Here is an 80908-nt window from a genome sequence, read left to right as displayed (position 1 = left end):
TACCGGGGCCCCCACGCTGCCGCAAGGCAGCGTGGGGTGGTTTACCGGGGCCCCCACCCTGCCTAGTGGCAGAGTAGGGTGGCATTAAAGGGCTCTCCGCACCTGGTCCTGCAACCGCAAAAGGGCCGCCTCGAGGCCCCTTAGCCGTAAGGGGGTGAGGAGTTCCTCTAACCCTGCTCCCCGGTAAAAGGTGGGGGGCACGGAAAGCACCGCCTCAGGGGGCTCCCCCTCGAGGCCCTCCTTCAGAAGACCCGCAAAGGCCTTCACCGTGGGGGCTTCATCGGGGACGAAGAAGTGAAGCCTAACCCTTCCCCCCTCCACCTCCGCCCTCAGGAAGAAGGGGGTCTGGCATTCATGAACCCGTTCCAGCTCCACCCCAGGAGGCGGGGTGGGCACCTTTTTGGCGTATTCCAGAAGCACCTGGGCCTTGAGCTCCTTGGGCATGGCCCGAATCAGATCCAGGGCTTCCTGAAGCTTCTTGGGCAAGGCCATAGCCTTAGCTTAGCCCACCTTGGGGGCAGTGTGGGTGGGACGGAGCTCTATCTCGCTCACCATAGCCCTTTCCGGCATCTCCGCTGCGAAAAGCACCGCCTGGGCCACATCAAGAGGGGAAAGCTTCCAGGAGGCTCCCGGGGTGTTGCCGGCAAAGCCCGTGTCCACCGAGCCTGGCAGGATATTCACCACCCGTACGCCAGCCTCCCGGAGCTCCAGCATGGCCGCCCCCATGAGGCCCAAAAGCCCGAACTTGCTGGCGTTATACGCGGCCCCGCCCTTGAAGGCATTCTTGCCCGCCAGGCTGGCGATGTTCACCACCATCCCCCTCGAGGCCAAGAGGGCTGGCAAGGCCGCCTTGAGGCCCAAAAAGGGCCCCACCAGGTTCACCTCCAAAACCTGGCGGAACTCCTCCTCGCTGAGCTCGGCCACGGGCTTCATCACGCCAATCCCAGCGTTGTTGACCAGGAGGTCCAGCTGGCCGTAAGCCTCCAAGAGGCCCGCCACCGCCTTCTGCCAGTCCGCAAAGGAGCGCACATCCCCAGGCAAGGCCACGGCCCCTTCCCCCAGCTCCGAGGCCAAGGCCTTAAGCCTCCCTTCATCCCGGGCAAAAAGCCCTACCCTGTACCCTTTAGCGTGGAGAAGCCGGGCGATGGCCTCCCCAATCCCCCGGCTTGCCCCCGATACCAAGGCCACCCGCATGCCCTTTAGCTTATCCCAAAACGCTCCTGGATCCGGGCCAGGATCTCCCTCAGCCCCTCCTTCAGCTCCTTAAGCCCTCCTCGGTTCTCCAAAACCCAGGTGGCCCGCTTCCTCTTCTCCTCCTCGGGCATCTGGGTCCTTTCCCGGGCCAGGACCTCCTCCGGCGAAAGCCCCGAGCGCGCCACCACCCGCCTCACCCGCTCCTCCACAGGAGCCGCCACCAAAAGGGTTCCATCCAGATGGGCCTCCCACCCCTTCTCAAAAAGCAGGGGGATTTCCAGGAAGATCAAGGGGGCTTTGATGCGGGCCAGCTCCTCGGCCAAAAGCCTTCGCACCTCTGGGTGGAGGAGGTCCTCGAGGGCCTTAAGCCTTTCCAGGTCGAAAAAGACCAGCTGGGCCAGCGCCCTCCGGTCCAGCTCCCCGCCCGCAAAGGCCTCCGGGAAAAGCCGCCTAAGCTCCGCCTTCTTGTTCTCCCTGGCCCGTGCCGCCAGCTCATCCAGGTCCAAGACCGGGTAGCCCCAGGACCTTAGGAGGGCGGCCACCGTGCTCTTGCCGCTTCCGATGTTCCCGGTGATGCCGATAATGATGGGGTGCTTCGCCCGATCGCCCATAGGGACTTCCCCTTTTATACCCCCAAGGGGGCCATCCCCGTGGGGGGTGCCCTAAGGGACCTCCTTCTCGGGAGGAGGCCGCAGGACCTGGACTTCGTGGCGGAGGACCCCAGGAAGGCGGCACAGGATGCCCAAAGCCACCTGGGGGGCACCCTGTTCCCCTTGGACGAGGAGCGGGGCCAGTACCGCCTGGTCACAGGGGGCCTCGTCCTGGACTTCTCCCCCCTGGAGGGAAACCTGGAGGAAGACCTCCTCAAGCGGGACTTCCGCCTTAACGCTCTTTTCTGGAGGCAAAACCGCATCCTCGGCATCCGCGGGGCGGACGAGGATCTGAACCGGAGGGTGCTGGTTCCCGTACGGGAGGCCAATCTTTACGAGGACCATCTCCGAAGCCTCCGCGCGGTGCGCCTGGCTGCCAGCCTGGGCCTTGGCCTGCCCGGGGAAACCCGAAACGCCCTTTCCCACCATGCCCGCTTCCTCCAGGCTCACCTCGAGGCCCTTCCCGCCCGGGAACGGGTGAAGGAGGAACTGAGCCGGCTCCTCCTCTCCCCCAGGGCGGCCTGGGGCTTTCACCTGCTGGAGCGCACGGGCCTTTTGGACGTCTACCTTCCCGAGCTCCGCCTCCTGGTGGGTCTTAAGCAGGGGGGCGTCCACCATCTGGATGGCTGGCAGCACACCCTCTCCGTGCTTTTCCACCTGGCCTGGCTTTGGCCCGAGGCCCCCTTGGAGGCCCGGCTGGCCGCCCTTTACCACGACGTGGGCAAGCCCCTGACCCGTCGCTTTGACCCGGAAGCGGGCCGCTTCCGCTTCCTCGGCCATGCGGAGGTAGGGGCCGAGCTGACGGGAGCTTCCCTGGAATGGCTACGGTTCCCAAAGGAAACGGTGGAGAGGGCCAAGGCCCTGGTGGGACGGCACATGGACCGCCCCCCTGAGGGGAAACAGGCCCTTCGCCGCTTCTACTTCCGCCGCCACCACCTCCTTCCCGCCCTTCCCTACCTCATGGCAGCAGACCGCCTGGGCACGAAAGGCGTGGAAAAGGAAGCCTGGGAGGTACTGGAGGCCTACTGGGAAACCCTCTCCGAGCCCCTCCCCGAACGCCCCCTCCTCTCCGGGGAGGAGGTGATGGCCCTTCTGGACCTCAAGCCCGGTCCCCAGGTGGGAAGAGCCCTGGAGGCCCTCCTTCTGGCCCAGGCGGAGGGAAGGGTGCGCACCCGGGAAGAGGCCAGGGCTTTTCTCCTATATTGGAAGGGCGATGGAACGAATACGCCTGCGTGAGCCCCAGATCACCCTGGTGGAAGGGGGCTTTCTCCTCAGCGACCCCTACGGGATCTTCCCCAAGCCCGTGGCCCTTACGGAAGGGGGGCTTTTTCTCGTCTCTCTGATGGAGGGAAAAACCCTGGAAGAAGTACAGGAAGAGGTCTTCAAGGCCCATGGGGTTCTGGTGCCCAGGCAGGAGCTGGAGGACCTGCTCAAGGCCCTGGAGGAGGCGGGCCTCCTCCTCACCGAGAAGGTGGAGGCACGGCTTAAGGAAGAGGAGGAAAAGCTAAAGGGAGAAAGGCCCATGCGCCTGGCGGGCCTTTCCTACCCCAAAGGGGAGAAGGAAGCCCGGGCCTATTGGGAGGCCTTCCGGGCAAGCTTCCCCGGGGAGGGGATGAGGGCGGAGATCCTTCTCCTGCCCCACCTGGAGCCTGCCCGGGCGCCCGAGGCCTACGGGGCGGCCCTGGCCGTTTTGGAGCACACCCCGGAGCCGGAAAGGATCTATCTGGTAGGGGTGGCCCACCGCCCCCTCCGGGAAAAGGCCGCGGCCCTCCCCGTCCCCTTCCATACCCCCTTTGGCCCCGCTGAACCCGACCTCCCCGCCCTCCAGGCCCTAGATGCCCTCCTCCCCTTTGAGCTCTTCAATACCCCCTTGGCCTTCCGGGAGGAGCACAGCCTGGAACTCCCCCTCTTCTTCCTCAAGGGGCGCTTCGGGAAAAGCCGCCTCCTCCCCCTCCTGGTAGGGCGGCGCAGCCCCGAGCTGGGGGAAGCCCTGAGGATGGTGCAGAGGGACTACCCCGGCCTCCTGGTGCTGGCCGTGGACCTCTCCCACGTGGGGCCGCGGTTTGGGGATGGCCCCTTGACCCGCTCCCTGGCGGCGGAGGCCCGGAGGCGGGACCTAGGCTTTCTGGAAAGGCTTGCCCAGGGAGAGCCGGAAGCCGCCCTGGCCGTTTTGGGAGGGAATCCCACCCGCGTGGACGCCGTGGAGGTGGTGGCAAGCCTCAGCCCCCTCCTCACCGGCCGGAGGGGCCAGGTCCTGGCCTACCGCCTGGACCTCGAGGCCCCCACCCTCTCCGCCGTGGGGGCCGGCACCCTGGTCTTCCCCACCCTTCCCGGCTAAACCCCAGGCGATGGGGCCTCATGCCCTCTCTCCCCGGATCGTACCCCACGGCCACCCAAGGCGAGGGCCGAAGGGCTTTGCCGGGTCCCGGGCGAAGCCAGGGTGGGGCGGTATCAGCGGCGCCTACGCCGCCTCTTGGCCCTGGTGTCCACCGGGCGGTGCATCCCGGCCTTTTCCTCCCTGGGAGCCCACTCACCGAAGTAAACGGTGTTCACCGTGGCCCGCTCGGGCCGGCTGTCGCGGCTTCTATCCGTAGGCGGTCCTACCACCTTGCGCATCTCCTCCTCCTTTGCCTTTCCCTTCTTCACCAGGGCTTTTCCCCTGGAAGCTTCCTTCTTTTCCTCTTCCCGGTAGGGCAGGAGGTCGATCTGCCTGAGCCTCGGGTTGGCGGCGGCGATGACCACCTCCATCTCGTCCCCCAGGCGGATCCTCTTGCCCTTGGGACCCAGAAGGGCCAGAGCCTCCTCGCTGTAGGTGTAAGGGCCCAGGGCCTCGAGGCGCACCAAGCCCTCCACCCCGTTTTTCAGGGTGACGAAGGCGCCAAAGCTGGCCACCCCGGTCACCTTGCCCACGAACCGCTCCCCTAGGTGAAGCTCCGCCCACTTGGCCATGTAGTACTTGGTGAGTTCCCGCTCCGCCGCCTCCGCCTTCCTTTCCATCTCGGAGGCGTGCTCGGCGATGGCGGGAAAGGTTTCCTGCCAGCGGACCTTCTTGGCTGGGGTAAGGCTCCGCCGAAGGATGGCCTTGAGCACCCGGTGCACCACCAGGTCCGGATAGCGGCGGATGGGGCTCGTGAAGTGCAGGTAGTGCTCCATGGCCAGCCCGAAATGCCCGAGGTTCTCCGCAGCGTACCGAGCCAAACGCAACGAGCGCAGGACCAGGTTGGCCACCACGGGCTCCTCCGGCCGGCCCTTGGCCTCGAGGAGAACCCGTTGCAGGGCCTTGGAGGAAAGCTTCTCCGGCAGGGTATACCCCAGCCGGGCCAAAGCCGTGCGGAGCTTCCCGTAGGCTTCCTCCAAGGGCTCCTCGTGTACCCGAAAGAGCCCGGGAAGCCCTTTGTTCACCAGGTGCTCGGCCACCACCCGGTTGGCCAGGAGCATGAGTTCCTCAATAAGGCTTCTCGCCCTGGGCTCCTCCTGGGGGATGAGGTGGAGGGTGCCGTCTTCCACCTCCACCTTCACCTCGGGAAAGGAAAAGTCCAGGGACCCCGCCTCGAGGCGCTTTTGTCTGAGCCGTTGGGTAAGGTCCAGGAGGAGGTTTAGATCCTCGGCCAAAAAGGCGTGCTCCTCGGGCAGGCCAAAGCCCTCGGCAAAGGCCTCCACCTCCGTGTAGGTCATCCGGGCCACACTCCGGATAACTCCCTCGGCAAAGCGCACCCGCTTCACCTCGAGGTCCTCATCCAGCTCCACCAGGACGGAGAGGACCAGCCGGTCCTCGTGAGGCTTCAGGGAGCACACCCCGTTGGAAAGCCTCTCGGGGAGCATGGGCAGAACCCGCCCCGGCAGGTAGACGCTGGTTCCCCTTAGGAAGGCCTCCTGGTCCAGGGCCCTACCCTCTTTGACGTAGTGGGAAACGTCGGCGATGTGCACCCCGATGCGATACCCTTTGGGAAGGCGCTCCACGTGGATGGCGTCGTCAAAGTCCTTGGCGTCCACCCCGTCGATGGTGAAGACCCGAAGGCCCCGGAAGTCTTGCCGCCCTTTCAGCTCCGCATCGGGGATGTCCAGGGGAATGGCCTCCGCTTCCTTCAGCACTTCCTCCGGAAACTCGGCCCTTAGGCCGTACTTGGCGATCACCGCCTCGGTTTCCGTCTCCGGGGCGTCCCCCTCCCCCAGGTACTCCAAAAACTCCCCGTAAGGGCGCCGGTCGTAGTGCACCTTCACCACGATCCGGCTTCCCCGCTTGAGGCCGTGGAGCCCTTCGGGAAGAAGCCTGAGCTCGGGCAGACCCGGTTCATCCGGCAAGAGGACCGCATACCCCTTGCGGAAATCCAGGGTACCCACCACCCGTTCCCGGGCCCGCTTGAGAATCCGCTCCACCACCCCCCAGGGCTTCCCGTCCCGGCCAGGAGGCATGATGCGGGCCTCCACCAGATCCTCGGGCCAGGCATCCTGGGTGTAGCCGGGCGGGATGAAGAGGTCCTTTTCGGGAAGGCGCACGAAGCCATACCCATCCCTGTGGAGGCTGATGGGTCCCTGCACCCGGGCGGGGAGGAAGTACTGGCTTCCCTTCTTCTCCAACAACCCTTCCCGCACCAGGGCCTTAAGGTAGGCCTTGGCCTCTCGCTTTTCCAGCCCAAAGCGCCTGAGAATCTCCTCCAAGCGGTGGGGCCTGCCGGTCTTTTTGAAAAACTCCAGTAAGGTTTCCCGCATTCTAACCCAAAAGGCCTTCCAGGGCCTTCTTCGTAGCCTTAAGGCTTTCTGAGAAGGCCGAAAGGGCCTCGTCCACGTGCTCCTTGCCAATGATGAGGGGAGGCTCGAGGCGCACCACCTTGGGGTTGTTGAGCCCGAAGGCGGTGATCACCCCCCTTTCCGCCAGCTCCGTCACCACCAAGGCGCCGATGTCGGCATCGGTGAACTCCACGCCCAGCATCAGGCCTCGGCCCCGCACGTCCTCTATAAGGCGAGGATACTGGGCCTTAAGCTCCTTGAGCCCCGCCATCAGGTAGCTCCCCATCTCCAGGGCCCTTTGCGGCAGGTTCTCCTCCAGGGTGACCTCGATGGCCGCCAGGGCCGCCGCCGCCGCCAGGGGGTTACCGCCAAAGGTGGAGGAGTGGAAGAGGGGGTTTTGCTTGAAGATCTCAAAGACCTCCCTCCGGCCCACACAGGCCCCGATGGGCATCACCCCGCCCCCCAAGGCCTTGGCCAGGGTCATGAGGTCGGGAGCCACCTCCTCCCAGTCCACCCCAAAGAGCTTTCCCGTGCGCCCGAGGCCGGTCTGCACCTCATCGGCGATCATGAGGACGCCCTTTTCCCGGGTAATCTCCCGCACCCCCTTCAGGTAGCCATCCGGGGGCACCCGGATTCCCCCTTCCCCCTGGATGGGCTCCACGATCACCGCGGCGGTTTCCTCATCTATGGCCCCTTCCAGGGCCTCGAGGTCCCCATAGGGCACCGCCTTCACCCCGGGAAGAAGGGGCTTGGCCGGATCCTGATACTCGGGCTTGGGGGTAAGGGAGAGGGCCCCCATGGTCTTGCCGTGGAATCCCCCGTGGGTGGTAACGATGCCCGGCTTCCCCGTATAGGCCCGGGCCAGCTTGATGGCGGCCTCCACCGCCTCCGCCCCGGAGTTGCCGAAGAAGACCATTTCCAGGCCTTCGGGCGTTATCTCCGCCAGCTTGGCCGCAAGCCTCGCCGTGGGCTCGGAAACCAGGACCCGCACGGACATGGGCATGCGCTCAAGCTGGGCCTTGACGGCCTCCACCACCTTGGGGTGGCGGTGGCCCAGGTTCAGGGTGCCGTAGAGGCCCAAAAAGTCCAGGTAGCGCTTGCCCGTGGTGTCCCAGACGTAGGGACCTTCGGCATGGGACTCGATCCGGTCCAGACCGGTGAAGCGAAGCAACCCTGCCAAGCCGGGATTGATGTGCCGCTCAAAAAGCGTAAAAGGGTCATGGCTCATGCCCACAATGCTATCCTAAGTGTAGCACACTCAAGGCTTGGTAGATGTCTTCCGGAATGCGGCCAGCCTTCTCCCCCACCTGGCATAGATGCCGGGTAAAGCCCTCCGCCAAGAGCGTCCCCTCCCGCTCCACCCGGTAGCGAAAGAGAAGATCCCGCCGAGAAAGGTGGGCCAGGCGGGTTCGCACCAGAACCTCCTCCCCAAAGCGGGCCGGGGCACGGAAGGTCAGGCCCAGCTCCACCACGGGGAAGAACACCCCCCGGGCCTCCACCCGGTGGTAGGGCAGGCCTGCCTTTTCCAAAAACTCCACCCGGGCCGCCTCCAGGTACACCGCATAGACGGAGTGGTGGACCACCCCCATCTGGTCGGTTTCCGCATAACGCACCTTTATGCGGGTCTCGCTCTCCACGGCACGAACTCCAGACGAGGCAGGTGGCGTAGGCGCACCCTGCGGGCGATCTCGGAAAGGAGCCTTCTCTCCGCGTGGCTTAAGGCCAGAAGGGCTTTCTCCTCGTCGCTGAAGGCCTCCACGTACACCGTGAGCACCCGGCCATCGGGGGACAGGCGCACCGCCTCCACGGTAAGGAGGAAAAGCCTGGGGTCTTCCAGGCCCCCGATGGCCTCAGCCAGCGCCCGCTTAAGGCGCTCCTCGAGGTGGGCCCTTCCGTAACTCACCACCCTCAGATTACTCCCGGTCCAGGCGGGAGACCAAATCGGCAAGCATCCTCGCCACCTCTTCCGCCCCTTCCTTGGCCTCCACCATAACCCTTACCACGGGCTCGGTCCCCGAGGGGCGCACGTTCACCCGGCCAAGGCCCCCAAGCCTCCCTTCCGCCTCCTCCACCGCCTCCTTCAGGCGGGGATGGGCCATGATCCTGTTCTTGTCGGAAACCCGCACGTTCAAAAGCACCTGGGGGTACATGGGCAACGCCTCGTACCAATCCGCAAGATCCCCTCCCAGGGCCTTTAGGGCCTTTAGGGTGAGGAGGGCGGTGAGGAGGCCATCCCCCGTGGTGTGGTGCTTGAGGAAGATCACGTGGCCCGAGGGTTCCCCGCCCAGGAAAAGCCCCTTTTCCTTCATCATCTCCAAAACGTACCGGTCCCCCACCGCCGCCCGGTGGAAGGCCAGCCCCTTCTCCTTCAGGGCCACCTCCAGCCCCATGTTGCTCATCACCGTTCCCACCACCCCCTTTTCCTGAAAGGCCAAGGCGGTGAGGTAGAGGATATGATCCCCGTGAAAAAGCCGTCCTTTTCGGTCTATGAACTGCACCCTATCCCCATCCCCATCAAAGGCGATGCCCAGGTCCAGATCCAGCTCCACCACAAAGCGGGCCAGGGCTTCGGGATGCGTGGAACCGCAGGCCTTGTTGATGTTCCGGCCATCCGGGGTGTTGAAGAAGGCCATCACCTCGGCCCCTGCCCGCTGGAAAAGCCTGGGTCCCAGGCGGTAGGTGGCCCCGTGGGCTAGGTCCAGGCCGATCCTTAGGCCCGAAAGGTCGGGAGCATGGGCCAGAAGAAAGTCCAGGTACATCCTCTCCGCCTCCCGAAAATCCCCCACGGTACCGATGCCCCGCGTGGGATGCTCCTCCTCCAGAAGGGCTTCGATCTCCTCCTCCGCCGGGTCGGGAAGCTTCTCGCCCTCGGGCCCGAAAAACTTGATGCCGTTGTCCTGGTAAGGGTTGTGGCTGGCGGAGATCATGGCCCCGGCACTGGCTTTAAGGTGCCGCGTGAGATAGGCCACCCCCGGGGTGGGGAGCACCCCCAGGTGCTCCACCCTGACCCCCTGGCTCATAAGCCCCGCCGCCAAGGCGGCCTCCAGAAGATCGCTGGATTCCCGGGTATCCTTGGCCAGGAGGACCACAGGCCTGGGGCTCGCCTTGCGAAGATAGGCCCCCGCCGCCTGGCCAAGCTTAAGGACAAACCCGGGGGTAAGGGGGTGCTTGCCCGCCTCCCCCCGCACCCCGTCGGTGCCGAAGTAACGCCTCATGGGAACGACTATACCCCACGACCCCTAGGCCTTGGCGGAAAGCCAGTCCTCCCCGATGCCCACTTCCACCTCCAAGGGCACCTTCAGGGGCCACACCTCCTCCATGGTCCGCTTGGCCTCCTGGGCGACTTCCTCCGCTTGCTCCTTGGGAGCCTCGAGGACCAGTTCGTCGTGCACCTGCAAAAGCATCCTGGCCCCCAGCTCCTGAAGCCTGGGAAAGAGCTTCACCATGGCCAGTTTCATCAAATCCGCGGCGGTCCCCTGGACCGGCATGTTGAAGGCCATGCGCTCCGCTGCCTCCCGGATGCTCTTCACCCGGGAAGCCAAGTCGGGCACGTAGCGCCGGCGGCCAAAGAGGGTTTCCACATAGCCCCGTTCCCGTCCTTCCGCCAGGGTTTTCTCAATCCAGGCCCGCACCTTGGGGTAGCTCTGGAAATACCGCTCGATGAAGGCCACCGCCTCCTCGTAGGGGATGGCCAGCTCTCCCGAAAGCCGGTGGGCGGACATGCCGTAGAGGACGCCGAAGTTGATGGTCTTGGCCGCCCGGCGCATCAGGGAATCCACGGCCTCTGGGGGCACGCCGAACATCCAGCTGGCCGTCTGGGTGTGGATGTCCTGGCCCTCCTGGAAGACCCGGATTAGGTTCTCGTCCCCGGAAAGGTGCGCCAGGACCCTGAGCTCAATCTGGCTGTAGTCCAAAACCACCAGCCTCCACCCCTCCTCGGCCACGAAGGCCCGGCGGATCCGCTGGCCCAAAGGGGTGCGCACGGGGATATTTTGCAGGTTGGGATCCGAGCTGCTAAGCCTCCCCGTGGCGGTGGCCGTCTGGTTGAAACGGGTGTGGAGGCGGTTCGTCTTGGGGTGGACCAGGGCAGGCAAGGGATCGATGTAGGTTCCCTTGAGCTTGGAAAGCTCCCGGTACTGAAGGATGCGGTCCACGATGGGATGAGCCTCCCGCAAGGCCTCCAAAACGGCGGCGCTGGTGGAGCGCTTGCCCGTCTTCTCCGTCTTGCCGATGGCGGGAAGCCCAAGCTCGTCAAAGAGGACCCTTTCCAGCTGGTCCCGGGAGTTCAGGTTGAAAGGATGCCCGGCCAGGCGGTGGACCTCCTCCTCGAGGCGCCTTAGCTCCGCCTCCACCTCCAGGGAAAGGGCCTTTAAGTAGGCCACATCCAACCGTACCCCCGTGGCCTCCATGTGGGCCAGGACCCGCGAAAGGGGCTTTTCCACCTCCTCGTAAAGCCAAAGAAGCCTCTCCTCCCCCTTAAGCCGCTCCAGGAGGGCGGCGTAAAGCCTTTCGGAAAGCAACGCCCTTTCCCCCGCCTCCTCGGTCCACTCCCCCCCGTAGCGCCGGGCTACCCCTTCGGGGGCGGTGTTGGAAGGATCCAGGAGGTAGGCGAGGAGCATGGGGTCGTCGCCCGGTGCCAGGGCAATCCCTTCCCTCAGGGCCAGCACCGCCAGGTCCTTGGCCAAAAGCCCCCTCACCTCCCCAAGCCCCCGCAAGGCCTCCAAGGGATCCTCCGCCCGGTAAACCCTTCCCTCCCAGGCGGCGGCCAAGGCGTTAAGCTCCGCCCACATGGGCTCGGGGCGGGAAAGAACGTACCCCACGAAGGCTCCCTCGGGGGGCGGCCAGGGAGCTTCCTCCGCCGCCACCGGGCTTTCCAACAGGCCGAACTCGTGGAGGAGGCTTCCGAACTCCAGCCTCTCCAAAAAGGCCTTAAGCCCCTCCCGGTCCGGCTCCCGGCGCCGGGCGAAGTCCACCTGAAGGAGCAAGTCCGTGTGCACCCGGGATAGCTCCAGGGATAGCTTGAGGTCCTCCATGTGGCTAAGGATCTTCTCCCGCACGGAGGCAGGTTTCACCTGTTCCAGGTGCTTAAGAAGGTTTTCCAGGCTTCCCCACTCCCGGATCAGCTTGGCCGCCGTCTTCTCCCCGATGCCCTTCACGCCGGGGATGTTGTCGGAAGGGTCCCCGGCCAAGGCCCGGTAGTCCACCCACTGGGAAGGCTTAAGCCCATACTTCTCCCAAAGCCACTCCGGGGTGATCAGGTAACCCTCCGGGTGAAGGATGGAGATTCGCTCCGAAAGAAGCTGGTAAAGGTCCCGGTCCGCGGTGAGGATGCGCACCTCGTAGCCTTCCTTTTCCGCCTTCTTGGCCAGGGTAGCCAGGACGTCATCCGCCTCAAAGCCCGGCACCTCGAGGCGCTCCAGGCCCAAAAGGTCCACCATCTCCTTGATAAGGGCAAGCTGCCGGGGAAAGTCCTCGGGGGTGGGAGCCCGCCCCGCCTTGTAGGCCTCGTAGGTCTGGTGGCGGAAGGAGGGGGCCTTGGCGTCAAACACCACGATCACCACATCCCCGTCTTCCCTTAGCGCCTTCAAAAGGCTCTTGGCAAACCCGTACACCGCCTGGACCGGCTCCCCGCGGCTGGTGGTGAGGCCCTTCAGGGCAAAAAAGGTACGGTAGGCCAGGTGGTGGCCGTCCACCAGAAGCACCCGGCCCTTGGGCTCAAAGAGGGGCAGCATCGCCCTTATGCTACCCTAGCCTTCCCAGCGCACCTGTCCCCGGGTGAGGTCCCTGAGCTCCTGCCAAAAAGCCTCCCTTTCCTCTGCGGGAAGCTTGAGGTGAAACCGCACCCCCTCCGCCAGGTACTCCTCCAAAGCCGTCCAGGAGCGGGAGGCTAAAAGCCTGTGCACCCGGCCCATCTGGGGAAAAGGGACCACAAACCGCACCTCCTCCCACTCCCTCAAGGGCACCTTGGAAGCCCGCCTCAGGGCCTCCGCAGCCACCCCCCCGTAGGCCCGGACAAGCCCCCCGGCCCCCAGCTTGATCCCACCGAAATAGCGCACCACCAAAACCACCACCCTATCCAGCCCTTGGGCCTCAATGGCGTGGAGGATGGGCTTACCCGCCGTGCCCGTGGGCTCGCCGTCGTCAAAGAAGCGGTAGAGGTTGCCCAGCTTGTAGGCGTAGCAGTTGTGGGTGGCCTGGGGTTCCCGCTGGGCTTCCAGAAAGGCCAAGGCTTCCTCCTCCGAGGCCACCGGGGCCGCCTTGGCGATGAAGCGGCTTTTCTGAATGGTCTCCTCGTGAACCACCGGGGCCGCCAGAGTGTAGGCCATTCACTCCCCCTCCAAGGCCTGGCGGGCCGCCTCCTCCATGCCCCTGGGGTCCGGGAGAAGGCCGGTCCAGATGCGGAAGGCCAAGGCTCCCTGCCAGGCCAGCATGGGAAGCCCAGTCTGCACCTGAAGGCCCCTTTCCCTGGCCTCCCTTAACAACCGGGTCCAGAGGGGACGGTAGACCAGATCCACCACAGCCCCCTCCTTGGGGAAAAACTCAGCCGGCAAGGGAGTAGCCCCTGGGTCCTTAAGCCCCACGCTGGTGGCGTTCACCAGGAGTCTGGCCTCCTGGGCTCGTTCCAAGGGAACCGCCTTCAGCCCAAACTCCTCCGCCAGGGCCAAGGCCCTTTCCCAGGTGCGGTTCCAGATCCAGACCGTAAGGCCCGCCTCCCTCAAGGCCCAGGCCACCGCCCGCCCCGCCCCCCCGGCCCCCAGGATCAAGGCAGGGCCCATGAGGGGGATCCCCCCGGCCTTCAGGGCCTGCAAAAACCCAGGGGCATCGGTGTTGAAGCCGAGAAGCCTGCCCTCCACGGAAAGCACCGTGTTCACCGCACCAATGGCCTGGGCTTCCGGGGAAACCCAATCCAAAAGGGGCAAGGCCGCCTCCTTAAGGGGGATGGTGAGGTTCACGCCCCGGTATTCCCGGCGCACCTCCTCCAGGCGGTCCTTCAGGACCTCGAGGGGGGTTTCCAAGGCCTCGTAGCTTCCCTCGAGGCCCAGGGAGCTCAAGGCGTACCGGTGCATGGCCGGGGACAGGGAGTGGGCGATGGGACTGCCCAACACCGCCAGGCGCAACATGAGCTTCAGGATACCCCACCCCACTCCCTCACCCAAACCGTATAGAATAAGGACGGTGAAAAGGCTCCTTGCCCTATGCTTCCTTCTTTCCCTGGCCCTGGGGAAAACCTACCTCATTCCCATCCAGGGGGAGATCGACCCCGCCCTGGCCGTCTTCGTGGACCAGGCCCTCACCCGGGCTGAGCGGGAGGGGGCGAGCGGGGTAGCCTTCCTCATAGATACCCCGGGGGGCCGGGTGGACGCCGCCATCCGCATCTCCGACCGGATCCTGCAAACCCCCCTTCCCACCCTGGCGGTGGTGCAGAACGCCTTTTCCGCCGGGGCCCTGATCGCCCTTTCCTGCCGCCAGATGGCCATGCTGCCGGGCTCGGAGATCGGGGCAGCCCTGCCGGTGGTGGCTCTTCCCCTGCAGCAGCCCCAGGCGGCGGACCAGAAGATCATCTCCGCCCTTAAGGGCAAGTTCCGCGCGGTGGCCGAGGCCCGGGGAAGGCCGGTGGAGCTGGCGGAGGCCATGGTGGACCCCCAGGTGGAGATCCCTGGCCTCTCCGCCAAAGGAGAGCCCCTCACCCTCTCCGCCGACAAGGCGGTGGAGCTCAAGGTGGCGGACTTCAAGGCAGGAAGCCTCTCCGAGGCCCTGCGCCAGGCAGGGTACAGCCTGGAAACGGAAAGGCTTGAGCCTGGCCCTAGGGTGCAGGTGGCCCGGTTCCTCACCAGCTCCACCGTGGCGGGGCTTCTCCTGGCCCTTGGGCTTCTTCTTCTCCTCCTCGAGCTCTTCACCCCGGGCTTTGGGGTCATGGGAACCTTGGGCCTGGCGTTTTTAGCCCTTTACTTTGCCGGGGGGTGGCTCGCCGGGCTTTCCGGGGCCTTCGAGCTGGTTCTCTTCTTCCTGGGGGTGGCCCTCCTCCTGGCCGAGGCCTTCCTCTTCCCCGGGTTTGGCATCGCTGGGGCCTTGGGCGTGGGATCCATATTGGCCTCTGTGTACTTCACCTTCGGGGAGAACGCCCTCATGGTCATCGCTATTGCGGTGATCGCTTTGGGCCTTGGCCTTCTCGTGGTCTTTCGCTTCCTACCCAGGACCCGTCCGGCAAGGGCTTTGGTGCTGGAAAGTGCCATTTCCGAACACGCCACCGGGGACGAGGTGGAGGTGGGCGCCATCGGCGTGGCCCTCACCGACCTGAGGCCTGGCGGGGTGGCCCGCTTCGGCAACAAGCGCATCGATGTGGTGGCCAACCGGGGTTTCCTGCCCAAGGGCACCACCCTTAGGGTGGTGGAGGTCAGGGGACCCACGGTGGTGGTGGAAGCCTTGGAGGAATGATATGGAAGGACTCGGCGTGCTCTTTCTGGCCTTTTTTGTTCTCATCCTCGTTTTTCTTTTCTTCAGCTTCATCCCGGTAGGCCTCTGGATCTCCGCCTGGGCCGCAGGGGTCAGGGTGCCCTTGATCACCTTGGTGGCCATGCGCCTGAGGCGGGTTCCCCCGGCCAAGATCATCTACCCCCTCATCAAGGCCACCAAGGCGGGGCTGGATGTCCGCCTGGACCGCCTCGAGGCCCACTACCTGGCCGGGGGCAATGTGGACCGGGTGGTGGATGCCCTGATCGCCGCCGACAAGGCAGGCATCAAGCTCACCTTTGACCGGGCCGCAGCCATCGACCTGGCGGGGCGGGATGTGCTGGAGGCGGTGCGGGTTTCCGTGAACCCCAAGGTGATCCAGACCCCCATGGTGGCCGCGGTGGCCAAGGATGGGATCCAGCTTCTGGCTACGGCCCGGGTAACGGTTAGGGCCAACATCGACCGCCTGGTGGGCGGGGCCGGGGAGGAAACCATCATCGCCCGGGTGGGGGAAGGCATTGTGACCACCATCGGCAGCGCCAACTCCCACAAGGAAGTCCTGGAAAACCCGGATCGCATCAGCAAAACCGTGCTGGAAAAGGGCCTGGACGCCGGCACCGCCTTTGAGATCCTCTCCGTGGACATCGCCGACGTGGACGTGGGCAAGAACATCGGGGCCCAGCTTCAGATCGACCAGGCGGAGGCCGACAAGAAAATCGCCCAGGCCAAGGCGGAGGAGCGCCGGGCCATGGCGGTGGCCGCCGAGCAGGAGAACCGGGCCCTGGTGGAGGCCATGCGGGCCAAGCTGGTGGAGGCCCAGGCCCAGGTGCCCCTGGCCCTGGCGGAGGCCTTGCGCACGGGAAGGCTTGGGGTCATGGACTACTACCGCCTGAAAAACATCGAGGCCGACACCGACATGCGGGAGTCCATCAGCCGGGCCGCCAAGCCCGAGGGTGAGGAATGAGCCTAGACGACCTTCTGGGTCTCCTTTTCCTGCTCTTCTTCATCGTCATCCCGGCCCTGCAGGGCCTAAGCCGCCGGGGCCAGCCTCCCCCCATTCCCCCGGGGTTTCCCGAGGACCTGCCCCTACCGGAACCCCTACCCCGCCCCAAGCCCAAGGCCCGGCCCAAGCCCAAGGTCCCGCCGCCCCCGTCCCTTCCCGCACCCAAGAAACCGGAGGCGGAGAGTTTAGAACGGCCCTCTAGCCCCGAACGGCAACCCCTGGAAGTGCGGTTCCGCGAGGCATCCTCGCCGGAGGAAGAGCGAAGGAAGCGCCCGCGGAAACGGCTGCTCACCACCGACGGCGAAAGCATCCTAAAAGGGGTGATATGGCACGAAATCCTGAAGAAGCCCAAAGGTTGGTGATCCCCCTAAAACCCGAGGAAACCCTGGCCTTTTTAGGGCAGGCAGACCGAAACCTGAAGAAGCTCCGTTCCCTTTTCCGGGAGACCTTCGGCGACCGGCTCAAGCTCATCATGCGGGGCAACCAGGTGGAGCTGGAGGGCGACCCGGAAGCGGTGGGGGTGGCCGAGCGGGCCGTGCGGGACCTTTTGGCCCTCCTCAGGCAAGGAGCGGAGCTGGACCAGCCCACCCTGGAACAATCCGTGGCCCTGGCCCTGCAAGGCGAGGGCCTGTACCAGGCCACCACCCCAGAAACCGAGCTTGCGCTACCGGGCCGTCTCAGGCCCAAAACCCCAGGGCAAAGGCGGTACGTGGAGGCCATCGCCCACCATGACATTACCTTCGGGGTGGGTCCTGCGGGAACCGGCAAGACCTATTTGGCGGTGGCCATGGCGGTGAGCCACCTCCGGGCCAAAAGGGTTAAGCGCATCATCCTCACCCGGCCGGCGGTGGAGGCCGGGGAAAAGCTGGGCTTCCTACCCGGGGATATCCAGGCCAAGGTGGATCCCTACCTAAGACCCCTTTACGACGCCCTCTTTGACATGATCGACGCCGAGCGCTTTGAGCAGTACCTGCAGTCGGGGATCATTGAGGTGGCGCCTTTGGCCTTTATGCGGGGCAGGGCCCAGCCCGTGGAGACGCCGGTGCTCACCCCCGAAGGCTTCCGCCCTATCGGGAGCCTTAAGCCGGGGGACTGGGTGGTGGGCGCCTATGGCGTACCGGTGATGGTGGTGGCCGTCCACCCCCAAGGGGTCAAGCCCATCTACCGGGTGCGCTTTAGCGACGGCGTGGAGACGAGAGCCACGGCCGACCATCTTTGGGCCGTCCTCACCCCCTGGGACCGGAAGCGAAAGCGCCCTCCTCGCCTGGTCACCACCGAGGAGATGCGGGATAACCTCCGCCTGCACCACCAGCACCGCTACGAAATCCCCCTGCTCCAGGCCCCCGTGGAGTTTCCGCGGCGCCCCGTCCCCTTGGACCCCTACGCTTTGGGACTCCTCCTGGGGGATGGGTGCCTTACGGGTAGCACCACGCCGAGCTTCTCCACCGGCGACCCCGAGCTGAAGGAAGCCCTCGCCGCCCGGCTTCAGGGGGTGAAGGTGGTCCCCAAGGGCGGCGTGGACCACACCTTGACCCTGGGCTTCAAGGGAGGGAAAAACCGCAATCCGGTAAGCGCCGCCCTCCAGACCTTAGGCCTCTGGGGAACACGCTCCGGGGAGCGCTTCGTGCCGGAAGCCTACCTTTGGAACGCATGGGACGTGCGGTTGGCCGTGCTCCAAGGGCTTTTGGACGCCGACGGCAGCGTTCACGTCCAGCCGGGGCGGAGGGCACGGGTCCAGTTCTCCACCTCCTCCCCCCGCCTAGCCCAGCACGTGGCCTTCCTGGTCCGCTCCTTAGGCGGCGTGGTGTACCACCGGGTGCGGCCGCAACACCGCCTGCGCCCAGGCCTGGCCCGGGGCCGGACTGTGCCCCACCGGGCCGACAGCCACGTCCTGGACATCCGCCTGCCCCCAGGCCTTTCTCCCTTCCGCTTGGCACGGAAGGCGGCGGTCTACGCCCAAGCCGGGGGAATACGTCCCATGCGTTTCGTGGAGGCCATTGAGCCCACCGGGGAAGCGGAGGCAGTGTGCATCACGGTGGCTAGCCCCGACGGCCTCTACGTGACCGAGGACTTCATCCTCACCCACAACACCCTGAACGACGCCTTCATCATCCTGGACGAGGCCCAAAACACCACCCCCGAGCAGATGAAGATGTTCCTCACCCGCATGGGCTTCTCCTCCAAGATGGTCATCACCGGAGACATCACCCAGATCGACCTGCCCAAGCACCAAAAGTCGGGGCTGGTGGAGGCCATCCGCATCCTCAAGGGCATTGAGGGCATCGCCTTCGTGTACTTCAAGGAGTCTGACGTGGTGCGCCATCCCCTGGTGGCCCGCATCATCAAGGCCTACGAGGAAGCCGAGCGTGGTGGAGATCGTAGCCAATAAGCGTCCGCCAAGGGGCCTCATCCCCAGGCTCCGCCGGGCCCTTTCCGCCCTGATGGAGGAACTGGGCGTGGGGGACAAGGCCGTCACGGTCATCCTCACCGGGGACCGCAGGATCAGGGTCCTAAAGCGGGAGTGGTGGGGGGAGGATGAGGCCACGGATGTCCTTTCCTTTCCCCACTACGAACCCGGCGATCCCTTTGTACCCCCCCACCTGGGCGATATCTGGATCAGCCTGGACACCGCCAAGAGGCAGGCGGAGGAAAGAGGGGTTCCCCTCGAGGAAGAGGTGCTGGTCCTGGCGGCCCACGGACTATGGCACCTTCTCGGCCACGACCACCAACAGGAGGAGGATTGGCGGGGCTTCCGCCACGTCCAAGAGAGGATCCTCGCCCTCTAAGGGGCGTTTGGCGCTCCCTGGGCTATGCCTGGGAGGGGGTTCTCTACGCCTGGCGGGTGCAGCGGAACTTCCGCCTCGAGGCCTACTTGGCCCTTCTGGCCCTCGGGCTTGCCCTCTGGCTGGAGGTCAATCCGGTGCCGGTGTTGCTCGTTAGCGCCCTGGTGCTTTCCCTGGAACTCATGAACACCGCCCTCGAGGCCCTGGCCGACCTGGTGAGCCCGGTATTCCATCCCCTGGTCAAGCGGGCCAAGGACACGGCGGCAGCGGCGGTGCTTTTGGCGAGCTTCTTCGCCCTCCTGGTGGGCCTTTACCTCCTCTTGCCTCCCCTCCTCGGGCGGTTTGGGCTAAGCTAAGCGTATGGACCACGAGGAAAGGGAGATGATCCTGGAGATCTTTCCAGGCACTCCCCCCGAGCTTCTCCCCATTGGGGAGATTCTTTATTATCGCGACGAGGAAGGCCGGGTGATCATCCAGGAAAAGGGGCCCCCGGAGCTCCGCCTGACCCTGGAGCCCCTGCCCGGAACCCTGGGAAGCCCTCAGGTGTGCGAGGCCTGCCACCGCCATCTTTCGGGAAGCGCCTTGGGCTTCTTCCGCCACCCGGTGGGCGGAAGGGAAACCCACCTCCGCTACCTGGTCCTCTGCCTGGACACGGCAGCCTGCGCCAGCCATGCGGAGCCCGAGCGTTTGAGGGAAATCCTCCTTCGCGGTATACTCACCTGAGAAGGAGGCCCTTGGGCCAAGGAGGTCGGCTTTGGCCGACCTTCATGACTTACGAGGTGAGCTATGGCGCGCGAGGTAAAGCTAACCAAAGCCGGTTACGAGCGGCTCATGCAGCAACTTCTGCAGGAAAGGGAACGCCTGCAAGAAGCCACCCGCATCCTGCAGGAGCTAATGGAGTCCTCCGACGACTACGACGACTCGGGCCTCGAGGCGGCCAAACAGGAGAAGGCCCGCATCGAGGCCCGGATCGACAGCCTCGAGGACATCCTCTCCCGGGCGGTGATCATAGAAGGGGCCACCACCGAGGTCATCGGCCTGGGCTCGGTGGTGGAGCTGGAAGACCCCGTCACCGGCGAGCGCCTGGAGGTGCAGGTGGTCTCCCCCGCCGAGGCCAGCGTCCTGGAAACCCCCATGAAGATCTCCGATGCCTCCCCCATGGGCAAAGCCCTCCTGGGCCACCGGGAGGGGGATGTGCTCAGCCTGGATACCCCCAAGGGCAAGAAGGAGTTCCGGGTGGTCTCGGTGCGCGGCTAAACATGAACGAGCAGACTCGGCAACGCTTACTCAACCTGGAAGCCCTGGTGGAGGCGGGTTTTCAACCCTACCCCTACCGGTATCCCAAAACCCACAGCGCAAAGGAAATCCTATCCGCCAAGGAGGGGGCTCCCCCGGAAAGCGAGTGGGAGGAAGAGGTGGCCCTGGCCGGGCGCATCGTGGCCTTGAGGCGCATGGGGAAGGTCACCTTTGCCCACCTCCTGGACGAAAGCGGCAAGATCCAGCTCTATTTTCAAAAGGACCTCACCCCAAGCTACGAGCTTTTGAAGAAGCTGGACGTGGGGGACATCCTAGGGGTCAAGGGCACGGTCTTCACCACCAAGACCGGGGAGGTCACGGTGAAGGTCCTCTCCTGGACCCCCCTGGTGAAAAGCCTCCACCCCCTCCCCGACAAGTGGCACGGGATCAAGGACAAGGAGGTGCGCTACCGGCAGCGCTACCTGGACCTCATCGTCAACCCCGAGGTGCGGGAGGTCTTTCGGCGGCGCACCGCCATGGTGCGCTACATCCGTCGCTTCTTTGAGGAGCGGGGGTTTTTGGAGGTGGAAACCCCCATCCTCCAGGCCACCACCGGTGGGGCGGAGGCCAGGCCCTTCAAGACCTATCACAACGCCCTGGACCACGAGTTTTACCTAAGGATCTCCCTGGAGCTTTACCTGAAGCGCCTTCTCGTGGGCGGGTTTGAGAAGGTCTTCGAGATCGGGCGGAACTTCCGCAACGAGGGCATCGACCACAACCACAACCCCGAGTTCACCATGCTGGAGGCCTACTGGGCCTACGCCGACTACCAGGACATGGCCAAGCTGGTGGAGGAACTCCTTTCCGGCCTGGTCCTCCACCTCTTCGGCAGCTACCAGGTCCCCTACCAGGGGCGGGTGCTGGACTTTACCCCGCCCTTTAGACGCATCTCCTTCGTGGAGGCCTTGAAGGAAAAGGCCGGCCTGCCCTTTGACCCCTTGGACCTGGAAAGGCTTAGGATCTTCGCCGACGCCCACCACCCCGAGCTCGCCCAGGTTCCCAGTTACAAGCTTCTGGACAAGCTTTTTGGCATCTACGTGGAGCCCGAACTCCAGAACCCCACCTTCGTCTTCGACTTCCCCCTGGCCATCAGCCCCTTAGCCAAGCGGCATCGGGAAAAGCCCGGGCTCACGGAGCGCTGGGACCTCTATGCGGGCGGGATGGAGCTCGCCCCCGCCTACTCCGAGCTCAACGACCCCCTGGACCAGAGGGAACGCTTTTTGGAGCAGGCCAGGCGCAGACGGGAAGGGGACGAGGAGGCCCCCGAGCCCGACGAGGACTTCCTGTTGGCCCTGGAGTACGGGATGCCTCCGGCGGCGGGGCTTGGCCTCGGCTTGGACCGCCTGGCCATGATCCTCACCGACCAGCCCTCTCTAAGGGACGTCCTCCTCTTCCCCCTCCTCAAGCCCAAGAAGGAGGCGGTGGAAGGAGGGGTTTAGATGGCCGAAAACGCCGCCCGGTTGAGCCTCGTCGTCGCCCTCCTCGTCTTGGGGCTCAAGGCCTTCGCCTACCTCCTCACCGGCTCGGTGGCCCTTCTCTCCGATGCCCTCGAGTCCACGGTGAACGTGGCCGCGACGCTTTTGGCCCTCTTCGCCATCCGCTTCGCCCAGCGTCCTCCCGACGAAACCCACCCCTTCGGCCACAGCAAGGCCGAATACTTCTCCGCGGTGCTGGAGGGAGTCCTGGTGGTGCTGACCGCCTTTCTCATCGCCAAGGAATCCATCCCCCGCCTCCTTCATCCCAGGCCCCTAGGGGACCTGGGACCGGGCCTCCTGGTCAGCCTCTTGGCCTCCCTGATCAACGGCCTTCTCGCCTGGCACCTCCTCCGCCAGGGGAGGCGCCTGCGCTCCCCCGCCCTCACCGCCGACGGCTACCACGTGCTTTCCGACGTGCTCTCCTCCGTGGGGGTTCTCGCCGGGGTAAGCCTTGCGTGGGCCACGGGGTTATGGGTGCTGGATCCCTTGCTGGCCCTTTTGGTGGCGGGGAACATCCTCCTCATGGGCTTCCGCCTGGTGCGCCAGTCCGTGGGAGGGCTTATGGATGAGGGGCTCTCCCCGGCGGAGGTGGGCCGGATCCGAAAAACCATCGCCGAGGCCTTGGGGGGAAGGGCCCTCGAGGTCCACGACCTCAAAACCCGCAAGGCGGGAAACCGGGCCTTTTTGGAGTTCCACCTGGTGGTGCCGGGGTCCATGACCGTGGAGGAAGCCCACCGGCTCTGCGACGAGCTGGAACGGGCCCTGGAAAAGGAGTTCCCCGGCCTGGTGGTCACCATCCACGTGGAGCCCGAAAAGGAGCGCAAAGAGTTGGGCAACTAAGGGCCCGTCCCCCAGCGCCCCCGCCCTTTGGCAGGGGTTCATGACGCTCTTTTCCAAAGGCGCATAAAAGCGTAAACTATGGCCCAAGGGAGGGCCCATGCGCAAGAAGCACGACTGGCTCAGGGAAACCTACCAGAAGAGCTTGGAGAAGATGCCCGAGAGGCCTGTGGCCCACCGCACCCTTTCGGACATCGCCCCAGAACCCCTCTACACCCCCGAGGACATCGGGGTCCTGGACCCGGAGTACGAGGAAAAGCGGGGCTACCCCGGGGAGTACCCCTACACCCGCGGGGTCTACGGCTCCATGTACCGGTCCAAGCTCTGGACCATGCGCATGTTCGCGGGCTTCGGCACCGCCGAGCAGACGAACGAGCGCTTTAAGAAGCTCCTGAAGGCGGGCCAGACCGGGCTTTCCGTGGCCTTTGACCTCCCCACCCTCATGGGCTACGACTCCGATCACCCCCTTTCCAAGGGGGAGGTGGGCAAGTGCGGGGTGGCGGTCTCCAGCCTCGCGGACATGGAGATCCTCTTTGAGGGGATCAACCTCGAGGAGGTCACCACCTCCATGACCATCAACAGCCCCGCCAACGCCATCTGGGCCATGTACCTGGCGGTGGCCAAAAAGAAGGGGTACGACTGGAAGAAGCTTGGGGGCACCATCCAAAACGACATCCTTAAGGAGTTCATCGCCCAGAAGGAGTTCATCTTCCCCCCCGAACCCAGCGTGAAACTGGTCATCGACACCTTTGAGTGGGGGCCCAAGAACGTCCCCAAGTGGAACTTCATCTCCGTTTCCGGCTACCACATCCGGGAAGCGGGTTCCACCGCCGTGCAGGAGCTGGCCTGGACCCTGGCCGACGGGTTTGAGTACGTGGAGGCCGCCCTCAAGCGGGGCCTGGACGTGGACGAGTTCGCCCCAAGGATCAGCTTCTTCTTTGACGTCCACAACGACTTCTTTGAGGAGATCGCCAAGTTCCGGGCGGCCCGGCGCATCTGGGCCAAAGAGATGCGCTACCGCTACAAGGCCAAGAACCCCCAAAGCTGGATGCTCCGCACCCATGCCCAGACTGCTGGGGTTTCCCTCACCGCCCAGCAACCCCTCAACAACATCGCCCGGGTGGCCATCCAGGCCCTGGCCGCCGTTTTGGGGGGTACCAACAGCCTCCACACCGACGCCTACGACGAAGCCCTGGCCCTGCCCACGGAGGAATCCGCCACCATCGCCCTCAGGACCCAGCAGATCATCGCCTACGAAAGCGGGGTCACCCACACCATCGACCCCCTGGCGGGGAGCTACTACGTGGAGTGGCTCACCGACGAGATGGAGCGCCAGGCCATGGCCATCATCGAGGAGATCCGGCGCATGGGGGGCGTGGTGCGGGCCATCGAGGAAGGCTACTTCCTGCGGGAGCTGGCCGAGGCCAGCTACCGCTACCAGCAGGAGGTGGAGCGTAAGGAGAGGATCATCGTGGGGGTCAACGCCTTCACCGACGAGATCCCCCTGAAGGTCCCCATCCAGCTGGTGGACCCCGAGGTGGAGCGGGTCCAGGCGGAGCGCCTGGCCCGGGTGCGCCGGGAACGGGACCCCAAGCGGGTGGAGGAGGCCCTTGCGGGCCTAAGGCGGGCTGCGGTGGAAGGGCAGAACACCATGCCCCACTTCGTGGAGTGCGCCCTGGCCTACTGCACCCTGGGGGAGATGATGGACGTCTTGCGGGAGGTCTACGGCACCTACCAGGAGCCAGCTTACGTTTAGGATTAGCATATGGACAGGCGCATACGGGTGCTCATCGCCAAGCCCGGGCTGGACGGCCACGACCGCGGGGCCAAGGTGGTGGCTCGGGCCTTAAGGGACGCCGGCATGGAGGTGATCTACACGGGGCTCAGGCAGACCCCGGAGATGATCGTGTCCGCGGCCATCCAGGAGGATGTGGACGCCATAGGGCTATCCATCCTCTCCGGGGCCCACATGCACTACTTCCGGGAAGTGAAGCGGCTCCTCGAGGAGCAAGGAGCCTCGGACATCCTTGTTTTTGGCGGAGGCATCATCCCCGACGAGGACGTGCCCAAGCTGCAAGAACTCGGGGTGGCAGCGGTCTTTGGCCCCGGAACCAGCACCCAGGAGATCGTGGACTTCTTGAAACGGGCGGTGCCGGAGCGCTGGCAGGCCCAGGGCTTAGCATGAAGGCCATCCAGCTTTACTACCCCCCGGAGTGGGCTCACTGCTACGGGTGCGGCTACTTAAACCCCATGGGCCTCCACCTCAAGACCTACTGGAAGGCGGACGAGGGCCAGAGCGAAACCCGTTTCACCCCTAGCCCCCATCACACTGCCATTCCCGGGTTCGTCTACGGGGGGCTTCTCGCCTCCTTGGTGGACTGCCACTCCACCGCCACCGCCGCCGCCGCCAAGGCCCATGCTGAGGGCCTGGATCTGGCAACCCACCCCCTCCGCTTCGTCACCGCCAGCCTCAAGGTGGACTACCTGAAGCCCACCCCTTTGGGGCCCGAGCTGGTCCTGGTGGGCCGGGCCAAGGAGGTGAAGGGGAGGAAGGTGGTGGTGGAAACCGAACTCTACGCCAACGGGGAGGTGACCGTACGGGGGGAGGCGGTCCTGGTGCAGATCATCGAGGGCTTCGGCCAAGGAGATACCGCTCCAAAAGGCCGATAATGCGGGAAAGACCCTCGGCTTTGGGGGAGGCCACCAGAACCAGCTCCAGCCAGGCTTCTTCCAGGATCTTCTTCACCTCCTCCAGCTCCCTTCCCGGGAAGACGGTACCCAGGGCCACGGCCTGGGACCTTTCCCAAAGCTCCTTCTTTTCCCGCTGCAGGTGCCTGATCTCCTGCCTGGCAAAGTAGAGGTCCGCCTCCAGCTGGTGGATACGGTCATGGAGGGGCTTTTCCTCCTGGCGCCTCTGCTCCCTCTCCCGGCGGATCAGCTTCTCCCAATCATCCCAGTGCATGGATTCCAGATTAAAGAAAGACTCGGCATCCCGGTGTGATCCATGCACTGGCTCCCAGAACCGGCCCTCTGGACCCTGGCTCAGGCTTTCCTGGCAAAGGAGCGCGCCTCGAGGAGCCGCTCCAGGAGGAAAAGCGCCAGGGCCAAGGCCAGGAGATAGGGGCGCAGGGGCAGGGGGGAGGATCCAGGTTGCCCCAGGTCCTCCAGGGCCAGCAACCGCCCATGGGAAGCCTCGGCCAGGGTCTTGAGGACCAGCTTCCCATCCCTGGGGGTCCACTCCCCGGGCAAGGGGAAGGCCAGGGGCAAGCGGCGCGAGCCGTCCAGGAGCACCCCGGGAGCCGCCGGGGCCTGGATTTCGTACCGCCCAGGCCCCGTGGGCACCAGGGGCATCTCCTGGCCCTCGCTTAGGAAAAGCGGGCGCTCCAGGTGGCCCAGAACCACCACCCGCACCCCTTTCCCCTCGGGATAGGCGTACAGGGCCATGGCCTTCTTGCCCCCCATGAGGTAGCGGGCAAGGCCGCCCAGAAAAGAAGCTGCCTCCTTCCAGCCCCGCCAGGAACGGGAAAGATCCGTGGCCAAGGCGGCCACCCGCCCCTCTCCCCTCTCCCCCAGGGCCAGCACCGCTCTGCCGTCGCTTTCCAAAACCACCTCCGCCCAGGGCTCGGCCCGGGCCGGAAGGAGAACGGAAAGGGGAGGTGGGGAAAACCCCTGGGCCAGGGGATGGAGCCTGGCCTTGACGGGGAAACGGCCCTCCAGGCCCTCCCCCTGGAAAACCTCCTGCCCTTCCTTCAGGAAAAGCCGGGGAAGCTCCTGGGCGGTGGCCGCTTGGTAGTACCGGCCCCCACCCCTTTCGGCGAGGACCTTCAGAAAGGCCCGGTCGGCGTCGGCTCCCAGGGCCATGGCGCTCACCTCGAGGCCCGAGGCCTCCGCCAGGGCCAGGATGGGGTCTTGGGGGTCGGAGATGAGGCCATCGCTGAGCACCAGGATCCCCTTGCGCTCCACCGGCACCCCCTGCAAAAGCCGCACCGCCTCCCGGAAGGCGGAGCCCAGGACCGTCCCGCCCCCCGCCCGCACGGACAAGAGGAGGCTTTCCGCCTCCTTCTTCCCCTGCTCCGTCATGGGCCTGGGTGGAAAAAGAACCCGATGGGTGGAGGAAAAGAGCACCACGCCCAGGTAGTCCTCCTCCGCCGCCGACCGCACCAGCTCCAAGGCCCCCGCCACCGCCAGGGAAAGCTTCTCCCCCTCCATGCTTCCCGATACGTCCATCACCAGAACCAAGGCCGCCCCCTTGCGGCCCAGGGGCTTTAGGGGAAGGTCTTCCGGCAAAGCCCGGTCCCAGCCGCCGAAGAAAAGACCCTTGGGGGTGGCGGTGAAAAGAAGGCCGCCGCCTTGGCGGAGGTAGCTCCTCAGGGCCTCCGGGGCCCCCTCGGGAAGGTCCAAGACCCCGAGGCCCACCGCCACCAGGTCGGCCTCGAGGGGCAGGCGGAAAGGGCCTTCCTCCACCTGGAAGCCCTGGGCCTCCAGGTAACGGGCCAAGGCCGGGTCCCCCAGCACCAAGGCCCTGCCGCGGTCGGCAGGTTGGAGGCTCACCTGGGCCTCGCTCCGGCCCCAGGAACCCTCCACCACCGCCCACACCTCCGCCTTCTCCGTAAGGGAGAAGGTGTACGCCAGGCTCTTACGCCCCTCCACCCGAAGGCTTCGTTCCCAGGTCCCTGCGGGGCCCTCCACCCTCAGGCGTGCCTCCACGGAGAGGGGTGCCTCGAGGACCACTCCCACCCCCACCGTTTCCCCGTACAGGGGGTAAGGCGGGGGGACGAGCTCCACCGCCACATGGGGCTTGGGGGGAACGTAAACCGCATCCAGGGGAAAGGGGGCTGAAATGGGTTCGAAAAGCCCGTCGGAAACCAGGACCACGCGGCTCGGCCTCAGGGCCTCTGCCTCCTGGAAGGCCGCCTTCAGGTCTGTCCTCTCCCCCAGGTCCAGCCTGCGGGCGGTGGGCGAAGGAAGCCTCGCCGCCCGCTCCGCAAAGGCCACATAGATCCCATCCCTAGGAAGCCTATCCGCCAAGGCGAAGACGCTTTCCCGGGCAGAGGGCGAAAAGTCCAGAAGGTACACCACCCGCCCCGGCATGGGCCACCTGGGATCCAGGAAGGCCAAGAAAAGTAGGATGAGGACCCCAACCCTAAGAAGCCGGAGCATAGCCTCATGCTAGAGGCTTTGGGATGGCCTGGGCCATCCAGGGAACCCCATCAGTCCATCCAGTGCCCCAGCTTCTCCTTTTTGGCCTGGAGGTAACGCTCGTTGTGGGGGTTGTCCCCGGCCCTCAGGGGAATGCGCTCCACGATCTCGATGCCGAAACCCGACAGGGCCTTCACCTTGCGGGGGTTATTGGTGAGGAGGCGCATCTTGCGCACCCCAAGGTCGTAGAGGATCTGGGCCCCCACCCCGTAGTCCCGCAGGTCCGGCGGGAACCCCAGGGCCAGGTTGGCCTCCACCGTGTCCAGGCCTTGGTCCTGCAGGTGGTAGGCCCGGATCTTGTTCACAAGGCCGATTCCCCGCCCCTCTTGCCTCAGGTAGACCAAAACCCCCTTCCCCTCCTTAGAGATACGCTCCAGAGCCAGATCCCGCTGGAAACCGCAGTCGCACCTCAGGGAGTGCAGGGCATCCCCGGTGAGGCACTCGGAGTGCATGCGCACCAGGACGGGCTCCTCAGGGTCCCAGCTTCCCATGACCAAGGCGGCGTGCTCCTCCCCGGTGAGGCTATCCCGGTAGCCCAGGATGCGGAACTCGCCAAACCGGGTGGGCAAAAGGGCCTCTGCCTCCCGTTTCACGTAGAGGTCCCCCTTCTCCAGGCGGTAGCGGATGAGGTCGGCGATGGTGCCCACCTTAAGGCCGTGGCGCCCGGCAAACTCCAAAAGGTCCGGAAGCCGGGCCATGGTGCCATCCTCCTTGAGAATCTCGATGAGGCTCCCCACCGGCCTAAGCCCCGCCAGGCGCAAAAGGTCCACGGTGGCCTCCGTGTGCCCGGCCCGCCTCAGGACCCCGCCCGGCCTAGCCACCAGGGGGAAGATGTGCCCAGGGCGCCGGAAATCCTGGGCGGTGGCCTCGGGATCAGCCAGAAGCCTTATGGTGGCCGCCCGCTCAAAAGCGGAGATCCCCGTGGTGGTCCCCCGGGCATCCACGCTCACGGTGAAGCGGGTACCCTGGGGATCCTGGTTTTTCTCCACCATAAGGGGCAGGTCCAGGGCCCTGGCCCGTTCCTCGGTCAAGGCCGCGCAAAGGAGCCCCCGGCACTCCCTGAGCATGAAGTTCACCCACTCCGGGGTCACGTGCTCTGCCGCCATGATGAGGTCGCCCTCGTTTTCCCGGTCCTCGTCGTCCACCAGGATCACCGGGCGGCCTTGGCGGAGTTCCTCCATGAGTTCCCTGACGCTGGCCAAACCCTCCATCATTCCCCCTTCACAAGCCGCTCCAGATAGCGGGCGATGAGGTCCACCTCCAGGTTCACCCCATCCCCCACCTTTAGGCTTCCTAAGTTGGTGACCTTAAGGGTGTGGGGGATGAGGGTGACGAAGAAGTCCTGCCCCTTTAGGCCCGCCACCGTGAGGGAAACGCCGTTTAGGGCCACGCTTCCCTTCTCGGCAATGTAGCGGGCAAGGTCTTGGGGGAGTCGGAAGAAGTAGTCCTTGGCCCCCGGGGCCTCCCGGATGGCCACCACCTCCGCCACCCCGTCCACATGCCCGGTGACGAAATGCCCCCCAAGCCGGTCCCCCACCTTAAGGGCCCTCTCCAGGTTGGGCCGGTGCCCCACCCGCCAGGTGGGGGCGGTGCGGCGCAGGGTTTCCCGGGCAAGCTCCACCCAAAAACCGCCCTCGTCCACCTCCACTGCGGTGAGGCAGACCCCATCCACCGCCACCGAATCCCCTACCCTAAGGTCAGAAAGCACTTCCTTGGCGGCGATCCTGACCCTGAGGAAAGGCCCCTCCCGGACCTCCACGATCTCGCCGGTTTCCTCCACCAATCCCGTGAACATCACCCCTCCGGGTACGCCTCCAGCCAAAGGTCCTCCCCAAGCCACTCCTTGCGGACGAGCCTCAGCCTCTTGGCCTCGGCCATGCGCTCCAGGGCAAACCCCTCCAAGAACCCCCTCCCCTCCCCCAACACCTTGGGCGCCACGAAGAGGGCCAGCTTGTCCACCAGTCCCCTCTCCCAGAAGGCCCCAGCCAGCCTCGGACCCCCCTCCAGAAGGATCCCGTCCAGTCCCTCCTCCAAGAGAAGGTGCAAGGCCCCCTCGAGGCTCACCCTCCCTCCTTCCCGGGGAAGCTCCACCACCCGGGCACCCGCCTCCTCGAGGGCCCTAAGCCGATCCTTGGGCGCACCCTTGCCCACCAGCACGTACACGCGGGCAGGCTCCCCCCGGGGTCCCTTCTGAAAGATACGGGCGGTGGGGGGAGTGCGGCCCTCGGTGTCCAAGACCACCTTCACCGGGTCCCTGAGGGGCGGGGGCTCCAGCATGAGAGGGAAGGGCCTGAAGTCCGGCTCCCGCACGGTGAGCCAGGGATCGTCCTTGAGGACCGTCCCCACCCCCACCATCACCACGGGAAGCCACTGGCGGTAGGCCTGGGCCACGCGCCGGCTTTCCTCCGAGGACACGTAGCGGGCATCCCCGCTTACGGCAGCTACCTTGCCATCCAAGGTCAAGGCAGCCTTGAGGAGCACGAAGGGCCGACCCTCTTTCTGCGCGTGGAAGAAGACCTCGTTCTGCCCCTGGGCGTCGGCCTCCAAGAGCCCGGCCTCCACCTCCACTCCCCCGGCCCTAAGCCGTTCCAGACCCCCTTGGGCCAAAGGGTTGGGATCCCGGGCCGCCGCCACCACCCGGGCCACCCCCGCCTGCAGAAGAGCCAAGGAGCAAGGAGGGGTGCGGCCAAAGTGGTTGCAAGGCTCCAAGGACACGTAGAGGGTGGCTCCTTGGGCCTCCTCGCCCGCCTGGCGCAGGGCGTACACCTCCGCGTGGGCCTCCCCGGCCCTGGGGTGGTACCCCTCCCCCACGACGCGGCCCTCCCGCACCAGCACCGCTCCCACCAGGGGGTTGGGGTGGGTGTGGCCTCGAGCCCTCTCGGCCAACTGCAACGCCCTACGAAGGAACCTCTCGTCCAGCTCTCGCAAAAGACCTCCTTCTCCCATCCGGACTTTCACCGTCGGCCCCGGAATTCCACCGGGTCGGGCCCCAAAGGGGCTTCGCGGGCTTTCACCGCCGGTGGGGACTTCCACCCCGCCCCGAAGGAGGTGCCTACAGGCACCGCATTCAGTTTACCAAGAGAAAGCAAGGCCAGATGCCAGGACGCACCACTCCTTCCTGAATAGCCAAACAGGGGCCCTTTGGGTGCTTTCCCGTAGGGAAACACCTCGAGGGCCCCTGGAGGCTTCTATGGTGGAGGTGGGGGGAGTCGAACCCCCGTCCGAAAGTCCCTACGGCAGGCCTCTACGCGCGTAGTCCGCGTTTTGGGTGTCCTCCTGGCTTGGCCCGCGGACGGGCGGCCAGGAGCAAGCCCCGCTTAACTTCGCCTTGGCTTACGGGGCCTAAGCCTTGGCTAGCCGGGTTTCTTGTCCCCGCGTCGGTGAGCCCCCGGCAGGGCTACCGGGCGAGGTCGCGGTCATTAAGCCGCGAGAGCGTAAGCAGGCTTGTTGGCCTTTATTCTTTTGCGGGTTTTTACGAGGCCACCCGCACCTCGGCGCGCCACCTGCCCTCGGCGACCCCCGTCGAGACCGTTCACCCCCATGTGACTGGCCGGACTCGGACCGGCAACCTTGAGTGTAACAGGCTAAAGGGGTTGTAGTCAAGGGGGTTTTGGGTGTAAACTGAGCCCAGTGCTCCCAAGGGAGGGGGGTGGGTGTAAGCCCACCCTTCCTTTGTGAAGGGAGGTAGGGAGGTGCCTGTGGACCTTTGGCGGTTGGTGGAGGAAGCGGTGGAGCCTCTGGACCTCGAGGTCCTGGAGGTGAAGGAAGCCCCCGGGGAGGTCCTGGTCCGCCTGGAGCGAAAGGACGAAAGGCCCATCCGCGTGGCTGACCTGGAACGGGCCAGCCGGGCCATAGAGGCCGTCTTTGACCAGGAGGACCCCATTCCGGGAAGCTACCGCCTTCTGGTGGAATCTCCCGGCCCCAAGCGCCCTCTCTTTACCCGCCGCCACTTCGAGCGCTTCCAGGGTCTAAAGGCCAAGGTGCCGGGGCCCGAGGGCTTCACCGGGCGCATCCTTCGGGTGGAAGGGGACGAGGTGGTCTTCCAGGTGGGCCAGGAGGAAAAGCGCCTGAGGATCGGCACCTTCCGCGCCAACCTTGCCGAGTGGCCCGAGGAGCCCAGGTAACAGCCGAGATTTAGGGAGGAGAGATGAACCGGGAATTCATAGACGCCATGCAGCAGCTGGCCTTGGAGCGGGGGGTCACCACCGAGGAGGTCCTCGAGGCCTTCAAGGAAGCCCTGCGCAAGGCCTACATCAAGCGGCAAAAGGGGTACCGCAAGGAAGAAATCGATGCGGGTAAGGGTCCGGAGGTGGACGTCTATATAGACCCCCAGACCGGGCGCATCGAGATGGTGGAGGTCCGCCGCGTGGTGGAGAAGGTGGAGGATCCAGACAAGGAAATCGCCCTCTCCGAGGCCCTCCAGTACGACCCCGAGGTCCAGGTGGGCGACGAGATGGAGTTCCCCATCGACCCCGAGGGCCTCTCCCGCATGGCCATCCAGGACCTGCGCCAGATCCTCACCCAGCGCCTCAAGGAGTCCGAGCGCAACCGCATCTACAACGAGTACAAGGACAAGGAGGGCCAGGTCCTCACCGGGGTGGTGACCCGGGTGGACAACCGCGGCAACGTCTTCGTGGAGCTGGGCCGGGGGGAGGCTTACCTCCCCAAGAGCGAGCAGATCCCCACGGAGCGCTACTACCCCGGGCAGCGCCTCAAGGTGTACCTAAAAAAGGTGGACCGATCCGCCAAAGGCCCTTCCCTGATCGTAAGCCGGGCCCACGAGAAGCTTCTGGAGCACCTCTTGAAGCAGGAGGTCCCCGAGATCGCCGAGGGCATCGTGGAGATCAAGGCCATCGCCCGCGAGCCCGGCCGCCGCAGCAAGGTGGCGGTGATGACCCACAACCCCAATGTGGACCCCATCGGGGCCTGCATCGGCCATAAGGGCCAGCGCATCCAGGCGGTTTCCGCCGAGCTGGGCCGGGAGAAGGTGGACATCATCCTCTGGGCCAAGGATCCCAAGGAGTTCATCCGCAACGCCCTCTCCCCCGCCCAGGTGGGTTCCATCGAGCTGGAACCCGATGGGCAGAAGGCCCGGGTCAAGGTGACCAAGGACCAACACTCCCTGGCCATCGGCACCGGGGGTCAGAACGTGCGCCTGGCCTCCAAGCTCACGGGTTACGAGATCCACTTTGAGGAGGCGGAGATCTCCGACCTGGACGAGGCCATTCGCAAGGCCGCCAAGGAAGAGGCGGAAACCACCAGCCGGGCGAAAGAGGAATTCGAGAAACTCTTCCGGGATCTTTCCGAGTAATGGCGAAGCATGTCCCCATCCGCATGTGCGTGGCGTGCCGCAAAAGGCGGCCCAAGGGGGAGCTTTTGCGGATCCTGCTCATGCCGGAGGGGTTTCGCCTGGACCCCACGGGGAAACTGCCGGGCAGGGGGGCTTATGTCTGCCCCGACAACCCGGAGTGCTGGACGGAAAAGAAGCTGAGGCGCTTTGCCGGGGCCCGGGCCAGAGCCTTGTCGGAAGCGCTTGTCACCCTTTTAGGAGGTACGGATGGCCAAAATACGCATCTACCAGCTGGCTAAAGAGCTGGGCATGACCAACGAGGAGCTCCTGGAGCTCCTGGACCAGATGGGGGTTGCCTACAAGTCCCACGCCTCTACCCTTTCCGAGGAGGACGCGGAGGCGGTGCGGGAGCTGGTAAAAGAGCAACGAGGCCTGCAGGAGAAGCTGGCGGAGGAGGAGCGCAGGAAAGCCCTGCCCCGAAGGCCTCCCGTGGTGGTGATCATGGGCCACGTGGACCACGGGAAGACCACCCTCCTGGACTACCTGCGGAAAAGTCGCATCGCCGAGAAGGAGGCGGGAGGCATTACCCAGCACGTGGGTGCCTTCGAGGTGAAGACCCCTCAGGGCACGGTGGTCTTCATTGACACCCCGGGGCACGAGGCCTTCACCACCATAAGGCAGCGGGGAGCCAAGGTGGCGGACATCGCCGTCATCGTCATCGCCGCCGACGACGGGATCATGCCCCAAACGGATGAGGCCATCGCCCACGCCAAGGCAGCCGGGGCCAAAATCGTCTTCGCCCTGAACAAAATGGACCTGCCCCAGGCCGACCCCGACCGGGTCAAGCGCCAGCTAATGGAGCGGGGCTTCGTGCCCGAGGAGTACGGCGGGGATGCCATCGTGGTGCCCATCAGCGCCAAAACGGGCCAAGGGGTGCAGGACCTTTTGGAGATGATCCTCCTCATCGCCGAGCTGGAGGACTACCGGGCCGACCCGAACGCCGAGCCTAAAGGGGTTATCCTCGAGTCCAAGCTGGACAAGCAGGCGGGCATTATCGCCAACATGCTGGTCCAGGAGGGGACCTTCCGGGTGGGGGACTACGTGGTGGCCGGAGAGGTGTACGGCCGCATCCGGGCCATGATGGACGCCGATGGCAACCAGCGCAAGGAAACGGGCCCGGGAAGCGCCGTGCAGGTTTTGGGCTTCCAGGAGCTTCCCCACGCCGGGGATGTGGTGGAGTGGGTACCGGATCTCGAAGCCGCCAAGGAGATCACCGAGGAGCGAAAGGAAGAGCGAAAGGCCCGGGAGGAAGCCGAGAAGGAGCGCCGCCCCAGGACCATGGCCGACCTGCTCCGGACCCTGCAGGAGGAAGGGCAGAAGGAGGTTAACCTCATTCTCCGGGCGGATACCCAGGGCTCCCTGGAGGCCATCCAGCACATCCTGGCCAAGGAGAGCACCGAGGAGGTCAAGATCAACGTCCTCCTGGCCCAGGTGGGGGCCCCCACGGAGTCCGATGTCCTCCTGGCCCAGACGGCCAACGCCGCCATCCTGGCCTTCGGGGTGAACCCCTCCGGTGCGGTGAAGAAGGCGGCGGAAAACAAGGGGGTCCTCCTCAAAACCTTCCGCATCATCTATGACCTCATCGACGAGGTCCGAGCCATGGTCAAGGGGCAAAAGGAGCCCATCTACAAGGAAGAGATCCTGGGCCGGGCCGAGGTGCGGGCCATCTTCCGCTTACCCGGGGGCAAACAGGTGGCGGGATGCATGGTCACCCAGGGCAAGGTGGTGCGTAGCGCCGAGGTAAGGGTTTTGCGCAAGGGCGAGGAAATCTGGAAGGGGAAAATGGCCAGCCTCAAACGCTTCAAGGAGGACGTGCGGGAGGTGGCCCAGGGCTACGAGTGCGGCATCGGCCTCGAGGGGTTTGACGACTTCCAGGAAGGGGACATCATCGAAGCCTTCCAGATGGTGGAGGTGCCCGCATAGGGCGCAAGGTGAAGTGGGGGGAACTGGTGGGTAGGAAGTGGCCTGGGATCCCCCTGGTGGTCCTGGCCCTCCTCCTTCAAGGCCTGGCCTTGCCTCTTTCCCAGGGGAAGGGAAAGGGAGAAGCCGGGCTTGCAGCCAAGGGGCCGGCCCTGGTCCTGAAGGAAGAGCGGCAAGGAAGCGGGACCTCCTCCCTGGCCCAGACTCCTGCCAGACCCTCCGAGACCGCGGCAAGACCCTCGTACCAGGGGGTGCGTCCCCCACTCCCGACCGTCCTCCCCGCCATCCATCTCTACCTCCTCTATGGCCGCTTGCAGCTGGACGGGGGCTAGGAGAGCCCAAGTACCCGTAACCCGGTTAGGCTCTCGGTACCCAAGGCAATAGCCCATCAGGCACATGCGTGCCCAAAGGTAAAGGTTATGAATCGTAAGCTTCTGAATGGACTTCTACTCCTAGGTCTTTTCCTGCTGGCCCTCCTCATGGTCTGGAAGCCCTGGGCCCCCGGGGAACCCATGGTCAAGCTGGGTCTGGACCTTAAAGGGGGTCTTCGCATCGTCCTCGAGGCCGCGGTGGAAAACCCTACCCCCGACGACCTGGAAAAGGCGCGCACCATCTTGGAAAACCGCATCAACGCCTTAGGGGTGGCGGAACCCCTCATCCAGATCCAGGGGCAAAAGCGCATCGTGGTGGAGCTACCCGGCCTTTCCCAGGCCGACCAGGACCGGGCCCTTAAGCTTATAGGGCAAAGGGCGGTCCTGGAGTTCCGCATCCTCAAGGAAGGAGCCACGGGCACCACCGTGGCCCAGATCAACCAGGCCCTTAGGGAAAACCCCAGGCTTAAGCGGGAGGACCTGGAAAAGGACCTCATCAAGCCCGAGGACCTGGGCCCGCCCCTCCTCACGGGGGCAGACCTGGCGGATGCCCGGGCGGTCTTTGACCAGTTCGGCCGCCCCCAGGTGGCCCTTACCTTTACCCCGGAAGGGGCCAAGAAGTTTGAGGAGGTCACCCGGGCCAACGTGGGCAAGCGGCTGGCCATTGTCCTGGACGGCAAGGTCTACACCGCTCCCGTCATAAGGCAGGCCATCACCGGGGGCCAGGCGGTCATAGAGGGGCTTTCGAGCCTCGAGGAGGCCAGCGAGATCGCCCTGGTGCTGCGTTCCGGAGCATTGCCCGTTCCCCTGGAGGTGGCGGAGATCCGGGCCATCGGTCCCACCCTGGGTCAGGACGCCATCCAAGCCGGCATCCGCTCGGCCCTCATCGGCACCCTGGCCATCTTCCTCCTCATCTTCGCCTACTACGGCCCAAGCCTAGGTCTGGTGGCTTCCTTGGGCCTCATCTACACCTCGGTGCTCATCCTGGGGCTCCTTTCGGGCCTCGGGGCCACCCTGACCCTCCCCGGCATCGCCGGCTTGGTCCTCACCCTGGGGGCTGCCGTGGACGGGAACGTGCTTTCCTTTGAGCGCATCAAGGAGGAGCTCAGGGCCGGGAAGAAGTTCCGCCAGGCCATCCCCGAGGGTTTCAAACACTCCACCCTGACCATCCTGGACGTGAACGCCGCCCACCTGCTGGCCGCTGCCGCCCTTTACCAGTACGCCACGGGACCCGTACGGGGCTTCGCGGTAATCCTGGCTATCGGGGTGGTGGCCAGCGTCTTCTCCAACCTGGTCTTCAGCCGCTACCTCCTGGAGCGCCTGGCGGACCGGGGTGAGATAAAGCCTCCCATGTGGCTGGTGAACCCCCGGTTTAACTTCATGGGCCCGGCCCGCTTCATCACCCTAGCCACCCTCCTCCTGGCGGTCTTGGCCGCGGGGGTGGTCTTCACCAAGGGGTTCAACTACTCCATCGACTTCACCGGCGGCACCGCCTATACCCTGCGCACCAGCCCAGAGGTGGGTGTGGACACCCTAAGGCGCTTCCTGGAAACCAAAGGCTTTCCCGCCAAGGAAGCCGTCATCACCCAGGTGCAGGCTCCCACTGCCGACTACAGGGAGTTTTCCGTAAAGCTTCCTCCTTTGCCCGATGCAAAACGCCTGGAGCTGGAACGCCTCCTCGGCGCTGAACTCAAGGCCACCGTCCTCACCTCGGAAACCGTGGGCCCGGCCATTGGCTCCGAGCTCCGCCGGAATGCGGTGATGGCCGTCTTGGTGGGCCTGGGCCTCATCCTCCTCTACGTGGCCTTCCGCTTCGACTGGACCTTTGGGGTGGCGAGCGTCTTGGCCGTGGCCCACGACGTGGCCATCGTGGCGGGGATGTATAGCCTCTTGGGCCTGGAGTTCTCCATCCCCACCATCGCCGCCCTGCTCACCATCGTGGGCTACTCCATCAACGACTCCATCGTGGTTTCCGACCGCATCCGGGAAAACCAGCGCCTCCTCCGGGGGCTTCCCTACAGGGAGATAGTGAACCGCTCCATCAACCAGACCCTTTCCCGCACGGTGATGACCAGCCTGACCACCCTCCTGCCCATCATCGCCCTCCTCTTCCTGGGGGGAAGCGTCCTCAGGGACTTCTCCTTGGCCATCTTCGTGGGCATCTTCGTGGGCACCTACAGCTCCATCTACGTGGTGAGCGCCATGGTGGTGTTCTGGAAGGAGTTACGGCAACGCCAGGCCAAGAAAGCCACATAGGGTCCTCGGAAGAGAACACAGCGCCCACCCCTCGGGATCCCGGGGGGTGGGCCTTACGCCTTAAGACCCAGCTCCTCCAGGGCCCGCTGCCGAAGGCGGAGAGCCTCTTCCTGGGCGGGGGTGCCGCAAAGCCTCTTCAGGACCTCCTCATCCAGGGGATCCAGGCGCAAGGCCAAAAGCCAGTCCTCGAGCCTAGGGCTTTGCAAAAGCTCTCTCCGCCGCTCCTCCAGGTAAGCCCTGGAAACCTCATCCAGAAAAGGATGGTCCAGCCCCAGGTAGGGTGGGGCGAGGGGCTCCAGGTCCAGGTATAGCTCCGGCGCCTGGCGGAAAAGGCCATAGGGCTTCTGGCGCAGGAAGTAGGGCCTGGCCCCTCTGGGCCGGTCGGGCTCCAGGGCGTTGACCACCTCCCACCACAGCACCCGAAACTCCCCAGGGGAAACCGACAGGGCCTCGAGGAGATCCTCCTTCTCCCATTGGGTGGCCACCAGAAGGGCCAAAAGAAGCCGGGCCTTATCCCGGCGGAACCGCACAAGTCGTCCCTCCACCCGCACCTCAAATCCCCCGAGGACCCGTATCTCCACCCGCACCCCGGGATGGTAGGGAACGGGAAGGCGGCCAAGCCGCCAAAGGGCCCGGCGTACCCGGGAAACCGGAGGTGAGAAAAGCGTCCGGTGGGCCAGGAAGGGGTAAACCCGCAAAAGGTCTTCCCATCCATCCCCAAAGGGGTAAGCCTCGGCCAAAGCCTGAAGGAAGGGGTCCAAAAGGGGCAGGGTGGGCAAGGAAAAAACCTCGCCCCGCCGAAGCCAAGCCACCGCCGCCATAAGGGTGAGGAAGCCTTCCACCCAAAGATCCCCGGCGGTCCGGGCCAGGCGAACCATTTCCCTGTAGGCCTTCTCATCCCCCAGGGCAGCCAGACCCCCCAGGGCTTCCACCCTAAGCCGCGCTGGACCCCCTTCCGCCTTGGCCTCCTCTAAGCGTTCCAAAACCAGAAGGGCATGCCCCCTCCTGGCCTGAGCCAGGCTCATGCCGAAAGGACTCCCCAGCACCTCAGCCTCCCAAAGCCCCCGCTCCGCCCACCGGAGGCCCTCCTCCGCATCCCCTGCCACGCACTCCAAAAGTGACCGGAGAAGGGTACCCTCCCGATGGTTCTGCGGCGGCCGGTGCAGGCCGGGGTCCTCGCTTTCCCTAAGGCGGGCCAGGGCCTCTTTGGGCCTCCCCTGCCTAAGGAGAAGCCTTGACCCGGAGAACCCCAAGGCTTCCGCCTCCGCTACCCGGCCCTCGTTGAGAAGATTCTCCGCCAGGAGAAGCCTGGCTTCCGCTGGAAACAACCTCGAGGCCTCCTCCAGGTAAGGACGTCCTCGAGCAGGTTCCACGGTGTCCAGGAACAGCCGGGCCAGACCCAAGTAGGCCCGGGTCTCCCCCGCCCTAAGGGCCTTCTGGTAAGCGGCCTCCGCTTCCTGGTAGCGCCCAGCCTGGCGCAAGGCCTCAGCCTCCAACAGGTCGAGGGCGCGCCGCCCTTGGCGCAAGGCTTCCGGTAGGTGGGCCAAAAGGCGCAACACGGTGTAGGTGAGACCGCGCGCCAACCAGGAAAATCCCTCCTGCACCAGGAGATCCGCCACGTGGCCAAGTCTTCCCGCCTCCAGGAGGAACCCGGCTGCCCGGATCCCCTCCCCGCGGTCCAAGGCCTCCTCCGCCGCCTTGGTGAGGAGCCCCCGGGCTTCCGCCTCGGGAAGGAGGGTTTTCAAGGCACTGCGCACCAGGGGATGGAACCAGAGCTTGCCCTCCCGCCTCTCCAGAAGCAGGTCTTCGGCATAGGGCAAGAGGGCTTGGCCTTCCGCCTCCGGGACCTCCCCCAAAAGGGCCAGCCTCGAGGCCTCCCGCAGAACTTCCTCGGGAAGGCCATAGGCCAGGTAAGCCAATAGCCCCTCGGCGCTTTCCAGCGCCAGCTCCGGCTTCAGGCCCCGGCGCATGGCCAACAGGACCACCCGTAGGCCCAGGGGCCATCCCCTCACCAGGGAAAGGGCTCGCTCCACTTCAAAGGCAGGAAGTTCCGGGGCCAGCGCCTTGGCAAGCTGGCAGGCCTCCTCGGGATCAAAAGCCAGCTCCCACTCGGAAAGTACCGTGAGGAAGGCAAAGGGTGTGGCCTTCCGTGAGAGGAGCAAGAGCCTTAGGCCGGGAAGCCGGACCAGGCCCTGCACCACTTTGAGCACCCCAGGGCTTTCCGCCCGGTGGACCTCATCCAGCACCAGGAGGTGGAAACCCAAGGGCTCCAGGGCACCCAAAAGGGCCTCCAAGGCCCTGGGCCAAGCCCCTGCCTCCAAAAGCTCCGCCACCCTCTGAAGCTCGGCCCGGCCTTGGTAGGCAGCCAGAAGGTGCCACAGGAAAACCGCAGGGTCCTTGGCCTCCTCCGCCAGGGCCACGTAGACCCCGGAAAACTCCGAGGCCAGGCTAGTCTTCCCGTACCCCGCCCCCGCCGCCAGGACCACCCCGGGGCTTTGGCGAAAGGCCTCCTCCACTTGGCGCCGAGGACGGTCCCGCCGCACCTCCTTGGCCGTGCGAGGGGGCAGGAGCCTCGAGGCGGGTCCCTATGGCATCACCGTGAACGCCATCGCCCCCGCCTACGTGCGCACCCCCCTGGTGGAGAACCAGATTGCCGACCAAGCCCGCACCCTTTCCCTCCCTGAAAGCGAGGTGGTGGAAAAGGTCTTCCTAGCCCAAGCGGCCATCAAGCGCCTCATCGAACCCGAGGAGGTGGCGGCCTTGGCCCTCTTCCTGGCCTCGGAAAAGGCCGCGGCCATCACCGGGGCCGTCTTCCCCATCGACCTGGGCTGGACCGCCCGCTAGCCCCGAAGCCGGGCATAGACCAAGCGGGGGTTGATCCCCAGGAGCACCTCAGGCCCGAGGCCCAACCGCTCCATGACCCCGGGGCGGTTGGCCTCGAGGAGGATGGCGGCCTCGGGAACCAAGACCAGGAAACGTTCCCGATCCTCCCTCCTCTTCAGGTCCAGGGTCAGGATCTCCTTTTTCCCGTTCAAGAAGCGGTAGGCCTCCAGGGCCCAGTCCCTGAGGGGGTCCCCTCGAGGGGGCTCCACCTTGAGGACGGGAAAGCCCAGATCCGCAAGGAGCTTGCCCGCCAAGGGCCCGGGAAGAAGCCGGGTGAGATCCAGAACCCTACCTGGGGGCCATGCGCAAGGCGCCATCCAGGCGGATCACCTCCCCGTTCAGCATGGGGTTTTCCAGGATGTGGAGGACCAATAGGGCGTACTCCTCCGGCCGGCCCAGGCGCCTGGGAAAGGGCACCTGTTCGGCCAGCGAGGCCTTGGCCTTTTCAGGAAGCCCCTGAAGGAGGGGGGTATCGAAGAGGCCCGGGGCGATGGTCACCACCCGGATGCCCCAGTCCGCAAGCTCCCGGGCCACGGGGAGGGTGAGGCCCACCACGCCCCCCTTGCTGGCCGCGTAGGCCGCCTGGCCCACCTGGCCCTCAAAAGCCGCCACGCTGGCGGTGTTCACCACCACCCCCCGCTGCCCCTCGGCATCGGGAGGGTTCTCCCGCATGGCCCAAGCCGCAAGGCGCAAGACGTTAAAGGTGCCGATAAGGTTCACCTCCACCACCTTGCGGAAACCTTCCAGGTCGTGGGGGCCTTCGCGCCCCAGAACCTTGCGGGCCAAACTCCCGCAGGAAGGCCAGAACCACGCTGGCGAAGGCCTCGTTGATCTCGATGACGTCCAGGTCCCTAAGGGAAAGCCCCGCCTTCTCCAGGGCCTTTTTGGTGGCGGGGATCACCTCCAATAGTTGCAGGGTGGGATCCCCCGCCACCACCACCCGGGCAAGGAAACGGGCCCGGGGGCGGAGGCCCAAGGCCAAGGCCTTTTCCCTATCCCCCAGGAGCAGGGCCGCCGCCCCGTCGGAAACCTGGCTGGAGTTGCCGGCGGTCACCACCCCGTCCTCCCGGAAGACGGGCTTCAAGGCCAGCATCTGCTCGTAGTCCACGTCGAAACGCACCCCTTCGTCGCGGTCCAGCAGGAAGGGCCTTCCCTCCCCATCCACCCCCTCCAGGGGAAGGATCTGGCTACGGAAGCGCCCCTCCTGGATGGCCCGGGCCGCCCGCCTGTGGGAGAGATAGCCCCACTCGTCCAGCTCCTCCCGGCAGAGGCCATACTTCTTTGCGATGCGCTCCGCGCTTTCCCCTTGGTGGACGAGCTCGTACCGCTGAAAAAGCGCCGGATTCAAGGTGTGGAAGCCTCCCCCGATATCGGAGAACATGGGGGATCGGGTCATGCTCTCCACCCCGCCGGCAATGGCAAAGTCCAGGTCGCCGGCAGCGATGGCCTGGGCGGCGAAGTGCACAGCCTGCTGGCTGGAGCCGCACATGCGGTTCAGGCTTACCGCGGGAACCTCCTGGGGTAGGCGGGAAAGGAGGACGGCAAGCCGTCCTATGTTGGCCCCCTGTTCCCCGGTTTGGGTCACACAACCCGTGACCACATCCCCCCGGGACATGCCGCATTCTACCCGGACCGTCCAAACCACCAGGCGAGCTTGACTTTGCCCCCTCCACCCTGGACGATGGGAAGGATGGATGACAAGCGCATCCGCAACTTCTCCATCATCGCCCATGTGGACCACGGGAAGTCCACCCTGGCCGACCGCATCCTGCAGCTGACCCATGCGGTGAGCGAGCGGGAGATGCGGGAGCAGTTTCTGGACTCCCTGGAGCTGGAGCGCGAGCGGGGCATCACCATCAAGGCCAGCGCCGTGCGGGTGGAGTACCGGGCCAAGGACGGGGAAACCTATATCTTCAACCTGATCGACACCCCGGGCCACGTGGACTTCACCTACGAGGTATCCCGGGCCTTGGCGGCAGTGGAAGGAGTCCTTCTGGTGGTGGACGCCAGCCAAGGAGTGGAGGCGGAAACCCTGGCCAAGTTCTACATGGCCCTGGAACACGGCCATGTGATGATCCCCGTCATCAACAAGATCGACCTTCCCAACGCCAGGCCCCTGGAGGTAGCCCTCGAGGTGGAGGAGGTGCTGGGCCTTCCCGCCGACGAGGCCATCTTCGCCTCGGGGAAGACGGGGGAAGGCGTGGGGGAGATCCTCGAGGCCATCGTAAAGCGCATCCCACCCCCCAAGGGCGACCCGGAAGCTCCCCTTAAGGCCCTCATCTTCGACTCCCTTTACGACGCCTACCAGGGGGTCATCCCCTACCTCCGCCTCTTTGAGGGCCGGGTGCGCCCGGGGGACCGGATTCGCATCTACTCCACCGGCAAGGAGTTCACCGTGGACAAGGTGGGGATCTTCACCCCCCAGGGGCTCATCCCCGTGGAGGAGCTCACCGCCGGGGAGGTGGGCTGGCTGGTGGCCGCCATCCGGGACATCCACGACGTGCAGGTGGGGGATACCATCACCCATGCCCATAGGCCCACCGACGCCCCCTACCCCGGCTTCCGCCCCGCCAAACCCGTGGTCTTCGCCGGCCTCTACCCCGTGGACTCCGGGGACTACGGAAGGCTCAGGGATGCCCTGGAAAAGCTCAAGCTCAACGACGCCGCCCTTTCCTTTGAACCGGAAACCTCCACCGCCTTGGGCTTCGGTTTCCGCTGCGGCTTCCTGGGGCTTCTCCATGCGGAAATCGTGCAGGAGCGCCTGGAGCGGGAGTTCGGCCTGGAGCTCATCGCCACCGCCCCCAGCGTGGTCTACAGGGTGCGCCTGAAAAACGGGGAAGAGGTGGAGGTGCTAAACCCCGCCGACCTCCCCGACCCCACAAAGATCGAGGAGATCCTCGAGCCCTACGTGAAGCTCACCGTCTTTACCCCCGAGGAATACGTGGGGGCCATCATGCAACTCGTCCAGGAAAAACGGGGCCGTCTGGTGAACATGACCTACCTTCCCGGGGAAACCAAGCGGGTAGAGCTGGTCTACGAGGTGCCCTTTGCCGAGATCCTCTACGACTTCCACGACCGCCTGAAAAGCCTTTCCCGGGGCTACGCCTCCATGGACTACGAGCAGATCGGTTACCAGCCTGGGGACCTAGTCAAGGTCAACGTGCTGGTGCACGGGGAGCCCGTGGACGCCCTCACCTTCATCGCCCACCGGGACAAGGCCTACGCCATGGCCCGGGCCATCGTGGACAAGCTGGCGGAGGTCATCCCCCGTCAGCTTTTTGAGGTGCCCATCCAGGCGGCCATCGGGGGCAAGATCATCGCCCGGGCCACGGTGAAGGCCCTGCGCAAGGATGTGCTGGCCAAGTGCTACGGCGGGGATGTAACCCGGAAGAAGAAGCTTCTGGAAAAGCAAAAGGAGGGGAAGAAGCGGCTCAAGGCCATCGGCAAGGTGGAGGTGCCCCAGGAGGCCTTCCTGGCGGTGCTCTCGGCGGGGCGGGATGAGTCTTAGGGCAAGGCTCGCCCTGGTTATCGCCCTTCTGGCTTTTCTGCCCAACCTGGTCCTGGCCCTCACCCTGGGCCTCATGGGGGAGGGTCCCTGGCTGCCCTTGGTGCTTTGGCTTCTTCTCATCGCCCTGGTTTCTGGGGCGGTGGGGTACTTCCTGGCCCGAAGCCTCCTCAGGCCCCTCGAGGAGCTCACCCGCGCCCTGGCCTACCTCTCCGTCAAGGAGGGCCCGGTGAACGCGCTCAGGCTACCCGCCCCCAAGGAGCCTCCCCCCATGGAGATCGCCCTGCTCCGCGCCCGCTTCGGGGAGCTTCTTCAACGCCTCCAGCGCCTTATGGAGGCCCGGGAAGCCTTCTACGGGGCCCTGGCCCACGACCTGAAAACCCCCCTGCTTTCCGCCATCCGGGCCCTGGAGTACCTGGAAAGGGCGGACCACCTGGGACGGGAGAAGCGGGTGGAACTCCTTCTGGCCTTGAGGGGGGAGCTCTTCCAGGCCCACCTTCTCGTGGAAAACCTCCTGGCCCTCTCCCGCCTGGAGGCCCGCACCCCCCAGCGGGAAACCCTGAACCTAAGGGCCTTGGCCGAGGATCTCCTTCTGCGTTACCGGGAGGAAGCGGGAAGGCGGGGGCTTGGCCTCACGGTGGAGGGGGTGGGTCTCGCCCGGGGGGAGCGGCTCCTTTTGGAAAGGGCCCTGGCCAACCTTCTGGACAACGCCCTGCGGCACGCCAAAACCCAGGTGCGCATCCGGGTGGAGGAAGGGGCCTTGCAGGTGGAGGACGACGGGGAAGGGCTTCCCCTGCCCCTGGAAGCCCTGGCCCAGCCCTTCCGCCAAGGAGGCCCGAACCGGGGAAGCGCGGGGCTTGGCCTCTACACCGCCAAGCGGGTGGCCGAGGCCCACGGGGGGAGGCTTCTGACCTGCAAAACCCCCTTGGGCGGGGCGTGTTTGCGCCTGGAACTCCCCTCGGCCAAGGAGCTTTAGTCCATAACCGGGGGGATCTGCCGCACCCAGAGGATGTAGGAGAGGTGCTCCAGGTACCTCAAGGGGACCTCGGGAAGGGGACGGTCCACCTCGAGGCTCATCATGGCCTCCCCGCCCCGCTTCTTGCGGCTCACCGTGAGGTAGGCGATATTCACCTCGTCATCGGCCAGGATGCGGGCCACCCGGGCCACCACCCCCGGGGTGTCCACGTTGCGGATCACCAGGGTGGGGGCGGCTCCGGTGATGCGCACCTCGAAGCCATCCAGGTCAAAGATGCGCACCAACCCGCCTCCCAGGGAGCTTCCCGTCACGGTGATGCGCTCCTTCTCCCCCTCCAGGACCATGCGCACGGTGTTGGGATGCACATCCCCTAGCTCCACTGCCTTGAAGGCCACCTCGAGGCCTTCCTTCTCCGCCAGGGAAAGGCTTTCCTTAAGCCTTTCGTCGTCGGGGGTAAAGCCCAAAACCCCCGCCACCAGGGCCAGGTGGGTGCCGTGGCCCTTTCCCGTCTTGGCAAAGGAGCCGTGCAGGCCAAACTCCACCCGCCTAGGCCTTTCCCCCAAAAGGTGCCGGGCCAGAAGGGCCAGGCGGCAAGCCCCGGCGGTGTGGCTGGAGGAAGGCCCCACCATCACCGGGCCGATCATGTCCAGTAGACCCATGCCTGTAGAATAACCCCATGCGCGCGTTCCTGACCCGGGCCATCGGCTTCCTCTTGGCCCTGGGACTCCCGGTTTTAGGCCAAAGCCTGGTGGTCCCGAAGGAAGTCCAGGCGGGAAGGTCCATGGTCCTGGAGGGGCGGGACCTGCCCGAGGGGCGCTTCCCCATGGTGCTGGAGGGCCCCGAGGGACAAGAAACCTTGGAGGTGGAGGCCCAGAAGGGAAGGTTCCAGCTGGAGCTACACCCCAAGGTCCCCGGGGAGTACCGCATCCGCCTTTCCCTGCCCGCCGGTGCCCTGGAAGCCCGCTTCATCGCCCTGGCTCCCGCCACCCCCGAGCTGACCCGGGAAGGGCTCAAGCTCCCCTGGGGCCTCCTGCCCCTACCCCCGGGGGGTTGGCTGGGACCTTTGGTCCAAGGGGATAAGGTGTACGTGACCCAGGGGCTTTTGGTAGTTGAAACCAGCGCGAAGGAGAAAACCTTCTCCTTCCACTTTGCCCCGGCCCGCATCCTGGCCCTCAGGCCAGGCCCTGAAGCCCTCCTCGAGGGGGACTGGGTCCTGCCCATCCCCTTCCCCCGGGTGCCCTTTGAAGGCAAGGAGGAGGACCTAAAGGTCCTGGGCTCCCTCCTGGAAGCTCTCAACCCCCCAAAGCCCTGGCCCTACTATGCCTACTGGACCCTGGACCCCACCACCCTCACCCCGGAGGACCTCGAGGCCTACGGCCAGGACCTCCTGGCCCGGGGCCATAGGCCGGAACTCTTCTTCGGCCAACCGGGGGTGGCCCGCATGGCGGAGGCCTCCCGCCTTCTGCAGGAGAAGGACCCCGAAAAGGCCCTTCTCCTGGCCAAGGCCCTCCTCCGCTACACCCCTCTCTTCCCAGGTTCCTTGGCTTTTTTCCAAGGTACTGCCCAATACCTCGAGGCCCAAGGCCACCCTGCCCAGGCTCTGACCTTCTTCGAGGCGGGAAAGATCCTGCGCACCTGGCTTCCCCCCAGGCTTTCCCTGCTTCCCATGGCCCTCTGGACCCTGGGCCTGGCCTACCTGGGCCTCATGCTCTACCTCTTGCTCTACTACCTGCCCGCCCAGCTAAAGGACCTGAGGCCCATCGGTGGCTACCTGGGCGGGTTCTGGCGGCACCCCCTCCTGCGCCTTCGGCACCTTCACCTGGCCTACGCCAGCCTGGGGGAACGGGTGTTGGCCCTGGCCCTCTTCCTAGCCCTCAGCCTGGGCTTCCTCCTTCAGGGACTGGACGCCCAGGTGCGAAAAGAGCTTTTCGCCCCCCCCTTGGACCAAGGCACCCTCCGTACCCAAAAAGCCCAGGACTGGCTCCGTACCCTGCCCCCCACCCCCGAGGTCAAGGCCCTTCTGGGCTACGCCCTCCTTTCGGAGGCCCCCAAGGAGGCCCAAGGCCTCCTGCGGGAAGCCTCCTTACCCTTCGCCCTGGCCCTCAGGGGGGATGAGGCCTCCTTGGCCCAGGCTTACCGCCAGGCTCCCCTCGAGGGACCCATCCGCACAGCCCTCCAACTGGGGCAGGATCCCTGGGGGGCCAGGGAGCCGGGTCCCACCCTGCGCACCCTCTACCTAACCCTCCTCCAGGTGGAGCTTGTGCGCCTTCAGGAAGATCCCTTCCGGAGATTCATGCAGCTGGATACCCCCCTCCCGGAAAGGCTAAGACCCTGGGTTTTCGCCGGCTTCTGGCTCCTTCTCCTCTACCATCTCCTCACCTTCCTGCTGCCGCGAAGGAGGACGCCTGTGCCCCCCGCCTGGGGCCTTCTGGTGCGGGTCTTGGTACCCGGAAGCCTCGGCTTCTCCAGTGGGTTCGGCCTGGCGCTCCTCCTCTTTGCCGCCTACGGGCTTTTAGCCCTCCTAAAGGGCCAGGGACCCTCTTTCCTAATCCTGGCCTATGGGCTTCACCTTCTTCTGCTGGTACTGGGTCTAAGGAGGCATTCATGATCCTTCCCCCCATCCCCACCCCATTTGACCGGGAGGGCCGCCTGGACACAGAGGCCTTTCGGGAACTGGCGGAAGCCCTGGAACCTCTGGTGGACGGGCTTCTCATCTACGGCTCCAACGGGGAAGGCGTCCACCTGACCCCGGAGGAACGGGCCAGGGGGCTTCGGGCCCTAAAACCCCGGAAGCCTTTCCTGGTGGGCCTCATGGAGGAAACCGTGCCCCAGGCGGAACGGGCCCTCCTCGAGGCCCAGGAAGCAGGCGCCATGGCCCTTCTGGCCACGCCTCCCCGCTACTACCACGCAAGCCTCGGCGAGGGGCTCGTGGCCTACTACAAAGCCCTGGCGGAAAGGATGCCCATCTTCCTCTACCACGTGCCCCAGAACACCAAGGTGGACCTGCCCCTTTCCGCGGTGGAAACCCTGGCCCAACACCCCAGGATCACGGGAATCAAGGACTCCAGCGGGGACCTAACCCGCCTGGCCTTTTACCAGGCCCATCTGAGGGATGACTTCCGGGTCTTCACCGGCCACGCCCCCACCTTCCTGGGGGCTTTGGCCCTGGGAGCCGAAGGAGGCATCCTGGCGGCGGCCAACCTGGCCCCCAGGGCCTACCGGTCCCTCCTGGAGGCCTTCCGGACCGGCCGCCTAAGCGAAGCCCAGGCCCTGCAAAAACGGCTATTCCCCTTGGGGAACCTTCTTTCCAGGGGTGGGGTACCCCTCCTCAAGCAGGCCATGAGGCACCTGGGCCTACCCGCCGGTTACCCAAGGCCTCCCTATCCCCAGGAAAGCCCTATCTGGAAGGAGTTTCGGCCCGTCTTGGAAGCCCTCAAGGAGGAAGGATGGCTCCTGTGAGAATTCTTTTAGGCCTCTTGACCCTGGGCCTTTTGGCCGCCTGCGCTCCCCAGACCCTGACCCCCGAGGCCCGCTTCCTGGGAGCCGAGCTGCGGGGCCTGGAAGTGAGCCCGGAACCCGCCCTCCTCCTGGGGGTAAGGGTGGAGTTCCAAAACCCCAACCCCTTCCCCCTGCCCCTGGCCACCTTTGGCACCCGGCTCAGGGTGGGGGAGGTGGCCGTGCCCCTGGACCTAACCCTACCCCCCGGAAGGAAGGAGGAGGTGCTCCTGGTACGGCTCACCCCCAAGGAGGCCTTGGCCACAGCCCAGGCCCTCCTCTCCCGGGAGGGGGTGGCGGTGGCCTTGGAAGGCCGCACCCTGGGCCAAAGCCTCACCTTCTTCCGCACCCGGCTGGCCTTCCCCCTGGAGCCCCCAAGGGTCCGCCGGGTGGGGGTGAACTTCTTCCTGGAAAACCCCAACCCCCTTCCCCTCAAGGTGGAAGGAAGCTTGGTCCTCCTGGGCCAAAGCTTCCGGGTACAGGTGGATCTGCCCGCCCGGGGCGAGGGCCGGCTTCAGGTGGTGGGCTTCCGACCTGGCCTGGAACGGGGGACAGGCAGGTTGGAACTCACCCTCGAGGTCCCAGGCTTCCTCCGCCAAAGCCTCGTCCTTTCCCTCTAGAGCCTAAAGCCCCAGGGTAAGAGTTCCCCCAGGGTCTTCACCACATACCCCTCGGGACCATGCAACACCACCTCGGTTTCGGGGCTGCCAAACTCCAAGAGGACTTGGCGGCACCCCCCGCACGGGGGGATGGGCCCCTTGGGGCTATAGATGTGCACCCGGTCAATGCGCCTCTTCCCCGAAAGCACCATGGCGGCCACCGCATTCCGTTCCGCACACTGGGAAAGGGGGAAGGAGGCGTTTTCCACGTTGACCCCAAGGAAGCTTTCCCCTTCCGCCTCCACCAGGGCCACCACGGGGAAGCCGGAGTAAGGAGCGTAGGCCCGCTCCACATGGGCCTCGAGGATGGCCCTAACCCTCTCCATGCTCCACCAGCCTTTCCACCCGCACCCTTTCTATGCGGCGCTGGTCGGCGCTTTCCACCACGAAGCGAAACCCCTGCCACTCCACGCTTTCCCCCACGCCGGGGATGCGACCAAACTGCTCGTAGAGGAAGCCGGAAAGGGTGTCGTACTCTCCTTCGGGAAGCTCCACTCCCAAGACCTCGGACACCTCGTCCACGGGGGTCTGGGCCTGGATGGAGAAGGAGCCGTCGGGAAGCCTGCGAATGGCCAGGTCCTCCGGCTCGTCGGTCTCGTCGTAGATCTCCCCCACGATCTCCTCCATCACGTCCTCCAAGGTGACCAGGCCCGCCGTGCCCCCGAACTCGTCCACCACGATGGCCATGTGCACCTTCCGCCGGCGAAGCTCCCTTAGGAGGGACCAGGCATCCATGTTCTCGGGCACGAAGTAAGGGGGATGGGCGATGGAGGCCACGGTGCGCCCTTTAAGATCCTCCTCGCAGTAGTAGTCCAGCAGGTCCTTGGCGTAGGCCACCCCCACGATGTGGTCCACGCTCTCCTTGTAGACGGGAACCCGGCTGTAGCGGTGCTCGCGGAAGAGGTGGAGGAAGTCCTCCAGGCTGGCCTCGGCCTCGATGGCCACCATTTCCACCCGGGGGGTCATGATCTCCCGCACGGGGGTTTCCTCCAGCTCCAGGATGGAGTGGATCATCTCCTCCTCCTGGGCCTCGATGGTGCCGGACTCCTCCGCCCCCGCCAGGATGAGCTTAAGCTCGTGCTCGGACACCAGGGGGGTATCCCGGGGCTCCAGGCCCAGCACCCTCAAGAAGAAACCCGAAACCAGGCTGAAGAAGCGGCCCACCGGATAAAGCAGGATAGAAAAAAGATAGATGGGCCAGGCAGCTACCCGGGCCAAGGGTACGGCGTGGTGAACAGCGATGGACTTGGGGGTGATCTCCCCGAAAAACAGGATGAGAAAGGTCATGAGCCCCGTGGCCAGGCCCACGCCGGCCGAGCCGAAGGCCCGGGTGGCCAGGTCCGTCACCAAAGCGGTGGCGGCGATGTTCACCAGGTTGTTGCCCACCAGGATGGTGGTGAGGAAACGGGTGATGTCCTGGGAGAGAAGCCGGAAGGGCCCCCCTTGGGTTTCCGCAAGCTCCCGCACCTTCCAGGGATATAGGGTGGTGAAGGCCGTTTCGCTGGCGGAGAAGAAGGCGGAAAGGGCCAAGAGAAGGACCAAAAGAAAGAGGTCCCCAGGGCTTGGGGCTTGGGATTGGGCCAGGGCTAGGGAACCGAAGGGCAAGAAGAAGAGCCACCGACTGGGAGGTCTGTCCATATCACCTTTCGCCATTCTACACCATGGGGCCATGTGGGGCACGCCCTTGTTTTTCCTTGATTTACATGTATAGTTGAAGAGTATGAAGGGTCCCCCTGCTCCCCTGGTGGAGGAGCTCTCGCGGCTGGGGTATGCCTTGATGCGCCTTCTCCTCGCCCGGGCCAAGGAAACCTTTGCCCAAGAAGGCCTCTCCCTCCTCCAGGCGGAGGTACTCCGCCTGGTGAAGGAGGGGATCCAGCTTCCCTCCCGCCTGGCGGAACACCTCGAGGTCCTTCCCTCCCAGGTTTCCCACCTCCTGGCCTCCATGGAGGAAGCCGGCCTCCTGAGGCGCCACCCAGACCCCCAGGACCGCCGCAGGGTGCTCCTGCGCCTCACCCCCAAGGGGGAGGCCGTGCACAAGCGCCTACAGGAAGCCTGGCTTCAGGCCTACGGGCAGCACCTAGCCCGGCTCAGCCCAAAGGAGCTCCTCCTTTTCCGCGACCTCCTGCGCAAGCTCACGGAGGTGGAAGGTGGCTAAAGCCCTCGCCCTCCTCCTCTTTCTCCTCCCCGCATTGGCCCAGGGGGCGCTGAGTCCCCTCAAGGACCACCCCCTGGCCCGGCAGGCCCAGGCCCTCTTGCAGGCTGCCGCCAAGGCCCTCGAGGCCCAGGCTTCCCCCTTAGCCCTCAATGTGCAGGGAAACTACGCCCGCTTGGGATACGAGTGCACTCCTCCCTCCCTCTGCCAAAGCCTGCCCGCCACAGGGGGAAGCCTCACCCTGGCCCTGGTCCTTACTCCATTCCCCTTCGGGGACGTGCAGGACAGCCTGGAACGGGCCCGGATCGCCTACCGAAGAGCGGAGCTCGGCTACCGCAAGGTCCTTACTGCCCTGCAAACCCAGGCGGTGGCCGCATACGGACGCTACCAGCTGGCCCTCTTGGGGGAAAAGGTGGCGCAAAAGGGAGTGGAACTGGCCCAGGCAGCCCTGGAGGCAGCTCGGAAACGCCAGGCCAACCCCAAGGAGCTCAGGGAGGCGGAACTTGCCCTGAAGGAAGCGGAAAACCGCCTCCTGGAGGCCCAGAGGAACGTGGAACTGGCCAGGAAGGGAGCGGAGGGGCTGGTAGACCTCACCAAGCCCCTTCCCGAGATCCCCCCACCCCAAGGCACCACGCCCCTCTCCCTGGAGGAAGCCCGCCTGAGCCTGGAGGAAGCCAGGATCGCCCACATGAGCGCCCTCCGCACCCTCTTCCCCGAGGTCAAGGCCAGCTACCTCCTCTACCCGAGCGGGAACGACACCCTGGCCCTGAGCCTTTCCAGCCGGACCCTGCAACCCACCCTGGCCTACACCCGGCAGGATCCCGCGCAAAGGCCCACCAGCCTACCCGGAGGGGGTAGCTACCGCACCCTGGAGGAAATGAGGCTCTCCTTTTCCCTCACCCTCTCCCCGGGTCTTTTCGCCGCCCTGGAGGCCGCAGAGGCCCAGGTGCGGGGGGCGGAGGAAGCCCTAAAGGCAGCCGAAAGACAAGCCCGGCTTCAGGAAGAGACCCTGAATAACTCCCTGAAAACCCTGAGGACGTCCCTGGAGCTAGCCCGCCTCCGCCTCGAGGCCCAGGAAAGGACCCTGGCGGAAACGAAAAAGCGCCTGGAACTGGGCCTGGAAAGCCCCCTGGCCCTGTTGCAGGCGGAGCTTTCCCTTGCCCAGGCGGAACTGGCCCTGGCCCAGGCGGAAAGCGACCTGAGAACCAAGTGGATGGAGCTTTACCAGTTCTACGGCGAACTCCTACCGGAGGTGACCCCATGAGAAAAAACGCCCTAGCCTTACTCGTGCTTCTGGCTCCTGGCTTAGCCCAGCCCCTCCCCGAGGCCCTGAAAAAGGCACCGGAGGTGGCGGCGGTGGTCACGGCCCGCTTGGACTACCAAACCAAGCAAAAAGACCTCGCCCGCACCCTCCAGGACCCCTTGCGCACGGCCTTGGCCGAGTTGCAAGCGCGCCAGGCCAGGGATCTGGCCGAGGCCAGGTTCAAACGGGCCCTGGCCCAGACGGAAAGCGAGATCGTTTCCGCCTACACCCAGGCCTATGAAGCCCTCCTGCAGGTGGATCTGGCGGAAAAGGCGGTGGAGGTGGCCGAGCTGGGACTCAAGGCCACGGAGATCCGCCTCAAGGGAGGCGGGGCCACCAGCCTGGACCTCCTGGAGGCGCAAAACCGGCTTCTGGAGGCCAGGAAGAACCTGGAGCTGGCCCAAAGGGGACGGGATACCGCCCTGGCCGCCTTGGCGAACCTGGTGGGGGATTGGAAGCCGGAAGGCGTCAAGGAGCTGCCAGCCCTCCCCGAGGAGAAGCTGGTGGAAACCCTTCTTCAGGAGCACACCGACCTCCTGCAGCTGAAGCAGTCCCTGGCCCTTCTCCGCTTCCAGCGGGGTCTCTTGGACGAAAGCTTCGTCCCAAGGAAGGAGATCGAGGCCCTGGAGGACCAGATCCAAACCCTCGAGGCCAACCTGGCCAACCTGGAGCGTTCCTTAAGGGTAGGACTGGAGGCCAGGTACCGCCAGCTATCCCCCCTCCTGCAAGGGGTGAAAACGGCGGAGGAAGCTTACCGGGCAGCCCAGGAGCGCTACCGCGCCGAGGAGAAGCGGTTCCAGGCCGGCCTCACCAGCCGGTTAGGCCTTCTACAACAGGAACTCGCCCTCAAGCAGGCGGCGCTTTCCCTGGAGCAGGCCAAGCATGCCTACTTGAAGGCTTACTACAGCCTTCTGGCGAGCCGCTAAGGAGGAAACCATGCGCCCGATGGCAAGCCTTGCCCTAAGCCTCATCCTCCTGAGCGCCTGCGCCCCCAAGGAGGCCAAAGCCCCCGAGGCCCCTCCCAGCCCTACCCTGGCCACGGAGGTACGCACCGTGCGGGCCCAGTCTGGAATCCTGGAGCGGGAGGTGCGGGCCTCCGCCACCTTGCAGGCGGAAAAGGACAGCCTGGTGGCGGCAGGCGCCTCCGGCCGGGTCCTGCGAACCCTTCCCGCCGGCACCCGGGTGCAGGCGGGGGAAGGGGTGGTCTACCTGGACCCCGCTCCCTTCCAGGAGGCCCTGGAAGCCGCCAGGCTTAACCTAAAACAAGCCGAGGCCAACCTGGAGCGCGCCCGAAACCAGCTTGCGGGAAACCGGGCCACCCTCAAGGCCCAGCTCCAGGCGGCAGAAGCCCAGCTTCAGGCGGCCAAGAAGCGCTACGAGGAAGGCCAGGCCTTGCTTTCGGCGGGGGCCTTGGCCCCATTGGACCTCAAGGCCCTCGAGGCCCAGTACCGCCAAGCGGAAAGCAACTACCAGAACGCCCTCGAGGCCCTATCCCGCCTGGAGCGGGGAGAGGACCTCCGGCTTCTTGAGCTTCAGGTGGAGGCCGCCCGGCTCCAGGTGCGCCAGGCGGAAAGGAACCTCAAGGAAAACACGGTGCGGGCCCCCTTCGCCGGGGAGGTGGTGGAGGTCTTCGTAAGGGAAGGGGAGTTCGTGGGAACGGGAAACCGGGCCTTCCGGTTGGCCACCACGGACCGCCTTTTGGCCAAGGTCTACCTCCCTCCCGACCAAGCCAGCGCCCTCACTCCAGAAACACCCTTCCTCCTCAGGCAAAACGGGCGGGAGGTACGGGCACGCCTCCTGCGCAAGACGGACCTCCCGGGACAGACCCGCCTGGTGGAGGTGGTCCTGAAGCCGGAAGACACCCTGCTCCCGGGTCCCGCCGAGGTGCGCTACCGGGTGAAGCTGGCCGAAGGCTTCCTCATCCCCGCAACGAGCCTCCAGGTCCAGGAGGGGGAAACCCTGGTCTACCAGGTGAAGGAGGGGAAGGCGAGAAAAACCCCCGTGCGCCTTCTCGCCCAAGAAGGCGGACAAGCGGCGGTGGAGGGCCTTGACGAGGGTGCCGAGGTCATCCATCCCGTGCCCGTGGGCCTCAAGGATGGGGATCCCGTGGAGGTGGTTCGGTGAGGACCAACCCCCTGGTGGCCTTCTTCGTGGAGCGGTTCGTCTTCGCCACCGCCATCTTCGTGGGGCTCGTGCTGGTGGGGCTCCTCCTGGGCCTTGGACTTGGGGTGGAGCTCCTGCCCCGCTTCAGCGTGCCCGTGGTGGCGGTTTCCACCAGCTACCCCGGGGCCGGTCCCGAGGAGGTGGCGGAGCAAGTATCCAAACCCCTCGAGGACGCCCTTTCCACCCTAAGCGGGGTGGACACCATCGGAAGCAGCTCCACCGAGGGCTTCAGCCTGGTCTTTGTCCAGTTCCAGCAAGGGGTGGACGTGGACCGGGTAGCGGTGGAGGTGAGCCAGAAGGTGGCCGCCGCCCGGGCCCTGCTTCCCAAGGATGCCTCGCCCCCCGTGGTGCAGAAGTTTGACCCCTCGGCAAGCCCCATCCTCTACGTGGCCCTGGAGGCGCCCGGGGAGGATCTCTCCCAGGTGTTGCGCTACGCCGAGCGAACCCTAAAGCCCCGCCTCCAGCTGGTGCCGGGGGTGGCGGACATCCGCCTCACCGGGGCGCCCAAGCGGGCCATCCGGGTCTACTTGGATCCCGACCGGCTCCAGGCCCTGGGCGTGGCCCCCGGCCAGGTGGTGCAGGCGCTTTCCGCCTCGGCCCTGAACCTGCCCTTGGGAAGCCTCACCGAGGGGGAAAAGCGCCTGGTCTACACCCTGCGCAACACCCCTGCCACCGCCGAGGAGGTGGCTTATTTGGTCCTGGATCCCTCCCGGGGCCTCAGGATCCGGGACGTGGCCCGGGTGGAGGAACGGGCGGAGGAGCCCAGCACCCTAAACCGCCTGAACGGCCGCCCCGCCGTCCTCCTGGCGGTGGTGAAGACCCCCGACTCCAACGCCGTGGCCGTGGCGGACGGGGTCAAAAAGACCCTAGCGGAAACCAAACTCCCCGCAGGCTACCGGGCGGAGATCGCCCTGGACTCCACCCGCTTTATCCGGGCCGCCGTTTTGGACACGGTGCGGGAGGCCTTCCTGGCTGCCTTGGCGGTGTCCTTGGTGGTGCTGGTCTTCTTGGGGAAGCTGAACTCCGTCTTCTCCGTGATCCTGGCCATCCCCATCACCCTCTCCGGAGCCATCCTCCTCTTCGGCCTTCTGGGCTTCACCTACAACCTGATCAGCCTCCTCGCCCTCACCGTGGCGGTGGGCATCGTGGTAGACGACTCTATCGTGGTGGCGGAGAACATCGACCGCTACCGGCGCATGGGGTACGGCCTCAAGGAAGCGGTGCTGAAGGGAGCCAGCGAGGTTTCCGTGGCGGTGGCCGCCGCCACCCTGAGCCTTCTCGCGGTATTCCTCCCCATCAGCTTCCTCCCCGGCATCATCGGCCAGATCTTCCAGCAGTTCGGCCTTGGGATGGCCGCCGCCATCGCCGTGAGCTGGCTGGAGGCCCTCCTCTTCCTCACCGTGCGCCTGGCCTACTTCCCGGACCCCGAGCCCCCAAGCCCCAGGGAAGCCCTTCTGGCCCTACGCCTCCTGCCCCAGGACCTCCGCTTCGCTTACCGAAGGGGCTTCCGCACCCCGGTGGGCCTTCTCCTCGGAGCCCTGGCCGCCTTCCTCCTCTACCGGCAGGGGCCCCTTTGGCTTCTCCTCCTTCCCCTGTACCCCGCCCTCCTCGGCCTCGGGCGCTACCTGGGCCGCTTTTTCCTGGACCTGGCGGGAGCCCTCACTCACCTCCTCCACGCCAGCTCCGAGGCCTTGATGCACCGCCTCACCGAGGCCTACGCCCGAAGCCTTGGCCAGGTCCTAAGGCGGCCTTGGGTGGTCCTGGGCCTCGCCACCCTGGCCTTCCTCTCCCTCTTCCCCATCCTGCCCAGGATCCCCTTCAACTTCGTCCCCCGCTCGGACACGGGGATTCTCACGGCCACCCTCCTCCTCCCCAAGGACACCCCCCTGGCGGTCTCCGACCGGGCGGCAAGGGCCCTCGAGGCCTACTTCCTCTCCCACCCGGCGGTGAAGCGGGTGGTCACCACCGTGGGGGCCAGCGCCACCGGCGGGGCCCAGGTGGGGGACCCCAGCCGGGTGCAGCTCCAGATCGTCCTGAAACCCAAGAACGAGCGCCAGGACATCTTCACCCTCACCGAGGTCTTCAACCGCCAAGGACGGGAGGCCCTTAAGGACTTCCCTGGGGCCGACCTGCGGGTCCTGGCCCAGACCGGCCCCGAGGCCGGGGATGCGGACCTGCAGTTTTTCGTCACCAGCCCCGACCGGGCCCTTTTGGAGGAGCGGGTGAGGGAGATCACCCAGCTGATTGCGGGAAAACCCTATGTCCTCAACGTGAAGAACACCCTCGAGGCCACCCAGCGGGAACGGGTCTTCGTGCCGGATCCTGCCCGGCTTTCCGGCACCGGCCTCACCCCCCTCGACGTGGCCCAGACCCTGCGCCTTTACCTCTCGGGCAGCCAGGCGGCCACCGCCAGGAGGGGCGGCGAGGAACTGGCCATCGTGGTCCAGGTGGATCCCCTACGCCTCGGGGGCGAGTCCGACCTCCTCTCCCTGCCCATCTACGCCCCTGCCCAGGGAGCCTTCCTGCCCCTGGGAAGCCTGGGGCGGTTCGTGGAGCGGCCGGGGCCCACCCTGATCTCGAGGCGCAACCAAGCCTACGCCGCCGGCATCAACATCAACCTGAAGCCGGATGCCCCCGGAAGCTTCCAGATCCAACAGGAGCTGGAGGCGGAGCTCCAGTCCAACGGGCTCCTGGGCGATGGGGTGGAGCTTCTGGCCACGGGTCTGGGAAGCTTCACCGAGGAGCTGGCCCGGCTGGCCCCCCTGGCCTTCGCCCTGGCCCTGGTGCTCAACTACCTGGTCATCGCCAGCCAGTTCAACGCCTGGCGCTACCCCCTTTACCTCCTCCTCCCCGTTCCCTTAGCCCTGGTGGGGGCCTTCTGGCTCACCTACCTTTTGGGAACCGGCCTGGACGTGATCAGCGTGCTGGGGGTGGTGATGCTCATCGGTCTGGTCACCAAAAACGCCATCCTGCTCCTGGACTTCGCCGTGCAGCGCATGCGGGAAAAGCCCTTAAGGGAAGCCCTGGTGGAGGCGGCCCGGCTCCGCTTAAGGCCGATCCTCATGACCACCCTCACCGTGCTCATCATCAGCCTGCCCCTGCTCCTGGGCACCGGGGAAGGGGCGGAGTACCGCAGGCCTCTAGGGGTGATCATCCTGGGGGGGCTTCTTTCCTCTACCCTCCTCACCCTCTTCGTGGTGCCCGCGGCCTTCTACGCCTTTGAAGGGCGAAGGGCCCAGGAAGCGATCCTGAGGTGATCCATGAGCGCCAAAAAGCTCCTTCTCCTCTTTCTGGTGGCGGCCTTCCTCATCGCCCTGGCCATGGTTGGGGTGGCCCACTACTTCCTCAGGCCCTTAAAGGCGGAGGCCGTGGCCCAGGAAGCTTTGAAGCAAGCTGGCCTCGAGGTGCGGGAGGCTTCTTACGGCCTAGAGCTCATCCCCAAAGCCCCCAAGGCCCTTTTGGCCTTCTACCCCGGGGCCCGGGTGGAGCCCTTGGCCTACGCCCCGGTCCTGGCCCCGGTGGCGGAGGCGGGGTACCTGGTGGTCCTTTTGAAGGTTCCCTCGGGCATCGCCCTCCTGGGAAAGGAAAGGGCCCTGGAGGCCCACCGGGCCCATTCCGGGCTCCCTTGGGTAGGGGGCGGGCACAGCCTAGGCGGGGTGGCGGCGGCAGAGCTGGCCGCCTCGGAAGGGCTTCCCCTCATACTCTTCGCCAGCTACCCGGAAAAGGACCTTTCCCAGGAAAACCTTCCCGTCCTGGCCCTTTTCGGCACGGAAGACGGCCTCCTCCCCCCGGAAAAAGCCCGGGAGAAGGCCCGGCTCCTTCCCAAAAACGCCCGGGTGGTCTTCGTGGAAGGGCTGAACCATGCGGGCTTTGGCGCCTACGGTCCCCAGAAAGGGGACCGGCCCGCCCGAAGGCCCCGGGAAGCCCTATGGCGGGAGATCCAGGAGGAGGTCCTGCTTTTCTTGGGGGGCCTGGGCCTGGACGCCCCTCCCCCGCCCCAGGCCCACCGCTGAGGGCCGAGGTGGTATAGTGGAAAAAGCCGGGGCGGGCGCCCCCCCTCGGAACACTTCCCCCCAAAACCCACACCCATCCGAAACCCTGGCTTTGGCGCCCGGGTACCGGGGTTTGCAACCCGCTGGGTGTGGTTTGGAAAGGGGGAAGGGAAAGGAGCAGCCATGAAGGATAGTTTCCAAACCCTTAAGACCCTTAACACCCCAAGCGGCACCTACGCCTACTTTGACCTCACGGAACTGGAAAGGAAAGGGATTGCCGAGGTAAGCCGCCTTCCCTTCTCCATCCGCATCATGCTGGAAAGCCTCCTCAGAAACGAGGACGGCTACCAGGTAACCCGTGAGGACATCGAGGCCCTGGCCCGCTGGACCCCTGAGCCGGGGGAGATCAACGTGCCCCTGAAGCTGGCCCGGGTCATCCTCCAGGACTTCACCGGGGTACCGGCGGTGGTGGACCTGGCCGCCATGCGGGATGCCGTGGCCGAGCGGGGCGGGGACCCCAAGCGCATTAACCCCGTGGTGCCCGCCGACCTGGTCATCGACCACTCCGTGCAGGTGGACGCCTTCGGCACCGCCTACGCCTTCTTCTACAACGTGGAGAAGGAATACGAGCGGAACCGGGAGCGCTACCTGCTCCTCAAGTGGGCCCAGGGAGCCCTGGAAAACTTCCGGGTGGTGCCCCCCGGCACCGGCATCGTCCACCAGGTGAACCTGGAGTACCTGGCCAAGGTGGTGATGACCAAGGAGGAAGGGGGCCTCACCTTAGCCTTCCCCGACAGCCTGGTGGGCACCGACAGCCACACCACCATGGTGAACGGCCTCGGGGTTCTGGGCTGGGGCGTGGGGGGCATTGAGGCTGAGGCGGTGATGCTGGGCCAGCCCTACTACATGCTGGCCCCCAAGGTGGTGGGCTTCAAGCTTTACGGCGAGCTTCCCGAAGGAGCCACGGCCACGGATTTGGTCCTCACCATCACGGAAATCCTCCGCAAGCACGGGGTGGTGGGCAAGTTCGTGGAGTTCTATGGGCCTGGGGTGGCCAAGCTTTCCCTGGCGGACCGGGCCACCATCGCCAACATGGCCCCCGAGTACGGGGCCACCATGGGCTTCTTCCCGGTGGACGAGGAAACCCTAAACTACCTGAGGCTCACGGGCCGCCCGGAGGAGCTCATCGCGTTGGTGGAGGCCTACACCAAAGCCAACGAGCTTTTCCGCACGCCTGAGGCGGAGGAACGGGTGCGCTACTCCGAGTACCTGGAGCTGGACCTCTCCACGGTGGAACCCTCCCTGGCCGGCCCCAAGCGGCCCCAGGATCGGGTGGCCCTCAAGGAGGTAAAGCAGAGCTTCCTGGCCCACCTCACCAAGCCCGTGAAGGAAAGGGGCTTCGGACTCACCCCGGACCAGCTGAACAAGAAGGTGCTGGTGAAGCGCCAGGACGAGAAGTTTGAGCTCACCCACGGCTCCGTGGTCATCGCCGCCATCACCAGCTGCACCAACACCTCCAACCCCACGGTGATGCTGGGAGCCGGGCTTTTGGCCAAGAAGGCGGTGGAAGCGGGCCTGGACACCAAGCCCTGGGTGAAGAGCTCCTTGGCCCCGGGTTCCAAGGTGGTCACCGACTACCTGGAGGCCAGCGGGCTCCTTCCCTTCCTCGAGGCCCTGCGCTTCCACGTGGTGGGCTACGGGTGCACCACCTGCATCGGCAACTCCGGCCCCCTGCCCGAGGACATCGCCAAGGCGGTGGAGGAGGGGAACCTGGTGGTGGCCGCCGTCCTCTCCGGCAACCGCAACTTTGAAGGGCGCATCAACCCCCACGTGAAGGCCAACTACCTGGCGAGCCCCATGCTGGTGGTGGCCTACGCCCTGGCGGGCCGCATGGACATCGACTTCACCACGGAGCCCCTGGGCTATGACCCCAACGGCAAGCCCGTCTACCTCAAGGACATCTGGCCCTCCATGGAGGAGATCCGGGAAGCCATGGCCAAGACCCTGGACCCCGGGCTCTTCAAGAAGGAGTACGCCAAGGTCTTTGAGGGGGACGAGCGCTGGCAGGCCCTGCCCGCCCCCACGGGGGAACTCTTCGGCTGGGATCCCGAGAGCACCTACATCCAGAAGCCTCCCTTCTTCCAGAACCTGGGCCAGCACCAGGTGGGGGACATCCGGGGAGCCCGGGTGCTCCTGGTCCTGGGGGATTCCGTGACCACCGACCACATCTCCCCCGCCGGGGCCATCCCGGTGAAAAGCCCGGCGGGCCAGTACCTGATCTCCAAGGGGGTCAAACCCGAGGACTTCAACTCCTACGGTTCCCGGCGCGGCAACCACGAGGTGATGGTGCGGGGCACCTTCGCCAACATCCGCATCAAGAACCTGATGCTGGATGGAATAGAAGGGGGCTACGCCAAGAAGCTTCCCGAGGGGGAGGTGGACTTCGTCTACCACGTGGCCATGCGTTACCAAGAGGAGGGCACCCCCCTTCTGGTCATCGCCGGCAAGGAGTACGGCACCGGCTCTAGCCGCGACTGGGCCGCCAAGGGCACCTACCTCCTGGGCATCAAGGCGGTGCTGGCCGAAAGCTTTGAAAGGATCCACCGCTCCAACCTGGTAGGGATGGGGGTCCTGCCCCTGGAGTTCCTGCCGGGCGAGAACCGGGAAACCCTGGGCCTAACCGGCTACGAGGTCTACGACATCCTGGGCCTCGAGGACCTCACCCCCCGCAAGAAAGTGGAGGTGGTGGCCAGGAAGGAGGACGGCACGGAGGTTCGCTTCCAGGCCATCGCCCGCCTGGACACCCCGGTGGAGGTGGACTACTACAAGAATGGCGGCATCCTCCAGACCGTGCTCCTCAACATGCTGAAGGAGGCGAAGGCCCAGTAGGGAAGCGCACAAGGCCCCGGGTCATGACCCGGGGCCTTTTTTCTACCCCTCTAGGAAGGTGCTAAAGCCCGGCCCCAATCTCCAGCTGGGGGTTGGGGCGGCTTCCCTCCGCTTCCGCCTCCCGGGCCTCGATCTTGCCCTTGATGCGCTTTAGCCGGAAGGTGTCCTCCCGCTCCCGCTGCTCCAGAACCTGCTGGATGAAGCGGATCTGGGAGCGGATCCCGGGAATAACCACCTGCTCCAGGGCGTTCACCCGTCGGGTGGTCTTCTTGATCTCCTCCCCGATTTTCTTCAAGCGGGTCTCGGTGTTGGCCACCTGGATCAAGGCCTCGGCATAGCGGCGGAAGGCACGGGCGGCTTCCAGGGTATAGGCCGGGGTGCCCACCGGAGAGAGCAAGGCCCCATCGGGGAAGGTGGCCTTAAGCCTCGGCACCTTGCTTCCCCAGACGTTTTCCACCTCCGCCTCCACCTCCTCGAGGGGCCGCACCCCCAAGGCCGCAGCCGCCACCGCCTCCGGCCCATCAAAGGCCTGGGCCAAAAGCAGGGCACCATAGGCTTCCTGCGCCGCCTGGTTCAGGGCCTTGCGGGCCTCCAAGGCCTCCTTTACCAGGCCGAAGAACTCCGCCACCAAGGCATCCCGCTTCTTCTTGAGGAGGTCCACCCCCTTCTGCGCCAGGCGCATCTGGCCGCGCCGTTGCAGAAGGTTCATGCGGGTGGGGCTTACCTGGCTCATCTAACCTCCTTAGTCCAGGGCTTGGGGAGCACCCCAGATCTCTTCCAGCTTCTGCCCGTAGTACTTGCCGATATGGTCCTTGGAAATCCGCTTGAGCTCCCCCTGGGGCAGCATGGAAAGCAGGGCCCAGGCGATCTGCAGGCTCTCCTCAATGGAGCGGTTCTGCTGGCCCTGGTTAATGAAGTGCTTCTCAAAGGCGTCGGCGAACTGCAAGTAGCGGCGGTCGTTCTCGGTGAGGGCGTCCTCGCCGATGATGGCCACCAGCTTGCGGATGTCCACCCCGTTGGCGTAGGCGGAATAAAGCTGGTCGGAAACCTGCTTGTGGTCCTCCCGGGTCTTCCCCTTGCCCACCCCGTTGTTCATAAGCCGGGAAAGGGAGGGCAGGGGGTCAATGGGGGGGTAGATCCCTTTGCGGTGAAGCTCCCGGGAAAGCTGGATCTGCCCCTCGGTGATGTAGCCGGTGAGGTCGGGAATAGGGTGGGTGCGGTCGTCGTCGGGCATGGAGAGGATGGGGATCTGGGTCACGGAGCCCTTCTTCCCCACCACCACCCCGGCCCGCTCGTAGATGGTGGCCAGGTCCGTGTACATGTATCCCGGGTAACCCCGCCGGCCCGGGATCTCCTCGCGGCTCGCCCCGATCTCCCGCAGGGCCTCGCAGTAGTTGGTCATGTCCGTGAGGATGACCAGCACGTGGTAGTCGTGCTCAAAGGCCAGGTACTCGGCCACGGTGAGGGCCATGCGGGGGGTGAGGATGCGCTCGATGGTGGGGTCGTCCGCCTTGTTCAGGAAGAGGACGGAGCGGCTTAAGGCCCCAGTGCGCTCGAACTCCTGGATGAAGTAGGAGAGCTCCCGTTGGGTGATGCCCATGGCGGCGAAGACCACGGCGAAGGGCTCCTCCTTCTCCCCTTCCCCCGAGAGGTCGGGGCGCACCGTGGCCTGACGAGCGATCTGGGCCGCAATCTCGTTGGCGGGAAGGCCCGAGCCCGAGAAGATGGGAAGCTTCTGCCCCCTAACCAGGGTGTTCATCACGTCGATGGTGGAGATCCCCGTCTGGATGAACTCCTCGGGCTTCCTGCGGGCCACGGGGTTCAGGGGAAGGCCCACGATGGGAAGCCGCTTCTCCGGGGTGATGGGGGGCAGGCCGTCGATGGGCTTGCCGATCCCGTTGAAGCGCCGGCCCAGCATCTCCTTGGAAACCCCGAGCCGGGCCACATCCTCTACCAGGCTCACGCTGGTGGTGGCCAGATCCAGCCCCGTGGTCTCCTCAAACACCTGGATGACCGCATACTCCTCGGAAACCTCGATCACCTGGCCGCCGCGCACCCGGCCCGTGCCGTCCTTGATGTCCACGATGGCACCGTAGGCCAGGTCCTTGGCGTTCTCCACGAAGAGGAGAGGTCCCGAGATGTAGGTGATGCCCGTGTATTCCTTCTTAAGAAGATCCATCCTTCCCTCCCCTAGGCCAAGGCCTTGAAGGCTCCCTCGATCTCCCGCATGGCTTCCTCAAAGTAACGGGGGAAGTCCTGCTCGCTCACGTAGCGGGCCCGGCCGATGCGCTCGATGACGGGAAGCCCCAGGATCTCGTCGACGCTGACCCCCCGCCGGATGGCCGCCTCAGCCTCCTTGTAGAGGCTCAGGATCATCTTCATGATGCCGTAGGCCTTCTGCATGGAGCAGTAGGCGTCGATCTCGTGGAAGGCGTTCTGCTGCAGGAAATCCTCGCGGATGATCCGCCCCACCTCGATGACCAGGCGCTCGGCATCCTGGAGGGCGTCGGGACCCACCAGCTGCACGATCTCCTGCAGGCCCGCTTCCCTCTGCAGGAGCTCAGAGATGGCGTCGCGAAGCTCAGGATAGTCGGGGGCCACGTGCTCCCGATACCAGGGGTCCAGGGCCGGGGTGAAGAGGGAGTAGGACCCGTTCCAGTTGATAGCCGGGAAGTGGCGCCGGAAGGCCAAGGAGGCATCCAGCCGCCAGAAGGCCCCCACGATGCGCAGGGTGGACTGGGTGACGGGCTCGGACATGTCGCCGCCGGGAGGGGAAACCGCCCCCACGATGGTGATGGCTCCCTCCTCGCCCCCCAGGGTGATCACCTTGCCGGAGCGCTCGTAGAAGGCGGCCAGACGGGCAGCCAGGTAAGGAGGGTAACCCTCTTCCGCGGGCATCTCCTCGAGGCGGCTGGAAATCTCCCGCAGGGCCTCGGCCCAGCGGCTGGTGGAGTCCGCCATGAGGGCCACGGAGAAGCCCTGGTCGCGGAAGTACTCGGCGATGGTGACCCCCACGTAAATGCTGGCCTCGCGGGCGGCCACGGGCATGTTGGAGGTGTTGGCGATGAGCACCGTGCGGTGCATCAAAGGCCCTCCGGTCTTGGGGTCGGTGAGCTCGGGGAACTCCACCAAGACGTCGGTCATCTCGTTGCCCCGCTCCCCGCAACCCACGTAGACCACCACGTCGGCGTTGGACCACTTGGCCAGGGCCTGCTGGGTCACGGTCTTTCCGCTACCAAAGGGCCCGGGGATGGCTGCAGTGCCCCCCATGGCCACGGGGAAGAGGACATCCAGGATGCGCATCCCCGTGAGGAAGGGGGTGTTGGGGTCCAGCTTGCGCTGGACGGGGCGAGCCCGACGCACCGGCCAGGTGTGGTAGAGCTTGAGCTCGGTGCCGTCCTCCAGGACCACCACCGGCTCCTCCACCGTGTACTCCCCGGCGGGCTTCACCTCCTTGACCCGGCCCTTCACATCCGGGGGCACCAGGATCTTGTGGGTGAAGTTGAACTCCGGCACGGTGCCCAGGACCATGCCCCCCTTCACCTCATCCCCCGGCTTGACCTTTGGGGTCCAGGCCCACTTCTTCTCTCGGTCCAGGGGATGCACCACCACCCCCCGGGTGATGTAGATCCCGGTCCGCTCCTGGATGCGCTCCAGGGGGCGCTGGATGCCGTCGTAGATGCCGTTCAGCATCCCGGGGCCCAGCTCCACCGCCAAAGGAAGGCCCGTGGACACCACAGGTTCCCCCACCTTGAGCCCCGAGGTATCCTCGTAAACCTGAACGAAGGCGGTATCCCCGTCCAGGCGGATGATCTCCCCCACCAGGCCCTCGTGGCCCACCTTGCAGATGTCGTACATGCGGGCTCCGGTCATGCCCTTGGCAATCACCGCCGGGCCCGCAATCTTCTGGATCACGCCCTGGATCATCGTCCCTCCATTCTACAGCTTGATGTCAAAGCCTATGGTCCGCTTGACCAGCTCCCGCATGTACCCCTCCACATCGGGGTTCTGGAAGGCTTCCTTCAACCCGGCTATGGGCAGGAGCACGGGAAGGTCCTTGCCCCGCATGAGCCGCTCCACCGCCTTTTCCGGCTCCGGCAAAAGCCCCTGGTCCACGGCCACCAGGGCGTACCCCCCGGCCTGAACCAGGTTTTCCAGCCGGGCCCGGGCCTCCTCTGCCGAGGTGGCGGCGTAGGCCTCGAGGCCCGCCAGCCTAAACCCCTGCGCCGCCTCGGGGTCGGCAATCACGGCGATCCTCATGAGCAGACCACCTCCTCCTCCACCTGGGCCCGGGGAAGCCCGAAGTAGGCCCGCCTGGCCAGGAGCCTAAGCCGCACGGCCTCCCACTCTCGCTCCTTCACATAGGCCAGCACCAATCCCACGCCCAGGGGGTCGGTGGCTCCCTTCCTGGCCCCCTTCAGAAGGAGGCACCTGAGCCGCCTTTCCAGGGTCTTGAGGTCCCGAGCGCCCGCTAAGGGGGCGAAGGGAGTGCCCGAAAGCTCGTCCAAGACGGCGTAATCCCCCTCGAGGAGCCGGGCGAAGCGGACCCTGTCCACGAACCGCCCACCCCGTATGAAGACGGTTTCCACCGGCACATCCTGCCCCTGGAGCTTGAAGGCGGTGCGCAGGTTCTCCGCATCCACCTCGAGGGCCAGGTAATCCCTCAAGGCCGTCTCCTCCAGGGCCTTAGAAGCCTTGGCCACCTCTTCGAAGAAGCGCTTGGCCAAAAGGGCCTCGATGCGCGCCAGGTCCTGGGTTTCCCGGAGCACCGACCTTAAGGCCCGGGCCAGGGGATGGCCGGGCACGGAAAGCACCTGGGCCATCCCCGCCGCATCCTGCGCCTCGTAGGCCTGGCGCCAGAGGACCTCCTTCAGGGTACCGGGAAGGAGGAGCACCTCCTCAAAGGGGCGGCCCGTGGCCTTGGCCCGGAGGACCGCCTGCAGGTTGGCCAGGTCGTGGCGCAGGAAGAGGAGGCGGACCGCCTCCCGAGCCTCCCCCGTGACCAACCCCGCCAGGTCCCCCACCAACCGGGCCTGGGTGAGGGCAATGGCCCGGTCCACCTCCGGAAGGCTCTGGCCCGCCAGATCCTGGCCGTAGACGCTTTCCGAAAGAAGCCGGACAAAATCGGGGTAGGAAAGGTCCAAAGCCTCCTGAAAGAAGCTCTCCTTGAGGAGGGTGCTCCTCCTGACCCGCACCCGGGCGTTCAAGTAACCGAAATCGTCCGCCATGGCCTAGCCCCAAAGCACCTGGGCCACCTTGGAGGAAAGGGCATCCCAGGCCCGTTCCAGACGGCTTAACAGGGCGTTCTCCACCTGGGTCCTGCCCCCTTTGCCGATGGCCCTCACCCCCAGGCGCAAGGCAGGGTCGGCCCTAAGCTCCAGGCCCCGCTCCCGCGCCAGACCCTCGAGGTGCGGAAGATTGTCCGGATGGGAGGCCAGGGCCTCGGGCTCGCCCAAGGCCGCAAGGGCCTCCTCGGCCAGCTTCCGCAACACCTGAGGCCAGTCGGGGCTATTCGGCAAGGCCCTAAGAGCCTCCTCCACCTTGGCCTTCACCTGGGAGAGCACCTCCCCCTTGGCCTCGGTACGGGCGGTGGCCAGGAGGAGTTCCCCAGCACTTTCTGCCCGGCGGATGGCGGCCTGCAGGCCGGCCTCGAGGGCCCGCTTTCTGGCGGAAAGCAAGCCCTCCGCCTTGGCCTTGGCCTCGGACCTCAAGGCCTCGGCCTTGGCCTTGGCCTCTTGCAGGACGGCCTGGATCTCCGCCTCCACCTCCTGGCTCAAAATGGCTTCCAGTTTGGACATCTGCCCTCCTTGGAAAAAGGCCCCACCCCACAAGGGGCAGGGCCCTAAAAACCCCTTACAGCTTGCCGTTCAGGATGATGGCGATGAGGAAGCCGAAGATCACCAGGGTCTCGGGCAGGAGCAGGAAGATGAGGGCGGCACCGAAGTTGCTCCGGTCCTCAGCGATGGCCCCTATACCCGCGGGCCCGATCCGGGCCTGGGCCAGCCCGGTACCCAGGGCCGAAAGCCCCACAGCCAGGCCCATGGCTATAGCGATGAGGCCTCGGTCCAAGCCCCCGGAGGACGCCGCCTCCTCCGCCGCAAAAGCCAGAGCGCCGAAAACCGCCACCAGAACCGTAACCAGAAGCTTCTTCATCTCTTTCCCTCCCTAAAGCGTCTCGCGGACGCTTTTGAACGGCCGGTAAGGCCTGCCGTTCTCCTCGTAGAAACCGAACTTGGTGAAAAACTCCACCCAGATAAGACGGATGGGCTGGAGCATGTGGCCCAGGGTGGTGAGGAGGAGGACGAGAAGGTGCAAGGCCCCGGCCACCAGGACACCCAGAACAACTCCCAGAAGTCCAAGCCGCTCTGCCAAGGCAAAGCCAACATCGGTGAGAAGGCCCGCCAGGATACCCCCGGCAGCCCCCACCGCATAAATACGGATGTGGGAGAGGATATGCCCCGCCTGGGTGAAGATCTCCGGGATCATGAGCCAGATGCGGCTCATGAGGACCGCAAGCAGGAAGAGGCCAAACCCCAGGTACATGAGGCCCGAAAGCCATGGGGCCTGCAGGTTGCCAAGGTACGAAGCCGCCAAGGCCAGGATACCCACCAGACCGCCCAGGTACCCGACCCCTTCCCAGAAGTGGGCCATGTGGTGGTGCTTTAGGCCCAGGTAGGCCCGAAGGGCCAGGCCCCAGAAGACCATCAGCACCCCAAAGGCCACGGAGAGGAGGATGAGGAGGTTGGCGGTCTTGGCCGTGTCGATGCGGGGAATGAGGATGGGGATGAGACCCGGGTGCTCGGGGGTGCCAAACACCCCCAGGTGCTCCAGGAAGGTGCCGAAGAACTCCCCGTAGACGAAGCCCCAGACCACCGTCCAGAAGACCATCCAGTTAAGGATGTAGACCAGTTTGCCGATAACCGCAGGCTTGAGCTTGAGGGCAAAAAGGTCTATCACCAAGGGCTCATTCCGCTTAACAAACCCGGAAAGCCAGCGCCCAAGGAGGAGGAAAAGAAGAGCGTAGCCGATGTCCCCCACGATCATGCCGAACCAGAAGGGGAAGAAGATGGGGACCACCGGGGTGGGGTCAAAGGAACCGTACTTGGGGGTGTTGAGGAAGCTCACCAGAAGCTCGAAGGGCTTGACCCAAGGAGGGTTGTCCAGGGCCACGGGCACCCGATCCGCCTCGTGGTGCTCGTCCACCGGCTCAAAGGCGTAGATCACCTGGTCCTTGTGGCGGGCCAAGGCCTCCTCCACCCGGCCCTTGGCCTTCACCGGCACGTAGCCCAAAAGGGCAAAGCCGAACCGGCCTGAGGCCAGCTCCTCCAAGGCCTTAAGCCGGGCCGCCTCGTCCTTGGCCCGGGTCCAGAGGCTCTGCAGGGTGGAGGCTGCCTCCTGGGCCAGCCGGTAAAGGGCCTGGCGCACCTCGGAAAGCTCTCTTGGCGCGGCCTCGGCCCGCTCCTTCAACCGGCGGGTGGCCTCGCTGAGGGGAAGATCCCCGTAGTTACCAGGGAGGCGGAGCTCCGCCACCCCGGCCCGGGAAAGGGCAGCCTTGGCCGCCTCGAGGTCCTTCCGGTGCACCACAAGAAGCCCGGCAACCCCTTTGGAGTAGGACTCGCTGGCCAGGATGAACCGGTCCTCCAGGGCCTTTTTCAAGGCCTCCTCCACCAGGGGAAGCTCCTTTTCCGTGATCAAAAAGGGCACCACCCGGAAGAGGGCGCTTCGGTCCAGTCCCTGGGCCATGCTGGCAAGCTTCTCCAAGGGTTCCAGGTAGGCCTGGGCCAGGGCAAGCTCCTCCTCCAGCTCCTGCTTCTGCCGGGCAAGGCCCTCAGCGTGGGCCTGGATGGGGGAAAGGGCCTTTTCCGCCGCCTCTAGCCCATCGGGGAAGGGCCTTGCGGGCTCCATCTCCCGGCCCAGGAGGGTGAGGGTATGCTCGGCTCCCGCCGCCACCCCCTCCCAGCGCCTGAGTTCCTCCCGCTCCTCCTGGGAAAGCCTGTACTCGGCAAGCTCCTCCACCCGGAGGGTTTCCAGGTGGACCACCCCCGCCTGCTGGAGGCTGTGGAGAAGCTCCTGGGCCTTGGCCTTGGGCCCGGCCAGGACCAGCTTCTCCATGGGGGCGATCACGGCAAAACCTCCTTAAGAACCAGGGCCACGGCCTCCTCCAACCGGGCCCCTGCTTTCTCCTTTACCGCCTTAGCCTCGGCCTCCGCCTGGGCCCGGTAGCGGGCCAGGATGGCCTCCGTTTCCTTGGCCTCCCGTTCCCGGTACTCGGCCTCCAGGGCCTTAGCCTTGGCCTCGGCCTCCTCCAGAAGGGCCCTGGCCTCCGCCTCGGCCTGCCCCACCAGGGCCTCGGCCTCCTTCTTGGCGGCCTCGAGGCGGGCCAGCAGCTCCCTTTCCTTTTCCGCCAGGCTCTTGATAAGTCCCAGGCCTCCCATTGCCCCTCCCTTCGTGAAAAGATGCGCAAACTGCGCCCGCCGGACAGGATACCGGCCTTTGGGGCAAACGTCAACCAACCCCGCTTAAGTATACTTAAGCGATGCGGATTCTCGTCAACGAAAAAGGAGCCCAGCGCCTACTGGCCCGGCACCTTTGGGTCTTTCGCCGCGATGTGATTTCGGGCCCCGAGGAGCCGGGCCTTTACCCCGTTTACTGGGGCAAGCGTTTTCTGGCCCTAGCCCTCTTCAACCCCACCAGCGACCTAAGCGTGCGGGCCTACCGCTTCCGACCCGCAAGGGACCCGGCGGAGGCGCTTCTGGACAACCTGGACAAAGCCTTGGCCCGGCGCCTCCCCGCGCTGGAAAAGGAGCCCGAAGGAGGCTTCCGCCTGGCCCACGCCGAAGGGGATTTCCTGCCGGGTCTGGTGCTGGACTACTACGCCGGCCACCCGGTTCTGCAGACCACCGCCTACGCCTGGGAAGCCCTCTTGCCCCAGGTGGCCGAGAGGCTCAAACCCCTGGCCAAAAACCTCCTGGCCAAAAACGATGCCAGGGTCCGGGAACTCGAGGGCCTCCCCCTTTACGTCCGGCCCCTCCTGGGCCAGGCCCCCGAACGGGTAGCGGTGAAGGAGGGCCGGATACGCTACCTGGTGGACCTCACGGGAGGCCAGAAGACCGGGGCCTACCTGGACCAGCGGGACAACCGGATCCTCATGGAACGCTTCCGTGGGGAAAGGGCCCTGGACGTGTTCAGCTATGCGGGTAGCTTCGGCCTCCACCTAGCCCTGGGCTTCAAGGAGGTGATCAGCGTGGACAGCTCCGGCGAGGCCCTGAGGCAGGCGGAGGAAAACGCCAGGCTGAATGGGCTTACCCTCAAGACGGTGGAAGCCAACGCCTTCGACCACCTGAGGGCCCTGGAAAAGGCAGGGGAGCGGTTTGACCTCATCGTGCTGGACCCACCCGCCTTTGCCAAGGGGAAAAAGGATCTGGAAAGGGCCTACAGGGCCTACAAGGAGGTGAACCTCCGGGCCATCAAGCTCCTCAAGGAAGGGGGCCTGCTGGCCACCAGCAGCTGTAGCCACCACCTCAGGGAACCCCTTTTCTACCAGATGCTAACCGAGGCCGCCCAGGACGCCCACCGTAGCCTAAGGGTGTTGGAGAAGCGGGGCCAGGGCTTTGACCATCCCGTGCTCCTCAACCACCCTGAAACCCACTACCTGAAGTTCGCCCTTTTAGAAGTTCTCTGATCCGGGCCGCCAGGGCCTCGGGATCGGGTACGGGAAGGGGTACTCCCTCCCCGTTCTCCAGGTGGAGGACCAAAGCCCGTCTTCCCCGGGAAAAGGGCCCTGCTGGCCAGTAGGCCACCTCCAGGAGCATCCCCATCCATTATCCCCCAAGGCCACCCCGGGATAGACTAAGGGGGTGGAGAAGGACCTGTTGGAAGCCCTGGGCCAGCACCTGGTCTGGCGGATCGGCCGGGCCGAGGAGGAAGAGGTCCTGGTGGTGCGGGTGGGCCTGGCCTCGGCCACACCCCGCTTCCGGGAGTTGCCCAGGCTCTTGAACATCCCGGATGCCGAGGTGGCCCGCCTGGCCAAGGAAGGCCGGGTGCGGGTGGAGTGGGTGGAAGGATGAAGGCCAGGCTGCACCTCGTCCTAAACGGCCATCCCTCCCAGGGTTTACCCCTGGAACTCCAGCTGGAAGGAAACGAGGTCCGTGGGGTCTTCCGGCAGGAAAACCCCGTGCTGGGGGAGGTGGCCCTTCCCTTCGCCTCGAGGCTTAGAGGAGAGAACCTCGAGGCCAAGCTCCTCCCTCCACCTTCCCTCAAGGTAGAGGGTCGCGTGCTTTCAGGCACGAAGGGGCTGGAGCTGGAACTGGAGCTCAGTTTGGTCCTCCCCGAGGGACAAACCTGGGGGGAGCGGGCCTTTGCCCGCATCCTGGAACTCCTCTTCTATAAAAGCCTAGAGCGGTCCCTTTCCCAAATGCCCTCCTCTCCGGTATAGTGCCATATAAAGGAGGTGCCTATGCTGGAGATCCGGTATCTGGGCCACTCGGCGGTCTGGCTTTCCGATGGCAAGACCAAGGTGGTTATCGACCCCTTCCTCAGCGGTAACCCCCTGGCCCCGGTGGGGGTAGGGGAGGTGCAGGCGGACCTCATCCTGGTTACCCACGCCCACGGGGACCACTTCGGCGACGCCGTGGCCCTGTCCAAGAAAGGAGGCACGGTGGTCTCCACCTTTGAGATCGCCACCTATGCGGAGAAGCACGGGGCCAAGGCGGTGCCCATGAACATCGGAGGCACCTACCGCTTCCCCGGAGGGTGGCTCAAATGGTTCCCCGCCTGGCACTCCTCTAGCTTCCCCGACGGCACCTACGGGGGCATGCCCATGGGGGTGGTGGTGGAACTTGGCGGCAAGCGCATCTACCATGCTGGGGACACCGCCCTCTTCTCCGACATGCGCCTCATCGGGGAGCTGGGCCTGGACTTGGCCTTCCTGCCCATCGGCGACCACTTCACCATGGGACCGGAAGACGCCCTAAAGGCCCTAGACCTCCTAAGGCCCAAGCGGGTGGTGCCCATCCACTACAACACCTTCCCCCCCATTAAGCAGGACGGCGAGGCCTTTGCGGCCAAGGCCAAGGAGAAGGGGGTGGAGGGCCACGCCCTTCGCCCGGGAGGGGTGCTGGTTCTTGACTAGCCTGAAGCGCAAGGATTTCCGCCTTCGGATGCTTTTGGGCCTGGGACAGACCGCCCAGGTCTACCTGGCGGAGGCTCCCGATGGGCAAAAGGTAGCCCTCAAGCTTCCCCGCAAGGAGGTAAGGCAGGACCCCAGGCTTGCCGAGCGGTTTGCCCGGGAGGTTTCCCTTAGCCTTTCCCTGAAGCACCCCCACCTGGTGCAGGGGCTTTACGGGATACCCTTCGGCGAGGAAGCCTTCCTGGCCCTGGAGTACCTGGAGGAAGGCACCCTGGAGGAACGCCTCCTCAAGGGTCCCCTGAACCAGGAGGAAGCCATGCGGGCGCTTTTGCAGGTGGGGCAGGCCTTGCTCTTCCTGCACGAAAAGGGCTTCCTCCACCAGGATGTGAAGCCCTCCAACGTGTTCGTGGGCGACGGGGTTTACAAGCTTGGGGACCTGGGCACCGTGCGTCCCTTGGAGGAGGCCAGCCCGGAGTATGCGGGAAGCCCCCACTACCTGGCCCCCGAGCTCTTCCTGGGGGCCAAGCCCAGCCCCAAAAGCGATGCTTACAGCTTTGGGGTCATGGCCTACGAGCTCCTTGTGGGAAAGCGCCCTTTTCGCGGGGAAACCCTGGAGGAGCTACGGAATGCCCACCTCTTCCTTCCCCCTCCCCCCACCTCCCTGCCCCCCAGGCTGGACAAGGCCTTGAGGCGCCTCTTGGCCAAAACTCCTGAGGAGCGCCTGGACATCAAGGGTTTTATCGAGACTCTGGAGAACCCTTACGGCAAGAAGGAGGGCGAAACGCCAAGCAAACGCAAGGGCTTTCCCTTTTGGAGGAAATAGATGGAGCCCATCTGGTATCCCAACCCGGAGGAGATCCAGGCCACCAGGCTCTTCCGATTCATGGAGGCCCTGGGTTTCCGGGACTACGAGGCTTTCTACCGCTATAGCGTGGAGGAACTTGAGGCTTTTTACCACCAGTTTTTCACCCACCTGGGCCTACCCTGGCGCAAACCCTACGAGCGGGTCATAGAAGGTGGGTTTCCCCTTCCCCGCTTCTTCGTGGGGGGGCGGCTTAACCTGGTGGAGGCAGCCCTCAGCCACGAGCCCACCGCCTTAGCCCTCATCCACGAAACCGAGGAGGGAACGGTGCGCGCCCTCACCTACGGGAAGCTTTTAGAAGAAGTGGAACGGGTGGCGGCAGGGCTTCGGGCCCTGGGGGTGGAGCGAGGGGACCGGGTGGGCTTGTGGTTCCCCATGGGCCTCGAGGCGGCCATTCTCCTCCTGGCCACCGCCTGGCTTGGGGCCATCGCCATTCCCATCTTCTCCGGCTACGCCGCCGAGGCGGCGGCGGTGCGGCTCAAGGACGCCAAGGCCAAGCTTTTGGCGGTGCAGGATGGCTTCCACCGCCGGGGAAGAAGGGTGGAGCTCCTCCTCGAGGCCCGCAAGGCCCAGGCCCTGGCGGAGACCCCCCATCTCTTGGTGGTGCGCCGGCTGGGCCTGCCCCTGGAGGCCGGGGAACTGGACTACACATCCTTAAGGGGCGAGCCCTTCCCCGCGGAGGAGATGGAGAGCATGGACCCCTTCATGCTCATCTACACCTCCGGCACCACGGGCCGGCCCAAGGGAACCGTCCACTACCATGCGGGCTTTCCCCTCAAGGCCGCCCTTGACCTGGCCCTTCTCTTTGACCTGAGAGAAGGGGATCGCCTCTTCTGGTTCACGGACCTGGGCTGGATGATGGGGCCCTGGGCCATCCTGGGGGGGCTCCTCCTGGGGGCCACGGTGTTCCTCTACGACGGCGCCCCCGACTACCCGGGACCGGAGCGGCTTTGGCGAATGGTGGAGGCCCACCGCCTCACCCACCTGGGCCTCTCCCCCACCCTGGTGCGGGCCTTGATCCCTTTGGGGGAGGAGCCTATCCGGGCCCACGACCTCAGCTCCCTTCGGGTCCTCGGCTCCACCGGGGAGCCCTGGAACCTCGAGCCCTACCTCTGGTTCTTCCGGGCGGTGGGGGAGGAAAAGAGGCCCATCGTGAACTACTCGGGAGGGACGGAGGTTTCCGGAGGCATCCTGGGCAATGTTCTGGTCAAACCCATCAAGCCCATGGGCTTCAACACCGCCGTGCCCGGGATGGCCGCGGCGGTGCTGGACCCGGAGGGGAAACCCGTGGTGGGCCAGGTGGGGGAGCTTGCGGTGCTCAGGCCGTGGCCCGGAATGACCAAGGGATTCTGGCAGGACGAGGCCCGCTACCTGGACACCTATTTCTCCCGTGTCCCCGGGGTTTGGGTTCACGGGGATCTGGCCCTACAGGATGAGGAAGGCCACTTCTTCATCCTGGGCCGAAGCGACGACACCCTTAAGGTGGCGGGCAAGCGGGTGGGGCCTGCCGAGGTGGAAACCGCCGCCACCCGCCACCCCGCCCTCAAGGAATGCGCCGCCATCGGGGTGCCCCACCCGGTGAAGGGGGAGGCCATCGTGCTCTTCGCCGTGCTGAAGCCCGGCTTCTCCCCTAGCCCCGAGCTGGCCCAGGCGGTGGCCGACCGGGTGGCGGAAGCCCTGGGCAAACCCTTAAAGCCGGAAAGGGTTCTCTTTGTCCCCGACCTGCCCAAGACCCGAAACGCCAAGGTGATGCGCCGGGTGGTGCGGGCGGTCTACCTGGGCCAGGATCCCGGGGATCTCTCGGCCCTGGAGAACCCCGAGGCGGTGGAGGCCATCCGCCAAGCGGCCCAAGGAGGCTAGCCCGTGCGCCTCCTGGGTCTTCTTCTGGCCTTGGGGATGGCCTGGGCCTCGCCCTTGGAGGAGGCCCGCACCCTTTACCAAAAGGGGGAGATGGCCGGGGTGCTGGCCCGGCTGGACCCCCTCTTAAAAGGCCATGACCCCCCGGAGGAAGCCCTCTTACCGGGTGCTCCGCCCCTCGCCTTCACCTGGCCCACCTGGGAAGAGCCCGCCTTCGCCTCGAGGCTTAAGCCCCTTTACTTCCGCCTGAGGGAGGTTTGGCGAGGAGGGCCTTAAGAGGTAGACCGAGAAGCCAAGCGGCAAGCAAGAAAACCCCAAGCCCTAACCCCCCCCCAAGCAGGAGGGGCAAAAGGGCTTGCCCTGCCTGGGCCACGGGGAAGACCCACCCAAGAATCCACCCGAGTAAGGCCACGGGAAGCCCTGCCAGTAAGGCTTTTAGAAGGAAGCCCGGTAGCTCGGGAATCCCCACTCCCTCCCGTTTAAGGAGGCGAAGGTAAAGGGAAAGCCCCAAGTACCCCGCCAGGGCGGTGGCCAGGTTCAGGGCGAAAAGCCCGGCATCCTTAAGAAGCCAGTAACCCAGGGTGTTGGTCAGGAAGACGAGGGCGCTGGCGAAAACCGCCTCCCGTATCCGCCCCAGGGCATAAAGCCCCCTGAGGAGCAGGGTGTTCACCCCCCAGGGCAGGACGGCAAACCCCAAGGCGGCGAGGACCTGGGTGCTGTACGCCCGGTTCTCCGGGGTAAGGGGGCCAAAGAGGCCGAAGAGCAAGACCACCACGAAAGGAGCCAGGGCCACCAGCATCCCCCCGAGAAGGGAAAGAAGGAGGGTAAGCCGCTTCAGGGGACCTGTAAGAAAGCGGGCCAGCTCCTCGCCCTTCAGGGCACTCATCCGGGGAAAAAGGGCGATGGCGGGCGAGGTGGCGAAAAGCCCCAGGACCATCTGGAAGATCACCTCAGCGTTGTAGAACCCCGTGACCGCCGCCGGGGGGTAGCGAGTCAGGATGTGGGTGAGAACCAGGTTGAGAAACTGCCGCAAGGAGGTGGTGAAGGCGAAGGGCCCCATGCGGAGGAGGGCAGGGAGAAAGGCCTGGTGCCAGCGCCACTCCAGGCGGAAACCCCTAAGGAAGGGAAGCTGGACCAGGGCCTGGACCAGCCCCCCCAGGGCCACGGAAAGCCCCAGGAAGGTGGGGTCCCCGGGGAAGAGGGCCATGAGGCCGATGGCCACCAGGTTGAAGGCAATGGGTCCCAGGGCGTAGGGCAGGAAGCGCTCCTCCGCCTGAAGAAGAGCGGAGAAGAGGGCAGCCATGGAGATGCCCAGGAGAAAGGGCAAGAGAAGCCGGGTGAGGTAGACCACCTGCCCCAAGGCCTCCCCCTGCCGGAGGTGGCTTTCCTGAGCCACCAGCAGGTTCACCACCCAGGGGGCCAAGAGATAACCCAGGCCCAGGACCAAGAGGTTCACCCCGAAGAGAAACGCCCCAAAGCGCCGGGCAAAGGACCGGGCCTCCTCCTCGGGCAGGTTCTTCAGGAGGGGGATGAGGGCGTTTTGCACCGCCCCCTCCGCCAAAAGCTCCCGGAGGAGGTTCGGTACCCGGTAGGCCACGTTGAAGGCATCCTTCAGGACGTCGGGATACAGGGCGTTGAAGACCGCCTGGCGCACCAGGCCCAAGACCCTCGAGGCCAGGGTGCCCCCCATGACCAGGAGGACCTTACGCAGCATTCCCCTCCAGCACCTCCTGGAAGATGTCCAAGAAGTTCGCCTGGTTGACCACCGTGAGCCCATGTAGGGCGGAAAGCTCCTTGGCGCGGGCCTTGTCCATGCCCAAAAGCACCAGAAAGCTTTCCCTGGCGGAAAGCCCCAGGACCTTTTTCAGCCCCGCATACTTGGCGATATGGGCCTGGAAGTCCCCCGTCTTGGCCTCAAACCAGAAGAAGCGCTCCCCCACCCTGAGGAGCACGTCCAACTCCATGGTGTCCCCGTTGGGCAGGGTAACCTGGTAACCCACCGCCACCTCGTGGGCCAGGTTGCGGGAACGCAGGAACTTGCGAAGCCGCTCCGCCACGTACCGCTCCAGCCAGCCCCCGGTGAGGAAGTTCTGCACCCACCCCTCCGTGCTGGCCTTGGCCCGGATGCGCCGCTCCTCGCTTTTGTAGTGATAGGAGGTGAGGAGGGCATACTGCTTGAGCATGGTGCAGAACTGGGTGGAGTTGGCGATCTCCTCCTGGGTGGCCTCGGAAAGGGAAAGCTCAAACTGACGCTTGGTGGAAAGGCTCTGCTTGAGGCGCTCGTAAAGCTTTTCCAGGCTGGGGTAGCGGTCCCCCAGGAACAGGCCCAGGCGGGTCAGAACCTTCTCCTTCTCCTCCTCTTCCTGGGGCTTCTTCACCACTTGGATGCCCAGGCCCTTCAGCCATTCCTCCAGCGAAGGTGCCTTTTTTGCCCTCGAGGGCTCCTGCACCCGGGTGGACGGGGCAGGAACTGCTCCCGCCTTCGTCCCCTCCACTTCCCCGGATTCCTTGAAAAGCCGCCAGATCTCCCGGGTCAAGGCCAGGAAACGGGTGCGCACGGGATCCTCCGCCCCTTCCAGCCCCGGCGGGGTAAGGCCCGCACGCAGGGTATCCAAAAGCCAGGCCTCCAGAGCTTCCTGCAGGCTCTCCCGGGCGGCCTCGAGGTGAGGAGCTTCCACGCGCAGGCCCAGCTCGGGAAGCTCGGCCACAAAACGGCCAGGGCCCAGGAGGTCGTAACGGGCCTGGGCCATGGACTTTTCCAAATAGCGGGTGAGAACGCCCACGAACCTAAGCATATCAAGGCTGAAAGGTTAAGCCCCGGGAAACCCGGGGCCTCCTGGTGCCGGGGACGGGACTCGAACCCGTACGGGGGTAACCCCCCAGCGGATTTTAAGTCCGCAGCGTCTACCGTTCCGCCACCCCGGCGGACGCCTTCTATCCTACAAAAAGGGAGCCTCGGCGCCAAGGCGCAGGGTGAGGTCGGCCCCTAAAACCGCCTCCCCGGAGATGCGGTAGGGCACCCCCAACGCCTCCCCCAAGGCCTGGGCCAGGAGACCAGGCCCGTTTTCCAGCACCTCCGTGCGGGAAGGAGGCAGGTCCACCGGGTGGAGGATCACCCTCAGGCCCAGCTCGCTTAGCCTCAAGCGGGCTTTTTCCACCAGGGCCTCCTGCCCGGGTCCATAGACCAGGGCCACCAGCCGCCCCGTAAGCTCCCCCTTCTCCCCCGGCGCTTCCCCATCAAAGTAAACGGCCAAAAGCTGCCGCAGGGCCTCCTCGTCCACGTTCCAACCCCCTCCCCCGAAGTTCCCCGGCAAAAGGAGACTCATCAGGTGGGGTTGCTTCATGGCGAAGCCCAGGATGGCTCCCTTTTCCTCGCGGGATAGGTCGGTTTGGAAGTAGGGCTCCACCGCCGCCACCGCACGGGGCAGGCGGAGTAACCCGGAAGGGGAAAGCACCTGCTCCTTCAGGGCGTGAAAGAAGGCCTGCTGGCGCTGGATCCGCCCGATATCCCCCAGGGCATCCTTGCGGAAGCGCAAATACCCCTCCGCCTTCTTTCCATCCAGCACCCGGCAGCCCGGCTCGAGGTCGATGTCCAGCCCCGCAGCGGAATCCCGGTAGCGCATGGGCTTCTCCACGCAGACCCTAACTCCCCCTAAGGCGTCCACCCCCCGGCGGAGGGCCTCCGTGCTCACCACCAGATACCGGTCCGCCTGCACCCCGGTGATCCGGGCCACCGCCTCCTTCATCAGGGCCGGTCCCCCCAGGGGGCTTGCCGCATTCACCTTGTGCCAGCCGTAGCCGGGGAGGTTCACCCAAACATCCCGGGGAATGGACAGGACCACCACCCGGTTGGCCCCAGGGTCCAGGCGTACCAGGAGGATGGTGTCCGCCAGGCCCCGGAAGCGCTCCGGGGCCCTTCGGTGGTAGCCGGAGTACTCGGGGCTGGAGCCGTAGACCAGCACCGTTAGGGGGGCCTTTAACCCTTCGGGGGCTGGCAGGACCCCGTGCCGCACCACGGGGCCCAACAAGGGGTAGGCCCATAGCCCCACCGCCACCAACAAGGCCAAAAACAGGAGGAGAAGCGACCGCCGCACGGGGGCTTAGCATACAACCCCTGAGGTGAGGCGGATTAAGGGGGGAAGCAGTAGGTGGTGTCCGTCATCACCCGGTCGGCCTGGACGATGCCATAACCCGTCTGAGAAACATAGGTGCCATTATTGCTAGCGGTTTGCTCCAAGCAGAGCCTGATTTGGTCTGGGCTAGGTGCCTTTCCGTAAAGCGTTGCATATTTGGCCACGTAAAGGGCCGCTACCCCACTTACTTGAGGGGCTGCGAAGGAAGTCCCCCTCCAAGCTAAATAGTGAGCCTGAGAGGAGTAGTAAGGGTACGAGGCTCCCAAAGCCAAAGACCAAAGGCTTTCACCAGGACTCAAATTGCCGGCTGCGGCCATGACCAAATCCGTCTGGGTAGTGGAGTAGTTGGAGAAGTCTGAACGCGTCCCATTCAAACGGACCGAGCCCACTGCCAAGACCCCGGGGTAACGCGCTGGGTACATAAGCCCATCTGTCCCATCGTTTCCCGCCGCAGCCACCGGCAGACTGCCTTTGGAAAGGGCATAGCTCACCGCGTCCTGGACTATTCCGTCAAGGGGTGTGGGACTACCTAAGCTCAAATTGAGGACATTGGCTCTCTGATCCGCAGCATACCGAATGGCGCTACTTAGTACGGCACTGGTGGAGCTATACTCGTAACGCTGAGCACTTGTGTTCCAAACCCAAAAAAAGACCTTCAGGGGCAGCACCTTTACCCGGTTAAGCCCAACTCCCGGAATCCCCTCTCCGTTATCGGCTGTGGCTGCTACCATGCCAGCTACACCTTGACCGTGGTCGGGTTCATTCTCGCCGTACATAGCCCCGTTTGGTGGAGGGCTAGGGCGGAGGTCATCTTGGGGAAGACCGTCTGGGGTTAGGTTCCTCCCAGGAAGCAGGTTGTCCCTAAGGTCTGGATGATTGGGATTGAAGGCCGTATCCAACACGGCTACCACCGGGGTGCAGACCCACGAGCCGGCCCTTACAACATCCCACGCCCCCTCGAGGTTCATCTTTTGGTAGAAGGGGCGCACCCTGGAACCATCTAGCAAACTCGAGGGGTAAAGGGGATCGTTGGGTAGATAAAGGGAGAAGTAAAGGTAGTTCGGCTGCACATACCGCGCGCCTGCCTGGACGAGCTCTCTGGCTTTCACCCTCTCCTGACCCGCTGGTACCTTGACATGCAAAACCCCACCAGGCAAGGAAGCCTGAACCTGGATTTCTGCCACACGGGAGGTGAGGGCCTGGGGTGACAAACCTCCAGAAATGACGAGGAGTTCACCCGGCACATGCGGGGCTGTGAAGTCACCTACCCCATAGGGCGTGTTAACGGATTGCGTCTGGTCCCTCTGAACCGAAAGACCCGTAGGGACAGGCGAACAGGCCGAGGGCGGGGGCGGAGGAGGCGTTTGGGGGCACGCCGTGAGGAGAAGCGCCGTGGCC

Annotated in this window: 73 protein-coding genes, 1 tRNA gene, 1 other RNA gene, 6 pseudogenes and 1 riboswitch; of the genes and pseudogenes, 43 read left to right on the top strand and 38 right to left on the bottom strand. The window is 65.4% G+C overall.

Features of this window, described 5'->3' with window-relative positions; translation table 11 throughout:
* Positions 1 to 84: 84 nt before the first annotated feature.
* Genes F604_RS0101480 through coaE form a run of 3 tightly spaced genes read right to left on the bottom strand, consistent with a single transcriptional unit; the run spans position 85 to position 1805 of the window.
* Positions 85 to 492 carry a SufE family protein gene (locus F604_RS0101480; protein ID WP_019550124.1) on the bottom strand — a complete coding sequence of 136 codons (408 nt, stop codon included), beginning with the start codon at positions 490 to 492 and terminating at the stop codon, positions 85 to 87.
* 9 nt (positions 493 to 501) lie between these two features.
* Positions 502 to 1194, bottom strand: a complete 693-nt coding sequence (locus F604_RS0101475) for an SDR family oxidoreductase (protein WP_015716850.1) — start codon at positions 1192 to 1194, stop codon at positions 502 to 504.
* A gap of 5 nt (positions 1195 to 1199) precedes the next feature.
* Complete coding sequence (gene coaE / locus F604_RS0101470) at positions 1200 to 1805, bottom strand: dephospho-CoA kinase (protein WP_019550127.1); 606 nt, start codon at positions 1803 to 1805, stop codon at positions 1200 to 1202.
* Here coaE and F604_RS0101465 point away from each other — a divergent pair.
* Both F604_RS0101465 and amrB read left to right on the top strand, forming a co-directional pair.
* The gene (locus F604_RS0101465) at positions 1785 to 3080 is read left to right on the top strand and encodes an HDIG domain-containing metalloprotein (RefSeq protein ID WP_019550123.1); all 1296 of its coding nucleotides are present in this window, start codon (positions 1785 to 1787) and stop codon (positions 3078 to 3080) included. The two genes, coaE and F604_RS0101465, sit on opposite strands and share 21 nt — an antisense overlap.
* Positions 3058 to 4182 (top strand): AmmeMemoRadiSam system protein B, encoded by a 1125-nt coding sequence (gene amrB, locus F604_RS0101460; protein ID WP_019550122.1) that lies wholly within the window; start codon positions 3058 to 3060, stop codon positions 4180 to 4182. The genes F604_RS0101465 and amrB overlap by 23 nt, the downstream gene beginning before the upstream one ends.
* A 113-nt stretch (positions 4183 to 4295) precedes the next feature.
* Here amrB and rnr read toward each other — a convergent pair whose 3' ends face one another.
* The 8 genes from rnr to aroE are packed head-to-tail and all read right to left on the bottom strand — an operon-like array spanning position 4296 to position 13693.
* Positions 4296 to 6554 (bottom strand): ribonuclease R, encoded by a 2259-nt coding sequence (gene rnr / locus F604_RS0101455; RefSeq protein ID WP_019550121.1) that lies wholly within the window; start codon positions 6552 to 6554, stop codon positions 4296 to 4298.
* Position 6555: 1 nt separating this feature from the next.
* Complete coding sequence (locus tag F604_RS0101450) at positions 6556 to 7800, bottom strand: aspartate aminotransferase family protein (protein ID WP_026328905.1); 1245 nt, start codon at positions 7798 to 7800, stop codon at positions 6556 to 6558.
* A gap of 10 nt (positions 7801 to 7810) precedes the next feature.
* On the bottom strand, positions 7811 to 8209 hold the full coding sequence (locus F604_RS0101445; RefSeq protein ID WP_019550119.1) for an acyl-CoA thioesterase: 399 nt from the start codon (positions 8207 to 8209) through the stop codon (positions 7811 to 7813).
* Positions 8188 to 8475: a ribosome-binding factor A gene (locus F604_RS0101440; protein ID WP_015716843.1), complete on the bottom strand. Its 288-nt coding sequence runs from the start codon at positions 8473 to 8475 to the stop codon at positions 8188 to 8190. Before F604_RS0101440 ends, F604_RS0101445 begins: the two co-directional genes overlap by 22 nt.
* 10 nt (positions 8476 to 8485) lie before the next feature.
* A complete protein-coding gene (gene glmM / locus F604_RS0101435; RefSeq protein ID WP_019550118.1) occupies positions 8486 to 9787 on the bottom strand; it encodes a phosphoglucosamine mutase in 1302 nt (433 codons plus the stop codon).
* A 24-nt stretch (positions 9788 to 9811) separates the two neighbouring features.
* Positions 9812 to 12313: a DNA polymerase I gene (gene polA, locus F604_RS0101430; RefSeq protein WP_155984137.1), complete on the bottom strand. Its 2502-nt coding sequence runs from the start codon at positions 12311 to 12313 to the stop codon at positions 9812 to 9814.
* Positions 12314 to 12319: 6 nt separating this feature from the next.
* Positions 12320 to 12898 (bottom strand): IMPACT family protein, encoded by a 579-nt coding sequence (locus F604_RS0101425; protein WP_015716840.1) that lies wholly within the window; start codon positions 12896 to 12898, stop codon positions 12320 to 12322.
* Positions 12899 to 13693, bottom strand: coding sequence for a shikimate dehydrogenase (gene aroE / locus F604_RS0101420; RefSeq protein ID WP_019550116.1), 795 nt, complete (start codon positions 13691 to 13693; stop codon positions 12899 to 12901).
* 55 nt (positions 13694 to 13748) lie between these two features.
* Between aroE and F604_RS0101415 the strand changes: the two genes are divergently transcribed.
* The 15 genes and pseudogenes from F604_RS0101415 to F604_RS0101355 all read left to right on the top strand — a co-directional run bounded on the left by F604_RS0101415 (position 13749) and on the right by F604_RS0101355 (position 25087).
* Entirely contained in the window at positions 13749 to 15008 is a 1260-nt protein-coding gene (locus tag F604_RS0101415; protein WP_026328904.1) for an NfeD family protein, read from the top strand.
* Between the two features lies 1 nt (position 15009).
* A complete protein-coding gene (gene floA, locus F604_RS0101410; protein ID WP_026328903.1) occupies positions 15010 to 15987 on the top strand; it encodes a flotillin-like protein FloA in 978 nt (325 codons plus the stop codon).
* Positions 15984 to 16388 carry a hypothetical protein gene (locus F604_RS0101405; RefSeq protein ID WP_019550114.1) on the top strand — a complete coding sequence of 135 codons (405 nt, stop codon included), beginning with the start codon at positions 15984 to 15986 and terminating at the stop codon, positions 16386 to 16388. Before floA ends, F604_RS0101405 begins: the two co-directional genes overlap by 4 nt.
* Positions 16352 to 17047 (top strand): annotated as a pseudogene (locus F604_RS13495) (PhoH family protein); the annotation flags it as partial. The gene F604_RS0101405 and the pseudogene F604_RS13495, both read left to right, overlap by 37 nt.
* Positions 17036 to 17836 (top strand): annotated as a pseudogene (locus F604_RS13490) (LAGLIDADG family homing endonuclease); the annotation flags it as partial. The pseudogenes F604_RS13495 and F604_RS13490, both read left to right, overlap by 12 nt.
* A 279-nt stretch (positions 17837 to 18115) precedes the next feature.
* A pseudogene (locus tag F604_RS13160) lies at positions 18116 to 18415 on the top strand (PhoH family protein); the annotation flags it as partial.
* The gene (gene ybeY, locus F604_RS0101395; RefSeq protein WP_019550112.1) at positions 18393 to 18812 is read left to right on the top strand and encodes an rRNA maturation RNase YbeY; all 420 of its coding nucleotides are present in this window, start codon (positions 18393 to 18395) and stop codon (positions 18810 to 18812) included. The pseudogene F604_RS13160 and the gene ybeY, both read left to right, overlap by 23 nt.
* Positions 18767 to 19165: a diacylglycerol kinase family protein gene (locus tag F604_RS0101390; RefSeq protein WP_020700616.1), complete on the top strand. Its 399-nt coding sequence runs from the start codon at positions 18767 to 18769 to the stop codon at positions 19163 to 19165. Before ybeY ends, F604_RS0101390 begins: the two co-directional genes overlap by 46 nt.
* A gap of 4 nt (positions 19166 to 19169) precedes the next feature.
* Positions 19170 to 19532 carry a hypothetical protein gene (locus F604_RS0101385; RefSeq protein WP_015716832.1) on the top strand — a complete coding sequence of 121 codons (363 nt, stop codon included), beginning with the start codon at positions 19170 to 19172 and terminating at the stop codon, positions 19530 to 19532.
* Between the two features lie 63 nt (positions 19533 to 19595).
* The gene (locus F604_RS0101380; RefSeq protein WP_015716831.1) at positions 19596 to 20066 is read left to right on the top strand and encodes a GreA/GreB family elongation factor; all 471 of its coding nucleotides are present in this window, start codon (positions 19596 to 19598) and stop codon (positions 20064 to 20066) included.
* A gap of 2 nt (positions 20067 to 20068) precedes the next feature.
* The gene (lysS, locus tag F604_RS0101375; protein WP_019550110.1) at positions 20069 to 21544 is read left to right on the top strand and encodes a lysine--tRNA ligase; all 1476 of its coding nucleotides are present in this window, start codon (positions 20069 to 20071) and stop codon (positions 21542 to 21544) included.
* Positions 21545 to 22420: a cation diffusion facilitator family transporter gene (locus F604_RS0101370; RefSeq protein WP_019550109.1), complete on the top strand. Its 876-nt coding sequence runs from the start codon at positions 21545 to 21547 to the stop codon at positions 22418 to 22420.
* A 97-nt stretch (positions 22421 to 22517) separates the two neighbouring features.
* Positions 22518 to 24173: an acyl-CoA mutase large subunit family protein gene (locus F604_RS0101365; protein ID WP_019550108.1), complete on the top strand. Its 1656-nt coding sequence runs from the start codon at positions 22518 to 22520 to the stop codon at positions 24171 to 24173.
* A 9-nt stretch (positions 24174 to 24182) separates the two neighbouring features.
* Entirely contained in the window at positions 24183 to 24602 is a 420-nt protein-coding gene (locus F604_RS0101360) for a cobalamin B12-binding domain-containing protein (RefSeq protein WP_019550107.1), read from the top strand.
* Positions 24599 to 25087, top strand: coding sequence for a PaaI family thioesterase (locus F604_RS0101355; RefSeq protein WP_015716826.1), 489 nt, complete (start codon positions 24599 to 24601; stop codon positions 25085 to 25087). The genes F604_RS0101360 and F604_RS0101355 overlap by 4 nt, the downstream gene beginning before the upstream one ends.
* Here the strand turns inward: F604_RS0101355 and F604_RS0101350 are convergent.
* The 6 genes from F604_RS0101350 to ssrA all read right to left on the bottom strand — a co-directional run bounded on the left by F604_RS0101350 (position 25041) and on the right by ssrA (position 31156).
* The gene (locus F604_RS0101350) at positions 25041 to 25379 is read right to left on the bottom strand and encodes a hypothetical protein (protein ID WP_015716825.1); all 339 of its coding nucleotides are present in this window, start codon (positions 25377 to 25379) and stop codon (positions 25041 to 25043) included. The genes F604_RS0101355 and F604_RS0101350 overlap by 47 nt on opposite strands.
* 80 nt (positions 25380 to 25459) lie before the next feature.
* Entirely contained in the window at positions 25460 to 27577 is a 2118-nt protein-coding gene (locus tag F604_RS0101345; RefSeq protein WP_019550106.1) for a vWA domain-containing protein, read from the bottom strand.
* A 50-nt stretch (positions 27578 to 27627) separates the two neighbouring features.
* A complete protein-coding gene (locus F604_RS0101340) occupies positions 27628 to 28827 on the bottom strand; it encodes a bifunctional 3,4-dihydroxy-2-butanone-4-phosphate synthase/GTP cyclohydrolase II (RefSeq protein WP_026328902.1) in 1200 nt (399 codons plus the stop codon).
* Complete coding sequence (locus F604_RS0101335) at positions 28827 to 29411, bottom strand: riboflavin synthase (protein ID WP_015716822.1); 585 nt, start codon at positions 29409 to 29411, stop codon at positions 28827 to 28829. The genes F604_RS0101340 and F604_RS0101335 overlap by 1 nt, the downstream gene beginning before the upstream one ends.
* The gene (gene ribD / locus F604_RS0101330) at positions 29411 to 30544 is read right to left on the bottom strand and encodes a bifunctional diaminohydroxyphosphoribosylaminopyrimidine deaminase/5-amino-6-(5-phosphoribosylamino)uracil reductase RibD (RefSeq protein WP_026328901.1); all 1134 of its coding nucleotides are present in this window, start codon (positions 30542 to 30544) and stop codon (positions 29411 to 29413) included. Before ribD ends, F604_RS0101335 begins: the two co-directional genes overlap by 1 nt.
* A 2-nt stretch (positions 30545 to 30546) precedes the next feature.
* Positions 30547 to 30667, bottom strand: a riboswitch (FMN riboswitch).
* A 140-nt stretch (positions 30668 to 30807) separates the two neighbouring features.
* Positions 30808 to 31156: a transfer-messenger RNA gene (gene ssrA / locus F604_RS12480) on the bottom strand.
* Between the two features lie 158 nt (positions 31157 to 31314).
* Between ssrA and rimP the strand changes: the two genes are divergently transcribed.
* From rimP to secD, 6 genes are all read left to right on the top strand, one after another.
* Positions 31315 to 31740, top strand: a complete 426-nt coding sequence (gene rimP / locus F604_RS0101325; RefSeq protein ID WP_015716820.1) for a ribosome maturation factor RimP — start codon at positions 31315 to 31317, stop codon at positions 31738 to 31740.
* Positions 31741 to 31763: 23 nt separating this feature from the next.
* Entirely contained in the window at positions 31764 to 32927 is a 1164-nt protein-coding gene (nusA, locus tag F604_RS0101320) for a transcription termination factor NusA (protein ID WP_015716819.1), read from the top strand.
* Positions 32927 to 33205, top strand: a complete 279-nt coding sequence (locus F604_RS12475; protein WP_015716818.1) for a YlxR family protein — start codon at positions 32927 to 32929, stop codon at positions 33203 to 33205. The genes nusA and F604_RS12475 overlap by 1 nt, the downstream gene beginning before the upstream one ends.
* Positions 33174 to 34889 carry a translation initiation factor IF-2 gene (gene infB, locus F604_RS0101315; RefSeq protein ID WP_019550103.1) on the top strand — a complete coding sequence of 572 codons (1716 nt, stop codon included), beginning with the start codon at positions 33174 to 33176 and terminating at the stop codon, positions 34887 to 34889. The genes F604_RS12475 and infB overlap by 32 nt, the downstream gene beginning before the upstream one ends.
* A 26-nt stretch (positions 34890 to 34915) precedes the next feature.
* The gene (locus F604_RS0101310) at positions 34916 to 35218 is read left to right on the top strand and encodes a hypothetical protein (RefSeq protein WP_248644095.1); all 303 of its coding nucleotides are present in this window, start codon (positions 34916 to 34918) and stop codon (positions 35216 to 35218) included.
* Between the two features lie 87 nt (positions 35219 to 35305).
* Positions 35306 to 37513: a protein translocase subunit SecD gene (gene secD, locus F604_RS0101305; RefSeq protein ID WP_019550101.1), complete on the top strand. Its 2208-nt coding sequence runs from the start codon at positions 35306 to 35308 to the stop codon at positions 37511 to 37513.
* A 53-nt stretch (positions 37514 to 37566) separates the two neighbouring features.
* Here secD and F604_RS11755 read toward each other — a convergent pair whose 3' ends face one another.
* Positions 37567 to 40056, bottom strand: a complete 2490-nt coding sequence (locus F604_RS11755; protein WP_019550100.1) for a hypothetical protein — start codon at positions 40054 to 40056, stop codon at positions 37567 to 37569.
* Between the two features lie 25 nt (positions 40057 to 40081).
* Between F604_RS11755 and F604_RS0101295 the strand changes: the two are divergent.
* A pseudogene (locus F604_RS0101295) lies at positions 40082 to 40357 on the top strand (SDR family oxidoreductase); the annotation flags it as partial.
* On the opposite strand, the pseudogene F604_RS11750 reads toward F604_RS0101295, so the two are convergent.
* The 3 genes and pseudogenes from F604_RS11750 to F604_RS11740 all read right to left on the bottom strand — a co-directional run.
* A pseudogene (locus F604_RS11750) lies at positions 40357 to 40713 on the bottom strand (CoA transferase); the annotation flags it as partial. The pseudogenes F604_RS0101295 and F604_RS11750 overlap by 1 nt on opposite strands.
* Positions 40685 to 41182: pseudogene (locus F604_RS11745) on the bottom strand (SDR family NAD(P)-dependent oxidoreductase); the annotation flags it as partial. The pseudogenes F604_RS11745 and F604_RS11750, both read right to left, overlap by 29 nt.
* The gene (locus tag F604_RS11740; RefSeq protein WP_019550096.1) at positions 41094 to 42011 is read right to left on the bottom strand and encodes a thiolase family protein; all 918 of its coding nucleotides are present in this window, start codon (positions 42009 to 42011) and stop codon (positions 41094 to 41096) included. The pseudogene F604_RS11745 and the gene F604_RS11740, both read right to left, overlap by 89 nt.
* 66 nt (positions 42012 to 42077) lie before the next feature.
* Here F604_RS11740 and lepA point away from each other — a divergent pair, with 66 nt between their 5' ends.
* Both lepA and F604_RS0101270 read left to right on the top strand, forming a co-directional pair.
* Positions 42078 to 43904 carry a translation elongation factor 4 gene (lepA, locus tag F604_RS0101275; RefSeq protein WP_019550095.1) on the top strand — a complete coding sequence of 609 codons (1827 nt, stop codon included), beginning with the start codon at positions 42078 to 42080 and terminating at the stop codon, positions 43902 to 43904.
* Positions 43894 to 44877, top strand: a complete 984-nt coding sequence (locus tag F604_RS0101270; RefSeq protein WP_019550094.1) for a sensor histidine kinase — start codon at positions 43894 to 43896, stop codon at positions 44875 to 44877. The genes lepA and F604_RS0101270 overlap by 11 nt, the downstream gene beginning before the upstream one ends.
* On the opposite strand, the gene sdaAB is transcribed toward F604_RS0101270, so the two are convergent.
* The gene (gene sdaAB / locus F604_RS0101265) at positions 44874 to 45536 is read right to left on the bottom strand and encodes an L-serine ammonia-lyase, iron-sulfur-dependent subunit beta (RefSeq protein ID WP_015716795.1); all 663 of its coding nucleotides are present in this window, start codon (positions 45534 to 45536) and stop codon (positions 44874 to 44876) included. The two genes, F604_RS0101270 and sdaAB, sit on opposite strands and share 4 nt — an antisense overlap.
* A gap of 17 nt (positions 45537 to 45553) precedes the next feature.
* On the opposite strand from sdaAB, the gene F604_RS0101260 reads away from it, so the two are divergent.
* Genes F604_RS0101260 through F604_RS0101250 form a run of 3 tightly spaced genes read left to right on the top strand, consistent with a single transcriptional unit; the run spans position 45554 to position 48992 of the window.
* Positions 45554 to 47485 (top strand): hypothetical protein, encoded by a 1932-nt coding sequence (locus F604_RS0101260; protein WP_019550093.1) that lies wholly within the window; start codon positions 45554 to 45556, stop codon positions 47483 to 47485.
* A complete protein-coding gene (locus F604_RS0101255; RefSeq protein WP_015716793.1) occupies positions 47482 to 48336 on the top strand; it encodes a dihydrodipicolinate synthase family protein in 855 nt (284 codons plus the stop codon). Before F604_RS0101260 ends, F604_RS0101255 begins: the two co-directional genes overlap by 4 nt.
* Positions 48324 to 48992 (top strand): hypothetical protein, encoded by a 669-nt coding sequence (locus F604_RS0101250; RefSeq protein ID WP_019550092.1) that lies wholly within the window; start codon positions 48324 to 48326, stop codon positions 48990 to 48992. The genes F604_RS0101255 and F604_RS0101250 overlap by 13 nt, the downstream gene beginning before the upstream one ends.
* On the opposite strand, the gene cdd is transcribed toward F604_RS0101250, so the two are convergent.
* Both cdd and F604_RS0101240 read right to left on the bottom strand, forming a co-directional pair.
* Complete coding sequence (gene cdd, locus F604_RS0101245; protein ID WP_019550091.1) at positions 48989 to 49357, bottom strand: cytidine deaminase; 369 nt, start codon at positions 49355 to 49357, stop codon at positions 48989 to 48991. The two genes, F604_RS0101250 and cdd, sit on opposite strands and share 4 nt — an antisense overlap.
* Positions 49344 to 50669: a hemolysin family protein gene (locus F604_RS0101240; protein WP_019550090.1), complete on the bottom strand. Its 1326-nt coding sequence runs from the start codon at positions 50667 to 50669 to the stop codon at positions 49344 to 49346. The genes cdd and F604_RS0101240 overlap by 14 nt, the downstream gene beginning before the upstream one ends.
* Before the next feature lie 82 nt (positions 50670 to 50751).
* On the opposite strand from F604_RS0101240, the gene F604_RS0101235 reads away from it, so the two are divergent.
* From F604_RS0101235 to acnA, 7 genes are all read left to right on the top strand, one after another.
* Positions 50752 to 51186, top strand: a complete 435-nt coding sequence (locus F604_RS0101235) for a MarR family winged helix-turn-helix transcriptional regulator (RefSeq protein WP_019550089.1) — start codon at positions 50752 to 50754, stop codon at positions 51184 to 51186.
* Positions 51179 to 52447 carry a TolC family protein gene (locus F604_RS0101230; RefSeq protein WP_019550088.1) on the top strand — a complete coding sequence of 423 codons (1269 nt, stop codon included), beginning with the start codon at positions 51179 to 51181 and terminating at the stop codon, positions 52445 to 52447. The genes F604_RS0101235 and F604_RS0101230 overlap by 8 nt, the downstream gene beginning before the upstream one ends.
* On the top strand, positions 52444 to 53412 hold the full coding sequence (locus F604_RS0101225; RefSeq protein ID WP_019550087.1) for a TolC family protein: 969 nt from the start codon (positions 52444 to 52446) through the stop codon (positions 53410 to 53412). The genes F604_RS0101230 and F604_RS0101225 overlap by 4 nt, the downstream gene beginning before the upstream one ends.
* 10 nt (positions 53413 to 53422) lie before the next feature.
* Positions 53423 to 54610 (top strand): efflux RND transporter periplasmic adaptor subunit, encoded by a 1188-nt coding sequence (locus tag F604_RS0101220; protein ID WP_019550086.1) that lies wholly within the window; start codon positions 53423 to 53425, stop codon positions 54608 to 54610.
* Positions 54607 to 57906: an efflux RND transporter permease subunit gene (locus F604_RS0101215; RefSeq protein WP_019550085.1), complete on the top strand. Its 3300-nt coding sequence runs from the start codon at positions 54607 to 54609 to the stop codon at positions 57904 to 57906. Before F604_RS0101220 ends, F604_RS0101215 begins: the two co-directional genes overlap by 4 nt.
* A 3-nt stretch (positions 57907 to 57909) precedes the next feature.
* Positions 57910 to 58662, top strand: coding sequence for an alpha/beta hydrolase (locus F604_RS0101210; RefSeq protein ID WP_015716784.1), 753 nt, complete (start codon positions 57910 to 57912; stop codon positions 58660 to 58662).
* A gap of 162 nt (positions 58663 to 58824) precedes the next feature.
* On the top strand, positions 58825 to 61530 hold the full coding sequence (gene acnA, locus F604_RS0101205; RefSeq protein WP_019550084.1) for an aconitate hydratase AcnA: 2706 nt from the start codon (positions 58825 to 58827) through the stop codon (positions 61528 to 61530).
* A 61-nt stretch (positions 61531 to 61591) separates the two neighbouring features.
* Here the strand turns inward: acnA and atpD are convergent, their stop codons facing one another.
* The 9 genes from atpD to F604_RS0101160 are packed head-to-tail and all read right to left on the bottom strand — an operon-like array spanning position 61592 to position 69965.
* Complete coding sequence (gene atpD / locus F604_RS0101200; protein ID WP_019550083.1) at positions 61592 to 62263, bottom strand: V-type ATP synthase subunit D; 672 nt, start codon at positions 62261 to 62263, stop codon at positions 61592 to 61594.
* A gap of 9 nt (positions 62264 to 62272) precedes the next feature.
* Entirely contained in the window at positions 62273 to 63709 is a 1437-nt protein-coding gene (locus F604_RS0101195; protein WP_019550082.1) for a V-type ATP synthase subunit B, read from the bottom strand.
* Between the two features lie 11 nt (positions 63710 to 63720).
* Entirely contained in the window at positions 63721 to 65457 is a 1737-nt protein-coding gene (locus F604_RS0101190; RefSeq protein WP_015716780.1) for a V-type ATP synthase subunit A, read from the bottom strand.
* 12 nt (positions 65458 to 65469) lie between these two features.
* The gene (gene atpF / locus F604_RS0101185; protein ID WP_172640102.1) at positions 65470 to 65784 is read right to left on the bottom strand and encodes a V-type ATP synthase subunit F; all 315 of its coding nucleotides are present in this window, start codon (positions 65782 to 65784) and stop codon (positions 65470 to 65472) included.
* Between the two features lie 2 nt (positions 65785 to 65786).
* Positions 65787 to 66758 (bottom strand): V-type ATPase subunit, encoded by a 972-nt coding sequence (locus F604_RS0101180; RefSeq protein ID WP_019550080.1) that lies wholly within the window; start codon positions 66756 to 66758, stop codon positions 65787 to 65789.
* Positions 66759 to 66761: 3 nt separating this feature from the next.
* A complete protein-coding gene (locus tag F604_RS0101175) occupies positions 66762 to 67328 on the bottom strand; it encodes a V-type ATP synthase subunit E (protein ID WP_026328899.1) in 567 nt (188 codons plus the stop codon).
* A gap of 55 nt (positions 67329 to 67383) precedes the next feature.
* Positions 67384 to 67683, bottom strand: coding sequence for a F0F1 ATP synthase subunit C (locus F604_RS0101170; protein WP_019550079.1), 300 nt, complete (start codon positions 67681 to 67683; stop codon positions 67384 to 67386).
* 12 nt (positions 67684 to 67695) lie between these two features.
* Positions 67696 to 69654 carry a V-type ATP synthase subunit I gene (locus F604_RS0101165; protein ID WP_019550078.1) on the bottom strand — a complete coding sequence of 653 codons (1959 nt, stop codon included), beginning with the start codon at positions 69652 to 69654 and terminating at the stop codon, positions 67696 to 67698.
* Complete coding sequence (locus F604_RS0101160) at positions 69651 to 69965, bottom strand: V-type ATPase subunit subunit G family protein (protein ID WP_015716774.1); 315 nt, start codon at positions 69963 to 69965, stop codon at positions 69651 to 69653. Before F604_RS0101160 ends, F604_RS0101165 begins: the two co-directional genes overlap by 4 nt.
* A 101-nt stretch (positions 69966 to 70066) precedes the next feature.
* On the opposite strand from F604_RS0101160, the gene F604_RS0101155 reads away from it, so the two are divergent.
* The 7 genes from F604_RS0101155 to F604_RS0101125 all read left to right on the top strand — a co-directional run bounded on the left by F604_RS0101155 (position 70067) and on the right by F604_RS0101125 (position 75653).
* Positions 70067 to 71212, top strand: coding sequence for a 23S rRNA (cytosine(1962)-C(5))-methyltransferase (locus F604_RS0101155; protein ID WP_019550077.1), 1146 nt, complete (start codon positions 70067 to 70069; stop codon positions 71210 to 71212).
* Between the two features lie 175 nt (positions 71213 to 71387).
* Positions 71388 to 71597: a DUF3248 domain-containing protein gene (locus F604_RS0101150; protein ID WP_015716772.1), complete on the top strand. Its 210-nt coding sequence runs from the start codon at positions 71388 to 71390 to the stop codon at positions 71595 to 71597.
* The gene (locus tag F604_RS0101145) at positions 71594 to 71965 is read left to right on the top strand and encodes a DUF3809 family protein (RefSeq protein WP_015716771.1); all 372 of its coding nucleotides are present in this window, start codon (positions 71594 to 71596) and stop codon (positions 71963 to 71965) included. Before F604_RS0101150 ends, F604_RS0101145 begins: the two co-directional genes overlap by 4 nt.
* Before the next feature lie 21 nt (positions 71966 to 71986).
* Positions 71987 to 72661, top strand: a complete 675-nt coding sequence (locus tag F604_RS0101140; RefSeq protein WP_019550076.1) for a metal-dependent hydrolase — start codon at positions 71987 to 71989, stop codon at positions 72659 to 72661.
* Positions 72654 to 73481 carry a serine/threonine-protein kinase gene (locus tag F604_RS0101135; RefSeq protein ID WP_019550075.1) on the top strand — a complete coding sequence of 276 codons (828 nt, stop codon included), beginning with the start codon at positions 72654 to 72656 and terminating at the stop codon, positions 73479 to 73481. Before F604_RS0101140 ends, F604_RS0101135 begins: the two co-directional genes overlap by 8 nt.
* On the top strand, positions 73482 to 75380 hold the full coding sequence (locus F604_RS0101130; protein ID WP_019550074.1) for an AMP-binding protein: 1899 nt from the start codon (positions 73482 to 73484) through the stop codon (positions 75378 to 75380).
* A gap of 3 nt (positions 75381 to 75383) precedes the next feature.
* The gene (locus F604_RS0101125) at positions 75384 to 75653 is read left to right on the top strand and encodes a hypothetical protein (protein WP_019550073.1); all 270 of its coding nucleotides are present in this window, start codon (positions 75384 to 75386) and stop codon (positions 75651 to 75653) included.
* On the opposite strand, the gene murJ is transcribed toward F604_RS0101125, so the two are convergent.
* The 5 genes from murJ to F604_RS12470 form a co-directional block, all read right to left on the bottom strand.
* Positions 75604 to 77091 (bottom strand): murein biosynthesis integral membrane protein MurJ, encoded by a 1488-nt coding sequence (gene murJ / locus F604_RS0101120; RefSeq protein WP_019550072.1) that lies wholly within the window; start codon positions 77089 to 77091, stop codon positions 75604 to 75606. The two genes, F604_RS0101125 and murJ, sit on opposite strands and share 50 nt — an antisense overlap.
* Positions 77081 to 78172: a PDDEXK family nuclease gene (locus tag F604_RS0101115; protein ID WP_019550071.1), complete on the bottom strand. Its 1092-nt coding sequence runs from the start codon at positions 78170 to 78172 to the stop codon at positions 77081 to 77083. The genes murJ and F604_RS0101115 overlap by 11 nt, the downstream gene beginning before the upstream one ends.
* Before the next feature lie 42 nt (positions 78173 to 78214).
* Positions 78215 to 78302, bottom strand: a tRNA-Leu gene (locus F604_RS0101110).
* Between the two features lie 14 nt (positions 78303 to 78316).
* The gene (locus F604_RS0101105; RefSeq protein ID WP_019550070.1) at positions 78317 to 79471 is read right to left on the bottom strand and encodes an LCP family protein; all 1155 of its coding nucleotides are present in this window, start codon (positions 79469 to 79471) and stop codon (positions 78317 to 78319) included.
* A gap of 35 nt (positions 79472 to 79506) precedes the next feature.
* A complete protein-coding gene (locus F604_RS12470; RefSeq protein ID WP_248644097.1) occupies positions 79507 to 80478 on the bottom strand; it encodes a S8 family peptidase in 972 nt (323 codons plus the stop codon).
* Positions 80479 to 80908: the final 430 nt, after the last annotated feature.

The organism is Thermus scotoductus DSM 8553 (assembly GCF_000381045.1).
GTDB lineage: Bacteria > Deinococcota > Deinococci > Deinococcales > Thermaceae > Thermus > Thermus scotoductus.
The sequence above is the reverse complement of the archived record's forward strand: the minus strand, read 5'-3'. Positions and strand labels throughout refer to the sequence as shown.

Bases quoted from the DNA above. Each gene is read 5' to 3' on its own strand.
- F604_RS0101480 (WP_019550124.1), bottom strand. From the start codon at position 492: ATGGCCTTGCCCAAGAAGCTTCAGGAAGCCCTGGATCTGATTCGGGCC.
- F604_RS0101475 (WP_015716850.1), bottom strand. From the start codon at position 1,194: ATGCGGGTGGCCTTGGTATCGGGGGCAAGCCGGGGGATTGGGGAGGCC.
- coaE (WP_019550127.1), bottom strand. From the start codon at position 1,805: ATGGGCGATCGGGCGAAGCACCCCATCATTATCGGCATCACCGGGAAC.
- amrB (WP_019550122.1), top strand. From the start codon at position 3,058: ATGGAACGAATACGCCTGCGTGAGCCCCAGATCACCCTGGTGGAAGGG.
- rnr (WP_019550121.1), bottom strand. From the start codon at position 6,554: ATGCGGGAAACCTTACTGGAGTTTTTCAAAAAGACCGGCAGGCCCCAC.
- F604_RS0101450 (WP_026328905.1), bottom strand. From the start codon at position 7,800: ATGAGCCATGACCCTTTTACGCTTTTTGAGCGGCACATCAATCCCGGC.
- glmM (WP_019550118.1), bottom strand. From the start codon at position 9,787: ATGAGGCGTTACTTCGGCACCGACGGGGTGCGGGGGGAGGCGGGCAAG.
- F604_RS0101425 (WP_015716840.1), bottom strand. From the start codon at position 12,898: ATGGCCTACACTCTGGCGGCCCCGGTGGTTCACGAGGAGACCATTCAG.
- aroE (WP_019550116.1), bottom strand. From the start codon at position 13,693: ATGTTGCGCCTGGCGGTGTTGGGCAGTCCCATCGCCCACTCCCTGTCC.
- floA (WP_026328903.1), top strand. From the start codon at position 15,010: ATGGAAGGACTCGGCGTGCTCTTTCTGGCCTTTTTTGTTCTCATCCTC.
- F604_RS0101405 (WP_019550114.1), top strand. From the start codon at position 15,984: ATGAGCCTAGACGACCTTCTGGGTCTCCTTTTCCTGCTCTTCTTCATC.
- F604_RS0101385 (WP_015716832.1), top strand. From the start codon at position 19,170: ATGGACCACGAGGAAAGGGAGATGATCCTGGAGATCTTTCCAGGCACT.
- F604_RS0101380 (WP_015716831.1), top strand. From the start codon at position 19,596: ATGGCGCGCGAGGTAAAGCTAACCAAAGCCGGTTACGAGCGGCTCATG.
- lysS (WP_019550110.1), top strand. From the start codon at position 20,069: ATGAACGAGCAGACTCGGCAACGCTTACTCAACCTGGAAGCCCTGGTG.
- F604_RS0101370 (WP_019550109.1), top strand. From the start codon at position 21,545: ATGGCCGAAAACGCCGCCCGGTTGAGCCTCGTCGTCGCCCTCCTCGTC.
- F604_RS0101365 (WP_019550108.1), top strand. From the start codon at position 22,518: ATGCGCAAGAAGCACGACTGGCTCAGGGAAACCTACCAGAAGAGCTTG.
- F604_RS0101360 (WP_019550107.1), top strand. From the start codon at position 24,183: ATGGACAGGCGCATACGGGTGCTCATCGCCAAGCCCGGGCTGGACGGC.
- F604_RS0101355 (WP_015716826.1), top strand. From the start codon at position 24,599: ATGAAGGCCATCCAGCTTTACTACCCCCCGGAGTGGGCTCACTGCTAC.
- F604_RS0101350 (WP_015716825.1), bottom strand. From the start codon at position 25,379: ATGCACTGGGATGATTGGGAGAAGCTGATCCGCCGGGAGAGGGAGCAG.
- F604_RS0101345 (WP_019550106.1), bottom strand. From the start codon at position 27,577: ATGCTCCGGCTTCTTAGGGTTGGGGTCCTCATCCTACTTTTCTTGGCC.
- F604_RS0101340 (WP_026328902.1), bottom strand. From the start codon at position 28,827: ATGGAGGGTTTGGCCAGCGTCAGGGAACTCATGGAGGAACTCCGCCAA.
- F604_RS0101335 (WP_015716822.1), bottom strand. From the start codon at position 29,411: ATGTTCACGGGATTGGTGGAGGAAACCGGCGAGATCGTGGAGGTCCGG.
- nusA (WP_015716819.1), top strand. From the start codon at position 31,764: ATGAACCGGGAATTCATAGACGCCATGCAGCAGCTGGCCTTGGAGCGG.
- F604_RS12475 (WP_015716818.1), top strand. From the start codon at position 32,927: ATGGCGAAGCATGTCCCCATCCGCATGTGCGTGGCGTGCCGCAAAAGG.
- infB (WP_019550103.1), top strand. From the start codon at position 33,174: ATGGCCAAAATACGCATCTACCAGCTGGCTAAAGAGCTGGGCATGACC.
- secD (WP_019550101.1), top strand. From the start codon at position 35,306: ATGAATCGTAAGCTTCTGAATGGACTTCTACTCCTAGGTCTTTTCCTG.
- F604_RS11740 (WP_019550096.1), bottom strand. From the start codon at position 42,011: ATGTCCCGGGGGGATGTGGTCACGGGTTGTGTGACCCAAACCGGGGAA.
- lepA (WP_019550095.1), top strand. From the start codon at position 42,078: ATGGGAAGGATGGATGACAAGCGCATCCGCAACTTCTCCATCATCGCC.
- F604_RS0101270 (WP_019550094.1), top strand. From the start codon at position 43,894: ATGAGTCTTAGGGCAAGGCTCGCCCTGGTTATCGCCCTTCTGGCTTTT.
- sdaAB (WP_015716795.1), bottom strand. From the start codon at position 45,536: ATGGGTCTACTGGACATGATCGGCCCGGTGATGGTGGGGCCTTCCTCC.
- F604_RS0101260 (WP_019550093.1), top strand. From the start codon at position 45,554: ATGCGCGCGTTCCTGACCCGGGCCATCGGCTTCCTCTTGGCCCTGGGA.
- F604_RS0101255 (WP_015716793.1), top strand. From the start codon at position 47,482: ATGATCCTTCCCCCCATCCCCACCCCATTTGACCGGGAGGGCCGCCTG.
- F604_RS0101250 (WP_019550092.1), top strand. From the start codon at position 48,324: ATGGCTCCTGTGAGAATTCTTTTAGGCCTCTTGACCCTGGGCCTTTTG.
- cdd (WP_019550091.1), bottom strand. From the start codon at position 49,357: ATGGAGAGGGTTAGGGCCATCCTCGAGGCCCATGTGGAGCGGGCCTAC.
- F604_RS0101240 (WP_019550090.1), bottom strand. From the start codon at position 50,669: ATGGACAGACCTCCCAGTCGGTGGCTCTTCTTCTTGCCCTTCGGTTCC.
- F604_RS0101235 (WP_019550089.1), top strand. From the start codon at position 50,752: ATGAAGGGTCCCCCTGCTCCCCTGGTGGAGGAGCTCTCGCGGCTGGGG.
- F604_RS0101225 (WP_019550087.1), top strand. From the start codon at position 52,444: ATGAGAAAAAACGCCCTAGCCTTACTCGTGCTTCTGGCTCCTGGCTTA.
- F604_RS0101220 (WP_019550086.1), top strand. From the start codon at position 53,423: ATGCGCCCGATGGCAAGCCTTGCCCTAAGCCTCATCCTCCTGAGCGCC.
- F604_RS0101210 (WP_015716784.1), top strand. From the start codon at position 57,910: ATGAGCGCCAAAAAGCTCCTTCTCCTCTTTCTGGTGGCGGCCTTCCTC.
- acnA (WP_019550084.1), top strand. From the start codon at position 58,825: ATGAAGGATAGTTTCCAAACCCTTAAGACCCTTAACACCCCAAGCGGC.
- atpD (WP_019550083.1), bottom strand. From the start codon at position 62,263: ATGAGCCAGGTAAGCCCCACCCGCATGAACCTTCTGCAACGGCGCGGC.
- F604_RS0101195 (WP_019550082.1), bottom strand. From the start codon at position 63,709: ATGGATCTTCTTAAGAAGGAATACACGGGCATCACCTACATCTCGGGA.
- F604_RS0101190 (WP_015716780.1), bottom strand. From the start codon at position 65,457: ATGATCCAGGGCGTGATCCAGAAGATTGCGGGCCCGGCGGTGATTGCC.
- F604_RS0101180 (WP_019550080.1), bottom strand. From the start codon at position 66,758: ATGGCGGACGATTTCGGTTACTTGAACGCCCGGGTGCGGGTCAGGAGG.
- F604_RS0101175 (WP_026328899.1), bottom strand. From the start codon at position 67,328: ATGTCCAAACTGGAAGCCATTTTGAGCCAGGAGGTGGAGGCGGAGATC.
- F604_RS0101170 (WP_019550079.1), bottom strand. From the start codon at position 67,683: ATGAAGAAGCTTCTGGTTACGGTTCTGGTGGCGGTTTTCGGCGCTCTG.
- F604_RS0101160 (WP_015716774.1), bottom strand. From the start codon at position 69,965: ATGGGAGGCCTGGGACTTATCAAGAGCCTGGCGGAAAAGGAAAGGGAG.
- F604_RS0101155 (WP_019550077.1), top strand. From the start codon at position 70,067: ATGCGGATTCTCGTCAACGAAAAAGGAGCCCAGCGCCTACTGGCCCGG.
- F604_RS0101145 (WP_015716771.1), top strand. From the start codon at position 71,594: ATGAAGGCCAGGCTGCACCTCGTCCTAAACGGCCATCCCTCCCAGGGT.
- F604_RS0101140 (WP_019550076.1), top strand. From the start codon at position 71,987: ATGCTGGAGATCCGGTATCTGGGCCACTCGGCGGTCTGGCTTTCCGAT.
- F604_RS0101130 (WP_019550074.1), top strand. From the start codon at position 73,482: ATGGAGCCCATCTGGTATCCCAACCCGGAGGAGATCCAGGCCACCAGG.
- murJ (WP_019550072.1), bottom strand. From the start codon at position 77,091: ATGCTGCGTAAGGTCCTCCTGGTCATGGGGGGCACCCTGGCCTCGAGG.
- F604_RS0101115 (WP_019550071.1), bottom strand. From the start codon at position 78,172: ATGCTTAGGTTCGTGGGCGTTCTCACCCGCTATTTGGAAAAGTCCATG.
- F604_RS12470 (WP_248644097.1), bottom strand. From the start codon at position 80,478: ATGAACCTCGAGGGGGCGTGGGATGTTGTAAGGGCCGGCTCGTGGGTC.